Source organism: Streptomyces vietnamensis, assembly GCF_000830005.1.
GTDB lineage: Bacteria > Actinomycetota > Actinomycetes > Streptomycetales > Streptomycetaceae > Streptomyces > Streptomyces vietnamensis.
This window is the reverse complement of the sequence record NZ_CP010407.1, coordinates 8,145,632-8,260,974: the sequence shown is the minus strand read 5'-3', so window position 1 is coordinate 8,260,974 and position 115,343 is coordinate 8,145,632. Positions and strand designations below refer to the sequence as shown.

At 72.6% G+C, this 115,343-nt stretch carries 97 protein-coding genes and 2 pseudogenes (2 of these 99 running past the window's edge); 56 read left to right on the top strand and 43 right to left on the bottom strand.

The annotated features are described in order from the left end of the window. The 4 genes and pseudogenes from SVTN_RS36765 to SVTN_RS36755 form a co-directional block, all read right to left on the bottom strand. Nucleotides 1-825: the 5' portion of a sugar ABC transporter ATP-binding protein gene (locus tag SVTN_RS36765; protein WP_078908653.1), read on the bottom strand. Its footprint begins 753 nt before the window's first position; only the first 825 of its 1,578 coding nucleotides appear in the window; its start codon is at nt 823-825; its stop codon lies off the left edge, out of view. Nucleotides 826-892: 67 nt separating this feature from the next. Further along, nucleotides 893-1,894: an ABC transporter substrate-binding protein gene (locus tag SVTN_RS36760; protein ID WP_041132949.1), complete on the bottom strand. Its 1,002-nt coding sequence runs from the start codon at nt 1,892-1,894 to the stop codon at nt 893-895. Nucleotides 1,895-2,198: 304 nt separating this feature from the next. Further along, nucleotides 2,199-2,282 (bottom strand): annotated as a pseudogene (locus tag SVTN_RS43955) (family 1 glycosylhydrolase); the annotation flags it as partial. After that, nucleotides 2,283-3,296 (bottom strand): LacI family DNA-binding transcriptional regulator, encoded by a 1,014-nt coding sequence (locus tag SVTN_RS36755; RefSeq protein ID WP_052499522.1) that lies wholly within the window; start codon nt 3,294-3,296, stop codon nt 2,283-2,285. It lies immediately after the preceding pseudogene. Nucleotides 3,297-3,593: 297 nt separating this feature from the next. Here SVTN_RS36755 and SVTN_RS36750 point away from each other — a divergent pair, with 297 nt between their 5' ends. The 4 genes from SVTN_RS36750 (at nt 3,594) to SVTN_RS36735 (ending at nt 9,730) form a co-directional block, all read left to right on the top strand. Continuing rightward, nucleotides 3,594-4,559 (top strand): glycoside hydrolase family 6 protein, encoded by a 966-nt coding sequence (locus tag SVTN_RS36750; RefSeq protein ID WP_041132948.1) that lies wholly within the window; start codon nt 3,594-3,596, stop codon nt 4,557-4,559. Nucleotides 4,560-4,653: 94 nt separating this feature from the next. Further along, the gene (locus SVTN_RS36745; protein ID WP_041132947.1) at nt 4,654-5,934 is read left to right on the top strand and encodes a glycoside hydrolase family 6 protein; all 1,281 of its coding nucleotides are present in this window, start codon (nt 4,654-4,656) and stop codon (nt 5,932-5,934) included. Between the two features lie 219 nt (nt 5,935-6,153). Further along, nucleotides 6,154-8,301 carry a glycoside hydrolase family 9 protein gene (locus SVTN_RS36740; RefSeq protein WP_041132946.1) on the top strand — a complete coding sequence of 716 codons (2,148 nt, stop codon included), beginning with the start codon at nt 6,154-6,156 and terminating at the stop codon, nt 8,299-8,301. A gap of 88 nt (nt 8,302-8,389) precedes the next feature. Then, the gene (locus SVTN_RS36735; protein WP_041132945.1) at nt 8,390-9,730 is read left to right on the top strand and encodes a jacalin-like lectin; all 1,341 of its coding nucleotides are present in this window, start codon (nt 8,390-8,392) and stop codon (nt 9,728-9,730) included. Nucleotides 9,731-9,786: 56 nt separating this feature from the next. Here the strand turns inward: SVTN_RS36735 and SVTN_RS36730 are convergent, their stop codons facing one another. After that, entirely contained in the window at nt 9,787-10,263 is a 477-nt protein-coding gene (locus tag SVTN_RS36730; RefSeq protein ID WP_041132944.1) for a hemerythrin domain-containing protein, read from the bottom strand. Nucleotides 10,264-10,336: 73 nt separating this feature from the next. On the opposite strand from SVTN_RS36730, the gene SVTN_RS46280 reads away from it, so the two are divergent. The 7 genes from SVTN_RS46280 (at nt 10,337) to SVTN_RS36700 (ending at nt 15,908) form a co-directional block, all read left to right on the top strand. Next, nucleotides 10,337-10,459 (top strand): hypothetical protein, encoded by a 123-nt coding sequence (locus tag SVTN_RS46280; protein ID WP_281192637.1) that lies wholly within the window; start codon nt 10,337-10,339, stop codon nt 10,457-10,459. 314 nt (nt 10,460-10,773) lie between these two features. Further along, nucleotides 10,774-11,403, top strand: a complete 630-nt coding sequence (locus SVTN_RS36725) for a flavodoxin family protein (RefSeq protein ID WP_041132943.1) — start codon at nt 10,774-10,776, stop codon at nt 11,401-11,403. Nucleotides 11,404-11,440: 37 nt separating this feature from the next. Next, a complete protein-coding gene (locus SVTN_RS36720; RefSeq protein WP_041132942.1) occupies nt 11,441-12,334 on the top strand; it encodes an SDR family oxidoreductase in 894 nt (297 codons plus the stop codon). A gap of 32 nt (nt 12,335-12,366) precedes the next feature. Beyond that, a complete protein-coding gene (locus SVTN_RS36715; RefSeq protein WP_425429035.1) occupies nt 12,367-12,660 on the top strand; it encodes a DUF6480 family protein in 294 nt (97 codons plus the stop codon). A 185-nt stretch (nt 12,661-12,845) separates the two neighbouring features. After that, nucleotides 12,846-13,868 (top strand): SDR family NAD(P)-dependent oxidoreductase, encoded by a 1,023-nt coding sequence (locus SVTN_RS36710; protein ID WP_159026558.1) that lies wholly within the window; start codon nt 12,846-12,848, stop codon nt 13,866-13,868. Between the two features lie 2 nt (nt 13,869-13,870). Continuing rightward, nucleotides 13,871-14,326: an SRPBCC family protein gene (locus tag SVTN_RS36705; RefSeq protein WP_041132940.1), complete on the top strand. Its 456-nt coding sequence runs from the start codon at nt 13,871-13,873 to the stop codon at nt 14,324-14,326. Beyond that, nucleotides 14,313-15,908, top strand: a complete 1,596-nt coding sequence (locus SVTN_RS36700) for a phytoene desaturase family protein (protein WP_041132939.1) — start codon at nt 14,313-14,315, stop codon at nt 15,906-15,908. The genes SVTN_RS36705 and SVTN_RS36700 overlap by 14 nt, the downstream gene beginning before the upstream one ends. An 85-nt stretch (nt 15,909-15,993) precedes the next feature. On the opposite strand, the gene SVTN_RS36695 is transcribed toward SVTN_RS36700, so the two are convergent. From SVTN_RS36695 to SVTN_RS36650, 10 genes are all read right to left on the bottom strand, one after another. Then, nucleotides 15,994-17,463 (bottom strand): aminotransferase class I/II-fold pyridoxal phosphate-dependent enzyme, encoded by a 1,470-nt coding sequence (locus tag SVTN_RS36695; RefSeq protein ID WP_041132938.1) that lies wholly within the window; start codon nt 17,461-17,463, stop codon nt 15,994-15,996. Between the two features lie 78 nt (nt 17,464-17,541). After that, the gene (locus SVTN_RS36690) at nt 17,542-18,726 is read right to left on the bottom strand and encodes a zinc-dependent alcohol dehydrogenase (RefSeq protein ID WP_041132937.1); all 1,185 of its coding nucleotides are present in this window, start codon (nt 18,724-18,726) and stop codon (nt 17,542-17,544) included. 407 nt (nt 18,727-19,133) lie between these two features. Further along, nucleotides 19,134-19,745 carry a TetR/AcrR family transcriptional regulator gene (locus SVTN_RS36685; RefSeq protein ID WP_041132936.1) on the bottom strand — a complete coding sequence of 204 codons (612 nt, stop codon included), beginning with the start codon at nt 19,743-19,745 and terminating at the stop codon, nt 19,134-19,136. 114 nt (nt 19,746-19,859) lie between these two features. Next, on the bottom strand, nt 19,860-20,750 hold the full coding sequence (locus SVTN_RS36680; protein ID WP_041132935.1) for a 3-hydroxybutyryl-CoA dehydrogenase: 891 nt from the start codon (nt 20,748-20,750) through the stop codon (nt 19,860-19,862). Continuing rightward, entirely contained in the window at nt 20,747-21,919 is a 1,173-nt protein-coding gene (locus tag SVTN_RS36675) for an acyl-CoA dehydrogenase family protein (RefSeq protein WP_041132934.1), read from the bottom strand. The genes SVTN_RS36680 and SVTN_RS36675 overlap by 4 nt, the downstream gene beginning before the upstream one ends. Before the next feature lie 60 nt (nt 21,920-21,979). Continuing rightward, nucleotides 21,980-23,149 carry an acyl-CoA dehydrogenase family protein gene (locus tag SVTN_RS36670; protein ID WP_041132933.1) on the bottom strand — a complete coding sequence of 390 codons (1,170 nt, stop codon included), beginning with the start codon at nt 23,147-23,149 and terminating at the stop codon, nt 21,980-21,982. Between the two features lie 128 nt (nt 23,150-23,277). Beyond that, entirely contained in the window at nt 23,278-25,347 is a 2,070-nt protein-coding gene (locus tag SVTN_RS36665) for an acetate--CoA ligase family protein (RefSeq protein WP_041132932.1), read from the bottom strand. A 1-nt stretch (nt 25,348) separates the two neighbouring features. Continuing rightward, complete coding sequence (locus tag SVTN_RS36660) at nt 25,349-25,540, bottom strand: ferredoxin (protein WP_041132931.1); 192 nt, start codon at nt 25,538-25,540, stop codon at nt 25,349-25,351. Further along, nucleotides 25,537-27,036: an NADH-ubiquinone oxidoreductase-F iron-sulfur binding region domain-containing protein gene (locus tag SVTN_RS36655; protein ID WP_052499520.1), complete on the bottom strand. Its 1,500-nt coding sequence runs from the start codon at nt 27,034-27,036 to the stop codon at nt 25,537-25,539. Before SVTN_RS36655 ends, SVTN_RS36660 begins: the two co-directional genes overlap by 4 nt. Continuing rightward, the gene (locus tag SVTN_RS36650) at nt 27,033-27,542 is read right to left on the bottom strand and encodes a hypothetical protein (protein WP_041132930.1); all 510 of its coding nucleotides are present in this window, start codon (nt 27,540-27,542) and stop codon (nt 27,033-27,035) included. The genes SVTN_RS36655 and SVTN_RS36650 overlap by 4 nt, the downstream gene beginning before the upstream one ends. Nucleotides 27,543-28,047: 505 nt before the next feature. Between SVTN_RS36650 and SVTN_RS36645 the strand changes: the two genes are divergently transcribed. The 8 genes from SVTN_RS36645 to SVTN_RS36610 all read left to right on the top strand — a co-directional run bounded on the left by SVTN_RS36645 (nt 28,048) and on the right by SVTN_RS36610 (nt 37,267). Then, a complete protein-coding gene (locus SVTN_RS36645) occupies nt 28,048-29,322 on the top strand; it encodes an aromatic ring-hydroxylating oxygenase subunit alpha (RefSeq protein WP_078908652.1) in 1,275 nt (424 codons plus the stop codon). A 79-nt stretch (nt 29,323-29,401) separates the two neighbouring features. Then, entirely contained in the window at nt 29,402-30,538 is a 1,137-nt protein-coding gene (locus SVTN_RS36640; protein WP_041132929.1) for a polyamine ABC transporter substrate-binding protein, read from the top strand. 1 nt (nt 30,539) lies between these two features. After that, nucleotides 30,540-31,439: an ABC transporter permease gene (locus tag SVTN_RS36635; protein WP_041132928.1), complete on the top strand. Its 900-nt coding sequence runs from the start codon at nt 30,540-30,542 to the stop codon at nt 31,437-31,439. Beyond that, nucleotides 31,436-32,272 carry an ABC transporter permease gene (locus tag SVTN_RS36630; RefSeq protein ID WP_078908651.1) on the top strand — a complete coding sequence of 279 codons (837 nt, stop codon included), beginning with the start codon at nt 31,436-31,438 and terminating at the stop codon, nt 32,270-32,272. Before SVTN_RS36635 ends, SVTN_RS36630 begins: the two co-directional genes overlap by 4 nt. 5 nt (nt 32,273-32,277) lie before the next feature. After that, entirely contained in the window at nt 32,278-33,456 is a 1,179-nt protein-coding gene (locus SVTN_RS36625) for an ABC transporter ATP-binding protein (protein ID WP_052499519.1), read from the top strand. 39 nt (nt 33,457-33,495) lie between these two features. After that, nucleotides 33,496-34,812 carry a flavin monoamine oxidase family protein gene (locus tag SVTN_RS36620; protein ID WP_041132927.1) on the top strand — a complete coding sequence of 439 codons (1,317 nt, stop codon included), beginning with the start codon at nt 33,496-33,498 and terminating at the stop codon, nt 34,810-34,812. Then, the gene (locus SVTN_RS36615) at nt 34,805-36,205 is read left to right on the top strand and encodes an aminobutyraldehyde dehydrogenase (RefSeq protein ID WP_041132926.1); all 1,401 of its coding nucleotides are present in this window, start codon (nt 34,805-34,807) and stop codon (nt 36,203-36,205) included. Before SVTN_RS36620 ends, SVTN_RS36615 begins: the two co-directional genes overlap by 8 nt. 108 nt (nt 36,206-36,313) lie before the next feature. Further along, complete coding sequence (locus tag SVTN_RS36610; protein WP_041132925.1) at nt 36,314-37,267, top strand: immunity 49 family protein; 954 nt, start codon at nt 36,314-36,316, stop codon at nt 37,265-37,267. Nucleotides 37,268-37,308: 41 nt separating this feature from the next. Here the strand turns inward: SVTN_RS36610 and SVTN_RS36605 are convergent, their stop codons facing one another. Next, on the bottom strand, nt 37,309-40,026 hold the full coding sequence (locus SVTN_RS36605; RefSeq protein WP_245727776.1) for an FAD/NAD(P)-binding protein: 2,718 nt from the start codon (nt 40,024-40,026) through the stop codon (nt 37,309-37,311). Between the two features lie 193 nt (nt 40,027-40,219). Here SVTN_RS36605 and SVTN_RS36600 point away from each other — a divergent pair, with 193 nt between their 5' ends. Continuing rightward, nucleotides 40,220-40,681, top strand: coding sequence for an RrF2 family transcriptional regulator (locus SVTN_RS36600; RefSeq protein WP_041132924.1), 462 nt, complete (start codon nt 40,220-40,222; stop codon nt 40,679-40,681). 42 nt (nt 40,682-40,723) lie between these two features. After that, on the top strand, nt 40,724-41,293 hold the full coding sequence (locus SVTN_RS36595; RefSeq protein WP_052499518.1) for a SixA phosphatase family protein: 570 nt from the start codon (nt 40,724-40,726) through the stop codon (nt 41,291-41,293). 132 nt (nt 41,294-41,425) lie between these two features. Here the strand turns inward: SVTN_RS36595 and SVTN_RS36590 are convergent, their stop codons facing one another. Next, nucleotides 41,426-42,496 (bottom strand): Lrp/AsnC family transcriptional regulator, encoded by a 1,071-nt coding sequence (locus SVTN_RS36590; protein WP_041132923.1) that lies wholly within the window; start codon nt 42,494-42,496, stop codon nt 41,426-41,428. A gap of 85 nt (nt 42,497-42,581) precedes the next feature. Here SVTN_RS36590 and SVTN_RS36585 point away from each other — a divergent pair, with 85 nt between their 5' ends. Genes SVTN_RS36585 through SVTN_RS36570 form a run of 4 tightly spaced genes read left to right on the top strand, consistent with a single transcriptional unit; the run spans nt 42,582 to nt 47,833 of the window. Continuing rightward, nucleotides 42,582-43,919, top strand: coding sequence for an MFS transporter (locus SVTN_RS36585; RefSeq protein ID WP_245727775.1), 1,338 nt, complete (start codon nt 42,582-42,584; stop codon nt 43,917-43,919). Further along, nucleotides 43,916-45,199 carry an amidohydrolase gene (locus SVTN_RS36580; RefSeq protein ID WP_078908649.1) on the top strand — a complete coding sequence of 428 codons (1,284 nt, stop codon included), beginning with the start codon at nt 43,916-43,918 and terminating at the stop codon, nt 45,197-45,199. Before SVTN_RS36585 ends, SVTN_RS36580 begins: the two co-directional genes overlap by 4 nt. Then, nucleotides 45,192-46,880 carry an amidohydrolase gene (locus tag SVTN_RS36575; RefSeq protein WP_159026557.1) on the top strand — a complete coding sequence of 563 codons (1,689 nt, stop codon included), beginning with the start codon at nt 45,192-45,194 and terminating at the stop codon, nt 46,878-46,880. The genes SVTN_RS36580 and SVTN_RS36575 overlap by 8 nt, the downstream gene beginning before the upstream one ends. A 5-nt stretch (nt 46,881-46,885) precedes the next feature. Further along, a complete protein-coding gene (locus tag SVTN_RS36570) occupies nt 46,886-47,833 on the top strand; it encodes an alpha/beta hydrolase (RefSeq protein WP_041134645.1) in 948 nt (315 codons plus the stop codon). 146 nt (nt 47,834-47,979) lie between these two features. Here SVTN_RS36570 and SVTN_RS36565 read toward each other — a convergent pair whose 3' ends face one another. The 4 genes from SVTN_RS36565 to SVTN_RS36550 form a co-directional block, all read right to left on the bottom strand. After that, nucleotides 47,980-49,482: a DHA2 family efflux MFS transporter permease subunit gene (locus tag SVTN_RS36565; RefSeq protein ID WP_245727773.1), complete on the bottom strand. Its 1,503-nt coding sequence runs from the start codon at nt 49,480-49,482 to the stop codon at nt 47,980-47,982. Nucleotides 49,483-49,580: 98 nt separating this feature from the next. After that, nucleotides 49,581-50,402, bottom strand: a complete 822-nt coding sequence (locus tag SVTN_RS36560) for an alpha/beta hydrolase (protein WP_041132921.1) — start codon at nt 50,400-50,402, stop codon at nt 49,581-49,583. 127 nt (nt 50,403-50,529) lie between these two features. Beyond that, complete coding sequence (locus tag SVTN_RS36555) at nt 50,530-51,408, bottom strand: RNA polymerase sigma-70 factor (protein ID WP_041132920.1); 879 nt, start codon at nt 51,406-51,408, stop codon at nt 50,530-50,532. 5 nt (nt 51,409-51,413) lie between these two features. After that, nucleotides 51,414-52,337, bottom strand: coding sequence for an NAD-dependent epimerase/dehydratase family protein (locus SVTN_RS36550; RefSeq protein ID WP_041132919.1), 924 nt, complete (start codon nt 52,335-52,337; stop codon nt 51,414-51,416). 295 nt (nt 52,338-52,632) lie between these two features. Here SVTN_RS36550 and SVTN_RS36545 point away from each other — a divergent pair, with 295 nt between their 5' ends. The 5 genes and pseudogenes from SVTN_RS36545 (at nt 52,633) to SVTN_RS36525 (ending at nt 57,401) form a co-directional block, all read left to right on the top strand. Beyond that, nucleotides 52,633-53,763 carry a molybdopterin-dependent oxidoreductase gene (locus SVTN_RS36545; protein WP_159026556.1) on the top strand — a complete coding sequence of 377 codons (1,131 nt, stop codon included), beginning with the start codon at nt 52,633-52,635 and terminating at the stop codon, nt 53,761-53,763. 67 nt (nt 53,764-53,830) lie between these two features. Further along, entirely contained in the window at nt 53,831-54,682 is an 852-nt protein-coding gene (locus SVTN_RS36540; protein ID WP_041132918.1) for a sulfurtransferase, read from the top strand. A 235-nt stretch (nt 54,683-54,917) separates the two neighbouring features. Next, nucleotides 54,918-55,434, top strand: a pseudogene (locus SVTN_RS45025) (DUF6531 domain-containing protein); the annotation flags it as partial. A gap of 333 nt (nt 55,435-55,767) precedes the next feature. Beyond that, nucleotides 55,768-56,691, top strand: coding sequence for a serine hydrolase (locus SVTN_RS36530; protein WP_052499516.1), 924 nt, complete (start codon nt 55,768-55,770; stop codon nt 56,689-56,691). 176 nt (nt 56,692-56,867) lie between these two features. Further along, complete coding sequence (locus tag SVTN_RS36525; RefSeq protein ID WP_041132917.1) at nt 56,868-57,401, top strand: EF-hand domain-containing protein; 534 nt, start codon at nt 56,868-56,870, stop codon at nt 57,399-57,401. An 86-nt stretch (nt 57,402-57,487) separates the two neighbouring features. Here the strand turns inward: SVTN_RS36525 and SVTN_RS36520 are convergent, their stop codons facing one another. From SVTN_RS36520 to SVTN_RS36505, 4 genes are read right to left on the bottom strand one after another with little or no spacing between them, the layout of a single operon-like run. Next, the gene (locus SVTN_RS36520; RefSeq protein WP_078908646.1) at nt 57,488-58,447 is read right to left on the bottom strand and encodes a class I SAM-dependent methyltransferase; all 960 of its coding nucleotides are present in this window, start codon (nt 58,445-58,447) and stop codon (nt 57,488-57,490) included. Next, on the bottom strand, nt 58,447-59,556 hold the full coding sequence (locus tag SVTN_RS36515) for an NAD(P)-dependent alcohol dehydrogenase (protein WP_041132916.1): 1,110 nt from the start codon (nt 59,554-59,556) through the stop codon (nt 58,447-58,449). The genes SVTN_RS36520 and SVTN_RS36515 overlap by 1 nt, the downstream gene beginning before the upstream one ends. Next, on the bottom strand, nt 59,553-60,962 hold the full coding sequence (locus SVTN_RS36510; RefSeq protein ID WP_041132915.1) for an aldehyde dehydrogenase family protein: 1,410 nt from the start codon (nt 60,960-60,962) through the stop codon (nt 59,553-59,555). Before SVTN_RS36510 ends, SVTN_RS36515 begins: the two co-directional genes overlap by 4 nt. A gap of 8 nt (nt 60,963-60,970) precedes the next feature. Further along, entirely contained in the window at nt 60,971-61,726 is a 756-nt protein-coding gene (locus SVTN_RS36505; RefSeq protein ID WP_041134639.1) for a (5-formylfuran-3-yl)methyl phosphate synthase, read from the bottom strand. A 503-nt stretch (nt 61,727-62,229) separates the two neighbouring features. Between SVTN_RS36505 and SVTN_RS36500 the strand changes: the two genes are divergently transcribed. Both SVTN_RS36500 and SVTN_RS36495 read left to right on the top strand, forming a co-directional pair. Further along, nucleotides 62,230-62,574, top strand: coding sequence for an SCO0607 family lipoprotein (locus SVTN_RS36500; protein WP_052499515.1), 345 nt, complete (start codon nt 62,230-62,232; stop codon nt 62,572-62,574). A 26-nt stretch (nt 62,575-62,600) separates the two neighbouring features. After that, nucleotides 62,601-63,068 carry a DUF6004 family protein gene (locus SVTN_RS36495; protein ID WP_041132914.1) on the top strand — a complete coding sequence of 156 codons (468 nt, stop codon included), beginning with the start codon at nt 62,601-62,603 and terminating at the stop codon, nt 63,066-63,068. Between the two features lie 43 nt (nt 63,069-63,111). Here the strand turns inward: SVTN_RS36495 and SVTN_RS36490 are convergent, their stop codons facing one another. Beyond that, on the bottom strand, nt 63,112-64,002 hold the full coding sequence (locus SVTN_RS36490) for a helix-turn-helix transcriptional regulator (protein WP_041132913.1): 891 nt from the start codon (nt 64,000-64,002) through the stop codon (nt 63,112-63,114). A gap of 207 nt (nt 64,003-64,209) precedes the next feature. Here SVTN_RS36490 and SVTN_RS36485 point away from each other — a divergent pair, with 207 nt between their 5' ends. The 6 genes from SVTN_RS36485 to SVTN_RS36460 all read left to right on the top strand — a co-directional run bounded on the left by SVTN_RS36485 (nt 64,210) and on the right by SVTN_RS36460 (nt 70,279). Further along, nucleotides 64,210-65,226 carry a zinc-dependent alcohol dehydrogenase family protein gene (locus tag SVTN_RS36485; protein ID WP_041132912.1) on the top strand — a complete coding sequence of 339 codons (1,017 nt, stop codon included), beginning with the start codon at nt 64,210-64,212 and terminating at the stop codon, nt 65,224-65,226. Nucleotides 65,227-65,310: 84 nt separating this feature from the next. Next, nucleotides 65,311-66,567, top strand: coding sequence for an MFS transporter (locus tag SVTN_RS36480; protein WP_041132911.1), 1,257 nt, complete (start codon nt 65,311-65,313; stop codon nt 66,565-66,567). Between the two features lie 106 nt (nt 66,568-66,673). Further along, nucleotides 66,674-67,087, top strand: a complete 414-nt coding sequence (locus SVTN_RS36475; RefSeq protein WP_041132910.1) for a (R)-mandelonitrile lyase — start codon at nt 66,674-66,676, stop codon at nt 67,085-67,087. A gap of 133 nt (nt 67,088-67,220) precedes the next feature. Further along, the gene (locus SVTN_RS36470) at nt 67,221-68,198 is read left to right on the top strand and encodes a GlxA family transcriptional regulator (RefSeq protein WP_041132909.1); all 978 of its coding nucleotides are present in this window, start codon (nt 67,221-67,223) and stop codon (nt 68,196-68,198) included. A 72-nt stretch (nt 68,199-68,270) separates the two neighbouring features. Next, nucleotides 68,271-69,029, top strand: coding sequence for an MBL fold metallo-hydrolase (locus SVTN_RS36465; protein ID WP_041134637.1), 759 nt, complete (start codon nt 68,271-68,273; stop codon nt 69,027-69,029). A gap of 188 nt (nt 69,030-69,217) precedes the next feature. Next, nucleotides 69,218-70,279 (top strand): NAD-dependent epimerase/dehydratase family protein, encoded by a 1,062-nt coding sequence (locus SVTN_RS36460; protein WP_041134636.1) that lies wholly within the window; start codon nt 69,218-69,220, stop codon nt 70,277-70,279. A 6-nt stretch (nt 70,280-70,285) separates the two neighbouring features. Here SVTN_RS36460 and SVTN_RS36455 read toward each other — a convergent pair whose 3' ends face one another. Then, nucleotides 70,286-71,398, bottom strand: a complete 1,113-nt coding sequence (locus SVTN_RS36455) for a sensor histidine kinase (RefSeq protein ID WP_041132908.1) — start codon at nt 71,396-71,398, stop codon at nt 70,286-70,288. 19 nt (nt 71,399-71,417) lie between these two features. Then, nucleotides 71,418-72,146 carry a response regulator transcription factor gene (locus SVTN_RS36450; protein WP_041134635.1) on the bottom strand — a complete coding sequence of 243 codons (729 nt, stop codon included), beginning with the start codon at nt 72,144-72,146 and terminating at the stop codon, nt 71,418-71,420. 133 nt (nt 72,147-72,279) lie between these two features. On the opposite strand from SVTN_RS36450, the gene SVTN_RS36445 reads away from it, so the two are divergent. Genes SVTN_RS36445 through SVTN_RS36435 form a run of 3 tightly spaced genes read left to right on the top strand, consistent with a single transcriptional unit; the run spans nt 72,280 to nt 74,323 of the window. Beyond that, entirely contained in the window at nt 72,280-72,957 is a 678-nt protein-coding gene (locus SVTN_RS36445; protein ID WP_041132907.1) for a glycosyltransferase family 2 protein, read from the top strand. Beyond that, nucleotides 72,954-73,646, top strand: coding sequence for a TIGR04282 family arsenosugar biosynthesis glycosyltransferase (locus SVTN_RS36440; RefSeq protein WP_052499514.1), 693 nt, complete (start codon nt 72,954-72,956; stop codon nt 73,644-73,646). The genes SVTN_RS36445 and SVTN_RS36440 overlap by 4 nt, the downstream gene beginning before the upstream one ends. After that, a complete protein-coding gene (locus tag SVTN_RS36435) occupies nt 73,643-74,323 on the top strand; it encodes a class I SAM-dependent methyltransferase (protein ID WP_041132906.1) in 681 nt (226 codons plus the stop codon). Before SVTN_RS36440 ends, SVTN_RS36435 begins: the two co-directional genes overlap by 4 nt. On the opposite strand, the gene SVTN_RS36430 is transcribed toward SVTN_RS36435, so the two are convergent. Further along, a complete protein-coding gene (locus tag SVTN_RS36430) occupies nt 74,296-74,718 on the bottom strand; it encodes a hypothetical protein (protein WP_245727771.1) in 423 nt (140 codons plus the stop codon). The two genes, SVTN_RS36435 and SVTN_RS36430, sit on opposite strands and share 28 nt — an antisense overlap. Further along, nucleotides 74,715-75,890 carry a molybdopterin-dependent oxidoreductase gene (locus tag SVTN_RS36425; protein WP_052499513.1) on the bottom strand — a complete coding sequence of 392 codons (1,176 nt, stop codon included), beginning with the start codon at nt 75,888-75,890 and terminating at the stop codon, nt 74,715-74,717. Before SVTN_RS36425 ends, SVTN_RS36430 begins: the two co-directional genes overlap by 4 nt. A 175-nt stretch (nt 75,891-76,065) precedes the next feature. On the opposite strand from SVTN_RS36425, the gene SVTN_RS36420 reads away from it, so the two are divergent. Further along, nucleotides 76,066-77,541 carry a glycosyltransferase family 87 protein gene (locus SVTN_RS36420; RefSeq protein ID WP_078908645.1) on the top strand — a complete coding sequence of 492 codons (1,476 nt, stop codon included), beginning with the start codon at nt 76,066-76,068 and terminating at the stop codon, nt 77,539-77,541. A gap of 163 nt (nt 77,542-77,704) precedes the next feature. Here the strand turns inward: SVTN_RS36420 and SVTN_RS46695 are convergent, their stop codons facing one another. Further along, a complete protein-coding gene (locus tag SVTN_RS46695) occupies nt 77,705-78,595 on the bottom strand; it encodes an SCO2400 family protein (protein ID WP_425429034.1) in 891 nt (296 codons plus the stop codon). A gap of 415 nt (nt 78,596-79,010) precedes the next feature. Here SVTN_RS46695 and SVTN_RS36410 point away from each other — a divergent pair, with 415 nt between their 5' ends. From SVTN_RS36410 to SVTN_RS36390, 5 genes are all read left to right on the top strand, one after another. Continuing rightward, nucleotides 79,011-81,038, top strand: a complete 2,028-nt coding sequence (locus SVTN_RS36410) for a S8 family serine peptidase (RefSeq protein WP_041132904.1) — start codon at nt 79,011-79,013, stop codon at nt 81,036-81,038. Nucleotides 81,039-81,177: 139 nt separating this feature from the next. Next, entirely contained in the window at nt 81,178-81,822 is a 645-nt protein-coding gene (locus SVTN_RS36405) for a TetR/AcrR family transcriptional regulator (RefSeq protein WP_041132903.1), read from the top strand. Nucleotides 81,823-81,889: 67 nt separating this feature from the next. Continuing rightward, the gene (locus SVTN_RS36400; RefSeq protein ID WP_041132902.1) at nt 81,890-83,854 is read left to right on the top strand and encodes an alkyl/aryl-sulfatase; all 1,965 of its coding nucleotides are present in this window, start codon (nt 81,890-81,892) and stop codon (nt 83,852-83,854) included. A gap of 83 nt (nt 83,855-83,937) precedes the next feature. Beyond that, nucleotides 83,938-84,936 (top strand): 1-aminocyclopropane-1-carboxylate deaminase/D-cysteine desulfhydrase, encoded by a 999-nt coding sequence (locus SVTN_RS36395; RefSeq protein ID WP_041132901.1) that lies wholly within the window; start codon nt 83,938-83,940, stop codon nt 84,934-84,936. Nucleotides 84,937-85,035: 99 nt separating this feature from the next. Then, nucleotides 85,036-86,760, top strand: coding sequence for an alpha/beta hydrolase (locus SVTN_RS36390; RefSeq protein WP_078908644.1), 1,725 nt, complete (start codon nt 85,036-85,038; stop codon nt 86,758-86,760). A 28-nt stretch (nt 86,761-86,788) separates the two neighbouring features. Here SVTN_RS36390 and SVTN_RS36385 read toward each other — a convergent pair whose 3' ends face one another. The 4 genes from SVTN_RS36385 to SVTN_RS36370 form a co-directional block, all read right to left on the bottom strand. Continuing rightward, nucleotides 86,789-87,520, bottom strand: a complete 732-nt coding sequence (locus SVTN_RS36385) for a CPBP family intramembrane glutamic endopeptidase (RefSeq protein WP_078908643.1) — start codon at nt 87,518-87,520, stop codon at nt 86,789-86,791. Between the two features lie 37 nt (nt 87,521-87,557). Then, entirely contained in the window at nt 87,558-87,743 is a 186-nt protein-coding gene (locus SVTN_RS36380; RefSeq protein WP_041132900.1) for a CsbD family protein, read from the bottom strand. A 120-nt stretch (nt 87,744-87,863) separates the two neighbouring features. Next, nucleotides 87,864-88,745: a diacylglycerol/lipid kinase family protein gene (locus SVTN_RS36375; RefSeq protein ID WP_041132899.1), complete on the bottom strand. Its 882-nt coding sequence runs from the start codon at nt 88,743-88,745 to the stop codon at nt 87,864-87,866. Between the two features lie 69 nt (nt 88,746-88,814). Continuing rightward, nucleotides 88,815-90,410, bottom strand: coding sequence for an FAD-binding oxidoreductase (locus tag SVTN_RS36370; RefSeq protein ID WP_041132898.1), 1,596 nt, complete (start codon nt 90,408-90,410; stop codon nt 88,815-88,817). 74 nt (nt 90,411-90,484) lie between these two features. Here SVTN_RS36370 and SVTN_RS36365 point away from each other — a divergent pair, with 74 nt between their 5' ends. The 3 genes from SVTN_RS36365 (at nt 90,485) to SVTN_RS36355 (ending at nt 93,573) form a co-directional block, all read left to right on the top strand. After that, nucleotides 90,485-91,084 (top strand): TetR/AcrR family transcriptional regulator, encoded by a 600-nt coding sequence (locus tag SVTN_RS36365; RefSeq protein ID WP_063782305.1) that lies wholly within the window; start codon nt 90,485-90,487, stop codon nt 91,082-91,084. Beyond that, on the top strand, nt 91,081-92,661 hold the full coding sequence (locus tag SVTN_RS36360) for a glycerol-3-phosphate dehydrogenase/oxidase (protein WP_245727769.1): 1,581 nt from the start codon (nt 91,081-91,083) through the stop codon (nt 92,659-92,661). Before SVTN_RS36365 ends, SVTN_RS36360 begins: the two co-directional genes overlap by 4 nt. Before the next feature lie 132 nt (nt 92,662-92,793). Continuing rightward, on the top strand, nt 92,794-93,573 hold the full coding sequence (locus tag SVTN_RS36355; protein WP_174518309.1) for an HAD-IIA family hydrolase: 780 nt from the start codon (nt 92,794-92,796) through the stop codon (nt 93,571-93,573). A gap of 5 nt (nt 93,574-93,578) precedes the next feature. On the opposite strand, the gene SVTN_RS36350 is transcribed toward SVTN_RS36355, so the two are convergent. Both SVTN_RS36350 and SVTN_RS36345 read right to left on the bottom strand, forming a co-directional pair. Further along, on the bottom strand, nt 93,579-94,784 hold the full coding sequence (locus tag SVTN_RS36350; RefSeq protein ID WP_041132896.1) for an amino acid aminotransferase: 1,206 nt from the start codon (nt 94,782-94,784) through the stop codon (nt 93,579-93,581). Beyond that, nucleotides 94,777-95,754: a DMT family transporter gene (locus tag SVTN_RS36345; protein ID WP_245727767.1), complete on the bottom strand. Its 978-nt coding sequence runs from the start codon at nt 95,752-95,754 to the stop codon at nt 94,777-94,779. Before SVTN_RS36345 ends, SVTN_RS36350 begins: the two co-directional genes overlap by 8 nt. Nucleotides 95,755-95,902: 148 nt before the next feature. Between SVTN_RS36345 and SVTN_RS36340 the strand changes: the two genes are divergently transcribed. Further along, on the top strand, nt 95,903-96,397 hold the full coding sequence (locus SVTN_RS36340; RefSeq protein WP_041132895.1) for an Lrp/AsnC family transcriptional regulator: 495 nt from the start codon (nt 95,903-95,905) through the stop codon (nt 96,395-96,397). An 11-nt stretch (nt 96,398-96,408) separates the two neighbouring features. Here the strand turns inward: SVTN_RS36340 and SVTN_RS36335 are convergent, their stop codons facing one another. From SVTN_RS36335 to SVTN_RS36320, 4 genes are all read right to left on the bottom strand, one after another. Next, complete coding sequence (locus tag SVTN_RS36335) at nt 96,409-98,343, bottom strand: NPCBM/NEW2 domain-containing protein (protein ID WP_041134625.1); 1,935 nt, start codon at nt 98,341-98,343, stop codon at nt 96,409-96,411. A gap of 129 nt (nt 98,344-98,472) precedes the next feature. Then, entirely contained in the window at nt 98,473-99,522 is a 1,050-nt protein-coding gene (locus SVTN_RS36330; RefSeq protein WP_041132894.1) for an ABC transporter permease, read from the bottom strand. Next, the gene (locus tag SVTN_RS36325; protein ID WP_041132893.1) at nt 99,519-101,120 is read right to left on the bottom strand and encodes a sugar ABC transporter ATP-binding protein; all 1,602 of its coding nucleotides are present in this window, start codon (nt 101,118-101,120) and stop codon (nt 99,519-99,521) included. Before SVTN_RS36325 ends, SVTN_RS36330 begins: the two co-directional genes overlap by 4 nt. A 95-nt stretch (nt 101,121-101,215) precedes the next feature. After that, nucleotides 101,216-102,265, bottom strand: a complete 1,050-nt coding sequence (locus tag SVTN_RS36320; protein ID WP_052499511.1) for a substrate-binding domain-containing protein — start codon at nt 102,263-102,265, stop codon at nt 101,216-101,218. A 425-nt stretch (nt 102,266-102,690) separates the two neighbouring features. Between SVTN_RS36320 and SVTN_RS36315 the strand changes: the two genes are divergently transcribed. Further along, nucleotides 102,691-105,171, top strand: coding sequence for an RICIN domain-containing protein (locus SVTN_RS36315; protein ID WP_041132892.1), 2,481 nt, complete (start codon nt 102,691-102,693; stop codon nt 105,169-105,171). Between the two features lie 98 nt (nt 105,172-105,269). Then, nucleotides 105,270-108,803, top strand: coding sequence for a discoidin domain-containing protein (locus SVTN_RS36310; RefSeq protein WP_159026555.1), 3,534 nt, complete (start codon nt 105,270-105,272; stop codon nt 108,801-108,803). A gap of 11 nt (nt 108,804-108,814) precedes the next feature. On the opposite strand, the gene SVTN_RS36305 is transcribed toward SVTN_RS36310, so the two are convergent. Together SVTN_RS36305 and SVTN_RS36300 are read right to left on the bottom strand one after the other, a co-directional pair. Further along, nucleotides 108,815-111,205: a glycoside hydrolase family 95 protein gene (locus SVTN_RS36305; RefSeq protein ID WP_052499509.1), complete on the bottom strand. Its 2,391-nt coding sequence runs from the start codon at nt 111,203-111,205 to the stop codon at nt 108,815-108,817. 115 nt (nt 111,206-111,320) lie between these two features. Further along, a complete protein-coding gene (locus SVTN_RS36300; protein ID WP_041132891.1) occupies nt 111,321-112,337 on the bottom strand; it encodes a LacI family DNA-binding transcriptional regulator in 1,017 nt (338 codons plus the stop codon). A 228-nt stretch (nt 112,338-112,565) separates the two neighbouring features. Between SVTN_RS36300 and SVTN_RS36295 the strand changes: the two genes are divergently transcribed. The 3 genes in view from SVTN_RS36295 to SVTN_RS36285 are tightly spaced (at most 15 nt apart) and all read left to right on the top strand, a layout consistent with a single transcriptional unit that may run on beyond the window. Further along, a complete protein-coding gene (locus SVTN_RS36295; RefSeq protein WP_041132890.1) occupies nt 112,566-113,864 on the top strand; it encodes an ABC transporter substrate-binding protein in 1,299 nt (432 codons plus the stop codon). Between the two features lie 4 nt (nt 113,865-113,868). After that, nucleotides 113,869-114,834, top strand: coding sequence for a carbohydrate ABC transporter permease (locus SVTN_RS36290; protein WP_245727766.1), 966 nt, complete (start codon nt 113,869-113,871; stop codon nt 114,832-114,834). 15 nt (nt 114,835-114,849) lie between these two features. After that, a protein-coding gene (locus SVTN_RS36285; protein ID WP_041132889.1) for a carbohydrate ABC transporter permease crosses the window boundary here: on the top strand, nt 114,850-115,343 show its 5' portion. 352 nt of this gene lie beyond the right edge of the window; the window shows 494 of its 846 coding nt (coding positions 1-494); its start codon is at nt 114,850-114,852; its stop codon lies beyond the right edge, outside the window.

Sequence of the window (115,343 nt, the reverse complement as noted above, 5' to 3'; positions counted from 1 at the left end):
GGTGGCGGTGCCGGTCTGGGAGGTCTCGGCGAGCTCGTCCAGGGTGCGGAGTTCGCCGCCGACCATGCGGTGGACGAGGGTGACGGGCGTCAGCTCGTCGATCCGGTACTCGCCTTCGAGGCGGCCGTTGCGCAGGACGGTGACCCGGTCGCACAGGTCGAAGACCTGGTCGAGGAAGTGGGTCACGAAGAGGATCGCGACGCCCCGGTCGCGGAGCCGGCGTACGAGCGTGAAGAGCTGGGCGACCTCGTCGCGGTCGAGGCTGGAGGTGGGCTCGTCGAGGACGAGGACCTTCGCCTGGACGTCCACGGCGCGCACGATCGCGACGAGCTGTTGCACGGCGATCGAGTGCGCGCTCAGCGGCGCGCGGACGTCGAGGTCGAGTTCGAGCTCGGTGATGAGCTGCTCGGCGCGCGCGTGGAGGGCCTTCCAGTGGACGAGTCCCAGGCGCCGGGGCTCACGGCCGATGAGGATGTTCTCGGCGACGGAGAGGTTGGGGCACAGGTTCACCTCCTGGTAGACCGTGCTGATTCCGGCGTGCTGGGCCTCCAGGGGTTCGGAGAACCGCCGCTGGTCCCCGTCGATGGTGACGGTTCCCGCGTCGGGCGGGTGGACCCCGGTGAGCACCTTGATGAGGGTGGACTTGCCGGCGCCGTTCTCGCCCATCAGCGCGTGGACCTCGCCGGGGTGGAGGCGCAGGTCCACGCCGTCGAGGGCGAGGACGCCGGGGAAGGCCTTGCGGATGCCACGGGCTTCCAGGACGGGCCGGCCGGTGGAGGCCGGTGTGCCGGGGGTGGGTGTGCGGGGGGTGGGTGGGGCTGCCATCCGCCCTCCTCTCCTGAGGGGTCCGGGGGCGGCGCGAGGGCCGCCCCCGGTGCGTGCGGGCGGTGGGTCAGTACTGGCGGCCGGGCAGGGCGGCGGCGGCCTGGTCCTGCGTGAAGACGCCCTCCTTGGTCTCGACCCGTCGCGGCACGTCCTCGCCGGCCGCGACCTTCTTGGCGAGTTCCATCAGCTGGTCGCCGAGGAGCGGGTTGCACTCGACCACCACGTTGATCTTCTTCTCCTTCATGGCGACGAAGGCGTCCTTGATGCCGTCGACGGAGATCACCTTGATGTCGGTGCCCGGCTTCTTGCCCGCCTCCTCGATGGCCTGGATGGCGCCCAGGGCCATGTCGTCGTTGTGGGCGTACAGGACGTCGATGTCCTCGTGGGACTTGAGGAAGGCCTGCATGACCTCCTTGCCCTTGGCGCGGGTGAAGTCACCCGTCTGGGAGGCGACGACCTTGAACTTGGGGTCGCCCTTGATCGCCTCGGCGAAGCCCGCCTTGCGGTCGTTGGCGGGGGCGGAGCCGGTCGTGCCCTGGAGCTCGACGATGTTGACCGGCGCGGAGGTTCCCCCGTACTCCTTCACGAGCCACTTGCCGGCCTCCTGCCCCTCCTTGACGAAGTCGGAGCCGAGGAAGGTCCGGTAGAGGGAGGTGTCCTGCGAGTCGACCGCCCGGTCGGTGAGGATCACGGGGATGCCGGCGTTCTTGGCCTCCTTCAGGACGGTGTCCCAGCCGGACTCCACCACCGGCGAGAAGGCGATGACGTCCACCTTCTGCTGGATGAAGGTGCGGATCGCCTTGATCTGGTTCTCCTGCTTCTGCTGCGCGTCGGAGAACTTCAGCTCGATGCCCGCCTTCTCGGCCGCGTCGCGCACGGACTTGGTGTTGGCGGTGCGCCAGCCGCTCTCGGCTCCCACCTGGGCGAACCCGAGCACCAGCTTGCCGTCGGAGGAGCCCTTGCCGGTGCCGCCGGTGGTGCCGGTGGTCGCGGGCTCGGTGGTGCAGGCGGTCAGCACACCGCCGGCCAGGACGGCGGCGGTGATGATGCGGAGGGCTCTGTGGGCCATGTCGTGGTTCCTCTCGGGACGTGCGTCGTACCAGGCGGAGCCCTGAAGGAGATGGGCCCGGTGAAGGCGTGGCTGCGCAGGGGTGGTTGAGGCCGGGTGGGGCAGGACGAAGCGTCGGCCCCGACGATCGCGAGCCGGCGAATGCGACACATTGTGAGCGCTAACAGAGTTGTAACTCAAGGGCCTGTACGGTTGTTACCCGTTCTTGATGCGACCCGACAGGGAACATCGACCTAAAGGTTGTGAGCGTTAACACTCATGGTCGTCATTCCGTGCGCGATGACCCCCACCGCGTGCGGAGTTCGTTGTCGAGCAGGGACCAGAGGAAGTAGCCGCGCACGTCGGCGCCGTCGGCGATGGCCCGGTGGACCGCGGCGAGGTCGCCCCGTCAGGCGCTGGCGCGGGTGACCAGGCGCGTGGGAAGGATCAATGGGGTGGGGTTCTGCCCGTTGACGAGCGCGACGAGCATGCGCGCCATCTCGCGACCGAGACCCTCTATGGGCTGGTGCACCGTGGTCAGCGGCGGATCGGCGATCCGGGCCACGGCCAGGTCGTCGAAGCCGATCACGGCGACGTCGGCGGGGACGCGCCGGCCGGCATCGCGCAGCGTGCGCAACGCTCCCGCCCCCATGTTGTCGTTGGCGGCGAACACTCCGTCCAGGTCCGGGTGCCGCGCCAGCAGTACGGCCATGGCGGCCGCTCCGCTCGGCTCGGTGAAGTCACCGGCCTCCGGTGGACACGGTTCGAGTCCGGCCGCCAGCATGGCGTCCTGGTAACCGCGGTAGCGGGCACGTCCCACCTCGGTGTCCAGCCGTCCGCAGATCGTCGCGACCCGGGTCCGGCCGAGCGAGATCAGGTGCTCCGTCGCCGCGCGCGCCCCTCCGAGGTTGTCGACGTCCACGTACCACCGCGGGTCCAGACCGACCGGTCGCCCGCCGAACACCACGGGGATCTCCGCCTCTTCCGCCATACGGGCCAGCGGATCGTCCTCGCGCAGCGCCATCAGCATCACCCCGTCGGCCCCCTTGGACCGGAGGAGCTGCTCCACGCGCCGGCGCCCCCGGTCGGAGGCGGCCAGACACAGCATCAGGTGCAGGTCGGCGTCCTCCAGCGCGGCCGAGGCGCCCACGATCACCTGGGCGAAGAACGGGTCCGCGAAGATCGACGGATCCTCTCCCGAGACGACCAGGGCGGCCGCACCGGTCTGACGGGTCGCCAGCGCGCGGGCGGTCGGATGGGGAACGTAACCGAGCTGGTGGACGGCCCGTTCGACCGCCTCCCGTTTGGCGCGGCTGACGTGCGGGGCGTTGTTGAGCACACGGGAGGCGACCGACCTCGAGACTCCGGCCAGTTCGGCCACCTCGTCAAGGGTCGACTGCCGTCGCGGCACCTCTTCGGCCATGATCCGCCCTCCTGTCGCGACCTGAACGCCTGGAAGGGTGGAAGCGCTTCCAGTTGCAGGACTGTAAAGCCTTCTCACCGTCATGTGAAGTGCCGGTCAAACTGGCCCACTTGACAGGCTCAACAGGGCATCACACGATACGGCCACACCTCAGGGAAGTCGAAGCATGCACTGGGACCGCTTCCAGTGGGAGCGCTCCCACCTCCAGAGGTGTCGTACCACCGCACTTCCTCAGTGCGCCGCCCGCTCGGGACGAGAGCGTGCGGCGCGTCCCCCGTCAGGAATCGAGGTACCGCCATGCGCCGCCGAATCCGCACCCTCGCGGCAGCCTTCCTCGCGCTGCCGTTGGCGCTCGCCGTCGCGCCGTCCGCCCACGCGGCCGATCCGACCACCATGACCAGCGGGTTCTACGTGGATCCGAACTCGAGCGCGAAGCAGTGGGTCGCCGCCAACCCGGGTGACGGCCGGGCGCCCGCCATCAGCGCGTCCCTCGCCAACACCCCCATGGCCCACTGGTTCGGCTCCTGGAGCGGCACCATCGGCACCGCCACGGGCGCGTACGTCGGGGCCGCGGACTACCGGGACAAGCTGCCCGTCCTGGTCGCGTACAACATCTACCACCGCGACTACTGCGGCGGGCAGTCCGGAGGCGGCGCCGCCTCCCCGTCCGCCTACGCGAGCTGGATCGCCCAGTTCGCCGGTGGAATCGCCGACCGCCCGGCCGTCGTCGTCCTCGAACCGGACTCCCTCGCGGACTACGGATGCATGAACCAGGACCAGATCCGCGAGCGTCAGGGCATGATCAGCGGCGCCCTCGCCGAGTTCAACCGTCAGGCCCCCAACACCTGGGTCTACCTCGACGCCGGCAACCCCGGCTGGGTGAGCGCGGCGACGATGGCCCAGCGCCTCCACGAAGCCGGGCTCCGACAGGCGCACGGCTTCTCCCTCAACATCTCGAACTACTACACCACCGCCCAGAACACCGCCTACGGCAACGCCGTCAACAGCGAACTGGCCGCCCGCTACGGCTACACCAAGCCGTTCGTCGTCGACACCAGCCGCAACGGCAACGGCGCCAACGGCGAGTGGTGCAACGCCGCCGGCCGCCGCATCGGCACGCCCACCCAGCTGGGTGGCGGCGCCGAGATGCTGCTGTGGATCAAAGCCCCGGGCGAGTCCGACGGCAACTGCGGCGTCGGGACCGGTTCCACGGCCGGCCAGTTCCTCCCGGAGGTCGCCTACAAGATGATCTACGGCTACTGACATCCGACTCCTGTGGCCCGGTGTCCGCCGCCCCGCGACCGGGCCACAGGTACCACCAGCCCCCTCACCCCCGTCCCTCCGACCAGGAGCCCTCATGAAGCCACGCAGCCTACGGCGCCGTGCGACCGCCGCCCTCGCGGCACTCGCGGCCTGTGCCGCCCTCACCGCGACGCAGGGTCAGGCTCAGGCCGCAGCCGCCGCGGACACGCTCACCCCGGCCACGAAGTTCTACGTGGACCCGCACAGCAAGGCCGCCGAGCAGGCACTCACCGACCTCAGGAGCGGCGACTTCACGAACGCCGTGAACATGGCCAAGCTCGCGAGCTGGCCGCAGGCCGAGTGGTTCACCGAGGGCACGCCCGACGAAGTCCGGGCGAAGGTGAGAAGCCTGGTCCGCAAGGCCCGGGCGGTGAACCGGACCCCCGTCCTGGTCGCCTACAACGTGCCGGGCCGGGACTGCTCCCAGTACTCCAGCGGCGGAGCCGCCTCCTCCGCCGCCTACCGGCAGTGGATCGACGCCTTCGCCGCCGGTATCGGCGACAGCAAGGCCGTCGTCGTGGTCGAGCCCGACGGCCTCGCCCTCCTCCCCAGCGACTGCGGGCCGGGCGTGGACCCGACCGGCGAACTCACGGCGGCCCGCGTCGCCGACCTCGCGTACGCGGTCAGGACCATCAAGTCCAAGGCCCGCACCGCGGCCTACCTCGACGCGGGCAACGTCCTGTGGCGGCCCGTGGGCGACATGGCGCGGCGGCTGCTCGACGCCGGCGTCCAGGACAGCGACGGCTTCTCCCTCAACGTGTCCAACACCCACCCCACCGACCACAACGCGCGCTACGGCACCTGGATAGCCAAGTGCATGTGGTTCGCCACCGAAGGGCCCGAGTACGCCCGCGGCCACACCGACTGGTGCGCCACCCAGTACTACTCGGCCGCCGCGCCCAACGACGGCGTCCCGGGCAACGCGGTCGACTCCGCCGACCCCGCCACCTGGCACTGGACCGACGCCTGGTTCGACCAGAGCGTGGGCACCCCGTCGAACGACGCACTGCACCACTTCGTCATCGACACCAGCCGCAACGGCCTGGGCGCCTGGGCCCCGGAGCCCGGCAAGTACTCCGGCGACCCGGAGATCTGGTGCAACGCGCCCGGCCGCGGCCTCGGCCCGCGCCCGACCGCCGACACCGGTGTACCGCTCGTCGACGCCTACCTGTGGATCAAGATCCCGGGCGAGTCCGACGGCAGCTGCACCCGCAACACCGGCGGCACGATCGACCCCGAGTACGGCATCGTCGACCCACCTGCCGGCACGTGGTGGTCCGACCAGGCCCACGCACTGGCCCGCAACGCGGCACCGCGGCTGACCTTCAACCGCTGAGCTCCGCTCGTCCCCCGTCCGCGGCGGCCACGGGAAGCCTCTCGCCCGTGGCCACCGCGTCGATCCCGTTGACGGCATGGGCGGGCGTCAATAATCTGCGCTCAGATCTCCGCCCCCTCGACCGCTGTTCGACGCTTTGCCGTTTGGGAGCGCTCCCACTACTGGAGCGAAGAGGGGACCGAGACTGCTTGACATGCTCACTTCATTCAGGAGCCGCACATGCCACCCTCTCGCCCGTTACGTCTCTCCGCCGCCCTGCTGACGGGCACCCTCCTCCTCGGCGGTCTCGCGACCGCACCGGCCGCCGTCGGCGCCCCCGCCGCCACGGCGGCGACCACGGCCGTACGCGTCAACCAGGTCGGCTACCTGCCCGACGGACCCAAGCGCGCCACCATCGTCACCACGGCGACGCAGGCGCTCTCCTGGCAGCTGCGGAACGCGTCCGGCGCCTTGGTCGCCTCCGGATCGACCGTCCCGCGCGGCGCGGACACCCCCTCCGGGCAGTCCGTCCAGGTGGCCGACTTCTCCTCGTACCGGAGCACGGGGTCGGGATACGTGCTGTCCGTGGACGGCGCCGGCAGCGCACCCTTCGACATCCGCGCCGACCTCTACGACACCTTGCGTTCCGACTCGATGGCGTTCTTCCACCACCAGCGCAGCGGCATCGCGATCGACGCCGCCCTGGTGGGTTCCGCCTACGCACGCCCGGCCGGACACCTCGGCGTCGCGCCCAACCAGGGCGACACCTCCGTACCGTGCCAGGCCACCGTGTGCGACTACAGACAGGACGTCAGGGGCGGCTGGTACGACGCGGGCGACCAGGGCAAGTACGTGGTCAACGGCGGCATCTCCACCTGGCTGCTCGTCAACTCCTTCGAGCGGGCCGAGCGGGCCGGCAGGGATGCCGCGCTGGGCGACTCGACCCTGCGCGTCCCCGAACGCGGCAACGGAATGCCCGACGTCCTCGACGAGGCGCGGTGGGAGCTCGACTTCCTGATGCGCATGCAGGTGTCCGAAGGAAGGCCGTACGCGGGCATGGCCTTCCACAAGGTCCACGACGCGGCCTGGACCGGCATGCCGCTGCGTCCCGACCAGGACGCGCAGCCCCGCGAGCTGCACCGGCCGTCCACGGCGGCGACCCTCAACCTCGCGGCGGCCGCCGCGCAGTGCGCCCGGGTCTTCCGTCCGTACGACTCCGCGTACGCCGACCGGTGCCTGTCGGCCGCCCGCCGGGCCTGGACCGCGGCCCAGGCCAATCCCGCCCTGTACGCGCCGGCTTCGGACAGCACGGGCGGCGGCGCCTACGAGGACACGCGGGTCACCGACGAGTTCTACTGGGCGGCCGCCGAGCTGTACGCGACGACCGGCGAGAGCACCTACCGGGACGCGGTCACCGCCTCGCCCTGGCACACCTCCGCCGACGCCTTCAGTCCGTACGGCTTCGGCTGGGCGGACACGGCCGCGCTCGGCCGGCTCGTCCTGGCCACCGTCCCCAACGGCCTGCCCGCGTCCGACCTGGACCGGATCAAGGCCTCGGTGACGGCAGCCGCCGACGGCTATCTGTCCAGGATGGCAGCCCAGGGCTACGCCGTGCCCGTCCCGGCGGACGGATACTTCTGGGGCTCGAACGGCGAGCTCGCCGACGACGCGATCGTCATGGCCGTCGCCGGCGAGCTGACGGGCGACGGGCGCTACCGCGCCGGCGCGCTGGAGACCATGGACTACCTGCTCGGCCGCAACGCCCTCGGCGTGTCGTACGTGACCGGCCACGGCGAGACGTCCTCGCAGAACCAGCACCACCGCTTCTGGGCCCACCAGTTGGACGCCACCCTGCCCCACCCTCCGGCCGGGTCGCTCGCGGGCGGTCCCGACAGCGCGCTCCAGGACCCCGTCGCGCAGGAGAAGCTGACCGGCTGCGCGCCCGCCGCCTGCTACATCGACGACATCGGCTCGTACTCGACCAACGAGGTGGCGGTCAACTGGAACGCCCCGCTGGCCTGGCTCGCCGCCTATGCCGCCGAGCGAACCTCCACCGGCGGCGAACCGCCCACCACCGCCTGCGCGGTGACGTACACGGTGAACAACGTCTGGAACACCGGCTTCACCGTGACCGTCACCGTCAAGAACACCGGCCCGACGGCCGTGGACGGCTGGCAGCTGGCCTGGGCCTACCCGGGCGGCCAGCGCCTCACGAGCGCCTGGAACGCCACCGTCACCCAGAACGGCACCGCCGTCAGCGCCCGCGACGCCGACTGGAACCGGGCGATCGCCCCCGGTGCGAGCGCGAACTTCGGAGTACAGGGCACCCACACAGGCTCGAATTCCTCCCCCACGGCCTTCACGCTCAACGGGAGCGCCTGCGCCTGATCCGCGTCCGGCCGGAACCGGGCGGAAGCGCCCGCCCGGTCCCGGCCGGCGCCGTACCCAGCCGGAACCCCCACCACCAGGAGCCCCCATGCGCCGACTCCTCGCCTGCCTGACGGCGGCGGCAGCCGCACTCGCCGGACTCACCGCGACGGCGCCACCGGCGACGGCCGCCGACTCGGGCACGTTCCGCGTGCTCACCTACAACGTCGCCGGGCTGCCCGACAGCATCTCCAGCGCGCCGACGCCCCGCGAGCCCGCCACGACCGAGATCGGCCGACGGATCGAGCCGTACGACATCGTCCACGTCCAGGAGGACTTCAACCACCACGCCCGCCTCTACGCCGCCGACACCGCCCACCCGTACCGCACCCCCACCAGCGGCGGGGCGGGCATCGGCAGCGGCCTCAACACGCTGTCGAAGACCCCCTACGACGCGGACGACTTCGAGCGGGTCCGCTGGAACTCCTGCCAGTACGACTCCGGCGACTGCCTGACCCCCAAGGGCTTCACCTTCGCCCGGCAGCGCCTCGCCGAGGGCGTGTACGTCGACTTCTACGACCTCCACACCAACGCGGGCACGAACGCCGGGGACCTGGCGGCACGCGCCGACAACCTGAACCAACTCACCGCCTTCATCACGACCCACTCGGCGGGCAACGCGGTCGTCGTCATGGGCGACACCAACACCCGCTACACCCGCGCCGGCGACACCATCGCCGAGTTCGCCGCCGCCAACGGCCTGACCGACGCCTGGGTCGAGCTCATCCGCGGCGGCACCCCGCCCGCCAAGGGCAGCGAGCCCCTCGTCTGCGACCAGTCCCGGCCGACCGTGCCCAACACCTGCGAGGTCGTCGACAAGGTCCTCTACCGCGGCAGCGGACTCGTCTCCCTGGACGCCACCTCCTACGACAACGAGCACGCCGCGTTCCTCACCGGCGACGGACTCATGCTCTCCGACCACGACCCGGTCACGGTGGGATTCTCCTGGTCACGCAACCCGGACTTCCGACTGAGCGAGCAGTTCGGCGGACCGCACGGCGACCACTTCAACGACATCGACAGCGTCGCCGCCGGCGCCCGCGCCACCACCATCACCCTGAGCGCCGACTCCCGGGTCGACCGGCTGGCCGTCACCCTGGACAACGGCACGACACTCACCCACGGCGGCGCCGGAGGCACCACGGCCTCCCTCACCCTCGGCAGCGGCGAGTACGTCATGACCGCGCACTTGTGCCGGGCCCAGAAGGACGGCCGCACCCGGATCTTCCACGCCAGGTTCACCACGAACCTCGGCCGCACCCTCGCAGGCGGCACGCCGACCTCCGACTGCGTCACCCATACCGCCCCTCCCGGCTGGCAGATCACCGGCTTCCACGGCCGCTCGGGCGACGAGATCGACAAGATCGGCTTCATCCAGACCCGCCGCTGACACGACCGACCGCCACCCGCCCCCGAGGCACCGCTCCGGTCGGCGCCGTGACCGGATCACTTCGCATCGGCGCTGGGAACGGCCAGCGGATCGCGCGGTGCCTCCTTCTTCCCGGCCTCCAGCTCACCGCCGAGCTCTGTGAGCCTGTTGCGGCCCATCGCCTTTCGGACCTCTGGGAACCAGTCCTGCTCCTCTTCCTCGACGTGGTGGCGGACTTGTTCCATCAGCACGGTCATCTTCGCTTTGAAGCGTTCGTCGCCCGGGTCCATGCCCTTGATCTCCGACAGCATCCACACCACCGCGTGGTGTTCCTCGATGCTTTCCAGGATGTGGTCCGTCGTGTCCGGTGCGGCTTCCCGGGCAGCGGGGTAGAAGAACTTCTCCTCGATCCAGGCGTGGACGGTGAGCTCTTCGATCACCTCGTCGGCGATGCGGCGACGTTCGGCCGTGTCGTCGTCGGAGGTCTTCTCGAACCGCTTGAACAGTTTCTCGACGGTCTTGTGGTCCTCGCGCAGCAGCACGATCGCGTCCATGCGGGCGCCTCCTCGTCAGGTGTTGACCCCGTCAGGTGTTGACACGGCTGTCGGCGCCCTCACGTCCGTCAGCGTGATCATCCTCGAACCAGTGCTCGCCGACCGCGAGACAGCGGAAGGAACGGCCCGTATGAGCGGGCAGGACGAAGGCGACCTGCGTGCGGCCCTTGAGCTGTTCCGTTCGAGCACCGGCTGACTCCTGGCGGGCGGGGTGGCAGGGCCCACGCACCGTCGCACGGCTCTTCTCTCCGCGGCTGCGCACACGCCGTCGGCAGCGGGACCGGTCACTCGCCTGGCGGCCGATCGCGGGGCGGCGTCCGTGCCCAAGGTCTCCGTGGCTCCCCATGGCATGGCTGCCCGCCTAGTTCGACAGCCGCCGAACGTACGGCCGGACGGCAGAACCCGGATCCGCGGGCCGGCAACCGCCTCCGCCGCCACGACGCGCCCCATGATCGGCAGCCACCGCCATGAAGGACGGGTACGGCATCACCGCCGGGGTAGCCGGACCCTATGGGCACCACCACAGAAACCACACCGCTGCGCGCTGTGGCCCTGGTCTGCACGCTCTCGCCGTCGCCGAAGCCGTCCAGCTCGCAGTTGCTGGCCGAGCAGACCATGGCCGCCCTCGCCGAGCACGGCGTCACCGGAAAGGTGATCCGGATCGCCGACCACGACGTCAAACCGGGCGTCGCGGTCGACATGGGCGACGGCGACGCCTGGCCGGGGATCCGCGACACCGTCCTGGGCTGCGACATCCTGGTCCTGTCCACGCCCATCTGGCTCGGCCACCCCTCCAGCCTCGCCCAGCGCGTCCTGGAGCGCCTCGACGCCGAACTCGGCGAGAGCGACGACCAAGGCCGCATGCTCACCTACGGCAAGGCCGCCGCGGTCTGCGTCGTCGGCAACGAGGACGGCGCCCACCACGTCGGCGCCGAACTCTTCCAGGGCCTGAACGACGTCGGCTTCTCCCTCGCCCCGAACGCCGTCACCTACTGGGTCGGCGAAGCCATGCAGGCCACCGACTACCAGGACCTCGACAAGACCCCCGAGAAGACCGCCGAGACGACCAGGACCCTGGCCGCGAACACCGCGCACCTGGCGCGCCGGCTCAAGGCGGCCCCCTACCCGCCCTCTTCCTGACCACCGGCCCACCTCACCCTGCCGGAAGGAGACCGTGATGCCCTCCGACGAACAGGCCCCCCTCACAGACCCTGTGCGGCTCCACCCCCGTCCGCCCTTCCCCGAGCAGGACCAGGACCACCCCGGTTCGACCGAGGCGATGGATCCCCGCCCCGACCACGGCGAGGACAGCTACCGCGGCAACGGTCTGCTGCGCGGTCGCAAGGCACTCGTCACCGGAGGGGACTCCGGGATCGGCCGGGCCGTCTGCCTGGCCTTCGCCCGGGAAGGCGCCGACGTCGGCTTCACCCACCTGCCCGAAGAAGCCGACGAGGCCGAAGAGACCGCCCGCCTGATCCGACAGGCCGGCCGCACGGCGGTGGCGGTCGCCTGCGACATCCGCCACGAGGACGAGTGCACCGCCCTCGTCGACCGGACGGTGGCCGAGCTGGGCGGCATCGACCTGCTCGTCAACAACGCCGCCTACCAGATGGCCCAACCGGACGGCATCGAGGCGATCACCACCGAGCAGTTCGACCGGGTGATGAAGACCAACCTGTACGGGATGTTCTGGCTCACCAAGGCCGCGCTGGCCCACCTGCCGCGCGGGAGCTGCGTGATCAACACGGCTTCCGTGCAGGGCTACCAACCCAGCCCGCACCTGCTCGACTACGCCATGACCAAGTCCGCGATCATCTCCTTCACCCACGGCCTCGCCCAGATGCTGGCCGAGCGGGGGATCCGGGCCAACGCCGTGGCGCCGGGACCGGTGTGGACCCCGCTGATCCCCGCGACGATGCCCGACCCGACGAAGTTCGGCGAGCAGTCGCCGCTGGGCCGGCCCGCACAGCCGGCCGAGATGGCACCCGCGTACGTCTTCCTCGCCTCCGGCCAGGCCTCCTACATCACCGGCGAGATCGTCAACGCCACCGGCGGAACCCCTCTGCCGTGACCCCGGAGGGGGCCCTGCGGCATCGGAGCCCGATGACGAGGGCCCCCGGGCCGCGAGTACGGCATGACGGTGCCGGATCGGGGGAGCAGCGGGGTATGACTACCAACAATCCAGACCCAGACCCGGACCGTACTACCGGCTTGACCGAGGGCGGCGCCGTACCCGCCGGTGAGACACCACCGGCAGAATCCGGCACCGGGACGGGCACGGGCCCTCACAGGCCGTTGAAACGCGGCTGGGCGGGCGGCCCGCTGGCCGTCATCATCGGCGTGGTCGTCCTCGTGGCGCTGTTCTTCCTGGTGTACGGCATCGTCCTGGCGCTCTAGACGCAGACCTCCTTCCCCGCGCCGTCGTGTCGCAGGGCCGGCCTGCCTTCGGCGAAGGAGGGGTCTGCTCCCCGCCGCCGGTCCACCGGGCCCACCGCTACGGCCGGCCCCTGTGTGGAACGGCTGAAACCGGTGACACGCGGAGCATGAGGGTTCAGCGCGTACGAACACCCGGAGCCGTGGTCGTGGTGACAGGTGCGTCCAGCGGGATCGGTCGGGCCACCGCGCTGGCCTTCGCCAAGCGTGGTGCGAGGGTCGTGCTGGCTGCCCGCAGCGCCGGAGCACTGGAGCAGGTGGCACGGCAGTGTGCCGGCGCGCATCCCCGGGCAGAAGCCGCGTGGGCCTGTGCGGACGTCTCGGACGAGGAGGCCATGGTGCACATCGCGCAGACGGCCGTCGCCCGGTTCGGTCGCATCGACGTCTGGGTGAACGCGGTCGGCATCGGCGTTCTCGGCACTGTCGAGCAGGTGCCGGTCGCCGACATGGGTCGGGTATGGGACGTGAACGTACTGGCCCCCGTGAGGGGCGCCCGCGCCGCGCTCCCGTACATGCGGGACCAGGGCCGTGGCGTGCTGATCACCATCTCCTCCGTCCTCGGAGGTGCCGTCCAGGCCCCGTACATGGGCGCCTACGCCGCCTCCAAGGCCGCCCTCGTCAGCCTGGACGAGACCCTGCGCCAGGAACTGGCCCTGACCGGAGGCCGGGGCATCGCCGTCTGCACCGTGCTGCCCGCCGGCGTCGACACCCCGTTCTACTCCCACATGGGCAACCGCTCCCGGCGCCGCCTGAAGTCCCTGCCCCCGACAACCACCCCCGAGCGCGTGGCGCGCGTGGTCGTCCGTACCGCCGCGCGCCCTCGACGGCGGGTCTGGGTGGGACCGGGAGCCCGGCTGCTGCCGTGGGCCCACACGGTCGCTCCCAGGCTCGTGGAACGGGCCGTCGCCTTGCGCACCGAGCACGGCTACCTCGACGCCGCCGATACGGCACCGGTCACCACCGGCGTGTTGTACAAGGCGTGCGACGGCACCGCCGCGGTCCGCGGTGGGGCGCATGCCTCGCTGTGGACGCGGGGGCGCCGAGCCGCCATGGCCGCCGTGACGGGGGCGGTGGGAGCCGTCGGTGCCCGCTCGGTGCTCCGTGCCGGGCCGGACAGCCCGCCCACCACATCGTTCCGCACCAGAGGTCTTCCGTTCCGGAGGAGGTCGTAGTCATGGCACAGTGGCACCGTCTCATGCACGCCACGCCCCAGGAGGTCTGGTCCGTCCTGAGCGATCCGCGCCAGTACGGCCGCTGGGTCGTGGGCGCTCACCGATCCTGGCCTCAGGGCGGCGGATGGCCCGCCGAGGGCGCCGAGCTGGGCTACGCCCTCAGAGTCGGCCCGTGGACGTACCGCGGCAGCACCGTCTCCCGGCGCTGCGAACCGCCGCACCGGCTCGAACTGGAGGCCAAGAGCGGTGTCGGCAGCGCCAGGATCGCCTTCCGGATCGACCCCTGGGGCGAAGACACTCTGGTCGTGATGGACGAGCATCCTCTGGCGGGTCCGGCAGCCGGCTGGCACAACGCGGTGGTGGACGCCCTGCTGCGCTGGCGCCACCGGAGCGTGCTCGCCCGGCTGAGCGAGGTCGTCGAGTCCGCGGCGAAGGCCGAGGCCCGTGCCCACGCCTGACGCCGTCGTCATCGGGGCCGGCCCCAACGGCCTGGTGGCCGCCAACCTCCTCGCCGACGCCGGCTGGCAGGTCGTGGTCCTCGAGGCGCAGGACCGGCCCGGCGGTGCGGTGCGCAGCGACCGGGGCGTCCATCCCGATTACGTCCACGACCTGTTCAGCGCCTTCTACCCGCTGGCCGCCGCCTCCCCCGTCATCCGGGGCCTCGCCCTGGAGCGGTACGGGCTGCGGTGGAGCCGCGCCCCGGCCGTCGTCGGACACCCGCTGAGGGACGGACGCTGCGCGGTCCTCGGCAGCCACCCGGACGACACCGCCGCTTCCCTGGCCCGCTTCCACGCCGACGACGCACGTTCCTGGCACCACCTGCACCGCCTCTGGCAGCGCTACGGAGACGATCTCGTCGGCTGCCTGTTCGCCCCCTTCCCGCCCGTGCGGTCCGGACTGCGGCTCGCCGCCCGCACCGGCATCGCCGAAGGGCTGCGGCTCTTCCGCGACATGCTCCTGCCCGCCCGCCGCTTCGGCGAGGAGCACTTCGCCGGCGAGGGCGGCCCGCTCCTGATCGCGGGCAACGCCCTGCACGCGGACCTGGCACCGGAATCCGCGCTGGGCGGCGGGTTCGGCTGGCTGATGTGCATGCTCGGACAGACCCACGGCTTCCCCGTCCCGGTCGGGGGCGCCGGCAGCCTCACCGACGCACTCGTACGCCGACTGCTGGCACGCGGGGCGACGCTCCACTGCGGGCACCCGGTGACCCGGGTCGTCATACGCGACGGCCGCGCGGTCGCGGTCCGCACCGCCGACGGCACGGAGGTACCCGCCCGGCGCGCCGTACTCGCCGACGTCCCCGCTCCCGTGCTGTACGAGCGGCTGGTCGGCGAAGACCACCTGCCGGTCCGGCTCCGCGCCGACCTGCACCGCTTCCAGTGGGACCTGGCCACCGTCAAGATCGACTGGGCGCTGTCCCGGCCGATCCCCTGGACCAGCGAGGGAGCGCACGGCGCCGGGACCGTCCACATCGCCGAGGGCCTCGACGCCCTCACCCGCTTCGCCGCCCAGCTGGCCATGGGACAGGTCCCGGACGTGCCGTTCACCGTTCTGGGCCAGATGACCACCGCCGACCCCACCCGCTCCCCCGTCGGCACCGAGTCGGCGTGGGGCTACACCCACGTGCCCCAGCGCATCCGCTCCGACGCCGGAGACGACGCGATCCGCGGCTCCTGGAGCGCCCGGGAGAAGGAGGCGATCGCCGCCCGGGTCGAAGCCGGCATCGAATTCCTGGCCCCGGGTTTCCGCTCCACGATCACCGCCCGCCGCATCCTCGCCCCGCCCGATCTGGAACGCCTCAACCCCGCCCTGGTGGGCGGCGCCGTGAACCAGGGCACCACCCAGCTCCACCAGCAGCTCCTCTTCCGCCCTCTGCCCGGCACCGGCCGCCCCCGCACAGCCGTCCGCGGCCTCTACCTCGCGTCCGCCACCGCCCACCCCGGCGGCGGTGTCCACGGCGCCCCGGGGGCCAACGCGGCCCGGGCAGCCCTACGAGCCCTCCGCGTCCCGCGCGGCGGGTCCCACCGCTCGACCGCGTAAGCGCACTCCATGGGCCTTCCCCTCCCCTGCGAGCGGCTGTTCCGCGGGCTCCAGGCCGCCCCCGGCCCGCTCGCAGGCAGGCCGCTCAGCCCTCGTCGCACAGGACCCTGACGGTCGTCATGCTGGTGTCGACGGCATCGGGTACGACCATGCCGGCCTCGACTCCGGTGCGGAGATAGCGCAGGACGTCCGTGGTGAGACGTTCACCGGGCAGCGCGGCCGGGATGCCCGGCGGGTACGGGGTGAGCATCTCGGCGGCGATGCGTCCTCGGGCCCGCTCCCACGGGACTTGTTCGGTGCGTCCGAAGAAGGCGTCCCGCGGCAGGGCCGCCTGCTCCAGGCGGAGTTCGCCGGGTGAGGGAAGGTACACCGGCTGTCCGGTGCGCAGTCGGGGCGCGTGGCGGGCGAGGTCCGAGAGCGCGGCGAGCAGGATGTCGGCGGTGCGGTCGTCGTCGGCGTGGGTGAGCTGGGCGCTGATCCGGCGGTGGTCGGAGACGTGGAGGTTGACGCGGTGGTTCCGGCGCAGCCAGTCGGCGGCGCGGTAGCCGGTGACCTGCCAGGCGCTGATGTCGATGATGATCTGGAGGGGGTCCAGGTCGGAGGCCTTTCCGGGGCCGCAGAAGTCGGCGCGGTCGTGGACGTGGAGGCCGTCGATGCGGGAGATGCGGCCGCGGACCCGGTCGGCGAGGAGGAGGGCGTCGTCGTACAGGGACTTGCCGTGCTCGACCATCTGGCGCCGCCATCCGTCGAGGGCCGCGTAGACGAGGACGGAGGGGCTGGTGGTTCCCAGCAGATCCTCACGGCTTTTCAGCACTTCGGGGGCGACGAGGTCGCCCTGGAGGTGGAAGACCGAGCTCTGTTCGAGCCCGGAGCCCATCTTGTGCACCGAAGTGACGCACACGTCCGCGCCGGCGTCCATCGCCCAGGTCGGCAGGTCCGGGTGGAAGGGCAGGTGGGCACCCCATGCCTCGTCGACGACGAGGGGGACGCCGTGCCGGTGGCAGACCTCGGCGATGGCGGCGAGGTCCGAGCAGGTCCCGTAGGGGGTGGGGGTGGTGACCAGCGCACCGCGCGCGTCGGGGTGCTCCGTCAGCGCGCGCTCGAAGGCCGCCGCGGACGGAGGGTGGGCCAGATGGCGGTCGGCGTCCCACTGCGGGTCGACCCAGACGGGCCGGATGCCCGACAGGATCAGTCCCGAGACCACCGATTTGTGGGCGTCCCGACCGACCACCAGCTCCTCGTGCGGGCCGGCGACCGAGAGCATGGCGGACTTGACGGACAGCGAGCTGCCGCAGGTGGAGAAGAAGGCGTGGTCGGCGCCGACGGCCTCGGCCATGAGCGCCTGCGCCTCCTCGATGATCCCCTGGGAGGAGGTGCGGTCGTCCAGGCCGCTGGTGGCCAGGACGTCCGAGCGGAAGACGGCCTCTCCGAGCACGGCGCGGACCCGCGGGTCCGCGCCGCGTCCCTGTTTGTGTCCCGGCGGGGTGAACGGCGTCTGGCCGGCCTCGTGGTAGGCGGCCAGTGCGTCCAGTACGGGCGTCCTCGACTGATCCATACCCGATCGCCTGCCCGCTCCGGGAGGGCGGAAACGGCGGCCCCGCCCTCGGGACCTGCCGTGTCCGGCCGGTGGCCGTCAGGGGTGGAAGAGGACCTTCACCATGTTGTCGCGCTTCTTCTGGAAGTCCTCGTACGCCTGTGGGGCGTCGTCCAGGGGCAGGTGGTGGGTGGCGAAGCCCTCGACCCCGAGGGGGTCGCCGTCGGTCAGCAGGGGAAGCAGGTCGTCGACCCATCGGCGGACGTTGGCCTGTCCCATGCGCAGCTGAATCTGCTTGTCGAACATCGTGAGCAACGGCAGTGGATCGGCGGCCCCGCCGTAGACGCCGGCGAGGGAGATGGTGCCGCCTCGGCGTACGAGTTCGATGGCCAGGTTCAGGGCGCCCAGGCTGTCCACGCCCACCTTCTTCATCAGCGCGGAGGCCATGGCGTCCGGGAGGAGGCCGGTCGCCGTCTGCGCGGCCCGGGCGGTGCGGCCGCCGTGGGCCTCCATGCCGACGGCGTCGATCACGGCGTCCGGGCCGCGGCCGCCGGTCGCGTCGCGGACCGCGTCGACGAGCCGGTCTCCGTACTGGGACAGGTCGTAGATCAGGACGCCGTGGCCGGCGGCGCGGGCGAGCCGTTCGGGCACCAGGTCGATGCCGATCACCTGGCCGGCCCCGCGGTGGGCGGCGATGCGGGTGCACATGTCGCCGATGGGCCCGAGGCCCAGGACGGCGACGCTGCCGCCGGGCGGGACGTCGGCGTATTCGACGGCCTGCCAGGCGGTCGGCAGGACGTCCGACAGGTACACGAACCGTTCGTCCGGCGGGCCCTCGGGGACCCGGATCGGGAGGGTGTCGGCGAAGGGGACGCGGAGGTACTCGGCCTGCCCGCCGGGCACCTGCCCGTAGAGCTTGGTGTACCCGAAGAGGCTGGCGCCGGTGCCGTGCTCGTGGACCTGGGTGGTCTCGCACTGCGAATGCAGGCCCTGCGCGCACATGAAGCAGGTGCCGCAGGACACGTTGAAGGGCACGACCACCCGGTCCCCGGGCTTCAGGTCCCGGACCTCGGGCCCCACCTCCGCGACGACCCCCATCGGCTCGTGTCCCAGGATGTCCCCCGGGTCCAGGAACGGCCCGAGCACCTCGTACAGGTGCAGATCGGACCCGCACAGCCCGGTCGTCGTCACCTCGATCACGGCGTCCGTGAGATCGGTGATCCGCGGATCCGGAACGGTTGCCACCTCGATCTTGCGGCGGCCCTGCCAGGTCACGGCTTTCATCGCGCCTCCTCTTGTCACGCATGGGTGTTCCGCCACCCCGCCGCCCCGCCGCCGGCCCGCAGGCCTGCCGGAGGGTGTCGGCCTGAGAGGGCTTCGAGGAGTTCACCGCCCTGCGGGTCGGGCAGGGCACGGACTGCATCGGCCCGGGCGACGACACCCACGAGGGTGGGGCCGTCGATCACGGGCAGACGGCGGAAGTCACGATGCGTCTCCCGAGCTGCGGTCGGCCACGCGGCCGGTCCCGGCGGCCTGGTATCCGCGCGCCTGCCCCCTGGCGACCCCTTCAACCAGCCGTGCTCGACATATTCGGCCGAGGACTCCGGCGCCTCTCGCGCGCCCCTCGACTCCGAGCGGGCGGCCGCCCCGGGCCGAGCAGTCCCTTCGGAACCGGCCGCTTCTCCGCCGGGTCAGGTCTCGGGGAACGCGGGAGAGATGCCCAGTGACGGGGCGATGGCCGACCAGATCGTCGACTGGGCCGTGGACAGGTCGACACGTGGGTCGGCGAGCATCACGCGAATGCCCAGGCCGTCGCACAGCGCCAGGATCAGAGTGCTGATCGCGGCGACATCGCAGGGGGCGAACTCGCCCGAGGCGACGCCGCGTTCCACCGCGCCGCCGACCCAGGCGTGGAGCTGGTCGTACAGGTCGACGGCGAGGTGCCGGGCCGCGTCGTCGCGCTGTGCGCGCACCCAGAGTTCCTGCCACAGTTTCCAGTCCTGGCGCAGCTCCTCGTCCGTGGGCAGCATGGTGCGCACGATGCGTGCGAGCAGGACGCCGGCCGGCACGTCGGCGTCGCCGCCGTCGAGGTCCGTGCCGGTCTGGGCGAACGAGTGCGTCATCGCCTCGGCGAAGAGCTTCTCGCGGGTGTCGAAGTGGTAGTGGAGCAGCGCCTTCGACACCCCCGCGTGCTCGGCGACCTTGCGCATGCTGACGTTCTCGAACCCGATGTCCGCGATCACCTCGCACGCGGCCTTGAGGATTCGCTCCCGTGTCTCGAGTGCGCGCTCGGCCTTGGTCACGTCGGCAACTCCCGCTTTCGGTGTCGGCATCGATATCGGTATCGGCCCCTGTCCCGGTTCCGGTCCCATTCCTGTCCCTGTCCCGGTTTCGGTTTCGGTCTCCGTCCCGGACCATCATCCCTTCCCGTCCTGCCCCGCCGGGCGCTCCGGGTACGGGTGGAAGCCCCGGCCTGTCTTCCGGCCGAGCCGCCCCGCTTCCACCATCCGGGCCAGCAGCGGCGGCGGGGCGTACAGCGGCTCGCGGTACTCCGCGTACATCGACCGGGCGATGGCCTGCACCGTGTCCAGACCGATCAGGTCGGCCAGGGCGAGCGGGCCGAGCGGGTGGGCGCAGCCCAAGGTCATGGCCCGGTCGATGTCCTCGGCCGACGCCGCACCGGACTCGGCCATCCGTACCGCTGCCAGCAGGTACGGCACGAGCAGGGCGTTGACGACGAACCCCGCCCGGTCCCGGGCGTGCACGACCTCCTTGCCGAGGACCTCGGTGGCGAAGGCCCCCGCGCGCCGGACGGTGTCCTCGCCGGTGAGCAGCGAGGGCACCAGTTCCACCAGCGGCAGCCGCGGCACCGGGTTGAAGAAGTGCAGGCCGACGACCTGGGACGGCCGCGAGGTCGCGGCCGCCAGCCTGATGACGGGCAGGGACGAGGTGTTGGTCGCCAGGACGGCGTCCCGGCGCTCCACGACGGCGTCGAGCCGGGCGAAGACCTCGGTCTTCGCCCGCTCGTCCTCCGCCACCGCTTCGACGACCAGATCGCGGTCGGCGAGCCGCGTCATGTCGGTGGTCACCGCGATCCGGCCGGCCGCGGCCCGGTGTTCGGCCACGGTCAGCCGGCCGGCCGCCGCGGCCCGTTCCAGCGAGCGGGTGATCCGCCGCAGTCCGGCCTCCGCGGCCTCCGGTCCGGTCTCCACCACCACGACGTCGCGGCCGGCGCGGGCGCAGACCTCGGCGATGCCGGAGCCCATGAGCCCGCAGCCCACGATCCCCACCCGGGCGAGGTCGCTCACGGGGTCACCGGCAGCTGCAGGGCACCCGTCCCGCGCTTGATCAGCTCGTTGGCGATGATCAGCCGCTGGATCTCCGAGGTGCCCTCCCAGATCCGGTCGACGCGCAGTTCTCGGTAGAGACGCTCGACGGGGTACGAGCGGTCGTAGCCGCGCCCGCCGAAGATCTGCAGGCACCGGTCGACCACCCGGCCGGACGCCTCGCTCGCCGCGAGCTTGGCGATCGCGGCCTTCGCGTGCAGGGTCTTGCGGTCGGTTCGGCCTTCGCCGACCTCCCAGGCGACCTGGTGGGTGTACGCACGGTTGACGGCGATGTCGACGGCCGAGTCGGCGAGCATGCCCTGGATCAGCTGGAAGTCGGCGATGCGGGAGCCGAACTGACGGCGTTCGACGGCCCAGTCACGGGCGAGCTCCAGGGCCCGCTCCGCCGCCCCGATCGTGCGGGCGGCGATCATCAGCCGCTCCTCGGAGAACCAGGAGCGGGTGAGGTCGTAGCCGTTGCCGACGCCGCCGAGCACCGCGTCCTCGGGCAGGCGCACGTCGGTGAAGGTGAACTCGGGGTGTTCGTAGACGAAGGTGTGCATCCAGCGGGGCACCCGGGTCATCTCGATGCCCGGGGTGTCCTTGTCCACGAGGAACAGCGTCGGCGCCCGCTCCTCCCCCGCGGCGGCGAGCACGATCATGAAGTCGGCGTGGTCGCCCACGGTGACGAACCACTTCTCGCCGTTCAGCACCCAGCCGTCGGCGGTCCGGGTCGCGGTGGTGCGCAGGTTCTGCGGGTCGGAGCCGGCCTCGGGCTCGCTGACCGCGTAGCAGTCGCGCCGGCGCCCGTGGATCACGGGCACGAGGTACCGCTCGCGCTGCTCGGGCGTGCAGTGCGAGAGGGCGTTGGCCGGCCGCCACACCATGTCCCACAGGGCGCCGGTGAGTCGGCCCAGTTCCTCCTGGACGACGACCTGCTCGGGGACGGTGAGTCCGGCACCGCCCCACTCGGCCGGCATGTTGACGGCCTGGAGGCCGCTGTCGAGGACAGCGTCGCGGATCTCGGCGTGGGCCCGGGGCGGCAGACCGTTGTTCTCCTCGCAGTCGAGCTCGTACTTCGTGATGAAGTCGGCGAGGTCACGCGCCGATTCCTTGAGCTCCTGCTGGCGTGCGGTGAGACGGAAGTCCATGGGGGTGCTCGTCCTCTCGGGTGTGGATGTGCGTGGGGGTGTCGGGGCGGGGCGGTGGGCTCAGCGCGGCAGGGCCAGCGCCCCGGTGCCGCGCTTGATCAGCTCGTTGGCGATGATCAGCCGCTGGATCTCCGAGGTGCCCTCCCAGATCCGGTCGACGCGCAGCTCTCGGTACATCCGCTCGACGGGGTACGAGCGGTCGTAGCCGCGCCCGCCGAAGATCTGCAGGCACCGGTCGACCACCCGGCCGGCGGCCTCGCTCGCCGCGAGCTTCGCCGTGGAGGCCTTGGCGTGCAGGGTCTTGCGGTCGGTCCGGGGCTGGTCGGCCTCCCAGGCGATCTGGTGGGTGTAGGCGCGGTTGACGGCGATGTCGACGGCCGAGTCGGCGAGCATGCCCTGGATCAGCTGGAAGTCGGCGATGCGGGAGCCGAACTGGCGGCGTTCGACGGCCCAGTCACGGGCCAGTTCCAGGGCCCGCTCGGCGGCGCCGACGGTCCGGGCGGCGATCATCAGCCGCTCGTCGGTGAACCACTCCTTCGTCAGCTCGTAGCCGTTCCCGACGCCGCCGAGCACGTCCTCGTCGGGTACGAAGACGTCGGTGAACCGGAACTCGGGGTGCCCGTTCACCGCGGAGTGCATGAAACGGGGGACCCGCGTCATCTCGACCCCCGGCGCCTGCTTGTCGACGAGGAACAGCGTCGCCGCGCGGCCCGGCCCGGCATCGGCCTGCACAAGGAGGAAGTCGGCGATGTCGCCGCAGGTGACGAACCACTTCTCGCCGTTCAGGAGCCAGCCGCCCGCCGTGCGGGTCGCGGTGCTCGTGCCCGAGCCGGGGTCGGATCCGGCCCCGGGCTCGGTGACGGCGAAGGCGTCGAAGCGCTCGCCGCGGATCACCGGCAGCAGGTACTTCTCGCGTTGTGCCTCGGTGCCGTACGCGAGGACGTTGGCGGGCCGCCAGGGAATGTCCCACAGGCAGTTGGTGACCTTGCCGAACTCCTCCTCGACGATCACCTGGTCAAGGAGGGAGAGTCCGGCGCCGCCCCACTCGGCGGGCATGTTGATGGCGTAGACGCCGGCGTCGATCGCGGCCCGGGTCAGCTCCCGCACGGTGTCGGCCGGCAGCGGGCCGCCCGCCTCCTCGGACTGCTCCTCGTACCGCATCAGGAGCCGGGTGTAGGCCGCGGCGCGCGCCTTGAGCTCGGTCTGCTCGGGGGTGTAGCGGAAGTCCATGGTGCGGGTCTCCTCCAGGGCCGGAAGGGTGTGCGGGAAGGTGTACGGGCGTGTGCCGGGGTACGCGGGCGGGCCTCGCGGTACGGGGCGGGGCGGGCAAAGGCCTCGCGGGCCAGGGGCGGCGGGGCTCAGCCGAGGACGGCTCGCGCGTCCAGCGCCAGGGCGCCGTCCGGGCGTACGAGCAGCGGGTTGACCTCCAGCTCGGCGATCTCCGGGTGGGCCGCGGCGGCCTCGGTGATGCGGGCGATGACAGCGGCGGCCGCCGTCACGTCCACGGCGGGCCGACCGCGCACACCGTCGAGCAGGGCGGCGGTCCGCAGCCCCCGCAGCAGCTTCTCGGCGCGGCCGGCGGCCACGGGCGCGAGGGCGAAGGCCACGTCCCGCAGGGTCTCGGTGAGCACCCCGCCGAGGCCGACCATCGCCACCGGGCCGAACCGGGGGTCGCGTTGGACGCCGACGATCAGTTCGACACCGTCCGAGAGGTCCGCCATGGCCTCGACCGAGTACGACGGGGCGCCCAGGCGGGCGTGCATCCGCCGGTACGCGGCAAGGAGCGCGTCCCGGTCGGCGAGCCGCAGCGCCACCCCGCCGGCGTCGGACTTGTGCAGGACGTGGAGGGCCTTGAGGACGTACGGTCCCTCGAACGAGGCGGCAGTGGCGAGCAGACCGGCCTCGTCGGTGATCTCCCGGGCCGGCGGGAAGGGCACTCCGGCCGCGGCGAGCAGCGCCCGCACACCGTGGTACGAGGGGTCCCCCAGGGGTGCCGCGACCGGCGGCGGGGCGGCCACCCCGGCCGGAGCGCCCGCCACTCGGCCGGTCAGCGCGGCGAGGGCGCGGGCCGCGTCCTCGGTGGCGGCGAACACCGGGACTCCGGCCTCCGCGAGCGCCCGGCAGCTGGGCGACTCCGGGTACATGGACTGCACGACCAGCGGCTTCGGTGTGGCGGCGAGGTGTCCGGCGATCTCCTTCGCGGCCCGTTGCTCGCCCTCGGCGAGGACCGAGCCGCCGGCCGGCCCGCCGCCCAGGCCGCCTTCGGAGGCGGCGTACCCGCCGAAGTAGCCCGTCATCAGGACGGCGTCGACCTCGTCGGCGGCAAGGAGTTCGCGGACGGTGTCGGCGTACGAGAGGGGGCGCTGCTCCCCCATGCCGGCGAGGTCGACCGGGTTGCGGACGGCGGACTGCTCCCACAGCACGCTCCGCAGCCGGTCCTGGGCCGGGGCGCCGAGCTCGGGCACGTCGAGCCCGGCGTCCTCGGCGGCGTCGGCGGCGACCGCGCCGTGGCCGCCGCCGTCCGTGAGGACGGCCGTACGTCTACCGGCCGTGCGCCGGCCGCCGGCGAGGGCCGCGAGCACCACGGTCATCTCCCGAGGGGTGCGGACGAGTTCGACACCCGCGTCGCGGCAGGCCGCGGCCACCACGTCGGCCGAGGTGGTCAGCGCCCCCGTGTGCGACCGGGCGCTGCGGGCCGAGGCGGTGCCGCGGCCGGCGGTGAGGAGGACCACGGGCTTGCCGGCCCCGGCGGCGGCGCGGGCGAAGGCCCGGCCGTCGCCGAAGTCCTCGGCGTACACGGCGATCACGGAGGTGGGCTCGTGGCGGGCGCAGTCCTCGACGAGGTCGACGAGGGTGACGTCGGCCTGGTTGCCGAGCGAGACGAAACGGGAGAAGCCGAGGCCGTGCGGGGCGCCGCGCAGCTGGAGTTCGAGGGCCAGGTTGCCGCTCTGGCTGAGCAGGGCGACACGGCCGGGCGCGAACCGGTCCGAGGCCAGGTACAGCTCGGTGGTGTTGTCCGCGACGCCCAGGCAGTTGGGGCCGACGAGCACGGCTCCGGCGGCCCGGACCCGCTCGGCGACGGCCCGCTGGCGGGCGAGACCGGCGGGGCCGGCCTCGGCGAAGCCGGCGGTGATGGCGACGATCGCCTTCGCCCCGCAGGCGAGGGCGTCGTCGACGGCCGCCTCGAAGCCGGTGCCGGGCACGGAGATCACCACCAGGTCGACCGGCTCGCCGATCTCGCCGAGGGAGGTGGCCGCCGTCCGGCCGAGTACGGTGCCGCCGCGCCGGTTCACCAGGTGGACGGGCCGCCGGTCGGGCGCGCGGAGGGCCTGGGCGGCCACCGCGTGGCCGTACTTCGCCGGGTCGTCGCTGGCGCCGACCACGGCGACGGATCCGGGGTCGAAGAGCGAGGTCAGATCGCGCGTCATCTCATCCCTCCACGCGCAGGGCGGAGTTGGGGCAGCTCTCCACGCAGGCGCGGGCCCGGTCCTCGGCAGCGGGCGGCACGTCGACGACGACGACCTTCGCGTAGCCCCACTCGTCGAGCTCGACGAGTTCGGGGGTGTTCTCCTGGCAGAGGCCGTAGCCGTTGCACAGCGTGGCGTCCAGCAGCAGTTTCATGACGTTCCTTCCAGTACGGCGGCCATGGGCTCGGCGGGCGTGGTCGGGGCGGATCCGGTCGGGGCGGGCGTGGTCGGGGCAGATGCGGCCGGGGCGGATGAGGTCGGGGCAGATGAGGTCGGGGCAGATGCGAGCGGGCCAGGTCCGGTCAGGCCAGACCCGGTCGGCGCGGGTGCGTTCACGGCCGGTACCGGCGCGCTCAGGCGGGTCAGGCGGTGCGGGTCCCGGGCGGGGGCCTCGGCCCGGCATACCGGGCAAGGCCCGTCGAGATGGGCCCGGACCTGTGCCGGGAAGACGCGCAACAGGCTCCCGGCGAGGCCGGCGGCGGCGTCAAGCAGCCCGCACGCGCCCCGCCCGGGCAGTCCTCGCGCCCATCGGTGCAGCCGCTCGGCGGTGTCGGGTTCGGCGGATCCCGAGGCGAGGCGGTCCAGAGCACCGCTGATCGCGGCCGTGCCCGACACGCAGACGCCGCACTGCCGTGCGCTCTCGGCCGCGAGGTGACCGACCGCGTCGGCGGCGACGCCCACCGGGCAGACGTCGGCGGTGAGGAAGCGGATCGCTCCGCAGCCGAGCGCCGTGCCCGCCGCGGCGAGTGCGCCGGGTTCGAGGGGCAGGTCCAGGGCGCGGGCGTCGACGAGCCCGCCGAAGAGACCTCCCATCAGGGCGCCGGCCGGGGCCGGAGTGCCGTGGGCGGCGGCAAGGATGCGCAGGGGGACCCCGTACGGCACCTCGGTGAGCACGGGTGCGACGCTGCCGCCCGAGAGGGTGACCAGGGTGGAGCGCGCGATCGGCTCGCGCAGGTCGGGCCGGGCGGCGACGAGCGCGATCCGGGCGAGGGTCTCGACGTTCGCGACCAGGGTGGGCGCGCCCCGGACTCCCCGTTCGAAGGGGCGGGGCGGTTTGGCGGTCGGCAGGGCCGGCCCGCCGTCGATCCGGCGGACGACCGCGGTCTCCTCGCCGGCGACATAAGCGGCGGCGGTCTCGACGACCTCGACGGGCAGCGGCGGTACGCGTTCGGCGAGGGCCCGGCGGACGCGGCGGGCCGCCTCCGGGTCGGAGAGGTAGACGTAGCCGTGTTCGGCGCCGGTGACCGCGGCCGCGTGGACGAGGCCGTCGAGGACCAGGTGCGGGCGGGCCCGCAGCAGCCAGCGGTCCTTGACCGAACCGGGCTCGCCCTCTTCGCCGTTGGCCACCACGACCGGGGTGTCGGCACCTGCGGCGCGCTCGCCGCGCGTCCCGCTCCCCCGGCCGCGTCGCCCGTGCTCGCGGACGGTGCGGAGCTTGACGGCGGCCGGGAATCCGGCGCCGCCGCGGCCGCGCAGGCCGCAGGCGTCGAGGTGGTGCAGCAGCTCGTCGGGGGTGACGGCGGCGGCATAGCCACCGGTGGCCTCGTACGCCTCGGCGTTCTCCGTCGCGTAGGGCGTCGCGCCCAGCACGGAACCCGGCGCGGGGGCGGTCGGGTAACGGATGGTGGTCGAGTGGCGGCTTCGGGTCATCTGCCGTCTCCTGTACGGGCGGTGGGGGCCGGTCCGGCGGTACGCGACCGGGTGCGCAGGAGTCGCAGCGCGCTTTCGAGCGCGTCACGGTCCCCTTCGGTGCGGCCGTATCCCGCTCCTGGCAGGCCGATGAGCATGCGGTGGTGGTCGAGGATCACCTCGGCGACGAGCAGCGCGGCCGCGGTCGAGGCGTCCGTGTCCGCGTCGGCGCCAAGGCCCGCATCCGTGTCCGCGTGGCTGTCCTTGCCGCCCTGCTCGTCGAGCCGGAGGGCCACGGCGGTCACCAGCGCGGTGGCTTCGGCGAGGTAGCGCAACCAGCTGTGCCGGCTGCCCCTCAGAACCAGCCATTCCACCCGGCGCCGCTCGGCGGCCGCGAGTTCGGCCCGGCCCGGCGGCGGGTGGTGCGTCGTGCCGAAGGAGGCACGCAGCGCGGCGACGGCTGCGGGCAGCTCCCGCTCCGGCTCGGGGGTGAGCCCGAGCCAGTCCAGATACCGACGACCACTCATGCGTGCCTCCGGAAGGGAAGGGGGTGCGGGTGCCGTGACCGGTGGGCCGCCCGTCCGGCAGGCGGGTGGGCGGGGCGTTCGAGCCCGAGGCTCGTCCGCGGTCTCGGCCGGGGGAGGGAATCGGGGGAGGAAAGCGAGGGAGGAAAGCGAGGGAGGTGCGTGCCGGGGGGGCCAGGGCACGCCGGGCTGCTTCCGGCGCGAGGGCCGAGGGCCGTGGACCGTGGTCCGTACCCACCGGTATGACGAGTAAATACGCAGGTCAGAAGCGGCGTGGCGGCGGAGCAGCGACAGAACAACGTTTGCTGACCGATCGGTCAGGCAATAACCAAGCTAGCTGACCGATCGGTCAGCGTACAAGTCTTGACCCGGCGGAATTCAGCCACCACGCTGGCTGTCCAATCGGTCAGCCCGGTCCCGGCGCCCGCCCCGACCCGCTGCCCGCAGCCGGTTCGCACGACATCGACGCCCGACACCGATCGCCGCCCCGCGGCACGAGGAGTCACCGATGCACTCCAGAGCCCCCGCACCCAACGCACCCAGCGCACTCACCGCGCCCGGTGCACCCACCGCACCCGACACGGCCGCCCGGGACCTCCCCGCTCCCGCGCTGCCGGCCCGCCACTACACCGATCCCGCCGTCGCCGCCGCCGAGACCCGCCAGGTCTTCGCCAGGTCCTGGCAGCTCGTGTGCCACGAGTCCGACCTGCCCGGCCCCGGGGCCCGGCTCGCCGCCACCGTCGCAGGCCGGGAGGTCCTGGTCGTCCGCACCGAGGACGGCGGCCTCGCCGCCCACCTCAATGTCTGCCGCCATCGCGGAACCCGCCTGGTCACCGCCCCCGAACCGGCCGGCAAGGCGATCCGCTGCCCGTACCACGGCTGGACCTACCGCCTCGACGGAAGTCTGGTCGGCGCCCCCGAGGCCCGGCAGATCCCCTGCCTCGACAAGCCCCGCCTCGGCCTGTTCCCGGCCCGGGTCGAATCCTTCCTCGGCTTCGTCTTCGTCAACCTCGACCCCGCTGCCGTACCGCTCGCCGAGAGCTGCGCAGGACTCGCCGAGGCCGTCGGCCACTACGCCGGGACGGACCTGGTGCCGGTCGGCCGGGACAGGATCCACGACCTGGCCCGCGCCGAGGTCCAGGAGGCCAACTGGAAGGTCGCGGTCGACAACTACCTGGAGGGGTACCACGTACCCGTCGCCCACCCCGGCCTGATGCGCCTGCTCGACTACCAGGGCTACGGCTGCGAGATCCACGACTCCTACGTCCTGTTCACCTCGCCGCTGCGCGACAAGCCGTCCTCCAACTGGGCCGAGCGGCTCTACCAGCGCGTCGCCGCGCCCATGCCCGGCCTCACCGAGGCCGACCGCAGGGTCTGGCGGTACGCCGTGATCTACCCCAACACCCTCATCGACTTCTACCCCGACCACGTGCTCGCGTGGACCGCCGTGCCGACCGCGGTCGACCGGGTGGCCGTACCCGGCGGCTTCTACACCCGCCGCGGCACCGGGCTGCGCACCCGCCTCGCCCGGCGCCTGAACATGCACATCGGGTGGATCACCAACGACGAGGACGCCGAGCTGGTCGCCCGGGTCCAACGCGGTCTGTCCACCCCGGGGTTCGCACCCGGACCGCTGTCCCGGCGCGAGCTCGCGGTCGGCTGGTTCGCCGACCGCATCCGCGCCGACCTGGCCGACCCCACAGAGTCCTCGGAGCCCTCGGAGCCCTCGGAGCCCACCGGTCCCACGGACGCCGCACCGGACTCCGCCCCGCCGGGCCGGTGAGCGATACGACCGCCCCCGTACCTCCGCACCGCTGCACTGCCCGCCCGCCGTCCCCCAGCGGCCTTACGGAGAGGACCCCATGTCCCCCGAGGCACCTTCCCTGTCCCGCCGCTCGCTGCTCCGCGCCGGCGCCACCGCCGCCCTCGGTCTGACGGCGGCCGGCTGCGGATTCTCCTCCGACTCCGCCTCCGACGCGGCCGACCGGGCGGCCGCCGAGTCCCCCATCGACGTCAAGGTCGACGGCGACCTCGTCTACTTCAACTGGGCCGACTTCGTCGACCCGGCCGTCTTCGCGGGCTTCTCCGAGGAGTACGGGGTCAAGGTCGTCCAGTCGAACTACGACTCCATGGAAGGCATGGCCGCCAAACTCAACGCCGGCAACCGCTACGACATCGTCTTCCCCACCGCGAAGTGGGCCGAGCGCCTCTCCCGAGGGGGCCGGCTGCGCCGCATCGACCACGGGCGCCTGAGGAACGCCGAGGCCGTGTTCGGCACGTACGACTACTTCGCCGACCCCTGGTACGACCCCCGCTCCGCGCACACCGTCCCCTTCACCATGTACAAGACCGGCATCGGCTGGCGCCGGGACCGGCTCGGCGACCTCACCGGCTCCTGGGACGACCTGTGGAACGACCACGCCAAGGGCAAGGTCTTCGTCCTCGACGACCGCGACGAGGTGCTCGCCATCGGCGCGCTCAGGAACGGCCTGCCCCTCACCACCGAAAGCCCCGCCGACCTCGACCGCGTCACCGACACCCTGCGCTCCCTGCGCCCCCGGCTGCGCGGCTTCTCCAGCGACAGCTACAACAACCTGCTCAACGGCAACGCCGACATGACCCAGGCGTGGAGCGGGGACATGGCCGCGATGCTCGCCCAGGCGAAGGACCCGTCCGTGTTCGGCTTCGAGACCGCCCGCGAGGGCGCCCCGGTCAACTCCGACTGCTACGCCATCCCCGCCGACGCACTGCACCCCGGCACCGCCATGCTCTTCATCGACTACATGCTCCGGCCCGAGAACGTGAAGCGGAACATCGAGTACATCGGCTACCCGATGCCGGTGCGCGGCACGGAGGACACCTACGCCGCGCTCGTGGAGCCCTTCCCCCAGTGCCTCGTGACCGCGGCCGACCTCAGGGACGACATGTTCTTCCGCAACGGCACCGCGACGGGCGAGAAGGCCCGCGACGCCGCCTGGACCGACGTGAAGGCGGGCTGACATGGCCGACACCGCCCGCACCCCGCGTACCCCACGCGCCGTCAGAAAGCCGGTTCGGGAACGTCTGTGGACCTGGCTGATGCTCCCCGGCACGCTCTGGATGACCGTCTTCCTGGTCGCCTCCCTGATCCTGGTGGCCACGCTCGCGTTCGGCACCACCGACCCGCTCGGCAACCCGCGCTTCGGGTTCGTCCCCGACAACATCACGGCCCTGGCCGACCCGGCGTACCGCACGGTCCTGCTGCGGTCGCTGGGCTACGCCCTGGTCACCTGCGCCGTCTGCCTCCTGATCGCCTATCCCGTCGCGTACGCCATCGCGACCAGCGGCGGACGGTACAAGAACCTGCTGATCGCGGCGATCGTCGTCCCGTTCTTCGCCAACTACCTGGTGCGGATGTACGGCTGGTCCGTCGTCCTGTCCGACGACGGACCGCTGCTCGGGGCGCTGCGCGCGATCGGACTCGCCGACGGGGGGACCCGGATCCTGCAGACCGGCGCGGGCGTCGTCGCCGGTCTCGTCTACGGCTTCGTCGTCTTCATGATCATCCCGCTGTACGCGGCCATGGAACGCATGGACACCTCGCTCGTCGAGGCCGGCCGCGACCTGTACGCCGGTCCGCTGCGGACCTTCCTGTTCGTCACCGTCCCGGCCACCCGGCAGGGCGCGGCCGCCGGCTGTGTCCTCGTCCTGCTGCCCGCCATGGGCGACTTCGTCAGCGCCCAGCTCATGGGAGGACCCGACCAGATCATGATCGGCAACCTGATCCAGGACAAGTTCTTCCAGGGCCAGAACTGGCCGCTCGGCTCCGCCCTCACCATGCTGCTGATGGCCGTCCTCTTCCTCGGCATGCTCGGCTACCTGCGGCGCACCCGCAAGGACGAGGCGGAGGCGGTCCGATGAGGGCCGCCCGCGGGCACCGCCGCGGCGCCGAACGCCGTCCCCGGTTCGCCATCGCCGTCACCGCCGTCTTCTTCGCGCTGCTCTACGTCCCCATCGGCGTCGTCGTCCTGTTCTCCTTCAACTCGCAGAAGTCCCTGACCGTCTTCGACCACGTCAGCCTGCGCTGGTACGGGGCGTTCCTCCGCGACGACGTGCTGCTGAACTCGCTCGGCATGAGCCTGCGGGTCTCCCTCGTCGCCATGGCCGGCTCGGTGCTCCTCGGCGTCGCCCTCGCGCTCGGCCTGGTCCGCGGCCGCAACCGGCTCGGCTCCTTCGCCGGCCTGGTGATGCTCGTCCCGCTCATCACCCCGGAGATCGTCACCGGCGTCGCCGCGATGCTCCTGTTCAAGGGCCTCGGCATCACCCTGTCCACGACGACCGTGATGCTCGCCGAGATCACCTTCTCCATCTCCTACGTGACGGTGATCCTGCGCTCCCGCGTCGCCGCCCTCAATCCGGAGATCGAGGAGGCGGCCATGGACCTCGGGGCCACCCGCCGACAGGCCGTACGCCTCGTGACGCTGCCCGCGCTGCTCCCCAGCATCCTCGCCTCCGCCGTCCTCGTCTTCGCCCTGGTCTTCGACGACTTCGTCCTCGCCTACTTCACCACCGGCGTCGATCCGCAGCCCCTGTCGGTCCGGATCTACTCGGCGATCCGGTTCGGCGTCCAGCCCACCATCAACGCCGTCGGCACACTGATGCTGGCCGGCTCCGTCGGACTCGTCGCCCTCGCCCTCGCCATCCCGCGCCTGTTCGGCCGGCGCGGCGGCCTCGACCTGCTCTCGGGAAAGTGAACGCCATGTCCTCGCAGCCCACGCCCGCGCAGCCCCCGCAGACGCCACACACCGCGCGATCCCCGCAGTCGCCTCAGTCCGCGCAATCCCAAGCCGTACTCCCGCACCCCGCTGTCCGGCTCGACCGGGTCGGCAAGCGCTACCCCGGCGGCTCCGATGGCTCCGCCTCGTACGCCGTCCACGACATCAGCCTCGACATCGCCCCCGGCGAGTTCTTCTCCCTGCTCGGCCCCTCCGGCTGCGGCAAGACCACCCTGCTGCGCATGATCGGCGGCTTCGCCGACCCCACCGAGGGCAGCGTCCTGCTCGACGGGGAGGACGTGACGGGCCTCCCGCCCCACCGGCGCAACGTCAACACCGTCTTCCAGAGCTACGCCCTCTTCGACCACCTGTCCCTCGCCGACAACGTGGCCTTCGGCCTCAAGCGCAAGGGCGTCGCCCGCCCCGAGATCCGCCGCCGGGTCGCCGAGATGCTCGACCTCGTGCAGCTCGGCGACCTGGCCGGCCGCAGGCCGCCCACCCTCTCCGGTGGCCAGCGCCAGCGCGTCGCCCTCGCCCGCGCCCTGGTCAACCGTCCGCAGGTGCTGCTGCTCGACGAGCCGCTGGCGGCCCTCGACCTGAAGCTCCGGCGTCGGATGCAGGTCGAACTCAAGCAGATCCAGCGCGAGGTGGGCATCACCTTCCTGTTCGTCACCCACGACCAGGACGAGGCCCTGACCATGTCGGACCGACTCGCCGTCATGAACGAGGGCCGCATCGAACAGTGCGGGACTCCCGAGGACGTGTACGAGCGTCCCAGCAGCAGTTTCACCGCCTCGTTCCTCGGGACCTCCAACCTGGTCCCCGGCACCTACCGCGCCGGACGGGTGCTGCTCGACCAGGGCCCGGCGCTCCCCGTGGGCGACCGCCCCGGCATGACCGACGGCAGCCGGGTCAGCCTCTCGCTGCGCCCCGAGAAGATCTGGCTGTCCGACTTCGAGCCCGGCATGGCCCGGGTCACCGGCGTCGTCCGGGAGACCGTCTACTCCGGCCCCACCACCACGTACCTCATCGAACTGGCCCCCGGCGTCACCGTGCACGTCCTGGAGCAGAACACCGCCCGCTCCCGCATGGAGGACCGCTGGAGCGGCGGCGAGGAGGTCGAGCTCGGCTGGCGGCCCGAGCACTGCCTGGTCCTGGACTGACGAGTCCCGCCCCCGACTCCCTCACCGGAGGAACACCCCATGAACCACGACGTCATCGTGCTCGGCGCCGGACTCGCCGGACTCGCCGCCGCCCGCGACCTGGCCGCGGGCGGAGTCGACGTCCTCGTCGTCGAGGCCCGCGACCGGGTCGGCGGCCGCGTCGAGCAGACCGCGCTGCCCGACGGCCGCCTCGTCCAGCTCGGCGGGGAGGTCGTCGGCTCGGCGCACACCGCGTACACGGCCCTCGTCGCCGAACTCGGCCTCACCCTCGTCCCCAGCTACGTCGCCGAACCCGGCGCGCTCGCCCGCGCCACGCCCGAAGGCGTCGGCGCCGGCGACCCGCCGCACTGGTTCGGCCCCGGCGACGACGCCTCCCACCGCAAGGTCACCGCCGCCTTCGCCGCACTCGCCGCGACCGTCGACCCCGACGACCCCTGGTCCCACCCGCGGGCCGCCGCCCTCGACCGGCTTTCCGTGGCCGGCTGGCTGCGCGACGAGGGGGCGAGCCCGGCCGTCGTGCGGCTCTGGGAGATCGGCCGGCTCGCGCTCGCCGACGGCTCGTACGAACGCACCTCGCTGCTCGCCGCCCTCCGCAAGCACGCCGCCGTCCCCGGCCCCGGCCACTACGAGTACGAGGCCTGGGAGGGCCTGCGGGTGGCCGAGGGCTCGGCGACCGTGGCCCTGCGGATGGCGGCCGGGCTCGACGGCAGGATCCGTACCGGCGCGCCCGTCGAGGCGCTCGCGGTCCGCCGCTCCGGCGGCTGCTCGGTGCGCCTCGCGGGCGGCGAGACCCTCACCGCGGCCGCCGTCGTCAGCGCCCTGCCCGCGGGCCCGCTGCGCTCGCTCGCCGTCACCGGCGTCGGCGAGGAGCGCCTGGCCTCGCTGCACCGCCAGCGGCACGCCCTCGCCGCGAAGTTCGTCGCCGCCTACGACCGCCCGTTCTGGCGCGAGCGGGGGCTCAGCGGTCTGTCCGAGTGCGAGGGGGTGCTCGGCAGCACCTGGCCGCAGAGCGAGGGCGTCCTGTCCGCCCTGATCCCGCCCGAGCGGTACGGCGTCCTGCTCGGCACCCCCGCCCACCTGCGCACCCCCGAACTCCTCACCGAGATCGCCCGGCTGTACGGCGACCAGGCCCACCGGCCGCTCTCGGCGCACCTGCGTCTGTGGGGCACCGACCCCTGGACCCAGGGGTACGTCACCCAGTGGGCCCCCGGCGACGTCATGGCCGTCGGCCCCCGCCACGGCACCCACGAACCGCCCTTCTACGTCTGCGGATCCGACCAATGGGTGGCCGGCTACATGGAGGGCGCGGTCCGCACCGGCCGCGCCGCCGCGAAGGAGGCCCTGCGCCGTGGCTGACAGCCTGCTGAACCACATCGGCGGCGCGGACCGCCCCGCCGCCTCGGGCGCGACCACCGACCTTGTCGACCCCGCCACCGGACGCGTGCACGGCCGCGCCCCACGCTCGGGCCGCGCCGACACCGACGCCGCCTGCGCGGCCGCCGCGGCCGCGTACGGGCCCTGGTCGGCCACCACCCCGGCCGACCGGCAGCGGGCCCTGCTCGCCGTCGCCGACGCCGTCGAGGCGCACGCGGACGAGCTGACCGCCGCGGAGACCGCCGACACCGGGAAGCCCGCGGCCCAGTTCCGTACGGAGGAGCTCCCCGCGATCGCCGACGCCTTCCGCTACTTCGCCGGGGCCGCCCGCAACCTCCCGGGCGCCGCCGCGGCCGAGTACGCCGAGGGCCGCACCTCCCTGCTGCGCCGCGAACCGGTCGGCGTCTGCGCCCAGATCACCCCGTGGAACTACCCCCTCATGATGGCCGCCTGGAAGATCGCACCGGCCCTCGCCGCCGGCAACACCACCGTCCTCAAACCCGCCGACACCACCCCCTCCTCATCGGTGCTGCTCGCCCGGATCGCGGCCCCCCACCTGCCCCCGGGCGTGCTGAACGTCGTCTGCGGCGACCGGGACACCGGCCGCGCCCTCACCGCCCACCCCGCCGTGGCCCTGATCGCGCTCACCGGCAGCGTCCGTGCCGGCCGGGAGATCGCCGCCGCGGCCGCGGACGGCCTGAAGCGGGTCCACCTCGAACTGGGCGGCAACGCGCCCGTGATCGTCCACGACGACGTCGACGTCCCCGCCACCGCCGCCGCCCTGGCCCAGGTCGCCTTCTACAACGCCGGTCAGGACTGCACCGCCCCCACCCGCTTCCTGGTCCACGCCCGCGTTCACGACGCCTTCCTGGACGCCCTCGCCGACGCCGCCCGCGCACTGCGCCCCGGCACCGACCTCGGCCCGCTCAACAACGCCGCCCAGCTCGCCTCGGTCCGCGCCCTGCTCGACCGGCTGCCCGACCACGCCCGGATCGTCGCGGGCGGGACACGGCCTGCCCGCCCCGGCTTCTTCCACGCCCCCACCGTCGTCGCCGGGGTGCGCCAGGACGACGAGATCGTCCAGGAGGAGATCTTCGGACCCGTCGTGACCGTGCAGCCGTTCACCGACGAGTCCGAAGCGCTGCGGCTCGCGGACGACGTCCGCTTCGGACTGGCCGCGAGCGTGTGGACCGGGGACCACGACCGGGCGATGCGGGCGACCAGGGCCCTGCACACCGGGATCGTGTGGGTGAACACCCACGGCACCACGGTCTCCGAGATGCCGCACGGCGGAGTCAAACACTCCGGCTACGGCAGCGACCTGTCCCTCTCCGGCCTCCTCGACTACACCCGGCCCAAGCACGTGATGATCTGAGCCGCGGTCTTCGCCGCAAGCACCCCGGCACTCCCCCACACGGGGATGTCCCAGCCCGTTGATAGCGTGCCGCTGCCCGGCCGGATCGATCATGAAAGGACGGCAGTCGTGCAGGAAGTGGCACATCACGAGGTGAGCGAAGAGCGCATCGCCCACGCGCTCGAGGACATCGAGGGGAAGGCCTTCGGCCGCTGGCACAGCATGCGTTACGACTCCTTCCGCCTCGACAGGCTGCGCGAGATGGGCGACGAGCTGCTCGACCACGTCGCCGCCCGCACCCTGAGCGCACCGGAGCTCGACGACGCCTCACGCGTCGTGCTGCTGACCGCGGCGGAGTGCGCGCTGGGAGTGATCAGCCTGGGCTGCTACCCCAACGGCGACCAGGAGATCCGGTTCCCGCTGGTCCGCGAGGAGCTGACGAGCGAGGAGCTCGCGTTCCAGGACGTCATCGACGAGGCGCCCACGGCGCGGACATGGCTGGACACCTTCGCGGCCGTCGTGGTCAGCGGCCTGGTGTGGGAGTGGCGGCGGGTCACCGGACTGCTGCTCCGGGACGACTTCGCGTCCGCGATCCGGGACGGCGTGCCGTATTCGAAGCTGACGTCGGTGTCGACGCCGGCCGATCTGGCGGCCATGGAGGCACTGAGGGGCTATCTGACGGAGGAGAGCGGGCATCTCCCCCGCGACTGGCCGACCGTGCCCCTGTGCAAGCCCGGGCCCGAGGAGCGTGCCGAAGCCGCCGGGCGGCTGGACGCGGCCGGCGTGCTGACGCCGGACCAGCGGCTGCTGCGCGTCCTGCTCGACGACGACCGGGCCGCCTTCGAGGACGCCCTCGTGACCCGGCTGGTCGCGCACCGCGAGAGCGTGGACGCGGACCCCGCCCCGCGGACGCTGCTGCCACTGGACACCCTCGCCCTGGCGGCCCTGGCCGTCCAGGTGCACGGGTGGGACCTGCGCGTCCGCTCCGGCTACCTGCCCCACGGCATCGTCGGCCGTACCGACGCGCTCCGACGAGCCGCGGACACCGAGCGGAACGACCTCGGCCACTGGCACGCCAAGTAGCCACGCGCCCGCTGACCACTCCCCCGGCGCCGACTTGACGCTCAGAGGCTCAGTCCGGCCAGCCTGCGCCGGTCGAGCGGGGAGGCTCGACGATCGAGGCGCTGTTCGAGGAGGTGGCGGGCGGTGTCGCTGTGGCCCGCCTCCACCAGCGCGTACAGCAGGGTCTCCTCGACGATCTCGCGCTGTGCCGCGCTGCCTCCCACGCGACGCAGCGAGGGCAGCAGTCCGCGCAGTTCCCGCACCGCGGTGGCCCATTCCTCCTCCAGGACCGCTTCCAGCGCGTTGCACAGCGGGACGACGACCTCCCGCTGCACCGGGTCCGCGCCGGCCGCGTGGGTGCGCAGGCGGCGGAGTGCGGGGAGGTCGCCGGCGGCGGCGAGGGCGACGGCGCCGTGCAGGGCCGTGAACGCGGTCGAGGGGCGTTCGACCAGATCGCGGGCGACCGCGTCGAGCACGCCGTCGACGGGGACGCGGCCGGTCCAGTTCCGGGACATGCGGGCCCGCCACAGCAGGGAGCCGGAGTCGACGAGGGCCCGCACCCCGTTCACCTGGGCCGGGGCGAGCTGGGCGAACCAGCGGCGGCGTACCGCCGCGGAGTCGTCGAGGGCCAGTTCGTGGAGCGCCACGTGCCAGGAGAAGTGCGCCCGGTGCACGGCGCCCCGCCCGTGGCCGCCGATCCAGCCGTCGAGCCAGTCCCGGCCGGTGCGGTGGTCACCGGACTCGTAGTGGACGTGGGCGAGGGCGTGCACGGCGTGGCCGGAGGCGGGTTGTGCGGCGAGTGCCGCCCGGGCGAGCTCGCCGGCCTCCTCGATCCTTCCTTGCTCCTGCCGGACGAAGGAGAGGAGCGAGGTGTGGAACCAGTGCCCTTCGTAGGCGGGCGCGGTCCGCTCCACCAGACCGAGGGCCAGTGTGCCGTCGAGATCCGCGACGCCGGAGAAGGCGATGGTGGGGACGGCGATGCCGAGCGCGAACGCGTCGGCGGGGAAGCGGCCGAGGTGGTCGACGAGGGCCGTGTCTCCGTCGCCCGCGGCGTTCGTGTGGTCTTCGTGCTCCCTGATGCGGCGCGTGACGACGTCGACGAACGACCGCTCCCGTTCGTCTCCGCGTTCCCGCACGCTGCGCTGGGCGTCCGCCAGCTCCCGGGCGACGTCGACGTCCGCTCCGCACTCGTGACCGAGCAGGGCGAGTGCGGCGTGCCCGAGCGCGAACCCGGGGTCGAGTTCGGTGGCGCGCGCGAAGGACTCGGCCGCCTTCGCCCGTACGGTGATCACCCGGGCGAGTCCGCAGCGGAAGGACGCCGCGGCCGCGGCATGGGTGGACAGCGGCAGCCCGAACTGGTCGGTGGGCCGGCGGCGTGCCGACCGGGGGGTGCCGGCGAGCGGGGCGAGTACGGCCTCGGCGATCTCCTTGGCCTGGTTGCGGATCTCGGGGATCGCGGTCGTCTCCCACAGCTCGCCCCGGCGGGGTGCGCCCAGGGTGAACAGCGGCCGCTCCGGGTTCCCTCGGGCGTCGAGCAGCCTGCCGCCGTCGGTGGACACGCCGATGCCCAGCGGTCCGGGTGCGGCGAGGCCGTCGGACAGCAGTCCGCTCCACAACGGGTCGCCGCCGGCGTCGGCCCGCAGCCCAGGACCCGTACAGTCCACCACCCATGCCACGCGCACCTCACGGCCGTCGGCGAGGGAGACGATCAGGCCGCCGTCCTCCTGTGGTGCCGCGGAGGCGACCCGGCCGGCGTGGACGCGGAGCCTGCGGGCGGCGCGCGCCCGGGCGATGGTCTCGGCGGTGGAAGGCGCCATGCGATGCCGGTGCACGTTCCACAGGGTGGCGTCACGGCCGAGGAACTCGGCCCGCTCGTCGTCGGTGAGTCCCTGCCAGAGCCGTACGATCTCGGGCCGCAGCCCGTCGAGTGCGGGCCGCCAGTCGCCGTGGGCGCGGCGCGTGGCGGCGAAGTGCCGCGTCAGCTCCCTGCGGAGGCGGTGGAACGGGAGCTCGGCGAGGCCCGGCGGCGGCGGTACGGGGGGCAGCGGGGCGACCGCGTGCGGCTGGGGAAGCAGCCCGCTGCGGGACACGGCGTGCACCGTGCGGCCGGGACGGTCGAGGACGAGTGCGAGGTCGACGGCGGTGAGACCGGTGCCGACGAGGAGGACGTCGTCCGACTCGCCGACGGCGTCGAGCGCGCCCGGTGTCCAGGGGCGGGGGACGAACCGGTCGGAGGCGACCAGCTCGGCCGGGGCCCAGCCGGACCGGCCCGCCGCGGGCCCGGTGGCGAGGACCACGCTGTCCGCCGTCACCGTGCCGCCGTCGGCGAGCTCGAGCTCCAGACGCCCTCCGGCCGCGTCGGCGCACCCCACCGCCCTGGTGCGCAGCCGCCGTACGGAGACCGTGCCGTGCGCCGTGATGATGGCCCGGCCGAGCGTGTCGGCGAGATAGGAGCCGTAGCGGTACCGGGAGGCGAAGTCCGCCGCGGTGACGGTGGATTCGCCGTGGCGGCAGAGCCAGCGCCGGAAGTGACCCGGGTCGTCCGGGTAGCAGCTCATGCCGCCGACGGGCACGTTGAGCCGGTGCTCGGGAACCTCGGTGGCGTACGCGGTGCCCCGGCCCGCCTCCGGCGCGGGGTCGACGAGGACCAGATCGAGCGGGACACGGCGTCGGGCCGCCCCTTCGCACAGCTGGACGGCGACGAGCGCACCGGCCGCGCCCGCGCCGACGACTGCCACGGTCGGTCGAGGACGGGCGGTCCCGGCGGACGGCGAGGACACGACAGGCACCACGGACACCACGGAGACCTCCGACCAGGGGCGGGTACTGCACGACGGATGTTCACTATGTCGATGAACAAAGTGGAGTGGCAATGCCGCTTCCGGACAACGACAACGCGCCGGAGTGCCGTTGACGGCCCGTGAGTACCGCCGCCGCAGGTCAGGTTCCCGCCACTCGTGAGACATTGAGTCCGTGAGGATCTCAGCACGAACGGACTACGCCATCCGGGCCATGGCCGAGTTGGCCTGCTCCCCGGACCGGCCCCTCAAGGCCGAGGACATCGCCGGACGCCAGGACATCCCCGGCCGCTTTCTCTTCGTCGTACTGAGCGACTTGCGGCAGGCGCGTCTGGTGCGCAGCGTGCGCGGCCCCGACGGCGGCTACTCCCTCACCCGGCCGCCCGCGGAGATCAGCCTCGCCGACGTCATCCGCGCGATGGACGGACCGCTCGTCAGCGTGCGGGACCTGAAGCTGACGGGTCTCGAGTACCAGGGTGCGGCGGCTCCCCTGCCGGATGTGTGGCGTGCCGTGCGGACGAGTCTGCGCCAGGTCCTGGAGGGCACGACCCTCGCGGACCTGGCGACGGGCACGCTGCCCGAGCTCGTACGGGACCGGGCCCGCGACTACAACGACGACGTGCGGACGTACCCGTAGCGGCCATGGCCGTTCGGCGACCCGCCCCTTACGCTCAAGAACGTGCAGCCCTCCACCGAGACCCCTGGACGCGCCGGACCCGCCGACGACCGCCCGCGCCGGCTGTTCGTCCTGCGGCACGCCAAGAGCGCCTGGCCGGAAGGCGTGGCCGACCAGGACCGCCCCCTCGGCCCGCGCGGGCTGCGCGACGCCCCGGCCGCCGGGAGCTTCCTGGCGGAGAGCGGCGTACTGCCCGACCTCGCCCTGTGCTCCCCGGCCCGGCGCGCCCGCCGGACCTGGGAGCTGGCCGCCGCGGAGCTGGCCGGCCCCGTGCCGACCCGTCACGACCCGCGGCTGTACGGGGCGGACGCCCTAGAACTGCTCGATGTCCTCCACGACGTACCCGACGAGGTCGCGACCTTGCTCCTGGTCGGGCACAACCCGGGCCTCGAGGACCTGATCCTGCTGCTCGCGACCAGGTCGGTCGGTGACGCCCTGGACCGCGTACGGACCAAGTTCCCCACCTCTGCGATCGCCGTCCTGACCTGGTCCGGCACCTGGAAAGACCTCCGCCCCGGCGAGGCGCTCCTGACGGACCTGGCGATCCCCCGCGGAGCCCGCGACTCGTCCTGAGCGGGGCGCGTCAGCGCGCCGGGGCGGCATCGTCCGCGCGCTGGGCGCCTCCGACGTTCCCTCCGTCGATCACGACCCCGCGCACCGTACCCTCGCCGAGAGCCACCACACCGACCCATGCGTACCCGGACGTCAGGGCTGCGGCAGTGCGAGGGGGACGCGTCGGGTCGCGCGGCCGGAGGCGTCGAGGAGCCAGCCCATGCGTTTGGGTGAGTGGAGGCCGATCGTACGGTCCTTGACCTCCAGGAGCGGAAAGCGTTCCGCGAGGACGGCTTCGAAGGGGTCGATGGCGTGGAGGCCGTGGAGCCAGACCATCACGAGCAGGTTGTCCGGACCGCTGACGGACACGCACAGTCGGACCTCCTCCATCCGCGCCAGCGCGTTGCCCGTGGCTTCCACCTGGGAGTGCGGAACCGTCACCCGGTAGAGGACCATCGTCGACAGGCCCGCCAGGGGGTGGGCGAGGTCGCAGCGGATGGTGATGTCGCCTTCGCGGATCATCCGTTGGACCCTGCGGCGGGCGGTGTGTTCGCTCATGCCCGTCGCGGCTCCGAGCTCGGTGTAGCCGAGCCTGCCGTTGCCGCCGAGCAGCGTCATCAGGGCCCGGTCCTCCGGGGACGGCCGGTCGTGCATGTGGGCGCTGTACACGGCGCGGCGGGAGGTGCGCGGGGTGGTGAGCTCCGCCCGGCCGGCGGGTTCCATGGCCCGCATGCGCCAGTCGCCGCCCTCGCCGTACAGCGTGATGCCGAGGCGTGTGCGCGTGGAACGGACCCCGCGCATGCCGCCGATGGTGCGGTTGACCGACCGGCCCAGGGCGGGTAGGTCGGCGGCCGCGACGGACACGAAGAGATCGAAGTCGCCTGCCGTCTCGTCGACGCTGAAGACCCAGGGCAGCCGGGTCAGGGCCGTGGTGACCGCTTCGAGGGAGCGGGGCCGGCAGCGTACGTCGACATAGGCGACGGTGGTCGACTTCGCCGCGTCGTAGGCGGTGATCCAGGCGAGTCCGCTCGCGCGCAGGCGTTCCCAGCGGCGGGCGGCGGTGGTCGCGTCGATGCCGAGCGCCCGGCCGATCCGGGACCACGGCGCGCGGGGTGCCGCCTGGAGCGCCTCGACCAGCGCCAGGTCCAGCTCCGTGAAACGGGCGTCGGGGTCGGGCGCGCGGGAATCCGGCGGGTTCATCGGCTCCAGGATGCTTTCCGGCATTTCCACGGCTCCATCGTGCACAGACCGGATCGTAGGGGCACTTCCCGGCCGGCGCCCAGTTCCGGCCAGTGGTGAGAGGAGAGCCGTGTCCGCTCCGCCCCCTCCGGCAGCCCTCAAGGGACCTGCTTCCCGTACGGTCAGGACGACCGTCGTCCTGTTGTTCGTCGCCTGGCTGGTCGACTACGCCGACCGCCTCGTGATCAACCTCGTACTCCCCTCCTTCGGCGAGGAGTTCGGTCTCGGTCGCGGGCAGCAGGGCCTCGTCGTCTCCGCCTTCTTCCTCTCGTACGCCCTGTGCCAGATCCCCGGCGGGTGGCTCGCCGACCGCTTCGGCGCCCGCCGCGTCATCTGTTGGGCGCTGCTCGCCTGGTCCCTGTTCACGGCGCTGACCGGTTTCGCATGGTCCTTCGCCGCGCTGCTCGTGATGCGGTTCGCCTTCGGGGCGGCCGAAGGCGTCTTCCCGCCCGCCTCGATGAAGGCGCTGGTCGAGCGGACCGTGCCGGAGGAACGGATGGGCGCCAACGGGCTGATCATGAGCTCGAACGCGATCGCCGCCGTCGTCACCCCGCTCGCCGTGGCACCCCTGATCGCCGTCTTCGGCTGGCGTTCGGCCTTCTTCTCGACCGCCGCGCTCGGAGTCGCCGTCTACGTGGCCGTACGGCTGTGGCTGCCGGCTCCCTTGCCCCGCGCCGCGGACGGCTCCCCCGCGGAGGGCTTCCCCGCGGACGGCTCCCCCGCCGCCGCCCACGGCGTCCGCGGTCTCCGCGGTCTCCGCGAGATCCTGCGCGTCGGCGTGCTGTGGCGGTTCGCGCTGATGATGTTCGGTTACAACGTGATCGTCTGGGGGCTCACCACCTGGATGCCGTCCTATCTGACGGAGGAGCGCGGTGTCCCCCTCTCCTCGGCCGGCGCCCTCATGGCGATCCCCGCGCTCGGGGCGGCCGCAGCCACGATCCTGGGCGGCCGGATCGCGGACCGCCTGGGCGGACACCACCGCAAGGTGATCGTGCCCGGCATGACGGTGGCGGGGCTCTTCCTGCTCCTCATGGCCTTCTCGGACTCGCTCACCGGCTTCGCCGTCTTCGGAACGCTCGCCGTCTTCAGCGGATCGCTCGGCTACATGCCGCTCTTCGCCGTTCCGCTGCGCGGTCTCGCGCCCGGGCACGTCGGCGTCGGCAGTGCCGTGATCGTCTTCGGCGGTCAGGTCGCTGGCATGGTCGCTCCACCCGTCATGGGCTTCCTCGCCGACGCGATCTCCTTCCGGGCCGCCTTCGCCTTCCTCGTACTCGGCGCGGCCGTCGCCGTGCTGATGGCCCTCCTCACCCCTCAGGACGCCGACTCGTTCCGGGCCGTGGCCGGCTCGCTCGGCGAGGCGTCCGACCGATCCGCCTCCACCTCCACCTCGACCGAGGAACTCTCGTGAACGCTCTCGCCCCGCTGCTCTCCGGCCTCGCCGACCGACTGCCCGGCCTCCACGCCCTCTATCAGGACCTGCACGCCCACCCGGAACTGTCCTTCCAGGAGTTCCGCACGGCCGGCGTCGTCGCCGCGCTGCTGCGGGAGCAGGGCTGGCAGGTCACCGAGGGCGTCGGCGGTACGGGGGTGGTGGGCGTCCTCGCCAACGGCGAAGGCCCGGTGGTCCTGCTGCGCGCCGACATGGACGCGCTGCCCGTACGGGAGGAGACGGGACTGCCGTACGCCTCCACCGCCACCGGCGTCGGCCCGGACGGCGACGAGGTCCCGGTCATGCACGCGTGCGGGCACGACATGCACGTCACCTGTCTGCTCGGTGCCACCGCCCAGCTCGCCGCCCGGCGTGAGGGGTGGCGCGGCACGGTCGTCGCCGTGTTCCAGCCGGCCGAGGAGGTCGGCGGCGCGCCGGCCGTGATCGAGGACGGCTTCCTGGAGCGGTTCCCCCGTGCCGACGTCTGCCTGGGGCAGCATGTGGCGTCCGCGCCCGTCGGCTTCGTCGGCACCCGTCCCGGGCCGGTGATGGCCGCCTCCGACAGTCTGCGGGTCCGGCTCTTCGGGCGCGGCGGGCACGGGTCCACGCCGGAGGCGACGATCGACCCGATCGTGATGGCGGCGGCGGTCGTCATGCGGCTGCAGACCGTCGTCTCCCGCGAGGTGGGGGCGACGCAGACCGCCGTGGTGACCGTCGGTTCGATCCACGCCGGCACGAAGGAGAACATCATTCCCGACACCGCCGAGCTGCGGATCAACATCCGCAGTACGACTCCGGCGGTACGGGCCCGGGTCCTGGAGGCGGTCGAGCGGATCGTGCGCGCCGAGGCGATGGCCTCGGGTGCGCCGAAGGAGCCGGAGATCACCGGGCTCAACTCCTTCCCGGTCACCGTCAACGATCCCGAGGTCACCGGCGTCGTCCAGGGCGCGCTCACCGCCGCGCTCGGAGACGGCCGGGTCTTCACGCTCCCCCAGCCCCTCACCGGCAGCGAGGACTTCGGGGCCTTCGGCACCGCCCTCGGCGTCCCCTCGGTCTTCTGGTACTTCGGTGGCGCCGATCCCGCCCTCTACCGGGACGTCGATCCCGCCTCCCTCCTCGAGGACGGTCTGCCCGACACCGTCCCCTCCAACCACTCCCCGCACTTCGCTCCCGTGCCGGAGCCCACGATCGAGATCGGTGTGACGACGCTGCTCGCGGCCGCCGCCCACTGGCTGTGCGAGGAGGCCGGTCGTGCGTGACACGAGGAGGCCGACGGTGTCCGGCACCGCCCCCGACCTGATCTTCACCGGCGGCCCGGTCCTCACCATGGACCCCGCACGCCCCCGTGCCGAGGCCCTCGCCGTCCACGCGGGAACGATCGGCGCCGTCGGCGGCCGGGACGAGGTGCTTGCGCTGCGCGGCCCCCGCACCGAGGTCGTCGACCTGGGCGGCCGGGCGCTGCTGCCCGGTTTCGTCGAGGCCCACGGGCACCCCACGATGATGGCTCTCGCCGTCGCCCCGCCCGCCGTCGACGTCCGCCCGTTCACGGTGCCGACCGGCGCGGGCGTCGACGCCCGCATCCGGGCCGCGGTGGCCGCCGCGCCGGGCGAGCCGGTCTGTGCGTACGGGATCGATCCGCTGCTCCAGCGCGATCTGCCGATTCCGACGAGGCAGGCACTGGACGCGCTCTGTCCCGGCGCTCCGCTCGTGGTCGTCTCGAACAGCGGCCACGCCGCCTGGGCCAACACCGCCGCCCTGCGTGCCGCCGGCATCACCCGGGACACCCCCGATCCGGCCGGCGCCCGCTTCCTGCGGGACGCCGACGGCGAACCCACCGGGGAGGCCCACGAGGGCGGGGCCGTCGAGGCGCTGCTTTGGGTGGTGGCCGGCGACCGGGTGAGGCCGGAGAGACTGGCCGCCTCACTGGACTGGGCGTACGCCGAGCACGCCCGGGTCGGGATCACCACGGCCGCCGACATGTCGACCGAGCCGAGCTTCGTCCCGGCGCTGCGGGCCGCCGCGGCGCGCCCCGACGCGGCCCTGCGGGTCCGTTCGTACCTCATCGGCACCCCGGAACTGGCCGCGGACCCCGACCGCCGTGTCCCCTTCCCCGGGCACGCCCCGGCCGAGGAGCTCTTCGGCGTCTCCGGCATCAAACTGTGGGCCGAGGGCACGGCGTTCCAGGGCACGATCGCGACCAGTTTCCCGTTCCTGGACAGCGCGGCCACCCGGGCCATGGAGGCGATCCGCTGCGCGCACGCGCCGATGAACCACACACCGGAGCAACTGGCCGAACTGGTCGTCGCGTTCACCGCGCAGGGCTACCCGATGGCCTGCCACGTCCACGGCGACGTCACCTTCGAGGCGGTCCTCGACGCCTACGCGAAGGCCGGGGCGGACGATCCGGGCCGGTTGCGGGCGATGCGCCCGCGCATGGAGCACTGCGGCGCCGTCACCCCCGACCAGTACCGCAGGGCGGCCGAACTGGGGGCCACCGTCAGCCTCTTCATGGACCACATCCGCTGGTGGGGTGACGTCCTCGCGGACGACCTGTTCGGCGCGGAGATCACCGACCGCTGGATGGCCGTGCGCTCGGCCTGGGACGCCGGTCACCGCGTCTCCCTCCACAACGACGGCGTCTGCTCGCCCACCGACCCCCTCTCCTCCGTCGCCACCGCCCTCACCCGCCGCACCCCCGCGAGCGGCCGCGTCCACGGCACGACGGAGGTCCTCACCCTCGACGAGGCGCTGCGCGCGGTCACCACGAACCCGGCCTGGCAGCTCCACCTCGACGGCGAGATCGGCACGCTGCGCCCCGGAATGCGCGCCGACCTCACCGTCCTCGCCCGCGACCCGTACACGGTCCCGCCCGGACTCCTCCCGGACGAGGCCGCCGTGACCGCCACCTACCTCGGTGGCCGCCCCACCTGGACGGAGTGAACGACATGCCCCTGGACCCGCACATCGCCGCCCTGCTGCAGACCCTCCCCCGCCTCGAAGCCCCGGTGTCCGACGCGAGCCGAGTGGCCGAGGCCCGGGCCCGGCTCCGTACCCTGACCGTCGGCCCGGGCGATCCGGCCACCGTGCCCGAGGTCGCCTCCGTGACCTCCACGGTGGTGGCGGGTTCCCTCCCCGCCCGCGTGTACCGCCCCGCCGCGACGGGCGTCCTGCCGACGGTGGTGTACCTGCACGGCGGCGGCTGGGTGCTCGGCGACCTCGACACCCATGACGTACAGGCCCGGACCCTGTGCCGCGACCTGGACGCCGTGGTGGTGAGCGTCGACTACCGGCTCGCCCCCGAGCACCGCTTCCCCGCCGCGGTCGACGACGCGTACGCGGCCCTGACCTGGGTGGCGGAGCACGTGGACGACTTCGGCGGCGACGCCTCCCGGCTGGTGATCGGCGGCGACAGCGCCGGAGCGACCCTCTCCACGGTCTGCGCCCGGCAGGCCCGCGCCGACGGGCTGCCCCTGGCCGCCCAGCTCCTCGTCTACCCCAGCACCGACATCTCGGGCTTGTACCCGTCGCGGGCGGAGAACGGAGAGGGGTACTTCCTCACCACCGAGGAGGTGCACTGGTTCTTCGAGCAGTACCTCGGCGTCCCCCGTTCGTCCCCCGACGCCGCTCGCCTCCACGCCGACCCGCGTGTCGCGCCCCTTCGCGCCGAGAGCCTGGCGGGTCTCGCGCCGGCCGTGGTCGTCACCGCGGAGTTCGACCCGCTGCGCGACGAGGGGGACCGGTACGCCGAAGCCCTCCGCGACGCCGGAGTACGGGTCGAGCACCGGCAGTTCGAAGGGCTCGTCCACGGCTTCTACGGCATGGGCCGCCTCAGCCCGGCCGCCGGCTCCGCGACGACCTGGACGAACGCCGCCCTCAAGCACCTGATCGGTTGAAAGGCAGCCCCCTGCGAACGCCCCGCGCCCGTGGTGCTCGCCGCCCGCGGCGCTGCTCCGCGCCGCCAGGGCCGGAGGCCGCCCACCGAGTGGGCGGCCTCCGGCCGGTCGCTGACGTCAGATGGTCGGGACGGTCGTCCAGGGCGTCAGGTGGGCGTGTGGGCGGTGTTGTTCGTCGCGGTGCCGTCTTCGTCCTGGGTCTCCGGCTCAGCAGGCTGTTGCGGAGTGGGCGGGGTGCGCACCAGCAGCGCGACCAGCACCGCCAGGGCGCCGAGCACGGCACCGGTGCCGAATCCCCACCGGATGCCCGTGGCCAGGGCTCCGGTGGTGTCGGCGCCGCCGGCTGCCGCCGTGGCGGCGTGTCCCGACATGACGCTGATGACCAGGGCGGTGCCCGCGGCGGCCGCGACCTGCTGGAGCGAGCCCAGGATGGCGGAGCCGTGGGGGTAGAGGTGCGGCGGCAGTACGGACAGGCCGGAGGTGAAGACGGGGGTGAAGACGAACGCCATGCCCGCGCTCAGGGCCACGTGGAGTGCGAGTACGAGCCACGGCGAGGTCTGTTCGCCCGTGAAGGCGAACAGGGCGAGGCAGAGCGCTGTGAGTGCGGCTCCGGGTACGACGAGGCGTGGTGCACCGAGTCGGTCGTAGAGCTTGCCGACCTGTGGTCCGAGCAGGCCCATGGTCAGGCCGCCGGGGATGAGGAGCAGCCCGGTCTGCAGTGAGGTCAGGCCGCACACCTCCTGCAGGTAGATCGGCAGCAGGATGAAGGCGCCCATGAGGGCCATGAAGGAGAGGCACATCAGGCCGAGCGCCACGGAGAAGTGACGGAACGTCAGGGCGCGCAGGTCGAGGAGCGGTGTGGAGCTGCGCTGCAGTGCCAGCTGCCGCCATACGAACAGGCCCACCAGCACGGCGCCGGCCAGGGTCGTGGCCGCCGGGGGTACGGGGGCCTGGGCCGAGCCCTCGGCACCGAGCCCGCTCAGGCCGTAGACGAGGGCACCGAAGCCCGCTGCCGCCAGGGGGACGGACAACCAGTCGATCGGGCCGGCCTGCGGCTCGCCGATGTTGACCAGTTTGCGCCGGCCGAATATGGCCATGGCTCCGGCGATGGGCAGCACGGCCAGGAACAGCAGGCGCCATGTGCCCAGTTGCAGCAGCACACCGGAGGCCGCAGGGCCGAGGGCGGGTGCGACGGAGATGACGAGGGTGATGTTGCCCATGACGCGGCCGCGGTCGTTCGGGGGCACGAGGGTCATCAGCGTCGTCATGAGCAGCGGCATCATGACGGCGGTGCCACTGGCCTGGATGACGCGGGCGGCCAGCAGCACGGGGAAGGCGGGCGCGGCGGCGGCCAGGGCCGTGCCGGCGAGGAACAGCGCCATGGCCAGGCCGAAGGCGGTCCGGGTCGTCACGCGCTGGAGGAACCACCCCGTCACCGGGATGACGACGGCCATGGTCAGCATGAAGGCCGTGGACAGCCACCCCGCGGCTGCCGCGGTGACCTCGAACTCGCGCATGAGCCGCGGGATGGCATTGACCATGATCGTCTCGTTGAGGAGGACGACGAACGTGGACAGCACGAGAATCCGCAGCACGGCGGTGACGCGGGCGGGTGTTGCCTGTGGTGGGAGCATGGTGCCTTCCGTCATGTGAGTGTCCTCCGCGCGTGGCAGGTCACACTGACGGACCGCGGCAGGGGGAAGAACTCATCGGTGTTCCCTGATCCTGTCGGTGTCACCGCACAAGCTCAAACCATTTTGCCGATCCCGATGAGGGCTCCCAGGGCCTGGGCGATGTGCGGCCATGCGGTCGAGTCCGGGTCGATGACGTCGAAGTGGCTGCCGTGGGGGATCTCGGTGAGCGTGGTGCCGGTGGTACGGGTGTAGGCGCGGGCCATGTCGATGGGCAGGGCTTCGTCGTGGGTGCCGTGGACGACGACGGTACGGCCCGCCGGGGTGCCGAGTACGGAGGGGTCGGCGGCGGCGTACCGCGCGGGGACTTGGCCGGAGCTGCCGCCGAGGAAGTCCGCGACGGCACCCCGGCCGCTGCCGAGCCGGTCGGCGTGGGCCAGGTCTGCGGTGGGGGCGAGGGCGAGGACGCCGCGGATCGGGGCAGGCGCGTCGGTGCGGCCGGGGGCGCCGTCGGGGAGGCGGTGGCGGGCGGCCGCCCACAGGGCGAGGTGACCACCGGCGGAATGCCCGGCGTAGACGACGCGTCCGGTGTCGATACGCCCCGGCGCGGCCCGGGAGGCCAGTTCGGGAAGCAGGTCGACCGCCCGGGCGGTGTCGGTCAGGGTCGCCGGCCAGCCGCCGCCCGCGCCGACGCGGCGGTACTCGACGTTGACCACGGCGCAGTCGCAGTCCCGGGCGAGGGCGTCCGCGAATGCGGCGGTGTGCCGCCGGTCGTGGGCGGCGCGCCAGAAGCCGCCGTGGAAGAAGAGGACCAGCGGCAGGCGACCCGTTGCCGGCCGGGCCGGGAGGTGGAGATCGGCGACCTGGTCGGGGTGGGAACCGTAGACCAGTGGGAGGAGTCCCTGCGGGCTTCCTGTCCGGTCGCTGGGGGAAGGCACGACGCTTACCTCGTTTCGCTGCGTTTCACTGTGTTTCGGCATGTTTCGCTTGATGTGCTTCGTCGGGGCGAGGGGGCGAGCGGGGTACGGCGCCGTGGACGGTGCCGTACCGACGCGCCCCGACGCGTCAGCGCAGACCGGTCAGCTTGTCCGGGTTGACCTGGAAGCGCAGGTTCTGGATGCGGCCGCCGTTCAGGTCGTAGGTCAGGGCGCCGACGGGGTGCCCGCCCATCGTGAACAGGACGCCCTGCTCGCCGTTGACGATCGCGGACTCCCAGGCCATGCCCAGGAGTTCGGGCTTGGCGAGGACGCCGAGCATCCAGCGGGCCACCGGGTCGGTGCCGTGCAGCGGGCGGCGGGCCGCGGTGACCTTCCCGCCGCCGTCGGACCACGCGGTCACGTCGGGGGCGAGGAGCTCCATCATCGCGTTCAGGTCACCGCCCGTGCAGGCGGCGAGGAAGCGTTCGGTGACCGCCCGCCGCTGCTCCTGGTCGGTGTCGAAGCGGGGGCGCCGAGCCTCGACCTGTTCGCGGGCACGGTGGGCGGTCTGCCGGACGGTCGCCTCGCTGCGGTCGAGGATCCCGGCGATCTCGGCGTGCGTGTACCCGAACACCTCGCGCAGTACGAACACCGCGCGTTCGACGGGACTCAGGCTTTCCATGACGACGAGCAGGGCCGTGGAGACGCTGTCCGCCAACTCGGCCCCCTCCATGAGGTCCGGTGCGGTGAGCAGCGGTTCGGGCAGCCAGGGGCCCACGTAGGACTCGCGGGTGGCGCGGGCCGAGGTGAGTCGGTTCAGCGAGAGGTTGGTGACCGTGCGGACGAGGTAGGCACGGGCGTTGACGACCGAACCCCGGTGCGTCTGGGACCACTTGAGCCAGGCGTCCTGGAGCACGTCCTCGGCGTCTGCGACGCTGCCCAGCATCCGGTAGGCGGTACCGAAGAGGAGTCGGCGGTGTGCGGTGAAGTCGTCGAGGGCGTCGTCCGCGACGGGCGTGTCGATCATGGACCTCAGGCTGCCAGCCGGGAAACGCCCGCGGCAAGGGATGCGAGACCGTCGGCGCTGTCCGCGTGGGTGGGGGTCCAACCGAGCTCCGCCCTGGCCTTGTCGTTGGCCAGACGCAGGTTGGTGGACATGATGGTGTGCGCCAGCGGGGCAGGACGCAGCAGCCAGAGCGGTACGGTCCTCGGCGCGGGGGCGCCGAAGGCGGCCGCGACGGCGCGGACATGGCCGGCGAAGCCGAGCGGGGTGTCGTCGACGACGTTGTACGCCTGCCCGGCCCGGCCGCGCTCCACGGCTGCGGCCAGCGCCCTGGCGGCGTCGTCCACGTCCACCCACGACAGGGCCCGGCCCTGGTCGGCGACGACCGGGAGAGCCCGCTTGCGCAGCATCGGCAGGACCGTGGTCTCGGTGACGCCCTTCCCGTAGAACATGCCGAAGCGCAGGCTGACGGCCTCAAGGCCCTCGGCACCGAAGGCGAGCGCCTCCTTGGCGCGCATGGCGCCGACGTGACGCTCCAGCCACACGTCGGACTGCACCGGACCGAAGGCGTCCCGGTCCTCCGACAGCGGCCGGTCACCGTGGTTCCCGTAGCCGTAACCGAACATCATCGACTCCACGACGATGCGGCGGGCGCCGGTCTCGCGGGCTGCGGCGATCAGGTTCGCGGTCCCCTCGGTGCGCAGCACGTCGGTGCCGGCCATGTCCTGGTGCCGCATCATCTTCTTGCCCTGCAGCGCGGTGGCCGCGTGCACGACGACGTCGAAGGAGTGTCCGTCCACGGCACGCAGCACCGCCTCCCGGTCCAGCAGGTCCGCCCGGACCTCGCTCCCCTCGCCGCGCCCGAGCCCGTGGACCTCGTGCCCGGCGGCCCGCAGCTCGCGCACGACCTTCCGGCCGAGGAGTCCGCTCGCGCCCGCCATCAGTACCTTCATGTCCGTTCCCCGTCCTGTGCGTGTCGCGTTCCGTGCCGCGCTGTCGCCCATGGGACAAGCGGGGGTACGGGAACGTGACAGGCCCAGGATGTGACCTGGGACACAGTGGAAGTCTCGCCCCTCCCCGGTCGCGACTCTCGGGCGGGCCTCGACGGCACCGGCACCGGCACCGGCACCGGCACCGGAGAGGACCTGCCCCCGGACCTCACGGGAGAACTCTCGCGAACCGAGTCCCGGACGTAAACTGAAGGCAGCCCGCGTCGTGCCCGGCAGGATCCCGACGGAAGGGGTCGCCGTGACCACATGGCCCATATTCCGCGGGCCCGGAGCGACGGTCTGGGCACCCGAGACGGTCACGGCCGATCCGTACAACGCCCAGACGCCGTCGGCCGCGCTTGCCGAGCCCGTCACACCCGTGGGCGCCCTCTTCGTACGCGATCACTTCGGCATCCCGCGGACGACACCCCGCCGGTGGCGTCTACGGCTCTGCGGAGCCGTGGCCGAGCCGTTCGACATCGGCTACGACGAGCTGCTCACGATGGAGCGCCGGGAGTTCGACGTCGTCATGGAATGCGCGGGGAACGGTCGCAGCCAGATGTCGCCCCGACCGCCGGGTCTGCCCTGGGGGCAGAGGGCCGTCGGATGCGCGCACTTCGCGGGGGTGCCCTTCCAGAGCCTTGCCACCCGGGCCGGGATCGACCGGGCAGCCGTGGAGATCGTCTTCGCCGGCGCCGACTCCGGAACCGTGCACGGCCGCCGGGCGGCCTTCGAACGGAGCCTCCCCCTCGCCGTGGCCCTCCACCCGGACACCCTCCTCGCCACGCACATGAACGGCGAGCCGCTCGCCCCCGAGCACGGGGCTCCGGTCCGGCTCGTGGTCCCCGGGTGGTACGCGGTCGCCGACGTGAAGTGGCTGGTCGAGGCGCGGGCCGTGAGGGAGCCCTTCGGCGGGGTCTTCCAGGTCGAGGAATACGTCTATCGCGCGTCGCGCGGCACCCCCGACGATCCCGTGACGACCGTACGGGTCAAGTCCTTCATCACCACCCCCGAACCGGACTCGGCGGTCCGCCGCGGCCACGAGACCCCGGTACGAGGCCGGGCCTGGTCGGGCGGCGGGGTTCCCGTGCGGCGGGTCGAGGTGCGGGCCGTGTACGGGGACGTGGACGGTGTCAGCGGTGAGGACGGCGCCGGGGGCGAGGGCCCTTCCGGCGACGAGGAGTGGCACGACGCCGTGCTGGAGCCGCCGTCCGGGCCGTACGCCTGGACCGGCTGGTCGTACCGGTGGACGCCCCGCCGGCCCGGCCCGTACCGGCTCCTGGCCCGCGCGACCGACGAGCACGGCGACGTCCAGCCGCCTCGGGCGCCCTGGAACGCCGGGGGCTACGGCTGCAACCCCGTGGCATCCGTCGAGGTGGTCGTCGTGTGAGGGCTTCAGTCGTGTGAGGGCTTCAGGAGACGGCACGAGCGAGATCGGGACGAGGAAGGACAAGACCATGGGTGGCAACGGCTACGCCCATCCGGAGACGCTGGTGGACACCGACTGGCTGGCCGCCCACCTCGACGACGCGGCAGTACGCGTCATTGACGTGGACGAGGACACCACGGCGTACGAGCAGGGCCACATCCCCGGCTCCGTGGGCTGGAACTGGACCACGGACCTGCACGCCGCCGTGGGCCGGGACTACCTGGACCGCGACGCGCTCGGGCACCTCCTCGCCGAGGCCGGCGTCGACCACGACACCACCGTGATCCTTTACGGAGGCAACAACAACTGGTTCGCCGCGTATGCCTACTGGATCCTGCGGCTGCGCGGCTTCGACAAGGTGAAGCTGCTCGACGGCGGGCGGAAGAAGTGGGAGCTGGAGGGCCGCGGGATGACGCGGTTGGTCACGGACCACGAGCGCACCGACTTCACGGTGACGGGCGAGGAGAACCCGCAGTTCCGCGCGCTGCGCGGCGAAGTGCTGGAGAGCGTGGGGTCCGCGGTGCGCATGGTCGACGTCCGGTCCCCGGAGGAGTACCGGGGCGAGCGGCTGGCACCCCCTCACCTGCCGCAGGAGCAGGCCCAGGTGCCCGGCCACATTCCGGGCGCGGCCAATGTCCCCTGGTCGCAGGCGGCCAACGACGACGGCACGTTCAAGTCGGCCGGTGAACTGAAGGCGCTCTACGCGGGGAAGGGCATCACCTCCGACCGTGAGGTCATCGCCTACTGCCGGATCGGCGAGCGTTCCTCGCACACCTGGTTCGCCCTCCACGAACTGCTCGGCTACCCGGACGTCAAGAACTACGACGGCTCCTGGACCGAGTACGGCTCGCTGGTGCGGGCCCCGGTCGAGCTCGGGTGACCTGGACGGCACCCCGGTCGCGCACATGGTCGAGCGACGCAGGCGGGGTGTCGGCGGTCCGTTCTCCTGCGCCTTGTCGTGTCCCCGAGGCCCGTGCGGCATCCGACGCACGTCGCGATTGCGACGATTTGCGGAACACGCGTACGGCAAGCATGATCAGGTGGCTCGCGGCTGACCTGGGGTGACCGTCAGGCTGCGAGTAACAGCCCTGCCCGTCAACGGGGTTCGGTTGCCATTCGCGGACGATCTCGCCGACGACGGTCAGCTCGCCAACAACCACATGGAGCGTCTGCTGTCGTCGGGTCACGGCGAGGCGATGGACGCGCTCAACGAGCACTGGACCAAGGTCAAGGGCAAGCACCTGAAGGACATGGTCTCCGCCGCCCGGACGATCGCGGACGCCCTCGACCTGGCGGCGGGCGCGATCGAGGTCATGAAGGGGAAGGCGCTCGTCGAGCTGGGGGTGCTCGCCGGCCAGACCGGTCTTGCCATGGCGTTGATCCCGGTGACCGGTGGCCTGTCGACGCTGCTCGGCGCGGGGGCGATCGCGTTCACGAAGAAGCAGCTGCTGAAGCTGATCACGCAGGCGTTGGAGGAGGCCGTCGGTCACGTCGTCTCCGTCATGACCGAGCCGGTCGTGGCCGCGCTTGAGAACATGGCGGCGGACCTGGTGGTCCAGGTGGGCATGGACGCGCTGGGCGTCCAGAACGGTGTGGACCTCGACCGGACGAAGCAGGCCGGCAAGGACGTGCGCCCTGAGGACTGGACCGTCCTGGCGAACGCGGGCCGTGGACCGGAGCGGGAGCACCACCCGGTGGCCGGCGTCCGGTTCGTCCTGTCCGTGCTCACCGGCGAGATCCACTCCGACATCCTCGACAACCTGCCGGTCGACGACCACGCCTTCGACCCGAACGACGAGATCCTGGGCGGCTGACGGGCCGCCGGTTCTTTTCGCGGCGACATCACGCGCACGCGGCGCCCGATCCACCGATTCCACTGGATTCGTACAACCATCCGCACGCTCAAGAGTCATGTAGGGCGAGTGCGCCGTAGGCGTGTTCGTTTCGTTTCCAGGGGGGACCCACATGACTCACCACATATCCCTGCGTGCCCGCGTGCTTCCGGCCGTGGCCGCCGCCGGAATGCTCGTACCCGTCGTCGCGGGCGCGGCGCCTGCTTCCGCCGCCACCGCGCCGCAGGTCAGCTGCACGTCCGGCAAGGCCGGGCTCGCCGCCAAGCTTCAGAAGGACATCACCGCCGCCCTCGCCACGCGCACCGGTACCGTCGCCGTCGGCCTGCGCGACCGCAGCACGAACACCACCTGCACCCTGCGCGCGACGACCTCGTACGACTCGGCCAGCGTCGTGAAGGTGACCGTCCTCGCCACGCTCCTCTGGGACGCCAAGAAGACCAACCGGTACCTGACCTCACGCGAGAACACCCTCGCCACCGCCATGATCACCAAGTCCGACAACGCGGCCACCACCTCCCTGTGGAACCAGCTCGGCGTCACCAAGGTGAAGGGCTTCCTGGCGGCTGCCGGCATGACCCAGACGGTGCCGGGGTCCGGCGGCTACTGGGGGCTCACCCGGATCAACGTCACCGACGAGCAGCGGCTGCTCTCGCTGATCACCGCCAGGAACACCGTCCTGAGTGACAACTCCCGCGTCTACATCCTCAAGCTCATGGGGAACGTCATCACCTCGCAGAGGTGGGGCACCCCGGCCGGCGCGCCCTCTTCTGTAGCCGTGCACGTCAAGAACGGCTGGCTGCAGCGCGCCACGCGCGGCTGGCGTGTGCACAGCGTCGGCACGTTCAACGGCGGCGGCCACGACTACACCGTCTCCGTGCTCACCGACGGCAACAGCACGATGAGCTACGGCGTGAACACGATCCAGGCCGTGGCCAAGGTGATCCATCGGGATCTGTTCCCGACCGCGACCGCCGCGTCCCGTTACGCGCCGACCACCACGCCCAAGGAGGCGTACGTCGCGGTGCCCCGGGGCTGACGCCCCGACCCCGCGCGGAGCCGGTGGGTCGGTCGCCCGGGCTGATTGTCGGTGAACTCACTCCTTCCGGTCACCGCGACCGCCCCACCGTCACGGCTCTCCCCGCAGCGCGTTACGTAGAGGCACTCATTGAGCCAGGCCCGGGACCGACGGGCCGCACGAGACAGGTGACGTACATGCGCGCTGAGGCCGCCAAGCGGGTCGAGCTGGTCTTCTCCCTCTTCGACGCCAACGGCAACGGAGTCATCGACTCCGGCGACTTCGACCTCATGACGGGACGCGTCCTGGAGGTGGCGGTCGCATCGGACGCCCGTGCCAAGGAGGCCATCCGGACCGCGTTCCGCCGCTGGTGGACGACGCTGGCCACCGAGCTGGACGTCAACGGCGACGGCGTGATCACCATCGAGGAGTTCCGCCCCTTCGTGCTCGACCCCGAGCGTTTCGGTCCCACGGTCACCGAGTTCGCCGAGGCGCTCTCCGTGCTCGGCGACCCGGACGGGGACGGCCTGATCGAGCGCCCGCTCTTCGTGTCGCTGATGACGGCGATCGGCTTCGAGGAGGCGAACATCCACGCGCTCTTCGACGCCTTCGGCCCGGACGCCGCGGACCGCATCACCGTGGGCACGTGGGCCGCCGGCATCGAGGACTACTACGCACCGGACCTGGCCGGGATTCCCGGTGACCGGCTGGTGGGCGCCCCGGCCGTCTGACACGGCCCGGTCGCGGGCGTCCCGGGGCGGCGGCGGCCGTCCCGGGGCGCCGTCGTCCGTCCCGGGGCGCCGTCGTCCGACGGACGTCACGGCCCGGGCTTGTGGGCGAAGACCCACCGGTTCCCCTCCAGGGCGTCGTTCGGCTCGGGGAGGGGGCCGCGCCCGTGCCGGCGGGTGAAGTCGAAGGGCGTGTGCATCGACGTGGACCAGCCCTTGGCCCTCAGGTGCCCCGCCGAGTCGGGGCGCGGTCCCAGGTCGAAGAGGTCGAGCAGGTCGATGCCGATCTGTTCCCGCGTCGCCGTGTAGATCGCGCTGTCGCGGTACGCCAGCAGGTCCTTCTCCAGTTTGGCCTCGAAGGCCAGGGCGCTGCCCCCGGTGGTCAGCCGGTCCACCGTGTCGATGAGGTACGTCTCGGCGGGGCCCGGCAGGTAGAAGAGCAGCCCCTCGGCCAGCCAGACGCTCGGTGCGGCCGGGTCGAAGCCGGCGGAGGTCAGCGCGGTGACCCAGTCCGCGCGCAGGTCGACCGGTACGGGGACGCGCTTCGCCCTCGGGGCGGCCGACAGGTCCGTGAGCACCTGCTGCTTGAAGGCCAGCACGCCCGCCCTGTCGATCTCGAAGACCACGCAGTCGGACGGCAGGTCGAGGCGGAAGGCACGCGTGTCGAGACCCGCTCCCAGCAGGACCACTTGGCGGGCGCCGTCGTGGACCGATCCGAGGACGAAGTCGTCGAGGACCCGGGTCCGCAGGCCGAAGTAGCGGGCGAACCTGCCCCACAGCGGGTTGGCGTCCCCCTCCGGGACCTGTCCGATGCGTACCGGCCAGTCCGCGGATGCCGGGGCCGCGCGTACGAAGTGTTCGGCGTGGACGTCCCGGGCCAGGCTGTCGTGGCGGTGGGTCTCGATCGCCCGGGCCGCGGCGACCAGGAGGGCGGTCAGTCCCACGCCTCCGTCCACGCCGCCCGCCTCGGCCGGCCGAGGCGCCGTGGCGGCCGTTTCTCCTCCGGTGCCCGGGTGGGGGGACTCCTTGGTGATGGAGGTTTCGCTCATCAGTCTCTTCTTTCCGGCAGCAGGACGGGTTTGACCACGCGGCCGGCGTCGCAGTCGCGTTCGGCCTCGTTGATGTCGGCCAGCGGGTAGGTGCGGATCAGCTGGTCGAAGGGGAAGCGGCCGGCCTGCCACAGGCCGGTCAGCCGGGGTATCAGCAGTCCGGGTACCGCGTCGCCTTCGCAGATGTGGCGGATGCCGCGGCCTCGGTCGAGCGTGCCCGGTTCGAGCGGCAGTGGGGTGTGGAGGCGTGCCACGAGGCCGAGGGTGCCGGTGGGGCGCAGTGCGTGGAGCGCGTCGTTGACGAGCGGGGCCGAGGCCGTGGTGTCGAGGGCGTACTGGGCTCCGCCGTCGGTCAGTCGGCGGATCCGCTCGGGGAGTCCGGGCGATCCGGCGGACAGCGGGGTCGCGCCGAACCGTTCGGCCAGGTCAAGGCGTTCGGGATGCCGGTCGACGGCCACGGTCGTCACGCCGGCGGCGGTGGCCGCCATCACGGCGGCCAGGCCCACCGCCCCCGCGCCGAGGACCACGAGGGTGTCGCCGGGTCCCGCGGCGAAGGTGTTGAGTACGGCTCCGGCACCGGTGAGGAAGCCGCAGCCGAGCGGCCCGAGCAGTTCGAGCGGCAGGGCGGGGTCGACCCGGACGGCGTTGCGGGCCGGGACGAGCGCGTACGCGGCGAAGGAGGACTGGCCGAACCATCGGGGAGCCAGCGCCTTTCCGGTCGCGTCGACGAGTCGCGGTGGTTCCTCCGCACGGCCGCCGAAGAGGTTGAGGGAGGCGAAGGAGTCGCAGTAGGCGGGGGCTGCGGCGCGGCAGTTCCGGCAGTGTCCGCAGGAGTCGAAGCTCAGCACGACGTGGTCGCCGACGCCGGGCGCGATGTCGGGGCCGCCGCCCGTCGCCACCACGACCCCGGCGCCCTCGTGGCCGAGGACCGCCGGGAGCGGGCTGCGGCCGGCCGATCGCCGTACCGCGAGGTCGGTGCGGCACATCCCGGCTCCCGCGATCTCGACCAGGATCTCGCCGGGTTCGGGCTCCGTGCGCAGGGCCACTTCCTCGACCGTGAACGGGTCCTCGTACGAGCGCAGTACGGCCGCCTGGAACCTCGTCGTCACGCCTCCTCCTCCCGCGGGCGGTGGACGACGAACGGCCGGAGGTTGCCGTAGAGGCCCCACGGTCCGCCCGCGACGCCGACGCCGCTGTCCTTGACGCCCGCGAAGGGCTGGGCGAGGGAGAGTTCGGCGTGGTGGTTGATCCAGGCCGTGCCGCATTCGAGCCGGTCGGCCACCGCCTCGGCCCGGTCGAGGTCGGTGCCCCAGACGGAGCCGCCGAGGCCGAAGCCGGTGCCGTTGGCCGCGTCGAGGGCCTCGTCGAGGTTCCGGTACGGCAGGACCGGCAGGACCGGTCCGAACTGTTCCTCGGTGACCACCGGGCTGTCGGGCGGGACGTCGCTGAGGATCGTGGGAGCGAAGAAGTACCCCGCTCCGTCGAGTCGGTGGCCGCCGGCCGCGGCCCGGGCGCCGTCCGCCAGGGCCTGCCGTGTGACCTGCTCGACCCGGGCCAGCTGGGGAGCGTTGTTGACCGGACCGATCCGGGTGTCCGGGTCGAGTCCGGATCCGACCGGGACGGTCTTCGCGCGCTGGGCGAGGGCTTCGACGACCTCGGCGTGGAGGCGGGCGGGGGCGTAGACGCGTTTGACCGCCATGCAGACCTGCCCGCAGTTGCGGAACGCGGCCCAGAACAGCCGGTCCGCGATCCGTTCCACGTCGACGTCGTCCAGGAGGACGGCGGCGTCGTTGCCGCCCAGTTCCAGGGTGACCCGGGCGAGCGAGGCCGCCGCGGCCCCGGCGACGGCCCGGCCGGTGGGCACCGAGCCGGTGAAGGTGACGTGCCGGATGCCCGGGTGGGCGGCGAGACGGGCACCGAGGGGTTCGCGGCCGGTGACGACGGTCAGGACGTCCTCGGGCAGGACGGCTGCGAGGACGGAGCCGAGCAGCCGGGTGGCGAGCGGGGTGTACGGGGACGGTTTGAGGACCACGGTGTTGCCGGCCGCGAGCGCGGGCGCGAACTTCGCCGCCGCGAGCTGGAGCGGGAAGTTCCACGGCACGATCGCGGCGACGGGCCCGACGGGCCGCCAGCGGACCTCGCTGTGCACGGGTCGGCCGTCGTCGATCCGGCGGGTCCTGGGGGCCAGGTCGGCGAAGTAGCGCAGCCGGGCCGCCGTACGGGCGATTTCGGCGTACGACTCGGCCAGGGGCTTGCCCTGTTCCCGTGTGAGCAGCCGGGCGAGGTCGTCTCCGACCGTTTCCACGGTGTCGGCAGCGGCGCGCAGGGCGGTGGTGCGGGCGGCGGGGTCGGCGCGCCAGCCGTGCCAGGCCCGCTGGGCCCGGGCGACCACCTCGTCCAACTCGTCCGGCTGCTGGTCGGGGGCCCCGTCGAAGGCCTCCCCGGTGGCCGGGTCGACGACGGCGAGGCGTGCGGCACGACGCTCGGGGACGCGACCGGCTTCCGTTGTCGGCATCCCGGCGGTCAGTTCACGGCCGGGATGCCGACGGCGTGCTCCCGGGCCTGCCGGTCCATCTCCGCGCGGAAGGCGGCGACCAGATGCGGCTGGATCCTCCCGGCATTGCGGTCACCGCCCGCGCAGACCGCTCCCCGTACGCCCACGATGTCCGTGCCGATGCGGGTCAGCGGGCCGAGGTCGGCCTGCTTGACGCTGCCCGCGAGGGCGGCGAGCAGACCGGACGCGTGGGCGCGCCGGACGAACTCGGCGCAGGCGTCGGGCGGAACGTGGTCGAAGAGCCGCGTGCCGTCCTTGATCGCGGTGTCCAGCATGGCCGCGTCGGCACCGGCGCGGGCGGCGATGTCGGGCAGGGCGAGCGGGTTGACGCAGCCGATGCGGTGGGCGTCGGCGTAGCCCGAGGCGACGACGAGCGCCTCGGGGCGGTGGTCCTTCACCGCGCGGACGACCGCCCGCATGACCTCGACGCCCTGCTCGGGAGTCGTGCAGCCGTACAGGCCGACCTTGATGTACGTGGCACCGGAGACGACCGCGCCCAGCGCGGCCTGCGCCACCGTGCCGGGCTTGTACGGCACGTCCCCCACCGTGGCGGACACCGGCTTGTCCGCCGGCACCGCGTCGCGGATCTCCCGGATGACCCAGGGGAAGTTGGCGCCCAGCGAGCCCTCGTCGGGCTTCTTGACATCGACGATGTCGAGGTGTTCCGCGGCCTTCGCACAGTCGAGGGCCTCCTCGACACCGTCCGGGGAGATGAGAAGCAACACCATGAGCTCCTTCCGCCGCATGTCCACCTGCCCGGGGGCAGGGGTGCGGATCGCCTGGGTCCTGTGCGGTGCGCTCATCCTTTCCGTCGCCCTGCGGGCACCGGTAGGGCGCGCGGAGCTCCCGGGAGGCGCGTGAAGGCACGCGCACGAAGCGATGTGCATCGGCTCCTGCGGACGCGCGCCGAGCCCTGCCGACCGCCCCCTGTGCGCACTTGTGCGCTCCGGCGCCGCTGTCTGGCTGCCGCGCGGTCACGAGGCGCCTGGGGAGGCCTCTCCTGCGCGTGCTGACGGCTGCTCACCCCTCATCACCCTCGCCGACGGCCACGCCCGGGATCCGGTCCGGAGCGGGCCGACGGGCGCGTCCGGGCGTGCGCCTCGCCCCGACGCGCTCCGGGCCACGCGGTGTTGAGCATTTCCGCGTACGCATCTGAGTACGGGCACTCACGACGCGGCAGCCGTCCGGCGGCGAACCTGAGGGCACACCGAACGACGGGAGACCCCCCATGCGCACGCCCTCCGGCACGAGCCGGCCCACCGCCCCTGTCCGGCACAGGAAGCGCCGCATCGTCGCCGCCACCCTGACGGGCATCGTCGCGACGGCCGCGCTCACGGGGTGCGCCGCCCTCGAATACCGGGAGGACGTCTGCAACAGCGGCGAATACCCCGTCCTGGCCGTGGGAGACAGCGGCTCCGATTGCGTCCGGGACGGCGAGGAGCCCTCGGCGGGATACGCCCGGTACCCGGAGGGCAAGGTGCCGCGAGAGGTCGACGACACGTGGGACGTGTACTGGCGCACCCACACCCTCGACAAGGACGGCAACATCATCGACGCCCCGGACGAGGGCTGACGCAATGCCCTCCCCCTGATCGCGGCATGGCTTTGGAGGCCGTCCTGCGGATCCGGGGCCGAGCGTCCTCCTCGGTGCCGCGACCGTTCGAGACCCGCACACAGCGGCTGGCCCGGCTTTCCCGCCTGGCGGTGGTCGGCGACTGCGCCGAGCCGGGTGGTCGCGTCATGCTGAAGGCAAGCTGGGCGCGGCCCTCGGGCGGCACGCTCGGCAAGGGCGAGGAGGACGGCATCGGCCGTGTCGCCTACCCGGCGGACCTGCGCCTGGACGCGCGCTTCGAGCTCTGCACGCCCACCGGAACCCTCTGCGCGGACGCGGCGGTACCGCTCCTTGGCCGGCCGGACGCCCTGGAGGCCGACGGCACCGAACTGCGTGCCGAGAGCGCCAACGTCCAGCTGGTGACGGAGTCCGGCACGGCCGAGGCGCGCATCACCGACGTCCGGCTGGTCATGCGCGACACGTGGGTCGGGGAAGCGGCGTTCATCAACTTCTGACGGCTCGGCCCACAGGCAGCTTGCAGAACCCGGCGCCGCCCCTTCAGCGCGCTGCCGTCTCCTCCGTGGCGGACGCGGTCTCCTGCGTGGCCGCCCAGGAGGCGAGCAGGCGCAGGCCCTCGTCGGAGGGCGAGCCGGGTTCGGCGGTGTAGACGGTGAGCACGAGCCCGGGTTCGGCCGTCATCTCCATCCCCTCGTAGGCGAGGGTGAGGTCACCGACCGCCGCGTGGTGGAAACGCTTCGTACCCGTGCCGTGGAGGCGGACGTCATGGGCGCCCCAGCGGGTGCGGAAGGCGTCGCTGCGGGTCGACAGCTCACCGACGAGATCGTGCAGCTCCTTGCCGTGCGGGTTGCGACCGGCCTCGGTGCGCAGGATGGCGACGGTGATGTCCGCGGCCAGGTCCCAGTCGGGGTAGAAGCGGCGCGAGAGGGGGTCGAGGAACTGGAAGCGGGCGAAGTTCCCCTGGTTGTGCGGGTTGGCGTAGAGGTCGTGGTGGAAGGCGCGGGCCAGGCTGTTGGTGGCCAGGAGGTCCATGCGGCCGTTGCGGACGAAGGCGGGGCATGCGGTGACCGCGTCCAGGGTCCACTGCAGGCTCGGGTGCGGCTTCCACTGCTTGGTGGCACGGCGCCGGGGGCGGGTGAGGGCGTCGGAGCCGTCGGCGGCCTGGGCCAGGTGGAGCAGGTGGGCGCGCTCGGCGTCGTCGAGCCGCAGCGCGCGGGCGACGGACTCCAGAACGGCCGGTGAGACGCCGGCGAGGTTGCCGCGTTCCAGCTTGGCGTAGTACTCCACGCTGACGTCGGCCAGCGCCGCGACCTCGCTGCGGCGCAGGCCGGGGACCCGGCGTCTGCTGCCGGTGGGCAGTCCGGCCTGCTCGGGCGTGATCTTGGATCGCCGCGAGGTGAGGAACTCGCGGACCTCTGCTTGGTTGTCCACACCTCGACGGTACGACCTGCCCGACGCCGGAGGGATGTACTGCCGGTACACCCCTTGTCAGTGACTCGCTGCGTGCGCGAAGTGCCGGTTACCTGGATGACGTGGCGTTTTCCTGCTGCTCCTGCGGCAGGGCAGGAACGCCGGCACACGGGTCGCCCCGGACAGTCCCGGGCGGCCCCGCCCCCCCCTCGTACGTAAGGAATCCTGATGCGCGGCGCAATGATCCACGCCCCCGGCGACGTCCGTTTCGAGACCCTGGACGACCCGAAGATCCTCAAGCCCACCGATGCGATCATCCGCACGGCCGTCACCTGCGTCTGCGGCTCCGACCTGTGGCCCTACCGGGGCGCCGAACCGATCGGCGACCCGCATCCGATGGGGCACGAGTACGTCGGCTTCGTGGAGGAGGTCGGGGCCGAGGTCACCGCCATCCGGCCCGGGCAGTTCGTCGTCGGCTCCTTCGCGACCTCGGACAACACCTGTCCGAACTGCCTCAACGGCTTTCCGTCGAACTGCCTGCACCGCGAGTTCATGTCCACCTGCCAGGCGGAGTACGTGCGCATCCCCAACGCCCAGGGCACCCTGGTCGCCACCGACGGGGTACCGGACGAGAAGTTCTGGCCCGGTCTGCTGGCCGTGTCGGACGTGCTGGGCACCGGCTGGTGGGCCGCCGAGGCCGCCGAGGTGAGGCCGGGTTCCACCGCGGTGGTCGTCGGTGACGGAGCGGTCGGCCTGTGCGCTGTGATCGCCGCCAAGGAGATGGGCGCCGAGCGGATCATCGCCATGTCGCGGCACTCGTCCCGGCAGAAGCTGGCGCGCGCGTTCGGCGCCACCGACATCGTCACCGAGCGCGGCGAGGAGGGCGTGGCCCTGGTCGAGGAGATGACCGGCGGAATCGGCGCCGACAGCGTCCTGGAATGCGTCGGCACCGCCGAGGCCATGCGGCAGGCCCTGCACTCGGCCCGGCCCGGTGGCAGCGTCGGCTTCGTCGGCGTCCCCCATGACGTCGCGGTCGACGGGCAGGAGCTGTTCTTCTCCCACGTCGGCCTGCGCGGCGGCCCCGCCCCCGTACGCCGCTACCTGCCCGACCTCATCGACCGCGTCCTTTCGGGCCGGATCGACCCGGGCAAGGTCTTCGACCTCACGCTGCCCCTGGAGCAGGTCGCCGAGGGTTACCAGGCGATGGACGAGCGCCGCGCCGTCAAGGCCCTTCTCAAGCCCTGAACCCTTCTCTCCTCGAAGGATCCGCCGCAGTCCGGTCCACGTCGCCTCCTGCCCCCGCCCCCCGGAGAAAGAAGAAGTACCTGTATGTCACCCGCAGCCGACACCCGCGCGGGCAAGCTGCCCTTCGTGGTGTGGGTGCTCGCCGCCGGCACGTTCCTGATGGGCACCACCGAGTTCGTCATCGCCGGGCTGCTCCCGGAGATCGCCTCCGACCTCGGCGTCGGCGTCTCCCGGGCAGGCCTGCTGATCACCGCCTTCGCGATCGGCATGATCGTCGGCGGGCCGACCATGGCGCTGACCACCCTGCGCCTGTCCCGGCGTCTGACCCTCGCCCTCGCCCTGGCGGTCTTCGCCCTCGGGCACGTCGTCACCGTGCTCAGCTCCTCCTTCACCGTCGTCCTCGCCGCCCGCGTCGTCACCGCACTGGCCACCGGAGCGTTCTGGGCCGTCGGATTCGTCATCGCCACCGCCGCCGCGGGCCCGGCCCGGGCCACCCGGGCCGTCGGCGTCATGATGGGCGGACTGACCCTGGCCAACGTCGTCGGCGTGCCGATCGGCTCTTTCGTCGGCCAGTACACCGGCTGGCGCGGCCCCTTCTGGGCCCTGGCCGTCCTCGCGGGTCTCGCGGCCGTGCTCGTCGGCCGGTTCGTCCCCGCCGCGGAGCAGCGGGCCGAGATCTCGGTACGGGCCGAGGTCCGCGCCCTGCGGCAGGGGCGGCTGTGGCTCGCCCTGGCCGCCGCCGTCCTGATCATGGGCGGTGTCCTGGCCACGTACACCTACATCACCCCGCTGCTGACCGACCGTGCCGGCATCCCGGCCGGAGCCGTCCCCCTCGTTCTGGTCGTTTTCGGGCTCGGTGCCCTGGGTGGCACCGCCATCGGCGGCCGGCTCGGCGACCACCGCCCGATGGCCACCACCCTCACCGCCGCCGCGGTCACCGCCCTGGCCCTGCTCCTGCTGATCCCGCTGTCGAACGGCCCGGTCACGGCCGTCGCCCTGGTCTTCCTCATGGCCCTGGCCGGGTTCACCGTCAACCCCGTCGTCACCTCCCTCGCCGTCCGCTTCGCCGGTGACGCCCCCACCCTCACCTCGGCGCTGACGACCTCCGCCTACAACACCGGCATCGCCGCCGGCTCCGCCCTCGCAGGCCAGGCCCTGCACTCCTCCCTCGATCTGACCGGACCGGCCCTCGTCGGCGCCGTCTCCGCCGCCCTCACCCTCCTGCCGCTCACCGTCCTCGCCCTCACCGGCATCCGACGGCAAGCCCGGATCGTGGCGCGGCACCCCGCCCGGGACCGAGGCCGGAGCGACGAGGCGGCATCCGTACGGACGTCCCGCTGAAGCCCTCTCCCCCGGCGCGAGCTACGCCACCGGGATCGCCCTCCCCGTCGACGGCGGCTGCACCGCCCGGTAGACCCGTCCACCCACCGCAAGAAAGATCATCGTCATGGAATTCGTCCAGTCCCAGCCCACCAGCAAGGCCCCGGCCGAGTGGTTCACCGGCGACGTCTGGTGGGACGTCATCGCCGCCGGCCGAGCGCCCTCCCGCCTGCGCGCCAACCTGGTCCGCTTCGCCCCGGGCGCCCGTACCCACTGGCACTCCCACGCCGTCGGACAGACCCTCCACGTCGTCTCCGGCATCGCGTACGTCGGCACCCGCGACGGCGCCCTCTTCGAAGCCCACCCGGGCGAGACCGTCGCCTGTCCTCCCGGCGAGGAGCACTGGCACGGCGCGGCCCCCGACCGCTTCATGGAGCACATCGCGTTGTGGGAGGCCACGACGGACGGCACTCCGGAGACGACCTGGGCCGAGCCCGTCACCGACGCGCAGTACGACGGTCCCCGCACCCGCTCCCGGTAGCCGCGGCACGGTCGCCCGCCGTCCCGCTGCCGAGGAGCTGCCCGAGCCGGCGCCGAGATCCCGGCAACATGGTGTCCGAATCTGACAGAACATGGTCATTGCGGCCCTCGCGGCGGGGCGAAATGATCGGCACATGCTCCCACCGCACCGAGTCGTCATCGCGGCCTTCCCCGGCGTCGAACTGCTCAACGTCACCGGCCCGGCCGAGGTGTTCTCCGTCGCCGCGCGAGTCGCCGACACCGCCCGGCCCGGCTACACCGTCCGCATCGCCACGGCCCAGGGCGAGCCGGTGACCACCTCCAGCGGGATCCGGCTGATGGCCGACCTGACTCTGGACGAGGTGAACGGCGACGTGGACACCTTGCTCGTATCGGGCGCCGTCCGTGTGCACGACCACGAGGTGGAGCCGGTGCTCGACCGCGGAATCATCGACTGGCTGCGCGAAACGGCCCCCGGCATCGGGCGGTTGGGATCCATCTGCTCGGGCGCGCACCTGCTGGCCGCGGCCGGCCTGCTGGACGGCCGTTCCGCCACGACCCACTGGCGGACGGCCGCACGGCTGGCCTCCGACCACCCGCTCGTCACCGTCGATCCGGACCCGATCTTCATCCGTGAGGGCCGCCTGTGGACCTGCGCCGGCATCGCCTCGGGGATGGACATGGCACTGGCCATGGTCACCGAGGACCACGGACCCGAACACGCCCTGACCACAGCCCGGACGATGGTCATGTACGTCAAACGTGCAGGCGGCCAGAGTCAGTTCAGCGTCCCGCTCGCGCTTCCTGCGGCGCCCGGCGACCGGCTGGACGACCTGCGCAGGTGGATCGGTGAGCACCTCACCGAGGACCTGTCCGCCGAAGTCCTGTCCGCGCGCCTGCACCTGAGTGTGCGTCACTTCTCCCGGCTGTTCCGCGAGCGCACCGGCACCACTCCGGCCGCGTACGTCGAGTCCGTCCGACTGGAGGCCGCGCGGCGGCTGCTCCAGGACACCGCCCGCTCCCTGCCCGAGATCGCCGCCCTCAGCGGCCTCGGTTCCGTGGAGAGCCTGCACCGTTCCTTCCGGCGCCGTCTCGGCACCACCCCCGCCCAGTACCGGCGCCGCTTCCGCTGAACCCCGCCGTACTCCCCCTCCCGCTCGCGGACAGCCGCGCGGCGGAAGACAGTCATGCCCAAGGAGAGAACCGTGTCCCGAACCAAGGTCGTTCCCCTCCCGGTCATGGGCCGGCACAACATCAACGCCTATCTGCTCCTCGGCCATCGGCCCGTCATCGTCGACGCGGGAACGCCCGGCAGCGGCCGAAGGATCTACGAGCAGGTCGCCGCCCACGGGGTGGACCCCGGCGACGTGTCGCTGATCGTCATCACCCACGGCCACATCGACCACTTCGGCTCCGCCGCCGAACTGCACCGCCTGACCGGGGCTCCCGTGGCGGGACACATCGCCGACCTCGGCCCCTACCGCACCGGCCGGGCCCGCGAACCCTACCGGCCCACCGGACCGATGGGCCGCCTCATGGCCAGGAACAAGAACCTGCACGTCCAGGTGGAACCGTTCGAGCCCGACGTGCTCGTGACCGGCGAGACCGGCCTGGAGGACTTCGGGATCGCGGCGCGCATCATGCCCACCCCCGGGCACACCGCCGGATCGATCTCCGTCCTCACCGACCAAGGCGACCTCGTCGCCGGCGACCTGATCGCCGGCTCCCTCTTCGGTCTCGTCCGGGGCCGCCCCGCCAACCCTCCCTTCCACGACGACCCGCTGCACAACCTCGCCAGCCTGCGGAACATGCTCGCCCTGAACCCGACCAGACTTCACGTCGGCCACGGCACCCCGCTGGAACCCGACCGGGTCCGGCGCTGGGCCGACCGGGAGCACCGGCGGCTGACCCGGCTCGAAGCCGCGGGACGGCTCCCCGCCCGTACGGAGAACAGCACGGCCTGACCGGCAGGCGCAGGACGGTGGCCGACGTCGAGGGCGACGGGGCTCCTGGTGATCCGTTCTGATTTCGCGGTCTCGTGGCGGCGGCACGGCGTGAACCTCGCCCGCGGGTGCCCCACCGGGATGACGGAAGTCTTACGGTGCGGCGCGGGCGCCTCCTGATCCCGGCGCCGGTCCGTAGCGTCGGGCTCATGCGTGTACTCGTCACAGGAGGAGCCGGGTTCATCGGCTCGCACATCGTCACCGCCCTCACGAAGGCCGGGCACGAGCCGGTGGTTCTCGACGCCCTGCTGCCCAGCGCACACCCCGTGACCCCCGAGGTGCCCGCCGTGGAGTTCCGCCACGCGGACGTCAGGGATCCGCCGGCGGTCGGAGCCGCACTGCGCGGGGTCGACGCGGTGTGCCACCAGGCCGCCATGGTCGGTCTCGGCAAGGACTTCGCGGACGCCCCGGAGTACGTGGGCTGCAACGACCTCGGCACGGCCGTCCTGCTCGCCGCGATGGCGGACGCCGGCGTGCGGCGACTCGTCCTCGCCGGATCGATGGTCGTGTACGGGGAGGGGCGGTACGACTGCCCCGTGCACGGTGTCGTACGGCCCTGTGCCCGCCGCCCCGAGGACCTCGCCGCCGGCCTCTTCGAACCGCGCTGTCCCGCCTGCGGCGCCGCACTCGCTCCCGGCCTGGTCGGCGAGGACGCGCCGGTCGATCCCCGGAACGTGTACGCCACGACGAAGCTCGCCCAGGAGCACCTGGCGGCGGCGTGGGCCCGTGCGGTGAACGGCACGGCGGTCTCGCTGCGCTACCACAACGTGTACGGGCCCGGGATGCCCCGCGACACCCCGTACGCCGGGGTGGCCTCCCTCTTCCGCTCGGCCCTCGCCCGGGGCGAGGCGCCCCGCGTGTTCGAGGACGGGGGCCAGCGGCGGGACTTCGTGCACGTACGGGACGTGGCGGCGGCCAACCTGGTCGCGCTGGAGGCCGTCGACGGTCTGCCGGCCGGCGCGCTCAGCACGTACAACACCGGCAGCGGGGAACCGCACACCGTGGGCGGCATGGCCCTCGCGCTCGCCCGGGCGTGCGGTGGCCCCGAGCCCGTGGTCACGGGCGAGTACCGGCTCGGCGACGTCCGGCACGTCACCGCCGACTCGTCCCTGCTGCGGAAGGAGCTGGGCTGGCGGCCCGCGGTCGGCTTCGCCGAGGGCATGACGGAGTTCGCCCGGGCGGAACAGCGGGCCTCGGCGGCCCTCGTCTGACCGGGGTCAGCCCGCCGCCGCCGGCAGGGTGACCTCGAAGCGGCAGCCGCCGGGGACGTTGCGGACCTCGGCGCGGCCCGCGTGGGCCTCGACGATGCCGCGGACGATGGCGAGGCCCAGTCCGGCACCGGCCGGCGGGGTGCGGGCCTCGGTGCCGCGCCAGCCGGTGTCGAAGACGCGGGTGAGGTCCTCGTCGGGGATGCCGCCGCAGCCGTCGGTGACGGACAGGACGACGGCGTCCTCGCGGTGCTCGGCCGCGACCGCGACGGTGCCGTCGGCCGGCGTGTGACGGATCGCGTTGACGAGGAGGTTCGCGAGGACCCGGGTCATCTCCTTGCCGTCCACCTCGACGGGGACGGCCGCCACCTCCTCCCCCACGAGCCGTACCCCGTGCTCGCGGGCCAGCGGGTCGGCGCCGCTCAGGGCATCGCCGACCAGGTCGTACACGGACATGCGGCTCGGGCTGAGGATCAGGGCGCCGGCGTGGATGCGGGAGAGTTCGAAGAGGTCGGTGACCATGGCGGTCAGGCGCTCGACCTCGGTGCGGATCTGCCGGTGGTAGCGGGCGGGGTCGTCGGCCATGCCGTCCTCCAGGGCCTCCGCCATGGCCCGCAGCCCCGCCAGCGGGGTGCGCAGGTCGTGGGAGATCCAGGCGACGAGCTCGCGGCGCGACGCCTCCAGGGAACGCTCGCGCCTGCGGGAGGCGTCGAGCTTGGCACTGGTCGCCGCCAGTTCACGGCTGAGCGCGGCGAGTTCCGCGGTGGCGGCGCCGTCGGGGGCGGAGAAGCGGCCGCCGTCGCCGAAGTCGCGGGCGGCGCGGGCGAGGGCCCGGCTGCGGCCCACCACCCAGCGGCCCAGGACGAGGGCCGTACCGAGCGAGACGAGGGCCGCCATGGCCACGACGACGGTCACCACCCACAGGTCGTGCGCGGACAGGAACATCGCCTGCGCGACGGCGAGCGTCCCGGCGAGCATCGCCGTCACCGTGACGGCCGCGACCACCGCCAACGAGACCGCGACCGAACGGTGCCGTACGAGACGGAGGACGAGCGCTCCGGCGAGACCGGCGCAGACGGCTCCCGCCAGGGCGAAACCGGCGATCAGCAGGACGTCCTTCATGCCGCTCCCTCGTCCTTCTTCATGCCGCTCCCCCGTCCTTCCGGGGCTCGAAGCGGTATCCGACGCCCCATACGGTCTGGATGAGCCGGGGCCGCGCCGGATCGTCCTCGATCTTGGCGCGCAGCCGCCGGACGTGGACCGTGACCGTGGACAGGTCACCGAAGTCCCAGCCCCAGACCCGCTTCATCAGCTCTTCCCTGGTGTGCGCGGCGCCGGGCCGTTCCAGGAAGTACGCGAGGAGGTCGAACTCCCGGAGCGTGAGGGCGAGTTCGCGGCCGGAGCGGGTGGCCCTCCGGGTTACCGGGTCGACGGTGAGGTCCGCGTCGCGCAGGACCGTCCGGACGGCCGTCGGCCCGGCTCCGCGGCTGCGGCGCAGCACGGACTCGACGCGCAGCACGAGCTCGCGCGGGCTGAACGGCTTCGTGACGTAGTCGTCCGCGCCCACCTCGAGGCCGGTGATCCGGTCCTCCTCGTCGCCCCGTGCGGTCAACATGATCACCGGCACCGGCCCGGTCTCCCGCAGCCGCCGGCACACCTCCAGACCGTCCAGGCCGGGCAGCATCAGGTCGAGCACGACGAGGTCCGGCCGCCGCTCCCCGGCCCGCAGCAGGGCGTCGGGACCGTCGGCCGCGTGCTCCACGGCGTACCCGGACCTGCCGAGGTATCCGGTCACCACCTCGGCCACGGTCGGATCGTCGTCCACCACCAGGATCCGGGCCGGGGGCGACGGGGCGCTGTGCTCGCTCATGCCGCACAGCGTCGCATCCGTCCGCCGGGCGGTCACGGCCACCCGGGCGTACGACGGAGGACGTTCGCGTTTCGTAAGGAGTGGAGCGGCCCCGGGAGGCCCTGCGGTTCCTACGGTGGGACCTGTGACACCCATGACCGTAGATGTCGTCCTTCCCTGCCTCGACGAGGCGGATGCCCTGCCCTGGGTCCTGGCCCGCGTTCCGGCCGGATGGCGGGCGATCGTCGTCGACAACGGCTCCTCCGACGGATCGGCAGCCGTCGCCGCCGGGCTCGGCGCCACCGTCGTGCACGAGCCCCGGCGCGGCTTCGGCGCCGCCTGCCACGCCGGACTGCTCGCCTCCGACGCCGAGTTCGTCTGCTTCTGCGACTGTGACGCCTCCCTGGATCCCGGCTTGCTGCCCGGCCTCGTCTGCGCGGTGGCCGACGGCTCCGCCGATCTCCTCCTCGGCCGCCGGCGTCCCGCCGGGCGGGGCGCGTGGCCGGCCCACGCGAGGGCCGGGAACCTCGCCCTGTCCTGGCTTCTGCGCCGGCGCACCGGGCTGCGGCTGCGCGATCTCGGCCCCCTGCGGGCGGCCCGCCGCGAGGCGCTGCTCGGGCTCGGTCTCGACGACCGGCGCAGCGGCTACCCGCTGCAGATGGTCGTCCGGGCCGCCGACGCCGGCTGGCGGGTGCGCGAGGTCGACGTCCCGTACCTGCCCCGGACGGGACGGTCCAAGGTCACGGGCACGTGGAAGGGCACGTGGCAGGCGGTCCACGACATGCGCAAGGTGCTGGACGAACCGGCACCGGCGGGCGGGGGCCGCCCATGACCACGCCTCCCGTGACCACGCCCCTCGCCACCCTGCCCATCGCCACCTCACCCCTCGTCACCACCCTGCTCGTCATCGCGAAGGAGCCCCGGCCCGGCCGGGTGAAGACCCGGCTCACTCCCCCGTTCACCCCCGAGGAGGCGGCCGCGCTCGCCGAGGCCGCGCTCGCCGACACGCTCTCGGCCGCCGCCCGCGTCCCCGCGGACCGGCACGTCCTCGTGCTCGACGGGCGGCCGGGCCCGTGGCTGCCGCCGGGCTTCGAGGTCGTCCCCCAGGCGAGCGGCGGGCTCGACGTGCGCCTGGCCGCCGCGTTCGCCCGCTGTCCGGGGCCGGCCCTGCTCATCGGCATGGACACCCCGCAGGTGACGCCGGAGCTCCTGGCCCCCGCCCTGCGCCGGGACGCGTACGACGCCTGGTTCGGGTCGGCCGCCGACGGGGGTTTCTGGGCCCTCGGCCTCGCCCGTCCCGACCCTTCCCTCCTGCTCGGCGTCCCCATGTCCACGCCCGAGACGGGCGCCGTCCAGTACGCCCGGCTGCGGGCGGCCGGGCTGCGCGTCGGCACCCTGCCCGTCCTGCGGGACGTGGACACCGCGTCGGACGCCCGGCAGGTGGCGGCCGCCGCGCCGGGGACCCGTTTCGCGGCCCGGTACGCCGAACTGACCGCCGCGACCACGGGGGCGGGCCGTTGACCACGACCACGGCGACCACGACCACGGCATGGCGGGCCGGCCCGTACGACTGCGCCCTGCGCACCGGCAGGGGCCCGCTCTTCCTGCGCCGTCACGACGGCTGGCTCCTGCCCCTGGAGATCGAGCGCTGGTGCATGGCGCCCGACAGCGCCGACCGCTCCGTGCTCGACCGCTGCCTGGGCACCGTCCTCGACATCGGCTGCGGACCGGGGCGGCTCGTCTCCGCGCTGGCCGCCGAGGGCCGGCGCGCCCTGGGCATCGACATCAGCCCCGAGGCCGTCGCCCGGACGCTGCGGCTCGGCGGGTCGGCCCTGTGCCGGTCGGTCTTCGAACCGCTGCCCGCCGAGGGGCGCTGGGACACGGCGCTGCTGATCGACGGGAACGTGGGGATCGGCGGCGACCCGGCCGCCCTGCTGTGCCGGCTCCGCCAGGTCGTGTCGTCTTCCGGGCGGCTCCTCGCGGAATGTGCGCCCGTGGACGTCGACGAGTGCTGCGAGGTACGGGTCGACGACGGCCGGGGCGGGCGCGGGGCGCCGTTCCCGTGGGCCCGGGTCGGCACCCGGGCCCTGTCCGCGCACGCGCGAAGCGCGGGGTGGCGCGTCTCCGAACGGTGGTCCCTGGAGGGGCGTACGTTCCTGTCGCTCGTCCCTCAGTCGTCCGTCGTCGCCCGCCCCTGACGGCGCTCCCGCCACCGCTGTACGGCGATCGGCGCGCCCGTCACCACGGTCACGGCCGCCAGGACGATCGCGAGGTTCCGCCCGTACGGGAGGGGCAGCGCCGAGGGGTTGGGCGGCGCTCCCGGCCGTACGAGGAGGGGGAGCGTCACCAGGACCACGCTCCCCGCGACCAGCAGCGCCCCCCGCAGCAGGCCCCGCCGGCGCCGTCCCGCGAGCAGCAGCCCCACGGCCAGGACGAGGGGGGCGAGGATCCCGTCGTGCAGGACGAGCGCACCCGCCAGCCACACGAACACACCGAGCGGATCCGGCTGGTCCACCACCAGCCACGTTCCGAGCCCCACGAGGGCGACTCCCAGCGTCCCGAGTCCGTACCGCAGCACGCTCACCGTCCTCACAGCACCTCCAGCCTGTGCACCCATTTGGTCTGCAGGACCCCGGGCCGGCCGGGGGCGATGATCCGCGCCGGGAAACCGTGATCGAGCGTGAGCGGCTGCCCGTTGAGGGTGAGGGCGAGGAGGGTGAGCGGATCGTCCGCGTACTCCGCGCCCATCTCCATCACCCGGTACGCCCCGCTCACCTCCAGCGAGGTCACCCGCACGGCGTCCCTGCCCGGCCGTCCGCCGGCCCGCTCGATCAGGTCCCGGAGCCGTACCCCGCCCCAGTCGGCGTCGACGCTCCAACCTTCGACACAGGCGATCGGCAGCCGGGCTCCGGCTCGGGGCATCGCTCTCAGGGCGTCGAGAGTGAGGACGTACGGGCGGGGTCCGGCGACGTCCAGACGCCAGCCCGCCAGACCGCGTGCCGTCACGCCGGCCGCGGCGGCGGTCCGGTTCACGGGCAGCCCCTGCGGGCCGTGGTCGGGGTGCCGGGGCGCGAGCAGGTCGAAGGCCTTCAGCGGGGTGAAGGACTGGCCGACCGTCGTCAGCGTCACCACACCGACGGCGGCGCCCGTGGCGAGGAGCAGCGAGCGCCGGTCGACGGCGTCCTCGGCCGGCAGGGTTCGGGTCCCCGCCGAGCGGCGGCCCCAATGGTCCCTGATCTCGGGGGCCTTGACGGCGATGTGCAGCAGGATCGAGCCGGTCGCCACCCAGGCGACGGCGAAGTGGACGGGGACGAAGGAGAACGGCCACGGGTACCACTCGACGATGTTGAGCAGTCCCGTCAGCACCTCGAAGACGGCCGCGGCCACGAGGACCGCGACGGACAGCCGTTCCAGGGCGTGTCGCACGGACCGCACCGGCGGCCACACGAACAACCGCGGGTACACCGCCCACAGTTTGACGAGCAGCAGCACGATCGCCGCGAGGCCCGTGGCGACGTGGAGGCCCTGGGTGAACGCATAACCCCACACCGGCCGAGCGGGCAGCCGGTCGGCGAGCCAGTCCGGCGGCTGTTGGAGGTAGTGGCTGACGAGCCCGGTGACGAGGCAGACGGCGAAGGCCGCGCCGAGCCACCGGCCGACGGCCGTCGCGGTTCTGGCATCGTGGAGGCGCCCGGTGAACGCGGGCGGCCGGACGGCCGGGGGCCGGAACGCGGGGCGCGGCAGCCGGGGGATGCGGAACGTCATGCCGTCCATGACACCGCCGCGAGCGGCGGCGCGGGCGGTCCGACACCTTACGAAACCCGAACGCCCCGCCGGGTCTCCTCCGCCCCCGTCGTGCGGGCGGTCCGACACCTTACGAAACCCGAACGCTCCGCCGGGTCTCCTCCGCCTCCGTCGTGCGCGCTGCCAGTCTGCGCCCATGACCCGCGACCGCCGCCCCCCGCTTCCCGTCCTCGTCACCACGCTTCTGCTGTCGCTCCTGACCGCGTCGCTGGTCCTCCTGCTCCGTGCCGCGCACGGGACCGCTTTTCTGGCCGGGTACGCGGGCGCGTGGGCGGTGTTCGCGGCGGCCGCGGTCGCCCTGCGCCGTGTTCCCCGCCGGTACGTCGTCCCGCTCGTCCTCGCCGGGGCGGTCGCGGTGACGGCGACGGGCCTGGTGGCGGCCCCGCGGACGAGCACGGACTCCTACCGGTACGCGTGGGACGGCCGGGTGCAGGCAGCCGGCGTCTCGCCGTACGATCACGCGCCCGCGGACCTGGCGCTCGCCGGACTCCGGGACGACTGGCTCTTCCCCCGCACCGCGGCCTGCGGGCGGGACGGCGCCGGCCTCGCGCCGCTGGGCGACGGCCGGTGCACCCGGATCAACAGGCCCGCCGTGCACACGATCTACCCTCCGGTGGCCGAGGGCTGGTTCCTCCTCGTCCACGCCCTGTCGCCGGAAGGCGTCCGCCACAAGGGGCTCCAGGTGGGCTCGGCCGTTCTCGCCCTGGCCGTCAGCGGCCTCCTGCTCGGCGTTCTGCGCCGGCGGGGGGATCCGCGTCGGGCCGCCCTGTGGGCGTGGTGCCCGGCGGTCCCCGTCGAGGCGGTCGACAACGCCCACGTCGACGTCCTGGCCGTGCTCCTGTCGGTCGGCGCGCTCGCGATGGTGGCGCGCCGCCACCGCGTCTGGGGCGGGGTGCTGCTCGGTCTGGCCGTCGCCGCGAAGCTGCTGCCCGCCGTGCTCCTGCCCGGCGCGCTGTCCGGAATCCGGCGGCCGCGTACGGTCGCGGCCGTGGTGCTGACGGCCGCGGCGACGGTGGCGCTGACGTACCTGCCGTACGTCCTCCTCTCCGACGGTTCGGTCCTGGGCTACCTGAGCGGATACGCCCGGGAGGAGGGCTACGACGACGCGGGCGCGGGCGGCCGCTACGCCCTGCTCCGCCTCGTACTGCCCGACGCGTGGGCGCTGCCCGCGGCGCTGCTCGGCATCGCGGCGGTGTCGGCGGCGGTGTGGTGGCGCGGCGACCCCGAACGTCCGTGGCGGGGCGCCCTGTCGACCACGGGCACGACGTTCCTCCTGCTGACGCCCGGCTACTCCTGGTACGCCCTGCTGCTCGTCGCCCTCGTCGCCCTGGACGGTCGCTGGGAGTGGCTCGGTGTCGCCCTGGCCGGTGCGGTGGCGTACCTCGCCGCCCCGGTCATCGGCACCGTGGGGGTGACCGTCGCGTACGGGGCGGCGGGAGGCGTGGTCTGTGCGATGGGGTGGGCGCGGCGGTGGAGCGCCGGTCGATCCGCGGGGACGTGGCAGGACGTGACGGCCCGGGACGTGACCACCCGGGCCGAGGCGCCGGACGCCCCTTCCTCGTCTGCTTCGTCTCCGGCTCCGGCTCCGTCGCAGCGGCGACTCGGTCCCTGATCGCTTGGGGGGCGGGCCGGTGCCGCGGTCCGCGCCGCTGCTGGTGCCCCGTCCTCCGCCGCTGCGGCGACCGGGGCGAGGAGGATCAGCGCGAGGGGAAGTGCCAGGGCCTGCGCCCTGCCGTGCCACGCCGGGACGTTCCCCTCCGAGACAATCCGTCGGGTCAGGACGAGGAGACGGGCAGGCACACCACGAGCAGGCATATCTCCGACGGAGAGGTCGAGGCCGGTGTCGCGTTCGGCCGGGTCGTCGGTTGCCGGCTCGGGGAGTCGGTGGCGTCCGTGGCGGCAGGGGGCTGTGTCGGCGTGTTCGGTGCGTCTGTCGTACTCGTGCGGGCGGGGGCCGGGGCCGGGGAGGCCGGTGCGGTGCTCTGCGGTTGCGGGGCCGTCGGCTCCGTCCTGTGAACGGGCACAGCGGCATGCGCCTCGGCGATCGGCGACGTCGTGCGGAGGGAGGTCGTTGCGTACTGCCGGCGCGGCCGGGCGGGCGCGGGCGGCGCTGCGGACGGCGTGGACGGTGCGGCTGATGCGCGCCGGGCATCAGGTTGTGCAGCAGCAGAAGGAGGAGGCGTTTCCTGCTCCGTCCGGTCCTCGGCGGCGTCCGTTCCCGGGTCCTGCGGCGCCGTGGCCGCCTGGGCCCGGTCGCCGGACTGCCGGTCCATCGCGTTCACGGTCAGGCCACCGCCGACGAGTGCGACGGCGGTCGCGACCACGGCCCGGCGCTGGTTCTTCCTCCAGCGGGCACGCTGGCGACGCCGTGCCGCCCGCCCCTCCGCCCACGTGGACGCGCCGACGAGTTCCACCGCGGAGTCGCTCCCCGCGGTTCCTTCCAGGACGGCGCCGACGGGTATCCCGTCGAGCGGCCGACCGGCGTGCCAGGTGTCCGAGGAAGCGGTGCCCGGCGAGGGTGCCTCCCCCGTCGTCCTTGCGGCCACCGGGGCGGGGACGATGCGGCCGCCGGTGGTGGTCGGGGCGATGTCCGGGGCGTAGGCGCCGCATCCGGGGCACACCAGGGCACCGTTGAGATGTCGGCGGCACGACGAGCAGTAGTCCATCTCCGTCTTTCGGGTTCGACATGCCGCCGACCCGATGAGCCCGCGGCCCGGTCACGTTTGCAAACGGATTCGAGCAGCCTGCAACGCTAACGAAGCTTTCGAAAGACTGTGCGCAGCCTGTGTGATGCTCCTGTGACGATTCCCCGGCGTTCGCACTGGTGGCGACCGGGGAACTGGTCCCGTGTGCCTCCTTCGGAGCAACATCGGGCCCGGATGGCGGTCTTCCCGTGGACTCCGCGTGCCGGTGGACGCCCGCGCCCCTAGCGTGTTGGTCGTACGGAAGTGACGTGCAGCCAGGCGTGCCGTGGGACCGGAAAGCTCCTGACGCGCGGGCGTCGGCACGGGCAGCGGTAGAGACCATCCCGACCGCCCGGGGCGCGCCTTCCCCCTCACCCGCACCCTCCGGGAGTTCGGCATGTCCCGTATCACCATCAACGGCGTGACGGTGGACCCGTTGGCCGAGGCCAATGAGCTGGCCGCCGTTTCGCTCACGTCAGAGAACGCCGCCGCGTCCAACTACGTGCTCGTCCAGACCACACATCCGCCCACAGCCGAGGAGAAGGACGAACTCTCGGCACTCGGGGTGGTGATCCAGGAATACGTTCCGGACGACACCTATCTGTGCGGCTTCCGGTCCACGGATCTGGACGCGGTACGCGCCCTGCCCTTCGTGGCCTGGGCGGACGTGTACTTCAAGGGCTTCAAGATCGCCCAGTCGCTCCGGCCGGCGCGGCTGCGTACGAGCATCGCCGAGCTGGCCGAGCCCATGGACGGTGCGGGTCCCGCGACCCACACCGTCGACATCGTCCTGCACGAGGACGTCGACGTCAGTGAGGACGGGCTGCGCGACCGGATCGCGGTGGCAGCCGGTGGCAGCGTCGGCGACGTACGGCCCGATCGCGGCAAGGTCCGCATGACGGTCCGCGACGAGGACCTCGCCGCCCTGGCCGCGATCGACGAGGTGAAGGAGATCGAGGAGGTCCCCGAGAGGGTGCTGTACAACACCGTCGCGGGGAACCTCATGCACGCCCACGTGTCGCTCAACGGCACGAAGTTCCGGGGCGAGGGCCAGATCGTGTGCGTCGCCGACACCGGGCTCGACAAGGGGTCCACCACCAATGTGCACCCGGCCTTCACCGGCCGGGTCAAGCGTCTGGTCGCCCTGGGCCGTACGAGCCCCGCACGGACGGACGACCCCGACGGGCACGGCACCCATGTGGCGGGCTCGGTCCTCGGCGACGGGACGTCGGCGTCGATGGGTGGCGCCATCACCGGCACGGCCCCCGAGGCGAGACTGGTCCTCCAGTCCTTGCTGAACGAGGACGGCGAACTCGGCGGCATCCCTGACAACCTGCTCGACCTGTTCGAGCCGCCCTTCCTGGAGGACGGGGCGCGGATCCACACCAACTCGTGGGGCCCGGTCACCCCGGGTCTTCCGTACAACGCCGCCGCGTTCGAGGCCGATCAGATGGTGTGGCAGAACAAGGACTTCGTCATCCTCTTCGCCGCGGGCAATTCCGGTGAGGACCGGGACGGCGACGGCCGCGTCAACCTGAGGTCGGTCAGCGGGGAGACCGGGGCCAAGAACATCATCGTCGTGGGCGCCAGCGAGGGCGACCGCCCCCAGATCCCCACCACGTACTCCCAACTGAAGGGCGGGATGCTCCGTTTCCCCGCCCCGCCGATCCACAACGACCGGATGGCGGACAACCCCGCCGGGATGGCGGCCTTCAGCAGCCGCGGCCCGACCCAGGAAGGCCGGATCGCGCCCACTGTCGTCGGTCCCGGCACGTTCATCCTCTCGGCGCGCTCGCGCGCGTTGCCCAACGGCCAGCCCGGTTTCTCCACGGACCCGGACTACGTGTTCGAGAGCGGCACCAGCATGGCCACCCCGCTGGTCGCCGGCTGTGTGGCGGTACTCCGCGAGACGCTGGTGAAGAACGGCACGCCCAAGCCCAGCGCGGCGCTCATCAAGGCCATGCTGGTCAACGGTGCCGACGAGCTGAAGGGCCAGTACCTCCCCAGCGAGGCGGGCGCCTCCCCCAACAACAACTCCGGCTTCGGCCTCGTCAACCTCCAGCAGGCCGTCGTCCTGCCGACCGACGCCGGCCGGGCGGGCTTCGCCGACGCCAAGGAGTTGAACCAGGGAGAAGAGCGGGCGTTCCAGATCACGATCCCTGAAGGGGCGACCCGTCTGAAGGTCACCCTCGTCTGGACGGACCCCCCTGGCAAGGCCCTGCAGAACGACCTCGACCTGATCGTCCGGGCGGGCGGCCAGGAACGCCACGGCAACATGGGCACGGATCCCGGGTTCGACCGTGTCAACAACGTCGAGCAGGTCAACTGGGAGAACGTCCCGGCCGGCGAGGCCGAGGTCGTCGTCCGCGCCTTCCGGATCACCCAGTTCGCCCAGCCGTACGCCGTCGCCTGGCGCGTCTTCTGACCGATACGACCGAGGTCCCGGCCCGTTCCGGCCGGGACCTCGGTCACGGGTGGGGGCGGAGGCCCCTGCCCACCGGCGGCCGGCCCGAGACCGTCCGGCCCCCGCTCCTGTCCTTCTGCTCCTCTGCCACCATGGGTCGGTGAGTGACACAGAGGCGGGAAAGGGCCCCGGACGTGCGGATTCCGGCGCGCGGGGACGGCGTCGGCGGGACCCGGAGTGGACGTACGCGGCGCTGCTCGACGCGCTGCTCCAGCTGATCTCGGAGAGCGGCCGGGAACCCACCAGGAAGGCGATCGCGGAGCGGGCGGGAGTGTCCGAGCGGACGGTCTTCGTGCACTTCGCCGACCGCGAGGCGCTGTACGTGGCGGCTGCGCGGCGGCAGGCCGAGCGGTGGCGCGTCCACGCGGAACCGGTACCGCCCGCCTGGGAGACGGCACGCAAGGTGGGGGCGCTCGTAGCGCAGCGCGGCCGGATGTACGAGGTGATGACGCCGATCCGCAGGATCGGGCTCGGTCTGGAACCGGATTCGCCGGGCCTGCGCGGGGTGATGGCGGAGGGCGACGCCTGGTTCCGGGCGGACCTCGCCGCGGTGTTCGCGCCGGAGCTGGGGCGGATTCCGGAGGCCGAAGGGCCCGGAGGGCTGCTCGACGCGCTGGAGGCCTCCTCGTCCTGGGCGGTCTGGGACCATCTGCGGTCCCGCCGGGGGCTCGACGTGACCGCTGCCGGGGCGGCGATCGAGCGCACGTTGCGGGCCCTCCTGAACGTCGTGCCGCGCACCTCTTGACTCGTATTGCAGTCGGACTGCAATAGTGGGCGTCCTCACCGAGAGCCGACAAGGACGTGACCCTGCCATGACTCCGATGAACCGGCGCGGCTTCGTCGCGGCCGCCGCCGCGATGGGCGCCGCGGCCGCCTCCGTCTCCCTGAACCCGCAGACCGCCCAGGCGCTCGTCGGGAGCGGGCACCTGCCCCAGGGGATGCCGACCCCCACGCGGACCGACGGGCTCCCGTACGAGGACGTGGCCGACTTCGCCGACGCGGACCGCGGGTTCATCGCCGCGTTCACCGGCGGACCGATCACCACCGCCGCCGGGAAGACCGCCTGGGACCCCGACGCGTACCGCTTCCTCGCCGACGCGGAGGGCGGCCAGAGCGGCCCCGAGACCGTCGACCCCAGCCTGTGGCGGCAGGCGCGGCTCCTGTCGCGCCAGGGTCTGTACCGGGTCACCGACCGGATCTACCAGGTCAGGGGGCTGGACCTGTCCAACATGACGATCGTCGAGGGCGACACCGGCATCATCGTCATCGACCCGCTCATCTCCGCCGAGACCGCCGCCGCGGCCCTGCTGCTCTACCGCGAGCACCGCGGCGACCGCGCGGTCCGGGCGATGATCTACACCCATCCGCACGTCGACCACTTCGGCGGCTGCCGGGGCGTGCTGCCGCAGGGCGCCGGGGACGTGCCCGTCCTCGCTCCGAAGGGCTTCATGGAGCACGCGGTCAGCGAGAACGTGTACGTCGGCACCGCGATGGCGCGCCGCGCCGCCTACATGTACGGCTCCACGCTGCCCAAGAACGCGGGCGCGCAGGTGGGCTGCGGGCTCGGCCTCACGGTCTCGCTCGGCGCCGTCGGACTCATCGCCCCCACCTGGTACATCGGCAGCACGGGAGAGGAGGTCGTCCTCGACGGGGTGCGGATCCGGTTCCAGATGACCCCGGGGACCGAGTGCCAGGAGGAGATGAACTTCCTCTTCCCCGACCTGCGCGCGGTGTGCATGGCGGAGAACGCCACCCACACCATGCACAACATCCTCACCCTGCGCGGCGCCCAGGTGCGTGACGCCCACGCGTGGGCCGGCTACCTCACCGAGTCGATCGGTCTCTACGAAGGCGCCGCCGACGTCGCCTTCGCCTCGCACCACTGGCCCACCTGGGGCAACGACGCCATCGTCGGCCTCCTCACCCACCAGCGGGACCTGTACGGCTACCTCCACGACCAGACGGTCCGGCTGATCAACCGGGGCATGACCGGAACCGAGATCGCGGAGACCTTCCGGCTCCCGCCCCAGCTCGAAGGCGTCTGGGCCAACCGCGGCTACTACGGCTCGCTGAGCCACAACGTCAAGGCGGTCTACCAGCGGTACATGGGCTGGTTCGACGGCAACCCGGCCCACCTCTGGGAGCACCCGCCCGTCGAGGAGGCCCGTCTCTGGGTGGAGTCCCTGGGCGGCCAGGCCGCGGTCCGCGCCCGCGCCCGGCACTACGCCGACCGGGGCGAGCTGCGCTTCGCCGTCACCCTGCTCAACCACGCCGTCTTCAACGACCCCGGGGACGACCGGGCCCGGCGACAGCTCGCCGCGCTCTACACCCGTCTGGGGCAGGCCGTCGAGAACGCCGTCTGGCGGAACTTCTACCTCACCGGGGCCCAGGAACTCCTCCACGGCATCACGCCGCACGCCACCGCCACCCTCGGCCCCGACATGTACCTGGCCCTCACCGTCGGCCAGATCATCGACAGCATGGCCGTCCGCGTCGACGGTCCGAAGGCCTGGTCCCTGCGGATCGCGATGGACTGGCACATCGGCGGCGACCACTGGCACCTGCGCCTCGCCAACGGCCTGCTCACCTGGACCGTGGACACCCGCCCCGCCCCCGACGCGGGCCTGACCCTGACGATGACCAAGCCCCAGCTCATCTCCCTCCTCGCCGGGAAGGGCACCGACGGCATCACCATGACCGGTGACCGCACGCTCCTGCCCCGGCTGCTCGCGGTCCTCGACACCCCCGAGCCGGAGTTCCCGATCGTGACTCCGTGAACGGACCGGCGCCGCACGGCCGTTCGCGGCAGTCGACGCCGAAGCCGGTCCGGTCGGCGGCCGGGGGATCTACCCTCTCCCCCATGCGACCTCCGCTGCTGCACCGGCGCTGTCCCGAACTGGCCGACTCGCTGCCCTTCCTCCGGCTGGGCGAGGCCCCCACGCCGGTACGACCGCTGCCCGGCCTGGGCACGCGTTCCGAGCTGTGGATCAAGGACGAGAGCGGATACGGCGACGGCGGCTGGGGCGGCAACAAGGTCCGCAAGCTGGAGTGGCTGCTGCCCGAAGCCCGGCGGCGCGGCGCGAGGACCATCCTCACCGTCGGCGGCCTCGGCACCAACTGGGGCCTCGCCACCGCCCGGTACGCACGGGAGGCGGGGCTCGGGGTGGCCCTGGGCCTGATCGACCACCCGGTCGACGAACACGTGCGGGCCCAGCTGGAACGGCTGCGCGCCTCCGGAGCGACACTGCACTTCCTGCACACCAAGACCAGGCTGGTCCTGGCCGCGCCCTGGCTCTTCGCCCGGCACTCCCACGGCCTCACTCTCCCGTACTACCTCCCGGCGGGCGGCTCCTCGCCGCTGGGCACGCTCGGCGCCGTCGAGATCGCCCTGGAGCTGGGCGCACAGGTCGAGGCCGGGGAGCTGCCGGAGCCGGCGTGGCTCGTCACCGCCGTCGGATCCGGCGGGACCGCCGCGGGCCTCGCCCTCGGACTGCGGCTCGCCGGGCTGCGCACCCGCGTCCTCGGCGTCGTCGTCAACGACACCCTGAAGCTGGACTCCGCCACCCTCCTCAAGCTGGCCCGCCGCTCCACGGACCTGCTCCGGGCCCGGGGTGCCGAGCTGGACGACGCCGGGCCCGCTCCCGAGGCGATCCGCACCGAGACGGCCTGGCTGGGGGACGGCTACGCCCACCCCACCCCCGCCGGCGACCGTGCCCTCGCCCTCGTATCGGCGCAGGCCGGCCTGGCCCTGGAACGCACCTACACCGCCAAGGCGCTCGCGGCCCTGCTCGACCTGGACGCGGCCGGCCGCCTTGACGACGGCCCGGTGGTGTTCCTGCAGACCCACGGACCCCGCTGAGGGCCGGTCCGGGTCGCCCGCGCCGGGGCGGCCGCGGGGAGGGGAGTCACAGGTGGCGGGCCGGGGCGGGCCTTGGGACCATTTTCCCGGAGGACAGCCATGGCTCCTGATGCGCACACATCCCCGGCGGACGGCTCCCCGGGCCACGAGGCCGCCGAGACCGAAGGCACCGTGCCGGACGACGGCTCCGCGAAACGGCGTCGATCGCTCCGGTTCACGCTCCCCGGCTGCTGGGGCGCGCTCCTCCTCGCCTGTCTCTCCTTCACCCCGTCCCTGCTGCCTCGCGGCGGGGTGCTCCAGGGGTTGATCTGCGGCATCAGCGCGGCCATCGGCTACGGGCTCGGCGTGATCGCGGCCTACGTGTGGCGCGCGTTCGCCGACCGGGAGGCGCGAGACGCTTCCCGCCGGTCGTGGCGCGTTCTGATCGTCTGCGCGATCGTGCTGTTCGGCCTGGCGTTCGGGTTCGGCCAGTACTGGCAGCACGAGATCCGCCAGCTCATGGGGGTCACCGACTACGACGTCCTCGCCGCCGTCGCCTCCCCGTTCCTGGCCGCGCTCGTCTTCTGGCTCCTCCTGCTCGCAGGCCGGGGGCTGCGCCGCCTGTACCGGTGGCTCGCCCGTCTCCTCCGCCGCTGGATCGGGCCGCGCGCGGCGCGCGTTGTCGGCTGGGTCGTCGTGGCGGGCCTGGCCTGGGCCGTCGTCAGCGGCGTACTGCTCGCCGGCTTCGTGAACGCGACCAACGAGGCGTTCTCGCTGCGGGACGACGAGACGCCCGAAGGCGTGCACCAACCCACCACCACCCTGCGCTCCGGCGGGCCCGGTTCGCTGGTGCCGTGGGACACGCTGGGCTACCAGGGCCGGGCCTTCACCGGCAGCGGGCCGTCGGCCCGGGACATCGGCGCGTTCACCCACCGCCCGGCGCTGGAGCCCGTACGGGCGTACGCGGGGCTCCAGACCGCCGACGACACGGAGGCGCGCGCCGAGCGGGCCGTCGCGGACCTCCAGCGGGCCGGCGGCTTCGAGCGCGCACGCCTGCTCGTCATGACGACCACGGGAAGCGGCTGGGTCGACCCCGCCGCCGTGGACTCGTTCGAGTACCTCGGCGGCGGCGACTCCGCCACCGTGGCGATGCAGTACTCGTACCTGCCGTCGTGGCTCTCCTACCTCGTGGACCAGTCCAAGGCGCGCGAGGCCGGCCGGGAGCTCTTCGACGCGGTCTACGACGTCTGGTCCAAGCTGCCCCAGGACAAGCGCCCGCAGCTGTTCGTCGCCGGCGAGAGCCTGGGGTCGTTCGGCGGCGAGACGGCCTTCAGCGGGGAGTACGACCTGCGCAACCGCACCGCCGGGACCCTGTTCGCCGGTCCGCCGAACTTCAACACCCTGTTCCGCGAGTTCAGTGACCACCGCGACGCGGGAAGTCCGGAGATCGAGCCCGTCTACAAGGAGGGCCGGACCGTACGGTTCACCGACGAACCGACCGCCGGGATCCCTCCGGAGGACGCGCAGTGGAACGGCACGCGGGTGCTGTACCTGATGCACCCGTCCGATCCGATCGTCTGGTGGAGCCCGAACCTGGCGTTCTCCGAACCGGACTGGATCGGCCAGGCGCCCGGCAGCGACGTGCTCGAAGAGATGGTCTGGATCCCCTTCGTGACCTTCTGGCAGGTCACCGCCGACCTGCCGTTCTCCACGGGCGTGCCGGACGGACACGGTCACACGTACAAGGCCGCGTACGTCGACGGCTGGAACGCCGTCATGAGGCCCTCGGGCTTCACTCCGCAGGACCTGGACCGACTGCGGGACATCATCCAGCCGGCCGGCTGAGCCCCGTGCGCCCGACACGGTCGCCCGGTCAGCGCAGCAGGAAGCCGACGAGGTAGCCGAGCGCGTTGACCGCCCAGTGCAGGCCCATGGGCGCCAGCAGACTGCCGCTGCGGCGGCGCAGTTCGCAGAACAGGACGCCCGCCGCCGCCGTGAACAGGACGGCGGCCGCGATCGCGAGGACGGCGCCGAGCGCGGAGTCGCCGACGACGCTCGCCAGCGCGGGTTTCGCCGCCGCCAGGTGGAGGGACGGCAGGACGTGCCACAGACCGAACAGCAGACTCGACACGCTGGTCGCCCAGACCGTCCCACGGGCTCGGCGCACCAGCCCGTAGAGCACTCCGCGGAAGGCGACCTCCTCCACCAGGACGGTACCGACGGGGACCACCACGAGAACGCGCGCCGCCAACTCGCTCCCGGTCATCCCGTCGTACCGACGGTCCTCGAACAGCGAGCGGGTGTCCGGCAGCAGCGCTCCGACGGCGTAGACGAGTCCGACGAGGCCGATCAGGACCAGCGCCCATCTCGCACCCCGGGCCAGTGTCCCGCGTGCCAGTCCCGCGTCCGCCAGGGTGCCGCCCGACCAGCGGAGCACGCCGAGGAGCAGGGCGCTGACCGCGACGGCCGTCACCAGGCGGAGCGGTCCGGTCCAGTGGTGCAACAGCAGGTTGGCCCCGACGAGAACGGCGACCACGAGGCCGACGGCCGGCCAGGTGCCGATCGTCCCGCGCCACCGGGGTGCGTCCCCGGCGTCCGTGCCCACGCCAGGGCCTGTCGGACCACGCGCTCCGGCCCGGGCCCTAGGAACGGTCGTGCTTGAGCGAGTCCCTGATGCCTTCGGCCCGGTGGCGAACGCTCGTCATCGTGTGCCGGATCTTGGCCTTCATCTGGTCCGTCCTGCCCTCGGCCTCCAGGCGTTCGTGGCCGGTGATCTTTCCGGCGATCTCCTTGATCCTGCCCTTGGCCTTCTCCATGCCGGTGTTCATGCCCGTGGTCCCTCCGTCGCGTCGGTTCCCACCCTCCACGCTAGGTTTGCGCGGCCCAGGGTGCTCGTCGACGCCCGACATCGGTCGTGTCCACCGGTCAGGGGCGGTCCCGGACCGTGGTCAGGCCAGTACGCGGAGGGCCGCGGGCCTCACCCTGAGGGTCACCGGCAGGGTCGCGTCGACCTCGCCGTCCGCGCCGTACGGCAGGGGGCGGTCGGCCTCGATGCGGACCTCCTTGCCGCGCAGGATCTCGATCTGGGGACGGTTCACGTGCGCGCCCGTCTTCAGTTCGTTCATCATCGCGAAGAAGAGCCGCTTGGGCGCCTCCTTGATCACCACGACGTCGAGGAGGCCGTCGTCGACCCGCGCGCCCGGTGCGATGTTCCTCCCGAAGCCGTAGAAGCCGGAGTTGGCCGCGACCACGGTGTAGCCGGTGCGCTCGTGCCGGACCCCGTCGATCGTGATGCGGTACGCGGCGGGCTTCCAGGAGAGGACCGCCCGGAGGCCGCCGGCGTAGTAGGAGGCCGCGCCGCGCAGCAGGCGGGAGTCGTTGGCGTGGCGGTTGGCCACCGCGTCGACACCCGCGTACACGCTGCCGAGGACGTGGATCCCCTTGTGCCTGGCGGACTCCACCTCGACGGTGTCGACGGCCCGCGGTTCGCCGTCGAGCAGCACCTTGGCGAGGCCCGGCGCGTCGGTGGGAAGTCCCAGGGCGCGCGCGAAGTCGTTGCCGCGGCCCGCGGGGACCAGACCGAAGACCGTGTCCGTGCCGCTGAGCGCGCCGCCGACGGTGCCGGCCATGCCGTCACCGCCGACGGCGAGCACGATGTGCCCCTTCGCCCCGGCCTCCCGGGCGAGTTCCTGTGCGTGTTCCAGGCTGCGGCTGTAGACGGTGTCGAGCCGCGCGCCCGCCTCCCGCAGCAGCCGGGCCAGCGGGAGCAGGCCCGCCGTGCCGCTGGAACCCCCCGCGGTGGGGTTGACGACGGCGGTGAACTGTCGCATGGATCTGGCCTCCGGGCGGCAGAAGGAGAGGTTAGGGAGGGAGGGGTCAGACAGGCCCTAGGGCGGTGCTCAGCGGACGGGAATCAGGACCCCGGGGCTGAGCACGCCGGACGGGTCGATCTCGGCCTTGACGGCCTGGAGCATGCGGATGCCGAGGGGGCCGATCTCGCGGGCGTACCAGTCGCGGTGGTCGGTGCCGACGCCGTGGTGGTGGCTGATGGTGCCGCCCGCCGCCAGGATCGCGTCGTTGGCCGCCCGCTTCACCGGCGCCCAGTGCGCGACGGCGTCCTCGCCCTGTGCGGAGACGACGGTGAAGTACAGCGAGGCGCCGTTCTCGTACGTGTGGGAGATGTGGCACATGACGAGCGGCGGGGTGCCGGCCTCGGTGAGGGTGCTGGTCAGCGCCTCGCGTACCGCCGTGTACAGGCCGGGGATCGCGGACCAGAAGGCGGCCGTCTCCAGCGTCTCGGCGAACGCGCCGGCGTCGAGGAGCGCGTCGCGCAGGTAGGGCGCGTTGTAGCGGCCGTGCTCCCACTTGTCGCCGGCCTCCTCACCGATGAACTCTCCGTCGCAGGCGAGGAGGACCTCACGGGCGGCGGCGCGCCGGGCGGCCGTCTCCTGCTCGGTGCCCTCGAAGCCGACGATGGCCATGCAGCCCGGGTTCTCGGGGAGTTCGGTGTTGCCGATGGCGTCCGGCTGCGCGAGGCCGATGAAGGTCTCCGACTCGTCGGACAGGCGCAGCACGGTGGGCCGGGGGCCGTCCTGGGCGAGTCGGCGCAGGGCCGTCGTGCCCGCCTCGAAGGAGGCGAAGCGCCAGCCCTCGTAGATCCGCTTCTGCGGCAGCGGGCGGATGCGCACGGTCACGGACGTGATCACGCCGAGGGCGCCCTCGGAGCCGAGGATCAGCTGGCGCAGGTCGGGGCCGGCCGCGGAGCGCGGGGCCCGACCGGTCCACAGCGTGCCTTCGGGGGTGGCGACCTTCAGGCCGAGGACCATCTCGTCGAAGCGGCCGTATCCGGCCGAGGCCTGGCCACTGGAGCGGGCCGCGGCGAAGCCGCCGATGGACGCCCATTCGAAGGACTGCGGGAAGTGGCCGAGCGTCCAGCCCCGCTCGTTGAGCAGCGCCTCGCACTGGGGGCCGCGCAGGCCGGGGTGCAGGGTGGCGGTGCGCGACACCTCGTCGAGGGCGAGGAGCTGGTCGAGGCGACGGAGGTCGAGGGCGACGAAGGGGCGCTTGGTGGTGGGCGCGAGGCCGCCGACGACGGAGGTGCCGCCGCCGAACGGGACGGCGGACAGGCCGTGTTCGGCGCAGGCCGCGAGGACGGCGAGGACCTCGTCGTGGCTGCTGGGGAGGACGACGGCGGCCGGGATGTCGTCGACCTCGCCGGCGCGGATGCGCAGGAGGTCGGGGGTCGACTTGCCCCGGGTGTGCCGGATGCGGCTCTCGGCGTCGTCCCGTACGCCGTCCGGTGCGGGGACGGCGGCGCGCAGGGCGGCGCTCGCCTCGTCGGTCAGTGCCGGGGCGGGCACGTCGATGTCGGCGAGGACGGCCGGGCCGCTCTCGCGCGGCGTGACGCCGAGCAGGTCCCGCAGCAGGCCGGTCACCGATTCGGGCAGGGGCGCCGCCTTGGCCGGGTCGCCCCAGCCGCTCCACAACATGTCCACTTCGAGAGGTTCCTCACGGTCTGTTTCACGGACGGCGCTGCCGCTCGGCCCGCGCTGGTATTACACTGTGACAGATGACGCCCATTCGTCACAACCATGCGGACGCAGATCCCGTGCTCGACGCCGCACGCGACTGCGTGCTCGCCGTCGGCGTACGGCGAACCACCCTCACCGACGTCGCCCGGCGGGCCGGCGTGTCCCGGATGACGCTGTACCGGCGCTGGCCCGATGTGCGCACCCTCGTCGGCGACCTGATGACCCGTGAATGGATCGCCGTCGCCGCCGGCGCCATGCCGCTCGACGAGGACGACCGGCCCCAGCGGGAACGGATCGTCGAGGGGTTGGTGGCGGGAGTCGCCGCGTTCCGGGCCCACCCGCTGTTCCAGAAGATCCTCGACGTCGACCCCGAGCTGCTGCTGCCGTACGTCCTCGACCGACGGGGCGCCAGCCAGGACGCCCTGCTCGGGCTCCTCGTCACGGCCCTGGAGGACGGGCACGAGGACGGTTCCGTACGCCGAGTCCACGTCGACCTGCAGGCCCGGTCCCTGCTGCTCGTCGTCCAGTCCTTCACGCTCTCGCTGCGCACCATGGCCGACGAGACCGATCCCGAACTGAGCGAAGCGGCCTTCCTCGACGAGCTGCGCACCCTCCTGGAGAGGACCCTCACGCCATGAACCCCGTGAACCCCACGAGCGGCACCGCCCTGCCCGGCTCCTCGCTGAACGCCGAGCGGCGCCGGCGCGAACTGGAGCGGCTCGCCGACGGCGACGGCGACGTCGTCGACGTCCTCGTCGTCGGGCTCGGCGCCACCGGAGCCGGAGCCGCGCTCGACGCCGCCACCCGCGGGCTCAGCGTCGCCGCGATCGACGCCCACGACCTCGCGTTCGGCACCTCCCGCTGGAGCTCCAAGCTGATCCACGGCGGACTGCGCTACCTCGCCTCGGGACAGCTCGACGTCGCCCACGAGAGCGCCGTCGAGCGCGGCATCCTCATGGAGCGCACCGCTCCCCACCTCGTGCGCGCCCAGCCCTTCGTGCTCCCCCTCACCCCGCTCGTCAGCCGCGGCCAGGCCGCCCTCGCCCGCGCCGGCTTCCTCGCGGGCGACCTGCTGCGCGTCGGCGCCCGCACCTCCCGCCGCACGCTGCCCCAGCCCCGTACCCTCTCCGCCGTCGAGACCCGCCACCTCGCACCCGCGCTGCGTCCCGTCGGGCTGCGCGGCGGGCTCCTCTCCTGGGACGGCAAGCTCTCCGACGACGCCCGTCTGGTCACCGCGATCGCCCGCACCGCCGCCGCCCACGGTGCCCGCGTCCTGACCCGCGTCCGCGCCCTGGAACTCCACGGCGGCGGCGCACGGGTCCGCGACGAGACCACCGGCGAGGAGCTGCTCATCCGCGCGCGTGCGGTCGTCAACGCGGCCGGTGTCTGGGCGGGCGGCCTCGTCGACGACGTACGTCTCCGGCCCTCGCGCGGCACCCATCTCGTCCTGCGCTCCGAGACCCTCGGGCGGCTCTCCGCCGGACTGCACATCCCGATCCCCGGCGAGACGAACCGCTTCGTCCTCGTCCTGCCCCAGGGCGACGGACGCGTGTACGTCGGCCTCACCGACGAGCCCGTCGACGGCGACGTCCCCGACGTGCCGGAGGTCCCCGAGACCGACATCGGCTTCCTCCTCGACGTCCTCGGCTCCGCCCTCGACGTCACCGTCCACCGCTCCGACGTGGTCGGGGCCTTCGCCGGACTGCGGCCCCTGCTCGACACCCGGGACTCGGAGGGCCGCACCGCCGACATCTCGCGCAAGCACGCCGTGCTCACCTCGCCCGACGGCATCGTCACCGTCGTCGGCGGCAAGCTGACCACCTACCGCCGCATGGCCCAGGACGCCGTCGACGCGGCCGTCGACGCCCGCGGCCTGACCGCCGGCCCGTGCCGCACCGCGTCCCTCCCCCTCGTCGGCGCGGCCCGCCCGGGGACCCTCGCCGGTCTCGACGTCCCGCCCCGCCTCGTACAGCGCTACGGTTCCGAAGCCCCGGCCGTCCACGCCCTCGGTCTCGCGGACCCCGCCCTCGCCGAGCCCGTCGTGCCCGGCCACCCCGTCACCGGCGCCGAACTCGTGTGGGCCGTCCGCCACGAGGGCGCCCTCGACACCTCCGACCTCCTCGACCGCCGCACCCGCATCGGCCTGGTCCCGGAGGACCGCGCCCTCGCGGAGGCGGCGGCCCGCGAGGCCCTGGACCGGGCGGCACTCGTGTAGCGGAGCCCGCGTTCCAGCGGCCGGACGAACCGCGTTCCTCGTCGAGCGGCGGACGGCGCACCTCCCTCGCACGGGGGCGCGCCGGTCGCGAGCGGGCGGCGGGTCGGGGGCCCTGGGGCTACCGTCGGGTTCATGGAGCGAATCCGGGCTGCCCTGATCGACATCGACGGCGTCCTCACCGTGTCCTGGAAGGCGCTGCCCGGGACGGTCCAAGCCCTGGAGCAGGTGCGCGAGGCCGGGCTGCGGGTGGCACTGGTCACCAACAACACGTCACGGACGCGGGCCGCCATCGCCTCGCGCCTTGCCGACCTCGGCTTCCCCGTCGGTGCCGGAGACGTCCTGACCGCCCCGGCGGCCACGGCGGCGTATCTGCGCGAGCACTTCCCCGGTGCTCGCTGTCTGCTGCTCAACAGCGGGGACGTACGGGACGACCTGGCCGGCGTCACGCTCGTCGAGGAGGGGGACGTGGACGTCGTCGTGCTCGGGGGCGCGGGGGCCGAGTTCGGCTACGAGGCGCTCAACCGGGTGTTCCGGCAACTGCAGCGCGGGGCGCGACTGGTGTCGATGCACCGCAATCTGTACTGGCGCACCGAGGGCGGGCTCGACCTGGACACGGGGGCCTTCCTGGAAGGCCTCGAGAAGGCCGCCCGTGTCGAGGCGGAGGTGACGGGAAAGCCGGCTCCGGCGTTCTTCGCGAGCGCCCTCGATCATCTCGACGTCGACGCGTCGGAGGCGCTGATGGTCGGCGACGACATCGAGTCCGACGTGCTCGCCGCCCAGCGGTCGGGCATCACCGGCGTCCTGGTGAAGACGGGGAAGTACCTCCCCGAGACGCACCGCGACGCCTCGGGGACACCCGACCACGTGCTCGACTCCTTCGCCGACCTGCCCGCCCTGCTCGACGCCGGGTAGACCGCTCAGACGGAGCGGGCGGTGTGGGGCGTCTGCAGGGCGGTGGCGATGCCGTGGGCCAGGAAGGGGATCCGGTGCGCGGGGACGCCCGCGATGTTGATGCGCCCGGCGGCCGTTCCGTAGATGCCGGACTGACGGCGCATCCGCCGCATCCCGTCCGGCGTGAGGGGCAGCATCGAGAACATGCCCTTCTGCCGGGCGAGGGACCGGGCCTCCTCCTCGTGCCCGAGGGCACGGAGGTGGGCGACGAGGTCGGTCCTGTTGGCCGTGATCCGGTGGCGCATCGCGCCGAGCTCCGCGAGCCACTCCGTCCGCAGGTGCTCGTCGTCCAGGATGGTGGCGACGATCGCGGCACCGTGGTCGGGCGGCATCGAGTACAGGGTGCGGGCGGCGTTCTGCAGGGCGGTCTCGACGTGCCGCAGGGTCCGCTTCGACGAGCCGAGGACGATGGCGCATCCGGTGCGGTCGCTGTAGAGGCCGAAGTTCTTCGAGCAGCTGACGGCGATCAGCACCTCCGGCAGCCGTTCGGCCAGCATCCGGGTCGGTGCCAGGTCGGCGGCGAGGCCGTCGCCGAGGCCGTGGTAGGCGAGGTCGACGAAGGGGACCCAGCCGTTCGCCGCGGCGAGTGCGGCGAGCTGCTCCCACGTACCGGAGGAGGGGTCCACGCCGGTGGGGTTGTGGCAGCAGCCCTGCAGCAGGACGACGTCGCCGCGGCGTGCGCCGGCCAGGTCGTCGAGCATGCCCTCGGTGTCCGGTCGGCCGGTGTCGTCGCGCCACCGGTAGGTCCGGACGGTGAGCCCGGCGCCTTCCAGGATGGGGCGGTGGTTGACGTACGCGGGGTCGCTGATCCACACGGTGGCGCCGGGGCGCGTCTGCTGGACGAGGTCGGCGAGGAGCCGCAGGGCCCCGGTGCCGGCCACGGTCTGGACGCTCGTCGCCCGTCCCATGAGCTCCTCGGAGCCCAGCACGAGCGACAGCATGGCCCGGTTGAAGGCGGTGTTGCCCGACAGGCCGAGGTACTCCTTGGTGCCGGAACGTTCCGCCAGCTGTATCTCGGCCTCCCTGACCGCCGCCATGACCGGGGTGACCCCGGTGGCGTCGCGGTAGACGCCGAGGACGAGGTCGAGGCGCTCGGGGCGCGGGTCGGCGGCGAACTCGGCCGCCAGGTCCCACAGCGGGTCCACGGGCGGGGCGGGAAGAAGCTCAAGCATCGGGGGAGACCTTGGTTCGGGGGCGCCGGTTGGCGAGTGCGACGCCGAGGGTGATGAGGGGGACGCCGACCACGACGGGCAGGGTCGGCGACTCGTCGAGCAGGGGCATGGCGAGCAGGACGACGGCGACCGGGCTGAGGCTGCCGACGACCGAGCTGCGTTCGGGGCCGAGCCGGCGGATGGCGAAGGCGTACAGCAGACCGGCGCAGAGGCCGACGCCCAGGCCCTGGACGACGAGGAAGAGCAGGATGTCGCCGCCGGCCGCCCGGGCGAGCCCGGTGGGCAGGACGCCGGTCAGGGCAAGCAGCCCGATGACGGCGAAGGACGGCAGGCACAGCAGGCCGATCGACCCGACGGGGTCGAGGTCCACCTCGCGCAGCCCCACGGTGTACAGGGCCCACAGACCGCTGGCGACGAGCAGCGTTCCCGTACCGAGCAGGACGTCGGCGTCGAGGGCGGCGGTGTAGCGCCAGACCAGGGCCACGACCCCGGCCACGATGAGGGCGAGACCGGCCGCCTGCGTCCCGCGCGGCGCGCGCTTCCCGCCGGCGACCATGAGGGCGGAGACGAACAGCGGGACCATGCCGGGCACGATCGCCCCGACGAAGGCGGCCGAGGTCAGCGATCCGCCGTACATGGCGGCGAGGAAGAACGGCACCCCCGCACCACAGATGATCTTGAGTGCGGGGCCCGGCCGGACCGCGGCCAGCCGGCGCCGACGCCGCCACAGCGCGGGCGCCAGGACCACGAGGGGCACACCGAACCGCAGCAGGGCGGCGTCGGCGGGCAGCAGCGTGGAGGCGCTCAGAGCACGGGCGCTGAGGGCGAACGCGGCCCAGATCATCACGGTGAGCGCCAGCGCGACCATGCCCACGCCCTGCGGGGACAGGCCCCGGGGACCGGCGGCGGCGAGCACCCCCGCCCCTGACGTCCGCTCCGATTCCGACGCGACCGATTGTGGTGCGACCACCGACGATTCCTCCCGCTCTCGACGTACGGGCGGAACCGAAAGCCGGTGTTTGCCCCGATAAGCAACACTAGGGCTTGCGTGGGGGCAGATGATTGCCAGTTCTGCCCTCTGGACATAGCGTGAGGGCAGAATCTGCCAAGGAGTGACGATGGACGCCGTGGACTTCGAGATCATCCACGAGTTGCAGGCGGACGGCCGGCTGACCAACCAGGACCTCGCCGACCGGATCCGCCTGTCCCCCTCCCCCTGTCTGCGCCGCGTGCGCCGCCTGGAGGAGTCGGGCCTGATCAGCGGCTACACGGCCACCGTGGACCAGGTCGCCTTCGGGCTGCCGATCACCGTCTTCGTACGGATCAGGCTGGAGCGCCACACCGCCGAGGCCGTCAACGTCTTCGAGGAGCACATCGGTCTCATCGATCACATCCAGGACTGCTATCTGATGGCCGGCAGCAGCGACTACCTGCTCCGGGTCGTCATCGAGAGCCTGGAGGCGTACGAGGCCCTCGTGCGCACCCGGATCCACGCCATCCCGGGCATCGCGTCGATCGAGTCGAGCTTCGCCTTCGGCAGCGTCAAACAGTCCCGGGTGTATCCACGACCGGGCGTCCCGGCGCGACCGAAGGGCGGCCGCGCCGGGAGGTGACGCGAGGTACGTCAGCAGGTGACCGTCGCGTCGGCCCAGTCCGCGTGGTCGTAGCTCACGCCGTCCCCGGCGTCGGTGACGACGAGGCGCACGGTCTCGGCGCCCGCCAGGTCGGCGGTCAACGACTGCGGCGACGTCGTGTGCGTCAGCACACCGGTGGACGCCGCCCTGTGGCCGTCCGCCCAGACCTCGAACGCCACCGACCCGTTGGATCCCGTCTCGTCGTCGAGGCCCACCTGCGCCGAGAACGAGGTGCAGCGGCCGCCGAGGTAGTACTCCACCGCGCTGTACGCGTGGACCCCGAGGCCCTTGGCGTGGACGACGCCGCCCAGGGTGAGGGGCCTGCCGTCCCCGGCGGCGGCCTCACCGACGCTGGTGTCCTTCTCGACGGGCCCCCAGCCGTTGGCGGCGCTCAGCCAGGTGGCGTCGCTCAGGTACGACGTCCCGCCCGGGGGCGGCACCGCGACGGTGACGCGCAGGGGAAGCGTGCTGGTCGCCCGGACGCCGGTTCGGGAGGTGTACGTCGCGGTCAGCGTCATGTCGTACGAGCCGGTCGGCGTCCCGGCCGGGGGCCGTACGCGCCAGTCGGTGCTCAGCCGGTCCCCGGTCCGCAGGGACTTCGCGGTGGTTCCGGACGCCGGCTCGACGCTCCAGCCGCCGGGGGCGGAGAGCCGTACCGACACGTCGCGCGCCTCCGTACGACCGAGGTCGGTCACCGTGGTGGTCACGGTGGACTCCGTACCGGCGGTGAGGAACGGGGAGGCGACCTGGCCCAGTTCCACCGCGGGCGGATACGACGCCCAGGCCGCGTCGGCGGCGAGGCGGACGAGCACGGTGCCGTGGGCGGGGACGGTGGCCGAGAACGTGTCGGCGACGTTGCGGCTCGTGTGCTGCCACAGATCGCGCACCGTGTACGCGCGCGCCCCGGGCAGGCCCGCCGCCTTCGCGGTGGTCGCGATGCGCTGGGGCCGGTCGGTCTCGTTGAACAGGGCGATCGCGCGGCTGCCGTCCGCCATCGGCTTGGCGATCACCCACCGGCCGCCCTCGGAGCTGATGACCTTGCCCTGCTTGCCGAGCGGGTCCTGGTCGACCGCGATGACCTCGCGGTTGCCGAGGATGTCGAGCGTCGCCCGGTCCGCCGTTCGGAGGTCGGCGCCGATGATCAGGGGCGCCGCCATGATGGACCACAGGGAGAAGTGGCTGCGGTACTCGGTGTCCGTCATGCCGCCGTTGCCGACCTCGAGCATGTCCGGGTCGTTCCAGTTGCCGGGCTTGGCGTAGGCGTCGAGCGGCAGGTTCTGCTTGGCGATCGACAGCATGCTGCCCCAGCTGTCGTTGATGTCGAAGGTGGTCCGCCACAGGTGGCCCACGTCGGACGCCCACTCCCAGGGCCTGTTCACGCCCCATTCGCAGATGCTGTAGACGATGGGCCGCCCCGTCGCCCTCAGTGCGTCGCGCATGTCGGTGTAGCGCTTCTTCGCGTCGACGCCCTGGTTGTTGCAGTTGTCGTACTTCAGGTAGTCGACGCCCCAGTCGGCGAACTGCTGGGCGTCGCTGTACTCGTGGCCGAGCGCGCCCGGGAATCCGAGGCCGTCGCAGGTGTGGGTTCCGGCGCTGGTGTAGATGCCGAACTTGAGGCCCTTGGAGTGGACGTAGTCGGCGACGGCCTTGATGCCGTTCGGGAAGCGGACCGGGTCGGGGACGAGCTTGCCGTCGGCGTCGCGGTCCGGCAGCGCCCAGCAGTCGTCGAGGTTGACGTACTGGTACCCCGCGGCCTTCAGGCCCTTCTCGACGAAGAGGTCGGCGATGCCCTTGACCATGGTCTCGTCGAACTCCGCCCGGCAGTGGGTGGAGTTCCAGTTGTTGAAGCCCATCGGAGGCGTGAGGGCGAGCCCGTCGTCGACTGTGGCGGGGGCCGGGGCGTCGGCCGCGGAGGCAGGCGCCATGAAGGACCCGCCTGCGAGAAGGAGGCCGGCGAGTCCGACGGCGAGCCGTCTGCGCGGGGCGCGGGAGCGTGGTGCGGTGTGCACGGTTCGACCTCCGTGGTGAAGGAACGGGACGGGTACGTGCGGCTGTCAGGCAGGCAGGCCGACGGCGCGTTCGCGGTTGCGGCGCTGCTGGATGACGACGGCGGCCACGAGGAGGAGGCCCTGGGCGACGTTCTGCCAGAAGGTGTTGATGCCCTGGATGGTGAGGCCGTTCTGGAGGGTGCCGAGGAGGGCGACGGCGAGGAGGGTGCCGCCGATGGTGCCCTTGCCGCCCTTGAGGGCGCAGCCGCCGAGGGCGGCGGCGGTGATGGCCTGGAGTTCCAGGCCCTCGCTGCCGGAGACGGGCTGGCCGGAGCCGGTGCGGGCGGTGAGCAGGATGCCGGCGAGGGCGGCGACGGTGCCGGTGAGTGCGTAGGCGGCGAGCAGGTACTTGTTGAGGTTGATGCCGGCGAGGCGGGCGGCGGTGTCGTTGCCGCCGAGGGCGTAGATGTTGCGGCCGATGTCGGTGTAGGTGAGCAGGACGTGCACGGCGGCCGCGACGAGGGCCAGGATCCAGATCATGATCGGGATGCCGGCGAGGCTGCCGCGGCTGAGGAAGACGAAGACGGGGTCGCCGAGCACGTAGCCCTGGGCGCGGCCGTCGGACAGGAGCTGGGCGACGCCCTTGTAGGCGGCGAGGCCGGCGAGCGTGGCGATGGTGGGGTTGACCCGGCCGTAGATGATCACCGCTCCGTTGACCAGGCCGACGGCGGCGCCGACGAGCAGGGCGGCGGCGATGCCGAGCGGGGCGCTGGATCCGGCGGAGGTGAAGACCATCGCGCTGATGACGGAGGCGAGGCCGGTCTGTGAGCCGACGGAGATGTCCAGGCCGCCGCAGATGATGACGACGGTCTGGACGACGGCGAGCAGGCCGGCGATGGTGGCCGCCTCGCCGATGACGCGCATGTTGTCCCAGCTCAGGAAGTTGGCGTTGAGCGAGGTGAACAGGACGACGACGAGGACGAGGGCGCCGATCAGGCTGAGGTTCTGGCCGCCGACGGAGGCGAGGACGGCTCGTGCACCGCCGGGTCGGCTCGCGGACCCGGTGTTGGAACGGGCAGGCGCGGGCGAGGCGCTCGGGGTGGTGGCGGTGCTCATCGTGGGGCTCCGGTCCGGGAGTCGGTGGCTGTCGGGGTGTCAAGGCCGGTGGTGGCGAGGTCGTCGGCCATGGCGAGGGCGAGGATCGCCGCCTCGGAGGCCTCGGCGCGCGGGAGTTCGCCGGTGACGCGGCCGTTCTGCATGACGACGACGCGGTCGGCGAGACCGAGGACCTCGGGGAGTTCGGAGGAGATGACCAGGATGGCGACGCCGTCGCGGGCGAGGTCGGCGATGATCTGGTAGATCTCGGCCTTGGCCCCGATGTCGACGCCACGGGTGGGCTCGTCGAGGATGAGGAGTTCGGGGCGGCGGGCCAGCCAGCGGGCGAGGACGACCTTCTGCTGGTTGCCGCCGGACAGGGTGCGGACCTCGGCCTCGATCGAGGGCGCGCGCACCCGCAGCCGGTCGGCGAACTCCTGGGCGAGCGAGCGTTCCCTGGTCCGGCTGACGAAGCGCCCCCGGCGCAGCCGGGCGTAGCTCACCAGGGCGGTGTTGTCGCGGATGCTCCGGTGCAGGAAGAGGGCCTGGGCCTTGCGTTCCTCCGGGGCAAGGCCCAGGCCTGCGGCGATGGCGTCGCGCGGGCTGCGCAGGGTGAGTCTTTCGCCGTTCAGCGTGATGGTCCCGGAGCGCACGGGGACGTCGCCGGCGAGGGCGTGGGCGAGTTCGGAGCGTCCGGCGCCGATGAGGCCGGCGAGGGCCACGACCTCGCCCGCGCGGACCTGGAGACTGATCCCGTGGACGTCGTCGGTGGTCAGGTCGTGGACGTCGAGCACGACCCGGTCGGTGGCGACCTCCTGGCGGACGAAGAGGTCCGACAGGTCGCGGCCGACCATCATGCGGACGATGGCGTCCTCGGTGGTGTCGCCCGCGTCGACCACGCCGGCGACGGCGCCGTCGCGCAGGACGGCGATCCGGTCGGCGAGCCGGAAGATCTCCTTCATCCGGTGGGAGACATAGACGACGGCGATGCCCTCGTCGCGCAGGCGCCCGATCAGGGCGAACAGCGCCTCGGCCTCGTGCTCGGAGAGCGAGGAGGTGGGCTCGTCGAAGGCGATCACGCGGGGCGGGATGTCCCCAGTGAGCGCGCGCAGGATCTCCACCAGCTGGCGCTGGGCGGCGGTCAGCCGGGAGCCGGGCAGCTCGGGGTCGAGGACGCGGGCGAAGCCGAGCCGTTCGAGATCGGCGGTGATGCGGCGGCGCAGCTCGGCACGGTCGAGACGCCGGCCGGCGCGGCGGGGCAGGGAGCCGGCGTACACGTTCTCGGCGACGGAGACGTGCGGGATGATCTCGGGTTCCTGCGGGATGATCCGGATGCCGGCGCGGCGGGCGTCGACGGGCGAGGTGAGGTTGAGGGGCTTCCCGTCGAGCAGGACACGCCCTTCGGTGGGCTGGTGATCGCCGGTCAGGATGCGCAGGAGGGTCGACTTCCCGGCTCCGTTCTCGCCCATCAGGGCGGTGACCTGCCCCGGGGGGAAGGTGAGGGTGACGTCGTGGAGGGCCCGGACAGGGCCGAAGCTCTTCGACACACCGTCGGCGGTGAGGCCGGTTCCGGCGGGTGGTGAACCGGGCCCGGCAGGTGGGGCATTGAGTGCGGTCATCGGTGGGTACCTCGTGGGCGTACGGGAGTGACGCGCGGTGCTGCGCGTACGGAGGGCAGGGGCCCGGGAGCGCCGGGCCGTGCGGGCGGGTGCCGTCAGGCGCAGCCGACGCCCGCCGCCTGCCAGGTGGCGGCGTCGACCATCTTGGTCGGGGCGAAGGCCTCGGCCGGGAAGTCCTTGCCGTTCTTCAGGCGGTCGTACATGGTCTGGACGGCGAGCGCGCCGACGTCCTTGCCGTTGATGAACAGCGCGGCCTTCATGCCGGAGGGCTTGCCGGACTTCCAGTCCTTGCAGGCGAGGTAGGCGCCGAGGCCGACGCCGATGATGTCCTTGGCGTCGATGCCGGCGTTCTGCAGGGCGGTGACGCCGCCCTGCACGTTCTCGTCGTTGCAGCCCCAGATCACCCAGTGCTTGACGCCCGGGTTGGCGGTGACGGTGGCGGCGACCTTGTCCTGGGCGCCGGTGGGGGTGTTGTCGGTGGCGACGTCGATGTTCTCGACGGCCGCGCCCGCACCGGCGGCGAAGGCGGTCTTCGCGGCCTTGACCCGGTCGCCGCAGACCGTGACGTCCTGCTTCCAGGCGGAGAGGGTCCGGGTCTCGGCCGCCTTCCAGCCCGCCTTCTTGAACTCCTCGGCGGCCCGCTTGCCGACCTCGCCACCCATCTGCGCGCCGGAGAAGCCGATGCGCGGCACGAGGGCGTCGTGGGCGCAGGAGGCGGGGTCGGGGCCGGTGGTGCAGATCTGGTCGTCGGAGGTGAGCAGGGCGACCTTGGCGTCCTTGGCGGTCTGTGCGACCTGGGGGCCGACGGCGGGGTCGGGCACGACGACGATCAGGCCGTTGCTCTTGCGCGCGATCGCCGCCTGCACCTCGCTGACCGTCTTGTTGGCGTCGTTGCCGAGGTTGACGACCTGGAGGTCGATGCCGAGCTGCGCGGCCTTCTCCTTCGCCCCGGCGGCCTCGCCGATGAAGTACTCCTGGTCACCCTGCTTCTGAAGGTACGTCAGAGCGATCTTGCCCTGTACCGGCTTGGTGTCCCCGCCGCCGGAACCGGAGGACGTCTGACCGGTCGAGCACGCGGTCAGGGCGAGGGCGGCCACGAGGCCGGTCGCGGCCAGAGCGGTGGAACGGTTGCGGATCGCAGACATAGGAGCTCCCGAGCATCGAGGATCACGAGGCCAACACAACTGAACAAAATCCAGCGCTACTTCACGCGCTACGCTTCGCAGAAAACGCTGTGTTTGCGCGAACGTCAAGAGTTTTACCGGTCGTTCTGCAAGTAAGCGCTTGCAAAATGGAGTTATCGAGCAGCATCAAGCATTGAGTGTGCGATTTTGTTGTCCATCCTCTGGACAGGGGGAAGCCGAGTGGTGAGAATCCATCCGATCCGTCGTGGGCCCACGGCTCCGTCCACCCAACGGCGCCGACCGCCGTACGGAGCCCCCTCTTCACACCGAGCCCGATCCTCGCGACCGCTCCTCGAACGCAGCTCCCGCGCCACTGTCATCGCGGTGTCATCGCGGCCGGAGCCGCACGCCCGCGCAACAGCACCGAGCCCAGAAGGGACCGCACCTTGCGCACAACTCTCCGCACGAACAGCCGACTCGTCAGACGCGCGGCCACCGTCGCCGCCGCACTCCTGACCGTCGCGGCCATGAACGGCCAGGCATCCGCCCAGGCGCGCGCCGCCGCCCCCAAACCGACGATCACCGTCGACGGCACCAGCGCCGGACGGACCTTCGACGGCATCGGGGCCATCAGCGGCGGCGGCGGCAACACCCGTCTGCTGCGCGACTATCCGGCCGCCCAGCAGGGCGAGATCCTCGACTACCTCTTCAAGCCCGGCTACGGGGCGAGCCTGCAGATCCTGAAGGTCGAGGTCGGCGGCGACACCAACTCCACCGACGGCGCCGAGGCCAGCATCGAGCACAGCCGGGGCGTCGTCGACTGCAACGCGGGCTACGAGTGGTGGCTGATGGAGCAGGCGAAGGCCCGCAACCCCAACCTCAAGATCGCCGCCCTGTCCTGGGGCGCGCCGGGCTGGATCGGCGACCACACCTTCTACTCCCAGGACATGATCGACTACCTGACCACCTGGCTCGGCTGCGCCAAGCAGCACGGGATCACCGTCGACTACATGGGCGGCTGGAACGAGCGCGACTTCGACGCCGCCTGGTACAAGTCCCTCAAGTCGGCGCTCCTGACCAGGGGTTACGCCTCCACCAAGATCCTCGGCGGCGAGTCGTGGGGCTGGCCGATCGCCACCGCCATGAAGAACGACCCCGCCCTGTACGACGCGGTGGACGTCGCCGGCTCCCACTACAACTGCGGCTACATGTCGGCGATGACCCACTGCTCCTCCGACGCCGACGCCCAGAACCTCGGGAAGCCGATCTGGGCCAGCGAGAACGGCTCGGAAGGTGCCGAGGTCGGCGCCGCCCCCGTCGCCCGCGCCATCAACCGCGGTTACATCGACGCGAAGATGACGGCCTACATCAACTGGCCGCTCGTCGCCTCGCTCTACCAGAACCTCGGCTTCCACGACGCCGGGCTGATCACCGCCGACCAGCCCTGGTCCGGGAACTACAGCGTGGGCCGCACCACCTGGTCCATCGCCCAGACGACACAGTTCACCTCTCCCGGCTGGAAGTACGTGGACGGCGCGACCGGCTACCTGGGGGCACGCAACGGCACCGAGGGCAGCTACGTCACTTACCGCGCGCCCGACAAGTCCGCCTGGAGCACCGTCTTCGAGACGATGGACGCCACCGCTCCGCAGACGGTCACCCTGAAGGCCACCGGCGGTCTCCCCGGCGGCACCCTGCACGTGTGGTCCACCGACCTCTCGCAGAAGGGCGGCGCCACTCCGCGAATGGAGCGGGGCCCGGACCTGAAGGCGAACGCGGGCACGTACACCCTCGCCCTGGAGCCCGGTCGCGTCTACACGGTGACCACCACCACCGGTCAGGGCGCGGCCGTCACGACACCGCCGCAGCGGTCGCAGCTCCCGCTCCCGTACTCGGACTCCTTCGCCGGCTACGGCAAGGGCCAGGAAGCCAGGTACTTCTCCACGATGAACGGCGCCTTCGAGGCGGTGCCCTGCGCCGGCGGCCGCACCGGCTCCTGCCTGCGCCAGATGTCGCCCGTGTCGCCCATCCAGTGGACCGACGAGACGTCCAACCAGCCGTACACGATCATGGGTGAGCAGAGCTGGGGCGACTACACCGTCAGCGCGGACGTGCTCCTGGAGCAGGGCGGCAGCGCCGCCGAGCTCCTCGGCCGGATCGGCACCCAGGACAAGAACAACAACGGCCTGAACGCCTACCACCTGCGCCTGAGCGACACCGGTACGTGGAAGCTCCTGAAGTCCGGCCGCCCGTGGGGCGGCTGGGACACCACGGCGGCGCCGCTCGCCGAGGGAACCGTGCCCGCACCCGGCACCGGGACCTGGCACAACCTCGCCCTGACCTTCCAGGGCGACGCGATCACGGTCGCCATCGACGGCCAGACGCAGGCCACGGTCACGGACGGCAGCTTCGGCGGCGGACAGGTCGGCCTGGGCACCGCCGGCTACCACCCGGTCCAGTACGCGAACTTCAGCGTCACCCCGGGCACCACGCCCGCGCTCTCCGGCACGTACAAGATCGTCAACGCCAACAGCGGCCAGCTCCTGGACGCCTCGGGCGGCCAGACGACCGACGGCACGCCCGCCATCCAGTGGCCCGACAACGGCGGCGCCAACCAGCAGTGGAGCCTCGCGCGCAACAGCGACGGCTACTACACGGTCACCGGCGCCGCGAGCCTCAAGCCCCTGACGGCCCCCCAGGCGACCACCTGGCCCGGCACCCAGCTGGGCCTCTGGACCGCCACCGGCGGCCCCGAGCAGCAGTGGGTGATCGCCCCGGCGAACGACGGCACGTACACCATCGAGTCGCGCGCCAACGGCTACGCGCTCGACGTACGCGGGGCTTCGACCTCCAGCGGCGCCTCCGTCGACCAGTACATCACCACCGGCGGCACGAACCAGCAGTGGCGGCTGGTCAAGGTCTCCTGACCGCTCGCCGTAAGCCCCGGGGCGGGGCAGGCCCGACATCGGACCTGCCCCGCCCTTCGTCATCGGACGACAGCACATCAACAGAGGAGCGCAGGAACGTGATCGGAAACACCAGTGGGATGAGGCGGCGAGGCGTGCTCGCCGCGGGCCTGGCCGGTGTGGGGGCCGCCCTGGTGCCCGCCGGGCAGGCCGCCGCGACGCCGGCCGGCCCGGCGCTGCCCGCGCCGGCCACGGCCACGGGCGGACGCCGTGTGCTGAACCTCAACGCGGGCTGGGCGTTCTGGCGCGACGACGACGCCGGAGCCCAGCAGCCCGGGTTCGACGACTCGGAGTGGGCCGCGGTCTCGCTCCCGCACACGATGCGGCTGGAGAAGAAGCGGCCCTCCGCGTACGACGTGTACGCCGGAATCGGCTGGTACCGACGGTACTTCCGGGTCGACCCGCAGGACCGGGGGCGACGGCACACCGTGGTCTTCGACGGGGTCCAGACCGACTGCGCCGTCTATCTGAACGGCGAGAAGCTCGCCGAGCACTTCGGCGGGACCATGGGCTTCGTCGTCGACCTCACCGACAAGGTCCTCTTCGACCGCGACAACGTCCTCGCGGTCCGCGTGTCGAACCTCGACGACCCGCTCACCCCTCCCGGCAAGCCGCGGAACGAGCTCGGGTTCCTCACGTACGGCGGCATCTACCGGGGCGTCACGCTCCGCGTCACGGAACAGGTCCACGTCTCCGACGCCCTCCAGGAGGACCTGGTCGCCGGGGGCGGTGTGTTCGTGACCTATCCGAAGGCGACCCCGACGCGGGCGACGGCCAAGGTCAGGACCCACGTGGTGAACCGGACGGGCACGGCTGCCCGGACCAGGCTCACCACCGTCCTCTACGACGCGCAGGGCACGGCGGTCGCCCAGGCCACGGACACCGTCTCCATCCCGGGAGGCGGCAGCACCACCTACGCGCAGACGCTGAGCGTGACCCGGCCGAAACTGTGGCACCCCGACTCCCCCACCCTGTACAGCCTGGTCAGCCAGGTCTTCGTCGACGGCCGGCTGGTCGACACCGTGACCACCCGCACCGGCATACGGCGGATCGACTACCGGGCCGACGGCTTCTACCTCAACGAAACCCGGATCTACCTCCGCGGCGCCAACGTCCATCAGAACTACGCCTACGTGGGCGACGCGGCGCCACCGTCGATGAAGTACCGCGAGGCGCTGCGGCTCAAGCTCGGCGGGTTCAACGCCGTACGGGCGGCGCACTACCCGCACGACCCGGCCTTCCTCGACGCCTGCGACGAGCTGGGCCTCCTCGTGGTGGCCTGCCAGCCGGGCTGGCAGTACTGGAACGGCGACCAGACCTTCGTGAGCCGTACCTACCGCGACATCGCCACGATGATCCGGCGTGACCGCAACCGGCCGTCCGTGATCCTGTGGGAGACCTCCCTCAACGAGACCCACTACCCGCAGTGGTGGGCGAAGGAGGCCAACACCGTCGCCCACGCGGAGATGCCCGGCGACCAGATGTTCACCTCGGCCGACTACGGCACCTGGGGCGGCGAGTACGGGGTCAACTACAAGGTCGTCAACACCGACGGCTCGGATCCCGCGCCGTCCGTCCCGTTCCTCACCCGCGAGTGGGGCGACTGGGAGAACCCGTCCCGGTGCGACCGGGACGAGGGCGAGGCCGCACTCGTCGGCCAGGTCGTCACCCGCCAGCGCTACCTGGAAGGCACCGGCTACTGGGACTGGGGCGGCCTGGACGCCAACCCCCGGATCGGCGGGTACTTCCTGTGGGTCTTCGAGGACTACGGCACCAACGACCCCTACCAGAAGTCCGGCGCCGTCGACATCGACCGCTACCCCAAGTACTGCTACCACTGGCTCACGTCCATGCAGCCGGCAGGCAATCCGAACCACGGCGGCCCGATGGTCTTCGTCGCGAGCGCCCACACGGCCTCTTCCAGCCTGGACGTCATGGTCTTCAGCAACACGGACAGCGTCCGCCTCTACCAGAACGGCACGCTCGTCGGGGAGAAGACCCGCGCCCAGAACGCGGCGACCGCGCCGCACATCGCGGCCAAGGGCGGCAGCCCGTACTACACCTTCACCCTGCCCGCGTTCGCCGCCGGGGAACTCCGGGCCGAGGGTTACCTGGGCGGCACGCTCGCCGCGACCCACGTCGTCAGGACCCCCGGTGCCGCCCACCACCTGGAACTCGTCGCCGACGACGCCGGCGGCTGGGGCGTGCTGACCTCGCTGGTGGCGGCGTCGCTCGGGGACAGCTCCGAGGCGGGGAAGAAGGCGGCCCGGGAACTCCTCGCGACGAAGACGGGCGGACCGGCCCTCGTCGACCGCATCGGCAAGGCGCGCGGCCGCGCCCTGTCGGCCCAGGAGGCGGGCGTCCTGCGCGAGTATGTGGAGCGGCTCGACCGCATCCGGCCCGTCGCCGACGGCTCGGACCTGATCCCCGTCTTCGTCAAGGTCGTCGACGCCGACGGCACCCCGGTCCCCGACTCCTCGGCCGTCGTCACGCTCGACGTGACCGGAGCCGGCTCCCTGGTGGGCCACGGCATCCCTCGGCTCTCGGCCCAGACGCAGAAGGTCCAGGGCGGCATCGGCTACGCCCTGATCGCCACCGGCACGACCGGCGGTCCCGTCACCCTCACCGCGACCGCGGACGGTCTGGGAAGCGGTCGGTACACAGTGCAGACCGCGCCCTACACCGGTACCCACGTCACCGACGGCACCCATCCCGCGTGGCGGGACATCTCCACCCTCGAGGGCCAGGGCGCCCAGAACCTGGCCCTGTTCAAGCCGGCGACCGCCTCCACCTCGGAGTACGGAAACGGGCCCGCGAACGCCGTGGACGACGAAGGCGGCACCAAGTGGGTCGGCAACGGCCCCGACCCCGCCTGGTGGCAGGTCGACCTCGGGGCGCCGGCCGAGATCGAACAGTTCCAGATCATGTGGGAGACCGACCGGACCGCCTACCGCTACCGCGTCCTCGTCTCCGACGACGCCACCACCTGGACCACCGCGGTCGACGCGGCGGACAACACCGCCATGGTCGCCGCCGTCACCCACCCGGTGCAGGTCACCACGCGCCACGTGCGCGTGGACATCCTGTCCGCCGGCGACTGGTGGCCGTCCCTCCGCGAGTTCCGCGCCGTACCGCCCGGGGGCAGTGGCGGCGTCCCCCCGGCCGACCCCGGCCCGAAGATCGCCCGTGACCGGATCAGGACCGTCACCGCGTCCAGCCAGGCCACCGGCTTCGAAGCGGAGAAGGCCTTCGACGGGGACATCACCTTCGGCACCGGCTGGAGCGCTTCCGGCCCGACCGTCCCCCAGACGCTGACCGTGGAGCTGACCGACCCGCACGACCTAGCCGGGGTCCGCGTCCACTGGGGCAAGGACAGCAGCTGGTACACGTACGACCTCCAGACCTCCCCCGACGGGGCGACCTGGAACACTGCTTACTCCGGACTGACGCGGGCGGGCCAGTACATCCTCCCCGAGGTGTTCACCGCGGCGAACGTCCGGCAGGTCCGTTTCGTCGTCACCCAGGTCAGCGGCGGGGGCGCGCAGACCGTCGCGGGTATCGCCGAGGTGATCCTCTACGGAACGCCCACGTAGGCCCTCCGGCGTCAGCGGGTGACGGACAGCCGGTACGCCGTCCCCTCGCGGCCCTCGAATCGGAGGCGCGGATCGGAGCCACCCCGGTCGACGTCGACGTCGACCGGGGTGCCGGTGGTGTCCGTGACCGTGAGGTCCGACGGGGTGCCGGCCGGGAGCCGGATCGTGAGGGTGCCGCTTCGGGTCACGTCCAGGAGGGCCTCCGTCAGCACTCCCCCGGCCCAGTGGAGGTCGACGACCGTGCCGCCCCGGGCGCGCAGTCCCGTCGCCGAGCCCGTCGGCCAGGCCTCCGGGAGGGCGGGCAGCAGGCGGAGGAGGCCGTTGTGGCTCTGCAGCAGCATCTCGGTGATCGCGGCGGTGATCCCGAAGTTCCCGTCGATCTGGAAGAGGTCCGGCGGGTGCAGGCCGAAGAGGTTGGGGGCGGTGTACTCCGCGAGGAGGGTCCGCACGCTCTCGTGGGCGAGTTCCGCGTCTCCCAGGCGGGCGGCGAGCGCGGCCGCCCAGGCGCGGCTCCAGCCGGTGCTGCCGCTGCCGTGCTCCAGGCGGCGGGAGAGGGCCCGCCGTGCCGGTTCGACGAGGGCGGGGGCGGTGAGCGGGTCGACGGCGGCGCCCGGGTAGAGGCCGTAGAGGTGGGACAGGTGCCGGTGGCCGGGATCCTCCTCCGGGAGGTCCTCCCACCATTCGAGCAGGCGTCCCCGCTCGTCGGTGCGGGGTGGGCGCAGGCGGGCCCGTACCGCGTCGAGCGTGTCCGCGAAGTCGTGGTCCACGGCCAGGAGGCGGGCCGCCTCGGCGGTGTGGGCGAGGAGTTCCGCGGCGAGCCAGTGGTCCATGGTGGCACCGGCCGACACGGCGGCCAGGCTGCCGTCGGGGAGGCGGAAGTGGTGTTCGGGCGAGGTGGACGGGCAGGTCACGAGGGTTCCCTCGCCGTCCTCGGTCAGGAGGTCGAGCAGGAACTCGGCCGCGCCCCGCATCAGCGGGTACGCCCGCTCCGCCAGGAACGCGCGGTCCCCGTCGAAGAGGTGACGCTCCCACAGGTGCGCGCAGAGCCACGCGCCCGCCATGGGCCAGTTCGCCCACGACGGCGAACCCGACACCGGATGGGTGCCCCGCCACAGGTCGAGGTTGTGGTGGACGGTCCAGCCGCGGGCCCCGTAATAGGTGGCCGCCGTGTGCGCGCCGGGTTCGGCGAGGTCGGCGATCAGGTCGAGGAGCGGTTCGTGGCAGTCGGCGAGGCCGGTCGTCTCGGCGTGCCAGTAGTTCATCTGCAGGTTGATGTTGGTCGTCCAGTTCGCGTTCCACGGCGGGGCGACCTCGGTGTTCCAGATGCCCTGCAGGTTGGCGGGCTGGGTGCCGGGGCGCGAGGAGGCGATCAGGAGGTAGCGGCCGTACGCGAAGAGGAGGGCCGCGAGCCCCGGGTCGTCCTGGTCCGCCATGAGCCTTTCGTCGGTGGGGAGTTCGGGCGCCGCCGTGCTCAGGTGCAGCGCGGCTCGGCGGTAGAGCCGCTGGTGGTCGGCGACGTGTGCGGCGAGCAGCTTCTCGTACGGGAGGCCGGCGGCGGCGTCCAGGAGGCGGCACACCTCGGCGACGGGTCCCTCGTCGGGGCCTGCCGGTGATGTGGTGGGCCCGCGGTAGCCGGTCTCGGCCGCCACCAGGAGGAGCACCTCGTCCGCCCCGTCGACCCTCACCTCGCCGTCGGTCGATGCGACCCGGCCGCCCGTGGTGATCACGCGGAGTCCGGCCGCGAAGCCCATGCCCTCGTCGGTGGCGTAGCGCGCGGGGTCGGCCTCGCCGAAGGAGAAGTACGCGGGTGCCCGACCCGACACGACGGACCGGTCTCCGTCGTCGGAGTGGCGGGCGTCGGGGTGGGGGGTGTCGAGGCGCGCGGTGAGGTCCACGCATCCGCCTCGGTCCGCGGTGATGCGGGTGACGAGCACGCCGGCCGGTGCCGAGACGAAGGACTCGCGGAGGAGTTCGGCGCCGCCCGTACGGTACGCGACCCGGTGGACGGCGGTGTCCAGGTCGAGTTCGCGGAGGTAGTCCTCGACCGGTTCGTCGTCTCCGCAGGTCAGGCGGAGGGTGGCGAGCGGCTGGTACGCCTGGGAGTACGGGCCCTGCATCCGTTCGGCGAGCGCCTCGGCGGCGGCGTGGTCGCGGTCGGCGAGGACGGCGGCCCGGAGCGCCGGCAGGTGGTCGGCCGCACCGGCGCGGTCGCGGGGGCCGGGGCCGCCGGACCAGAGGGTGTCGGCGTTGAGGTGCGCGGTCTCTCCCGTACGCCCCCGCTCCCCCGCCCCGTACAGCAGTGCGCCGAGACGCCCGTTGCCGAGGGGCAGGGCTTCGAGGAAGCGGGTGGCGGGGGTGCGGTACCAGAGGCGGTCCGCGGGAGGTCGGCGGTCCTTCGGCAACGGAGGGGTCCTTTCGGGGTTTTCGGAAGCCGGTTCCGGAAGCCGAGTTCCGGAAGCCGGTTTCGGAGCCAGGTTTCGGAGCCGGGTTTCGGAAGCCGCCGCGCACCCCGCGCGCTCACGCCCGGGCGGACCGGGGCGGGCAGGTGCTGTCGCGGACGATGAGCTCGGGCCTCAGCAGCTGGAGCGAGTTGACCACGGTGCCCGACTTGGTGAGGGCGCGAAGGAGCAGTTCGACGGCCTGGCGGGCCATGTCGCGGGTGGGGACGGCGACGCTGGTGAGCGCCGGTCGTCCGAGTCCGGAGCGCACCTCGGGGTCGTCGTCGTGGCCGACGAGCGAGAGGTCGTCCGGTACGGAGCGTCCGGCGGCCCGCGCGGCCTCCAGGACGCCCGGGGAGAGGATGTCGTGGGTGGCGAAGATCGCGGTCAGCGCCGGGTCGGCGGCGAACGCCTCGTTCGCCGCGGCGTAGCCGCCCGCCGCGCTCGGTTCGGCCGCGATGTGGACGGCGCTGTCGGGGACGGTCAGGCCGTCGGCGGCGAACGCGCGCCGGAAGCCGGCCACGCGGGGGGCGTGGTCCGGGCTGGTGAGGACGGCCACGCGCTCGTGGCCGAGCTCGCGCAGGTGGCGTCCGGCGAGGAAGCCGGCGTGCTCGTAGTCGATGGTGACCACCGGGAAGTCGACCGGCGCGTCGGTCTCCCAGGCGCACAGGGCGACCGGGAAGCGGGCGTCGGCGAGGAGCGGCAGATGGTCGATGAGGTCGCGGTCGCCCGCGACGAGCAGGGCGTCGACGGACCGGCTGGTGAGGCCCGCGAGGTGCCTGCGGGCCCGCTCGCCGTCGAGGCGGGTGGTGCAGAGGAGCAGGTGGTAGCCGTGCTCCTCCAGGACGTCCTCGGCGGTCTCGACGACCTCGGAGTAGAAGGCGCCCCCCACGGTGGGCACGAAGAGCCCGACCGTCTTGGTGCTTCCGGTGGCCAGGGACCGCGCCACCAGGTTGGGCGTGTAGCCGAGCTCGTCGATCGCGGCGCGCACTCGGGCGGCGGTCGCGGGACGCACGGCCACGCGTCCGCTGATGACGTTCGAGACGGTCTGCTTCGTGACGCCGGCGCGTTCGGCCACGTCCTGCATCGTCACCATCAGCGCTCCCCCATTTGACCGGTCCATCTAGGTGGCTCGAACGTAAGGGCCTCACGGGAAACGAGTCAAGACTTCTTGATCGATTCCTCGGGCGAGCACGCACCTGCCAGGCAGCAACGCCCCACAACCGAACACGATCGATCACCAATTCTCGCCAAGGGTCTTGTTTTACCGGTCAATTGGCCTCTACGGTTCCCAACCATTCGGCACCACCGAGAGGACACCTCCATGCGTAGATCCACCCTGCCCGTCGTCACCCGCACCGTGGGGGCTCTCACCGTCACCGCCCTCGCCCTCGGGCTCAGCGCCTGCGGCGGCGGCTCGGACGGCGGCGGCGACGCGAAGAGCTTCACCTACTGGTCGATGTGGCGGGCCGACGAGCCGCAGGCCCAGGTGCTGAAGGCCTCGATCGCCGAGTTCACCAAGTCGACGGGCATCAAGGTCGAGGTCGACTGGGTCGGCCGGGACGTGTCGAAGAAGATCGGACCGGCGATCGCGGCGAACCAGGCCCCCGACCTCTGGGACCAGGCCAACGACGCGATCTTCGGCGCCGTCGCCTCGGCCGGCCAGGCCCGCGACCTGTCCTCCGTCCTCTCCGCGCAGGTGCCCGGCGAGAACGTTCCGGTCTCGCAGGTCATACCGGCCAAGTACTTCGACATGCTGCCGAAGGACCCGGGCGGCTCGAACCACTACGTCATCCCGTACGAGGTCGCCACCACCGGCCTCTTCTACAACGCCGCCGACCCGGACGTCACCGCCGCGATCCCGAGCGCCCCGGCGGACTGGGCGGGCTTCCTCAAGGTCTGCGACGCCCTCAAGGCCAAGAAGAAGCCGTGCATCGGCTCCGACGGCGAGGACTGGTGGATGAACGGCCTGTACATCGACTACCTGCTCAACGCCGGCGGCGTGGACGTCGGCAAGCTCGCCGCGGACAAGTCCGGGGCCACGTGGGACGACCCGGCGGTCCTCAAGGCCGCGCAGCAGGTCGAGCAGCTCGTCAAGGGCGGTCACATCATCCCCGGCTACGACGCCACCAAGTACCCGGCGCAGGAGACCAACTGGGCCTCCGGCAAGTCCGCGTTCTACATGAACGGCAACTGGATCACCGCCGAGGTGGCCAAGCAGGTGCCGCCCGACTGGAAGTTCGGTTCGATGCTGCCGCCCGGGGTGAAGAGCGCGGACGCCACGGTGTTCGGCTTCTCGGTCCCCAAGAAGGCCGAGCACGCCGAGCCGGCGGAGAAGTTCATCGCCTTCTTCATGCAGAAGAAGCAGATGGCGGGGATGGCGACCAAGGCGCTCAACCTCACCCCGCGTGAGGACATCCCCGCCCCGGCCGGACTCGAGGCGGCCCAGAAGACGCTGAGCGCCTCGACCGTCCGCCTGCCCTTCGACGGCGTCGCCGGCGAGTGGCCCGCGAAGGTCTTCAGCCAGAACTTCCTCGACCTGTGGCACGGCAAGACCACCGCCGCGCAGTTCGTCGCGAAGTGCAAGGCCGACCAGGTCTCGTACTGGAAGACCCAGGGCTGAGACCGTGACCACCACGCTCCACGACCGACCCCGGACGGACACCGTCCGGGGCGCCGGCCGGGCCTCCCGTCGCCATGGCACCGGCCCCCAGGCCCGTCAGCAGCGCCGGATGTTCCTGCCGTTCACCGCACCCGCGATCCTCGCGTACGCGGTCCTCTTCCTCGCCCCGGTCGGCTACGCGATCTGGACCAGCCTGTACAAGTGGGACGGCATGGGCGCGATGGAGTGGCGCGGGCTCAAGAACTACCAGCTGCTCTTCGAGGACCCGTTCTTCCGGACCTCGCTGGTCAACACCTTCAAGCTGATGGTGATCGGCGGAACGCTCACCTTCGCGATCAGCTTCCTGCTGACCCTGGTCCTGCGGGAGATGAAGGCACGGCTCTTCGCCCGGTCCGTACTGTTCTTCCCGTGCCTGGTCAACGGCATGGTCTTCGGTATCGCCGCGGGCTTCCTGTTCTCCCCGGACGGCCCGGTCAACCAGGCGCTGCACTTCCTCGGGGTCACCACACCGCCGAAATGGCTGTCGACGGACAACCTGCTGCCGATGATCCTCGGCACGCTGGTCTGGACCGCGACCGGCTACTACACCGCGATCATCATGGCCGCCGTCGACCAGATCCCGCCCCACCTCTACGAGGCCGCCGAACTCGACGGCGCCAACGCCTTCCAGCGCTTCCGCCATGTGACCCTGCCGTGCGCCTGGGACGTCATCTCGGTCTGCGCGGTGCTGTGGACGGTCAGCTCGGTCAAGATCTTCGAGCTGATCCTGCTGTTCGGCGGCACGAGCAGTTCCTATCCGCCGGCCGAGAGCTGGAACACCGCGCTGTACGTGTACACCCAGGCGTTCCCGCAGGCCACGGTGCCCCGGCTCGGCATGGCCACGGCGGCCGCGCTGGTCAGCCTGGTGATGGTGACCGTGGTGACGGTGGTCATGCGGCGGCTGATGCGCCGCGAGCCCCTCGAGTACTGAGAAAGGTCACAGCACATGCGAAGCGAACACGGGTCGCCCGGCCCGGTGAGACGGATCGCCACGGCGTTCGTCTGGTGCGTGGTGGCCGCGGACCTCCTGCTGATCCTCTGGATCGCGCTGACGTCGATACGGGGCAGCACCGACATCCTGCACGAGGCCTTCGGGCTTCCCCTCCCGCCGCACTTCGGCAACTACGCCAAGGCGTTCGACGAGGGCGGCTTCGGGCCCGCCGCGCTCAACAGCGTCGTCGTCTCGACCGCGTCCTCGCTGGTCGCCGTCGCCCTCGCCGCGCCGTGCGCCTACGCCCTCGCGCGCCGCCGCACGCGGACCTCGTCCGCGCTCACGATGACCTTCGCGATGGGCCTCGGCGTACCCGGGCAGGTCCTCGTGGTGCCGCTGTTCGTCGGCATGGCCCAGGTGGACCTGACCGACAGCCAGTTCGGCCTGACCCTCGTCTACGTCGGCCTCGCGATGCCCTTCACCGTCTTCATGCTGACGGGCTTCTTCTC

Bases quoted from the DNA above. Each gene is read 5' to 3' on its own strand.
- SVTN_RS36760 (WP_041132949.1), bottom strand. From the start codon at position 1,894: ATGGCCCACAGAGCCCTCCGCATCATCACCGCCGCCGTCCTGGCCGGC.
- SVTN_RS36755 (WP_052499522.1), bottom strand. From the start codon at position 3,296: ATGGCCGAAGAGGTGCCGCGACGGCAGTCGACCCTTGACGAGGTGGCC.
- SVTN_RS36750 (WP_041132948.1), top strand. From the start codon at position 3,594: ATGCGCCGCCGAATCCGCACCCTCGCGGCAGCCTTCCTCGCGCTGCCG.
- SVTN_RS36745 (WP_041132947.1), top strand. From the start codon at position 4,654: ATGAAGCCACGCAGCCTACGGCGCCGTGCGACCGCCGCCCTCGCGGCA.
- SVTN_RS36740 (WP_041132946.1), top strand. From the start codon at position 6,154: ATGCCACCCTCTCGCCCGTTACGTCTCTCCGCCGCCCTGCTGACGGGC.
- SVTN_RS36735 (WP_041132945.1), top strand. From the start codon at position 8,390: ATGCGCCGACTCCTCGCCTGCCTGACGGCGGCGGCAGCCGCACTCGCC.
- SVTN_RS36730 (WP_041132944.1), bottom strand. From the start codon at position 10,263: ATGGACGCGATCGTGCTGCTGCGCGAGGACCACAAGACCGTCGAGAAA.
- SVTN_RS36725 (WP_041132943.1), top strand. From the start codon at position 10,774: ATGGGCACCACCACAGAAACCACACCGCTGCGCGCTGTGGCCCTGGTC.
- SVTN_RS36720 (WP_041132942.1), top strand. From the start codon at position 11,441: ATGCCCTCCGACGAACAGGCCCCCCTCACAGACCCTGTGCGGCTCCAC.
- SVTN_RS36715 (WP_425429035.1), top strand. From the start codon at position 12,367: ATGACGAGGGCCCCCGGGCCGCGAGTACGGCATGACGGTGCCGGATCG.
- SVTN_RS36705 (WP_041132940.1), top strand. From the start codon at position 13,871: ATGGCACAGTGGCACCGTCTCATGCACGCCACGCCCCAGGAGGTCTGG.
- SVTN_RS36695 (WP_041132938.1), bottom strand. From the start codon at position 17,463: ATGGATCAGTCGAGGACGCCCGTACTGGACGCACTGGCCGCCTACCAC.
- SVTN_RS36690 (WP_041132937.1), bottom strand. From the start codon at position 18,726: ATGAAAGCCGTGACCTGGCAGGGCCGCCGCAAGATCGAGGTGGCAACC.
- SVTN_RS36675 (WP_041132934.1), bottom strand. From the start codon at position 21,919: ATGGACTTCCGTCTCACCGCACGCCAGCAGGAGCTCAAGGAATCGGCG.
- SVTN_RS36670 (WP_041132933.1), bottom strand. From the start codon at position 23,149: ATGGACTTCCGCTACACCCCCGAGCAGACCGAGCTCAAGGCGCGCGCC.
- SVTN_RS36665 (WP_041132932.1), bottom strand. From the start codon at position 25,347: ATGACGCGCGATCTGACCTCGCTCTTCGACCCCGGATCCGTCGCCGTG.
- SVTN_RS36660 (WP_041132931.1), bottom strand. From the start codon at position 25,540: ATGAAACTGCTGCTGGACGCCACGCTGTGCAACGGCTACGGCCTCTGC.
- SVTN_RS36655 (WP_052499520.1), bottom strand. From the start codon at position 27,036: ATGACCCGAAGCCGCCACTCGACCACCATCCGTTACCCGACCGCCCCC.
- SVTN_RS36650 (WP_041132930.1), bottom strand. From the start codon at position 27,542: ATGAGTGGTCGTCGGTATCTGGACTGGCTCGGGCTCACCCCCGAGCCG.
- SVTN_RS36645 (WP_078908652.1), top strand. From the start codon at position 28,048: ATGCACTCCAGAGCCCCCGCACCCAACGCACCCAGCGCACTCACCGCG.
- SVTN_RS36640 (WP_041132929.1), top strand. From the start codon at position 29,402: ATGTCCCCCGAGGCACCTTCCCTGTCCCGCCGCTCGCTGCTCCGCGCC.
- SVTN_RS36635 (WP_041132928.1), top strand. From the start codon at position 30,540: ATGGCCGACACCGCCCGCACCCCGCGTACCCCACGCGCCGTCAGAAAG.
- SVTN_RS36630 (WP_078908651.1), top strand. From the start codon at position 31,436: ATGAGGGCCGCCCGCGGGCACCGCCGCGGCGCCGAACGCCGTCCCCGG.
- SVTN_RS36625 (WP_052499519.1), top strand. From the start codon at position 32,278: ATGTCCTCGCAGCCCACGCCCGCGCAGCCCCCGCAGACGCCACACACC.
- SVTN_RS36620 (WP_041132927.1), top strand. From the start codon at position 33,496: ATGAACCACGACGTCATCGTGCTCGGCGCCGGACTCGCCGGACTCGCC.
- SVTN_RS36590 (WP_041132923.1), bottom strand. From the start codon at position 42,496: ATGCCGGAAAGCATCCTGGAGCCGATGAACCCGCCGGATTCCCGCGCG.
- SVTN_RS36570 (WP_041134645.1), top strand. From the start codon at position 46,886: ATGCCCCTGGACCCGCACATCGCCGCCCTGCTGCAGACCCTCCCCCGC.
- SVTN_RS36565 (WP_245727773.1), bottom strand. From the start codon at position 49,482: ATGACGGAAGGCACCATGCTCCCACCACAGGCAACACCCGCCCGCGTC.
- SVTN_RS36555 (WP_041132920.1), bottom strand. From the start codon at position 51,408: ATGATCGACACGCCCGTCGCGGACGACGCCCTCGACGACTTCACCGCA.
- SVTN_RS36550 (WP_041132919.1), bottom strand. From the start codon at position 52,337: ATGAAGGTACTGATGGCGGGCGCGAGCGGACTCCTCGGCCGGAAGGTC.
- SVTN_RS36540 (WP_041132918.1), top strand. From the start codon at position 53,831: ATGGGTGGCAACGGCTACGCCCATCCGGAGACGCTGGTGGACACCGAC.
- SVTN_RS36530 (WP_052499516.1), top strand. From the start codon at position 55,768: ATGACTCACCACATATCCCTGCGTGCCCGCGTGCTTCCGGCCGTGGCC.
- SVTN_RS36525 (WP_041132917.1), top strand. From the start codon at position 56,868: ATGCGCGCTGAGGCCGCCAAGCGGGTCGAGCTGGTCTTCTCCCTCTTC.
- SVTN_RS36520 (WP_078908646.1), bottom strand. From the start codon at position 58,447: ATGAGCGAAACCTCCATCACCAAGGAGTCCCCCCACCCGGGCACCGGA.
- SVTN_RS36510 (WP_041132915.1), bottom strand. From the start codon at position 60,962: ATGCCGACAACGGAAGCCGGTCGCGTCCCCGAGCGTCGTGCCGCACGC.
- SVTN_RS36500 (WP_052499515.1), top strand. From the start codon at position 62,230: ATGCGCACGCCCTCCGGCACGAGCCGGCCCACCGCCCCTGTCCGGCAC.
- SVTN_RS36495 (WP_041132914.1), top strand. From the start codon at position 62,601: ATGGCTTTGGAGGCCGTCCTGCGGATCCGGGGCCGAGCGTCCTCCTCG.
- SVTN_RS36485 (WP_041132912.1), top strand. From the start codon at position 64,210: ATGCGCGGCGCAATGATCCACGCCCCCGGCGACGTCCGTTTCGAGACC.
- SVTN_RS36480 (WP_041132911.1), top strand. From the start codon at position 65,311: ATGTCACCCGCAGCCGACACCCGCGCGGGCAAGCTGCCCTTCGTGGTG.
- SVTN_RS36475 (WP_041132910.1), top strand. From the start codon at position 66,674: ATGGAATTCGTCCAGTCCCAGCCCACCAGCAAGGCCCCGGCCGAGTGG.
- SVTN_RS36470 (WP_041132909.1), top strand. From the start codon at position 67,221: ATGCTCCCACCGCACCGAGTCGTCATCGCGGCCTTCCCCGGCGTCGAA.
- SVTN_RS36460 (WP_041134636.1), top strand. From the start codon at position 69,218: ATGCGTGTACTCGTCACAGGAGGAGCCGGGTTCATCGGCTCGCACATC.
- SVTN_RS36455 (WP_041132908.1), bottom strand. From the start codon at position 71,398: ATGAAGGACGTCCTGCTGATCGCCGGTTTCGCCCTGGCGGGAGCCGTC.
- SVTN_RS36450 (WP_041134635.1), bottom strand. From the start codon at position 72,146: ATGAGCGAGCACAGCGCCCCGTCGCCCCCGGCCCGGATCCTGGTGGTG.
- SVTN_RS36445 (WP_041132907.1), top strand. From the start codon at position 72,280: ATGACCGTAGATGTCGTCCTTCCCTGCCTCGACGAGGCGGATGCCCTG.
- SVTN_RS36440 (WP_052499514.1), top strand. From the start codon at position 72,954: ATGACCACGCCTCCCGTGACCACGCCCCTCGCCACCCTGCCCATCGCC.
- SVTN_RS36425 (WP_052499513.1), bottom strand. From the start codon at position 75,890: ATGACGTTCCGCATCCCCCGGCTGCCGCGCCCCGCGTTCCGGCCCCCG.
- SVTN_RS36420 (WP_078908645.1), top strand. From the start codon at position 76,066: ATGACCCGCGACCGCCGCCCCCCGCTTCCCGTCCTCGTCACCACGCTT.
- SVTN_RS46695 (WP_425429034.1), bottom strand. From the start codon at position 78,595: ATGGACTACTGCTCGTCGTGCCGCCGACATCTCAACGGTGCCCTGGTG.
- SVTN_RS36410 (WP_041132904.1), top strand. From the start codon at position 79,011: ATGTCCCGTATCACCATCAACGGCGTGACGGTGGACCCGTTGGCCGAG.
- SVTN_RS36400 (WP_041132902.1), top strand. From the start codon at position 81,890: ATGACTCCGATGAACCGGCGCGGCTTCGTCGCGGCCGCCGCCGCGATG.
- SVTN_RS36395 (WP_041132901.1), top strand. From the start codon at position 83,938: ATGCGACCTCCGCTGCTGCACCGGCGCTGTCCCGAACTGGCCGACTCG.
- SVTN_RS36390 (WP_078908644.1), top strand. From the start codon at position 85,036: ATGGCTCCTGATGCGCACACATCCCCGGCGGACGGCTCCCCGGGCCAC.
- SVTN_RS36380 (WP_041132900.1), bottom strand. From the start codon at position 87,743: ATGAACACCGGCATGGAGAAGGCCAAGGGCAGGATCAAGGAGATCGCC.
- SVTN_RS36375 (WP_041132899.1), bottom strand. From the start codon at position 88,745: ATGCGACAGTTCACCGCCGTCGTCAACCCCACCGCGGGGGGTTCCAGC.
- SVTN_RS36365 (WP_063782305.1), top strand. From the start codon at position 90,485: ATGACGCCCATTCGTCACAACCATGCGGACGCAGATCCCGTGCTCGAC.
- SVTN_RS36360 (WP_245727769.1), top strand. From the start codon at position 91,081: ATGAACCCCGTGAACCCCACGAGCGGCACCGCCCTGCCCGGCTCCTCG.
- SVTN_RS36355 (WP_174518309.1), top strand. From the start codon at position 92,794: ATGGAGCGAATCCGGGCTGCCCTGATCGACATCGACGGCGTCCTCACC.
- SVTN_RS36350 (WP_041132896.1), bottom strand. From the start codon at position 94,784: ATGCTTGAGCTTCTTCCCGCCCCGCCCGTGGACCCGCTGTGGGACCTG.
- SVTN_RS36340 (WP_041132895.1), top strand. From the start codon at position 95,903: ATGGACGCCGTGGACTTCGAGATCATCCACGAGTTGCAGGCGGACGGC.
- SVTN_RS36335 (WP_041134625.1), bottom strand. From the start codon at position 98,343: ATGGCGCCTGCCTCCGCGGCCGACGCCCCGGCCCCCGCCACAGTCGAC.
- SVTN_RS36330 (WP_041132894.1), bottom strand. From the start codon at position 99,522: ATGAGCACCGCCACCACCCCGAGCGCCTCGCCCGCGCCTGCCCGTTCC.
- SVTN_RS36325 (WP_041132893.1), bottom strand. From the start codon at position 101,120: ATGACCGCACTCAATGCCCCACCTGCCGGGCCCGGTTCACCACCCGCC.
- SVTN_RS36320 (WP_052499511.1), bottom strand. From the start codon at position 102,265: ATGTCTGCGATCCGCAACCGTTCCACCGCTCTGGCCGCGACCGGCCTC.
- SVTN_RS36300 (WP_041132891.1), bottom strand. From the start codon at position 112,337: ATGGTGACGATGCAGGACGTGGCCGAACGCGCCGGCGTCACGAAGCAG.
- SVTN_RS36295 (WP_041132890.1), top strand. From the start codon at position 112,566: ATGCGTAGATCCACCCTGCCCGTCGTCACCCGCACCGTGGGGGCTCTC.